Origin of the sequence: Streptomyces sp. 184 (assembly GCF_045781775.1) — a bacterium.
Taxonomy (GTDB): Bacteria; Actinomycetota; Actinomycetes; order Streptomycetales; family Streptomycetaceae; genus Streptomyces.
This window is the reverse complement of sequence record NZ_CP123230.1, coordinates 6,357,825-6,473,167: the sequence shown is the minus strand read 5'-3', so window position 1 is coordinate 6,473,167 and position 115,343 is coordinate 6,357,825. Positions and strand designations below refer to the sequence as shown.

Annotated in this window: 94 protein-coding genes and 2 tRNA genes (1 of these 96 only partly in view); 69 read left to right on the top strand and 27 right to left on the bottom strand. The window is 73.8% G+C overall.

Going from position 1 to position 115,343, the window contains the following annotated elements; all coding sequences use genetic code 11:
- Positions 1 to 1,596, top strand: the 3' portion of a protein-coding gene (locus tag QBL21_RS27540; protein ID WP_407566580.1) for a valine--tRNA ligase. Its footprint begins 1,020 nt before the window's first position; only the last 1,596 of its 2,616 coding nucleotides appear in the window; its start codon lies beyond the left edge, outside the window; its stop codon occupies positions 1,594 to 1,596.
- 46 nt (positions 1,597 to 1,642) lie between these two features.
- Here the strand turns inward: QBL21_RS27540 and QBL21_RS27535 are convergent, their stop codons facing one another.
- On the bottom strand, positions 1,643 to 2,623 hold the full coding sequence (locus QBL21_RS27535; protein ID WP_407566579.1) for a hydroxyacid dehydrogenase: 981 nt from the start codon (positions 2,621 to 2,623) through the stop codon (positions 1,643 to 1,645).
- Between the two features lie 163 nt (positions 2,624 to 2,786).
- On the opposite strand from QBL21_RS27535, the gene QBL21_RS27530 reads away from it, so the two are divergent.
- From QBL21_RS27530 to rodA, 8 genes are all read left to right on the top strand, one after another.
- Complete coding sequence (locus QBL21_RS27530) at positions 2,787 to 4,361, top strand: bifunctional folylpolyglutamate synthase/dihydrofolate synthase (RefSeq protein ID WP_407564928.1); 1,575 nt, start codon at positions 2,787 to 2,789, stop codon at positions 4,359 to 4,361.
- 98 nt (positions 4,362 to 4,459) lie between these two features.
- Positions 4,460 to 4,819 carry a DUF4233 domain-containing protein gene (locus QBL21_RS27525; protein ID WP_407564927.1) on the top strand — a complete coding sequence of 120 codons (360 nt, stop codon included), beginning with the start codon at positions 4,460 to 4,462 and terminating at the stop codon, positions 4,817 to 4,819.
- Positions 4,820 to 4,909: 90 nt separating this feature from the next.
- The gene (gene ndk, locus QBL21_RS27520) at positions 4,910 to 5,323 is read left to right on the top strand and encodes a nucleoside-diphosphate kinase (protein WP_407564926.1); all 414 of its coding nucleotides are present in this window, start codon (positions 4,910 to 4,912) and stop codon (positions 5,321 to 5,323) included.
- A 250-nt stretch (positions 5,324 to 5,573) separates the two neighbouring features.
- Complete coding sequence (locus QBL21_RS27515) at positions 5,574 to 6,593, top strand: rod shape-determining protein (protein ID WP_407566578.1); 1,020 nt, start codon at positions 5,574 to 5,576, stop codon at positions 6,591 to 6,593.
- Positions 6,594 to 6,650: 57 nt separating this feature from the next.
- Positions 6,651 to 7,691 carry a rod shape-determining protein MreC gene (gene mreC / locus QBL21_RS27510; protein ID WP_407564925.1) on the top strand — a complete coding sequence of 347 codons (1,041 nt, stop codon included), beginning with the start codon at positions 6,651 to 6,653 and terminating at the stop codon, positions 7,689 to 7,691.
- Between the two features lie 4 nt (positions 7,692 to 7,695).
- Positions 7,696 to 8,415, top strand: a complete 720-nt coding sequence (gene mreD, locus QBL21_RS27505; RefSeq protein ID WP_407564924.1) for a rod shape-determining protein MreD — start codon at positions 7,696 to 7,698, stop codon at positions 8,413 to 8,415.
- On the top strand, positions 8,412 to 10,499 hold the full coding sequence (gene mrdA / locus QBL21_RS27500) for a penicillin-binding protein 2 (RefSeq protein ID WP_407564923.1): 2,088 nt from the start codon (positions 8,412 to 8,414) through the stop codon (positions 10,497 to 10,499). The genes mreD and mrdA overlap by 4 nt, the downstream gene beginning before the upstream one ends.
- On the top strand, positions 10,496 to 11,695 hold the full coding sequence (gene rodA / locus QBL21_RS27495) for a rod shape-determining protein RodA (protein WP_407564922.1): 1,200 nt from the start codon (positions 10,496 to 10,498) through the stop codon (positions 11,693 to 11,695). Before mrdA ends, rodA begins: the two co-directional genes overlap by 4 nt.
- 51 nt (positions 11,696 to 11,746) lie before the next feature.
- Here rodA and QBL21_RS27490 read toward each other — a convergent pair whose 3' ends face one another.
- Positions 11,747 to 12,310 carry a DoxX family protein gene (locus tag QBL21_RS27490; RefSeq protein ID WP_407564921.1) on the bottom strand — a complete coding sequence of 188 codons (564 nt, stop codon included), beginning with the start codon at positions 12,308 to 12,310 and terminating at the stop codon, positions 11,747 to 11,749.
- Positions 12,311 to 12,440: 130 nt separating this feature from the next.
- On the opposite strand from QBL21_RS27490, the gene QBL21_RS27485 reads away from it, so the two are divergent.
- The 4 genes from QBL21_RS27485 to QBL21_RS27470 all read left to right on the top strand — a co-directional run bounded on the left by QBL21_RS27485 (position 12,441) and on the right by QBL21_RS27470 (position 17,398).
- Positions 12,441 to 14,159, top strand: coding sequence for a CHAD domain-containing protein (locus tag QBL21_RS27485; RefSeq protein ID WP_407564920.1), 1,719 nt, complete (start codon positions 12,441 to 12,443; stop codon positions 14,157 to 14,159).
- Between the two features lie 90 nt (positions 14,160 to 14,249).
- Entirely contained in the window at positions 14,250 to 16,217 is a 1,968-nt protein-coding gene (locus tag QBL21_RS27480) for a TIGR03960 family B12-binding radical SAM protein (RefSeq protein ID WP_407564919.1), read from the top strand.
- A 321-nt stretch (positions 16,218 to 16,538) separates the two neighbouring features.
- A complete protein-coding gene (locus QBL21_RS27475; protein WP_407564918.1) occupies positions 16,539 to 16,850 on the top strand; it encodes a hypothetical protein in 312 nt (103 codons plus the stop codon).
- A 128-nt stretch (positions 16,851 to 16,978) separates the two neighbouring features.
- Positions 16,979 to 17,398, top strand: a complete 420-nt coding sequence (locus tag QBL21_RS27470; RefSeq protein WP_407564917.1) for a rodlin — start codon at positions 16,979 to 16,981, stop codon at positions 17,396 to 17,398.
- A gap of 199 nt (positions 17,399 to 17,597) precedes the next feature.
- On the opposite strand, the gene QBL21_RS27465 is transcribed toward QBL21_RS27470, so the two are convergent.
- Positions 17,598 to 18,071, bottom strand: coding sequence for a hypothetical protein (locus QBL21_RS27465; protein ID WP_407564916.1), 474 nt, complete (start codon positions 18,069 to 18,071; stop codon positions 17,598 to 17,600).
- Positions 18,072 to 18,300: 229 nt separating this feature from the next.
- Here QBL21_RS27465 and QBL21_RS27460 point away from each other — a divergent pair, with 229 nt between their 5' ends.
- The 8 genes from QBL21_RS27460 to obgE all read left to right on the top strand — a co-directional run bounded on the left by QBL21_RS27460 (position 18,301) and on the right by obgE (position 29,797).
- Positions 18,301 to 18,801 (top strand): GNAT family N-acetyltransferase, encoded by a 501-nt coding sequence (locus QBL21_RS27460; protein ID WP_407564915.1) that lies wholly within the window; start codon positions 18,301 to 18,303, stop codon positions 18,799 to 18,801.
- 76 nt (positions 18,802 to 18,877) lie between these two features.
- Positions 18,878 to 20,233, top strand: a complete 1,356-nt coding sequence (locus tag QBL21_RS27455; RefSeq protein ID WP_407564914.1) for a hypothetical protein — start codon at positions 18,878 to 18,880, stop codon at positions 20,231 to 20,233.
- A gap of 191 nt (positions 20,234 to 20,424) precedes the next feature.
- Positions 20,425 to 21,207 carry a TIGR03936 family radical SAM-associated protein gene (locus tag QBL21_RS27450; protein ID WP_407564913.1) on the top strand — a complete coding sequence of 261 codons (783 nt, stop codon included), beginning with the start codon at positions 20,425 to 20,427 and terminating at the stop codon, positions 21,205 to 21,207.
- Between the two features lie 222 nt (positions 21,208 to 21,429).
- Positions 21,430 to 25,818, top strand: a complete 4,389-nt coding sequence (locus QBL21_RS27445; protein ID WP_407564912.1) for an Rne/Rng family ribonuclease — start codon at positions 21,430 to 21,432, stop codon at positions 25,816 to 25,818.
- Positions 25,819 to 26,025: 207 nt separating this feature from the next.
- Positions 26,026 to 27,375, top strand: a complete 1,350-nt coding sequence (locus QBL21_RS27440; RefSeq protein ID WP_407564911.1) for a phospholipase D-like domain-containing protein — start codon at positions 26,026 to 26,028, stop codon at positions 27,373 to 27,375.
- 193 nt (positions 27,376 to 27,568) lie between these two features.
- Positions 27,569 to 27,892 carry a 50S ribosomal protein L21 gene (gene rplU / locus QBL21_RS27435; protein WP_407564910.1) on the top strand — a complete coding sequence of 108 codons (324 nt, stop codon included), beginning with the start codon at positions 27,569 to 27,571 and terminating at the stop codon, positions 27,890 to 27,892.
- Positions 27,893 to 27,905: 13 nt separating this feature from the next.
- A complete protein-coding gene (rpmA, locus tag QBL21_RS27430) occupies positions 27,906 to 28,163 on the top strand; it encodes a 50S ribosomal protein L27 (RefSeq protein ID WP_101424544.1) in 258 nt (85 codons plus the stop codon).
- Positions 28,164 to 28,351: 188 nt separating this feature from the next.
- Entirely contained in the window at positions 28,352 to 29,797 is a 1,446-nt protein-coding gene (gene obgE / locus QBL21_RS27425) for a GTPase ObgE (protein WP_407564909.1), read from the top strand.
- A gap of 231 nt (positions 29,798 to 30,028) precedes the next feature.
- Here the strand turns inward: obgE and QBL21_RS27420 are convergent, their stop codons facing one another.
- Positions 30,029 to 32,158 carry a hypothetical protein gene (locus tag QBL21_RS27420; RefSeq protein WP_407564908.1) on the bottom strand — a complete coding sequence of 710 codons (2,130 nt, stop codon included), beginning with the start codon at positions 32,156 to 32,158 and terminating at the stop codon, positions 30,029 to 30,031.
- Positions 32,159 to 32,506: 348 nt separating this feature from the next.
- Between QBL21_RS27420 and proB the strand changes: the two genes are divergently transcribed.
- From proB to QBL21_RS27395, 5 genes are all read left to right on the top strand, one after another.
- Positions 32,507 to 33,628, top strand: a complete 1,122-nt coding sequence (gene proB, locus QBL21_RS27415; protein ID WP_407564907.1) for a glutamate 5-kinase — start codon at positions 32,507 to 32,509, stop codon at positions 33,626 to 33,628.
- Between the two features lie 246 nt (positions 33,629 to 33,874).
- Positions 33,875 to 34,360: a hypothetical protein gene (locus QBL21_RS27410; protein ID WP_407564906.1), complete on the top strand. Its 486-nt coding sequence runs from the start codon at positions 33,875 to 33,877 to the stop codon at positions 34,358 to 34,360.
- Between the two features lie 169 nt (positions 34,361 to 34,529).
- Positions 34,530 to 35,837: a glutamate-5-semialdehyde dehydrogenase gene (locus QBL21_RS27405; protein ID WP_407564905.1), complete on the top strand. Its 1,308-nt coding sequence runs from the start codon at positions 34,530 to 34,532 to the stop codon at positions 35,835 to 35,837.
- 228 nt (positions 35,838 to 36,065) lie between these two features.
- Positions 36,066 to 36,557 (top strand): hypothetical protein, encoded by a 492-nt coding sequence (locus tag QBL21_RS27400; RefSeq protein WP_407564904.1) that lies wholly within the window; start codon positions 36,066 to 36,068, stop codon positions 36,555 to 36,557.
- 155 nt (positions 36,558 to 36,712) lie between these two features.
- On the top strand, positions 36,713 to 37,798 hold the full coding sequence (locus QBL21_RS27395) for a hypothetical protein (protein WP_407564903.1): 1,086 nt from the start codon (positions 36,713 to 36,715) through the stop codon (positions 37,796 to 37,798).
- 235 nt (positions 37,799 to 38,033) lie between these two features.
- Here QBL21_RS27395 and QBL21_RS27390 read toward each other — a convergent pair whose 3' ends face one another.
- Positions 38,034 to 39,110, bottom strand: coding sequence for a M48 family metallopeptidase (locus QBL21_RS27390; RefSeq protein WP_407564902.1), 1,077 nt, complete (start codon positions 39,108 to 39,110; stop codon positions 38,034 to 38,036).
- A gap of 239 nt (positions 39,111 to 39,349) precedes the next feature.
- Here QBL21_RS27390 and QBL21_RS27385 point away from each other — a divergent pair, with 239 nt between their 5' ends.
- The 6 genes from QBL21_RS27385 to QBL21_RS27360 all read left to right on the top strand — a co-directional run bounded on the left by QBL21_RS27385 (position 39,350) and on the right by QBL21_RS27360 (position 43,277).
- Positions 39,350 to 39,532, top strand: coding sequence for a hypothetical protein (locus tag QBL21_RS27385; RefSeq protein ID WP_407566577.1), 183 nt, complete (start codon positions 39,350 to 39,352; stop codon positions 39,530 to 39,532).
- Complete coding sequence (nadD, locus tag QBL21_RS27380) at positions 39,529 to 40,128, top strand: nicotinate-nucleotide adenylyltransferase (protein ID WP_407566576.1); 600 nt, start codon at positions 39,529 to 39,531, stop codon at positions 40,126 to 40,128. The genes QBL21_RS27385 and nadD overlap by 4 nt, the downstream gene beginning before the upstream one ends.
- Before the next feature lie 96 nt (positions 40,129 to 40,224).
- Positions 40,225 to 41,931, top strand: a complete 1,707-nt coding sequence (locus QBL21_RS27375) for a LytR C-terminal domain-containing protein (RefSeq protein WP_407564901.1) — start codon at positions 40,225 to 40,227, stop codon at positions 41,929 to 41,931.
- A 100-nt stretch (positions 41,932 to 42,031) separates the two neighbouring features.
- Positions 42,032 to 42,463, top strand: coding sequence for a ribosome silencing factor (rsfS, locus tag QBL21_RS27370; protein WP_407564900.1), 432 nt, complete (start codon positions 42,032 to 42,034; stop codon positions 42,461 to 42,463).
- Positions 42,456 to 43,091, top strand: a complete 636-nt coding sequence (locus tag QBL21_RS27365; protein ID WP_407564899.1) for a histidine phosphatase family protein — start codon at positions 42,456 to 42,458, stop codon at positions 43,089 to 43,091. The genes rsfS and QBL21_RS27365 overlap by 8 nt, the downstream gene beginning before the upstream one ends.
- Positions 43,092 to 43,204: 113 nt before the next feature.
- Positions 43,205 to 43,277 (top strand) — tRNA-Ala (locus QBL21_RS27360).
- A gap of 12 nt (positions 43,278 to 43,289) precedes the next feature.
- Here the strand turns inward: QBL21_RS27360 and QBL21_RS27355 are convergent.
- Positions 43,290 to 44,249, bottom strand: a complete 960-nt coding sequence (locus QBL21_RS27355) for a helix-turn-helix transcriptional regulator (RefSeq protein ID WP_407564898.1) — start codon at positions 44,247 to 44,249, stop codon at positions 43,290 to 43,292.
- Between the two features lie 102 nt (positions 44,250 to 44,351).
- Between QBL21_RS27355 and QBL21_RS27350 the strand changes: the two genes are divergently transcribed.
- The 9 genes from QBL21_RS27350 (at position 44,352) to QBL21_RS27310 (ending at position 57,012) form a co-directional block, all read left to right on the top strand.
- Positions 44,352 to 45,884 (top strand): MFS transporter, encoded by a 1,533-nt coding sequence (locus QBL21_RS27350; RefSeq protein WP_407564897.1) that lies wholly within the window; start codon positions 44,352 to 44,354, stop codon positions 45,882 to 45,884.
- 246 nt (positions 45,885 to 46,130) lie between these two features.
- Positions 46,131 to 46,364, top strand: coding sequence for a hypothetical protein (locus tag QBL21_RS27345; protein WP_026276023.1), 234 nt, complete (start codon positions 46,131 to 46,133; stop codon positions 46,362 to 46,364).
- 40 nt (positions 46,365 to 46,404) lie between these two features.
- Positions 46,405 to 46,477, top strand: a tRNA-Ala gene (locus QBL21_RS27340).
- Between the two features lie 174 nt (positions 46,478 to 46,651).
- Entirely contained in the window at positions 46,652 to 49,498 is a 2,847-nt protein-coding gene (gene leuS / locus QBL21_RS27335) for a leucine--tRNA ligase (RefSeq protein WP_407564896.1), read from the top strand.
- Positions 49,499 to 49,696: 198 nt separating this feature from the next.
- Positions 49,697 to 50,461 carry a hypothetical protein gene (locus tag QBL21_RS27330; protein WP_407564895.1) on the top strand — a complete coding sequence of 255 codons (765 nt, stop codon included), beginning with the start codon at positions 49,697 to 49,699 and terminating at the stop codon, positions 50,459 to 50,461.
- Between the two features lie 166 nt (positions 50,462 to 50,627).
- Positions 50,628 to 51,485 (top strand): DegV family protein, encoded by an 858-nt coding sequence (locus tag QBL21_RS27325; protein WP_407564894.1) that lies wholly within the window; start codon positions 50,628 to 50,630, stop codon positions 51,483 to 51,485.
- Between the two features lie 851 nt (positions 51,486 to 52,336).
- Positions 52,337 to 53,185 carry a helix-hairpin-helix domain-containing protein gene (locus tag QBL21_RS27320; RefSeq protein ID WP_407564893.1) on the top strand — a complete coding sequence of 283 codons (849 nt, stop codon included), beginning with the start codon at positions 52,337 to 52,339 and terminating at the stop codon, positions 53,183 to 53,185.
- Positions 53,172 to 55,946 carry a ComEC/Rec2 family competence protein gene (locus QBL21_RS27315; RefSeq protein WP_407564892.1) on the top strand — a complete coding sequence of 925 codons (2,775 nt, stop codon included), beginning with the start codon at positions 53,172 to 53,174 and terminating at the stop codon, positions 55,944 to 55,946. The genes QBL21_RS27320 and QBL21_RS27315 overlap by 14 nt, the downstream gene beginning before the upstream one ends.
- Before the next feature lie 181 nt (positions 55,947 to 56,127).
- The gene (locus QBL21_RS27310; RefSeq protein WP_407564891.1) at positions 56,128 to 57,012 is read left to right on the top strand and encodes a YceI family protein; all 885 of its coding nucleotides are present in this window, start codon (positions 56,128 to 56,130) and stop codon (positions 57,010 to 57,012) included.
- 24 nt (positions 57,013 to 57,036) lie between these two features.
- Here QBL21_RS27310 and QBL21_RS27305 read toward each other — a convergent pair whose 3' ends face one another.
- Positions 57,037 to 57,306, bottom strand: coding sequence for a hypothetical protein (locus tag QBL21_RS27305; RefSeq protein WP_407564890.1), 270 nt, complete (start codon positions 57,304 to 57,306; stop codon positions 57,037 to 57,039).
- 56 nt (positions 57,307 to 57,362) lie between these two features.
- Between QBL21_RS27305 and holA the strand changes: the two genes are divergently transcribed.
- Entirely contained in the window at positions 57,363 to 58,367 is a 1,005-nt protein-coding gene (holA, locus tag QBL21_RS27300; RefSeq protein WP_407564889.1) for a DNA polymerase III subunit delta, read from the top strand.
- A 369-nt stretch (positions 58,368 to 58,736) separates the two neighbouring features.
- Here holA and rpsT read toward each other — a convergent pair whose 3' ends face one another.
- Positions 58,737 to 59,003 carry a 30S ribosomal protein S20 gene (rpsT, locus tag QBL21_RS27295; protein WP_407564888.1) on the bottom strand — a complete coding sequence of 89 codons (267 nt, stop codon included), beginning with the start codon at positions 59,001 to 59,003 and terminating at the stop codon, positions 58,737 to 58,739.
- 210 nt (positions 59,004 to 59,213) lie between these two features.
- Between rpsT and lepA the strand changes: the two genes are divergently transcribed.
- The 4 genes from lepA (at position 59,214) to hemW (ending at position 67,450) form a co-directional block, all read left to right on the top strand.
- On the top strand, positions 59,214 to 61,088 hold the full coding sequence (gene lepA, locus QBL21_RS27290; RefSeq protein ID WP_407564887.1) for a translation elongation factor 4: 1,875 nt from the start codon (positions 59,214 to 59,216) through the stop codon (positions 61,086 to 61,088).
- A 185-nt stretch (positions 61,089 to 61,273) separates the two neighbouring features.
- Complete coding sequence (locus tag QBL21_RS27285; protein ID WP_407564886.1) at positions 61,274 to 63,166, top strand: AMP-dependent synthetase/ligase; 1,893 nt, start codon at positions 61,274 to 61,276, stop codon at positions 63,164 to 63,166.
- Between the two features lie 556 nt (positions 63,167 to 63,722).
- Positions 63,723 to 66,137, top strand: coding sequence for a SpoIIE family protein phosphatase (locus QBL21_RS27280; protein WP_407564885.1), 2,415 nt, complete (start codon positions 63,723 to 63,725; stop codon positions 66,135 to 66,137).
- An 86-nt stretch (positions 66,138 to 66,223) separates the two neighbouring features.
- Complete coding sequence (gene hemW / locus QBL21_RS27275; protein ID WP_407564884.1) at positions 66,224 to 67,450, top strand: radical SAM family heme chaperone HemW; 1,227 nt, start codon at positions 66,224 to 66,226, stop codon at positions 67,448 to 67,450.
- A 57-nt stretch (positions 67,451 to 67,507) separates the two neighbouring features.
- Here hemW and QBL21_RS27270 read toward each other — a convergent pair whose 3' ends face one another.
- Together QBL21_RS27270 and QBL21_RS27265 are read right to left on the bottom strand one after the other, a co-directional pair.
- Complete coding sequence (locus tag QBL21_RS27270; RefSeq protein ID WP_407564883.1) at positions 67,508 to 68,335, bottom strand: DUF3097 domain-containing protein; 828 nt, start codon at positions 68,333 to 68,335, stop codon at positions 67,508 to 67,510.
- 25 nt (positions 68,336 to 68,360) lie between these two features.
- Positions 68,361 to 69,065, bottom strand: a complete 705-nt coding sequence (locus QBL21_RS27265; protein WP_407564882.1) for an MBL fold metallo-hydrolase — start codon at positions 69,063 to 69,065, stop codon at positions 68,361 to 68,363.
- Positions 69,066 to 69,206: 141 nt separating this feature from the next.
- On the opposite strand from QBL21_RS27265, the gene hrcA reads away from it, so the two are divergent.
- From hrcA to QBL21_RS27225, 8 genes are all read left to right on the top strand, one after another.
- Positions 69,207 to 70,232 (top strand): heat-inducible transcriptional repressor HrcA, encoded by a 1,026-nt coding sequence (gene hrcA, locus QBL21_RS27260; RefSeq protein ID WP_407564881.1) that lies wholly within the window; start codon positions 69,207 to 69,209, stop codon positions 70,230 to 70,232.
- Entirely contained in the window at positions 70,233 to 71,366 is a 1,134-nt protein-coding gene (gene dnaJ, locus QBL21_RS27255) for a molecular chaperone DnaJ (RefSeq protein WP_407564880.1), read from the top strand.
- A gap of 176 nt (positions 71,367 to 71,542) precedes the next feature.
- Positions 71,543 to 72,637, top strand: coding sequence for a nitronate monooxygenase (locus QBL21_RS27250; RefSeq protein ID WP_407564879.1), 1,095 nt, complete (start codon positions 71,543 to 71,545; stop codon positions 72,635 to 72,637).
- Positions 72,634 to 73,383 (top strand): 16S rRNA (uracil(1498)-N(3))-methyltransferase, encoded by a 750-nt coding sequence (locus tag QBL21_RS27245; RefSeq protein ID WP_407564878.1) that lies wholly within the window; start codon positions 72,634 to 72,636, stop codon positions 73,381 to 73,383. The genes QBL21_RS27250 and QBL21_RS27245 overlap by 4 nt, the downstream gene beginning before the upstream one ends.
- A gap of 187 nt (positions 73,384 to 73,570) precedes the next feature.
- Positions 73,571 to 76,933 (top strand): PDZ domain-containing protein, encoded by a 3,363-nt coding sequence (locus tag QBL21_RS27240; RefSeq protein WP_407564877.1) that lies wholly within the window; start codon positions 73,571 to 73,573, stop codon positions 76,931 to 76,933.
- 76 nt (positions 76,934 to 77,009) lie between these two features.
- Positions 77,010 to 77,369 carry a histidine triad nucleotide-binding protein gene (locus QBL21_RS27235; RefSeq protein WP_407564876.1) on the top strand — a complete coding sequence of 120 codons (360 nt, stop codon included), beginning with the start codon at positions 77,010 to 77,012 and terminating at the stop codon, positions 77,367 to 77,369.
- 16 nt (positions 77,370 to 77,385) lie between these two features.
- Positions 77,386 to 78,291 (top strand): ribonuclease Z, encoded by a 906-nt coding sequence (locus tag QBL21_RS27230; protein WP_407564875.1) that lies wholly within the window; start codon positions 77,386 to 77,388, stop codon positions 78,289 to 78,291.
- A 120-nt stretch (positions 78,292 to 78,411) separates the two neighbouring features.
- On the top strand, positions 78,412 to 79,536 hold the full coding sequence (locus QBL21_RS27225; protein WP_407566575.1) for a carbohydrate kinase family protein: 1,125 nt from the start codon (positions 78,412 to 78,414) through the stop codon (positions 79,534 to 79,536).
- 171 nt (positions 79,537 to 79,707) lie between these two features.
- Here the strand turns inward: QBL21_RS27225 and QBL21_RS27220 are convergent, their stop codons facing one another.
- Both QBL21_RS27220 and QBL21_RS27215 read right to left on the bottom strand, forming a co-directional pair.
- Positions 79,708 to 80,070, bottom strand: a complete 363-nt coding sequence (locus QBL21_RS27220) for a cytidine deaminase (protein WP_407564874.1) — start codon at positions 80,068 to 80,070, stop codon at positions 79,708 to 79,710.
- Positions 80,071 to 80,137: 67 nt separating this feature from the next.
- Entirely contained in the window at positions 80,138 to 80,266 is a 129-nt protein-coding gene (locus QBL21_RS27215) for a hypothetical protein (RefSeq protein WP_407564873.1), read from the bottom strand.
- A gap of 106 nt (positions 80,267 to 80,372) precedes the next feature.
- Between QBL21_RS27215 and QBL21_RS27210 the strand changes: the two genes are divergently transcribed.
- Positions 80,373 to 81,644 carry an MFS transporter gene (locus QBL21_RS27210; RefSeq protein WP_407564872.1) on the top strand — a complete coding sequence of 424 codons (1,272 nt, stop codon included), beginning with the start codon at positions 80,373 to 80,375 and terminating at the stop codon, positions 81,642 to 81,644.
- A 160-nt stretch (positions 81,645 to 81,804) separates the two neighbouring features.
- Here the strand turns inward: QBL21_RS27210 and QBL21_RS27205 are convergent, their stop codons facing one another.
- From QBL21_RS27205 to QBL21_RS27180, 6 genes are all read right to left on the bottom strand, one after another.
- Entirely contained in the window at positions 81,805 to 83,121 is a 1,317-nt protein-coding gene (locus tag QBL21_RS27205) for a hemolysin family protein (RefSeq protein WP_407564871.1), read from the bottom strand.
- Positions 83,118 to 83,615 carry an rRNA maturation RNase YbeY gene (gene ybeY / locus QBL21_RS27200; protein WP_407564870.1) on the bottom strand — a complete coding sequence of 166 codons (498 nt, stop codon included), beginning with the start codon at positions 83,613 to 83,615 and terminating at the stop codon, positions 83,118 to 83,120. The genes QBL21_RS27205 and ybeY overlap by 4 nt, the downstream gene beginning before the upstream one ends.
- Positions 83,616 to 83,619: 4 nt before the next feature.
- On the bottom strand, positions 83,620 to 84,657 hold the full coding sequence (locus tag QBL21_RS27195; RefSeq protein WP_407564869.1) for a PhoH family protein: 1,038 nt from the start codon (positions 84,655 to 84,657) through the stop codon (positions 83,620 to 83,622).
- A 248-nt stretch (positions 84,658 to 84,905) separates the two neighbouring features.
- The gene (locus QBL21_RS27190) at positions 84,906 to 85,202 is read right to left on the bottom strand and encodes a hypothetical protein (RefSeq protein WP_407564868.1); all 297 of its coding nucleotides are present in this window, start codon (positions 85,200 to 85,202) and stop codon (positions 84,906 to 84,908) included.
- Positions 85,203 to 85,295: 93 nt separating this feature from the next.
- Complete coding sequence (locus QBL21_RS27185) at positions 85,296 to 85,685, bottom strand: hypothetical protein (protein WP_407564867.1); 390 nt, start codon at positions 85,683 to 85,685, stop codon at positions 85,296 to 85,298.
- Positions 85,686 to 86,094: 409 nt separating this feature from the next.
- Positions 86,095 to 87,024 (bottom strand): LysR substrate-binding domain-containing protein, encoded by a 930-nt coding sequence (locus QBL21_RS27180; RefSeq protein WP_407564866.1) that lies wholly within the window; start codon positions 87,022 to 87,024, stop codon positions 86,095 to 86,097.
- A gap of 61 nt (positions 87,025 to 87,085) precedes the next feature.
- Between QBL21_RS27180 and QBL21_RS27175 the strand changes: the two genes are divergently transcribed.
- Both QBL21_RS27175 and era read left to right on the top strand, forming a co-directional pair.
- On the top strand, positions 87,086 to 88,096 hold the full coding sequence (locus tag QBL21_RS27175; protein WP_407564865.1) for an aldo/keto reductase: 1,011 nt from the start codon (positions 87,086 to 87,088) through the stop codon (positions 88,094 to 88,096).
- A gap of 76 nt (positions 88,097 to 88,172) precedes the next feature.
- Positions 88,173 to 89,102: a GTPase Era gene (gene era / locus QBL21_RS27170; RefSeq protein ID WP_407564864.1), complete on the top strand. Its 930-nt coding sequence runs from the start codon at positions 88,173 to 88,175 to the stop codon at positions 89,100 to 89,102.
- 73 nt (positions 89,103 to 89,175) lie between these two features.
- Here the strand turns inward: era and QBL21_RS27165 are convergent, their stop codons facing one another.
- Both QBL21_RS27165 and leuA read right to left on the bottom strand, forming a co-directional pair.
- Positions 89,176 to 89,871, bottom strand: a complete 696-nt coding sequence (locus tag QBL21_RS27165; RefSeq protein ID WP_407564863.1) for a TerB family tellurite resistance protein — start codon at positions 89,869 to 89,871, stop codon at positions 89,176 to 89,178.
- 160 nt (positions 89,872 to 90,031) lie between these two features.
- The gene (gene leuA / locus QBL21_RS27160; RefSeq protein WP_407564862.1) at positions 90,032 to 91,798 is read right to left on the bottom strand and encodes a 2-isopropylmalate synthase; all 1,767 of its coding nucleotides are present in this window, start codon (positions 91,796 to 91,798) and stop codon (positions 90,032 to 90,034) included.
- Between the two features lie 287 nt (positions 91,799 to 92,085).
- On the opposite strand from leuA, the gene QBL21_RS27155 reads away from it, so the two are divergent.
- The 9 genes from QBL21_RS27155 to QBL21_RS27115 all read left to right on the top strand — a co-directional run bounded on the left by QBL21_RS27155 (position 92,086) and on the right by QBL21_RS27115 (position 102,821).
- Entirely contained in the window at positions 92,086 to 93,216 is a 1,131-nt protein-coding gene (locus QBL21_RS27155) for a M4 family metallopeptidase (protein WP_407564861.1), read from the top strand.
- Positions 93,217 to 93,226: 10 nt separating this feature from the next.
- Positions 93,227 to 93,493, top strand: coding sequence for a protealysin inhibitor emfourin (locus QBL21_RS27150; protein ID WP_407564860.1), 267 nt, complete (start codon positions 93,227 to 93,229; stop codon positions 93,491 to 93,493).
- 252 nt (positions 93,494 to 93,745) lie between these two features.
- A complete protein-coding gene (locus QBL21_RS27145; protein ID WP_407566574.1) occupies positions 93,746 to 95,791 on the top strand; it encodes an MMPL family transporter in 2,046 nt (681 codons plus the stop codon).
- Positions 95,792 to 95,961: 170 nt separating this feature from the next.
- Positions 95,962 to 97,389, top strand: a complete 1,428-nt coding sequence (locus QBL21_RS27140; RefSeq protein WP_407564859.1) for a sensor histidine kinase — start codon at positions 95,962 to 95,964, stop codon at positions 97,387 to 97,389.
- Complete coding sequence (locus QBL21_RS27135; protein WP_407564858.1) at positions 97,386 to 98,090, top strand: response regulator; 705 nt, start codon at positions 97,386 to 97,388, stop codon at positions 98,088 to 98,090. Before QBL21_RS27140 ends, QBL21_RS27135 begins: the two co-directional genes overlap by 4 nt.
- A 101-nt stretch (positions 98,091 to 98,191) precedes the next feature.
- Positions 98,192 to 98,884, top strand: coding sequence for a FadR/GntR family transcriptional regulator (locus tag QBL21_RS27130; protein ID WP_407566573.1), 693 nt, complete (start codon positions 98,192 to 98,194; stop codon positions 98,882 to 98,884).
- A gap of 184 nt (positions 98,885 to 99,068) precedes the next feature.
- Positions 99,069 to 100,979 (top strand): exo-alpha-sialidase, encoded by a 1,911-nt coding sequence (locus QBL21_RS27125; protein ID WP_407564857.1) that lies wholly within the window; start codon positions 99,069 to 99,071, stop codon positions 100,977 to 100,979.
- 144 nt (positions 100,980 to 101,123) lie between these two features.
- A complete protein-coding gene (gene recO, locus QBL21_RS27120) occupies positions 101,124 to 101,870 on the top strand; it encodes a DNA repair protein RecO (protein WP_407564856.1) in 747 nt (248 codons plus the stop codon).
- A 111-nt stretch (positions 101,871 to 101,981) separates the two neighbouring features.
- The gene (locus QBL21_RS27115) at positions 101,982 to 102,821 is read left to right on the top strand and encodes an isoprenyl transferase (RefSeq protein WP_407564855.1); all 840 of its coding nucleotides are present in this window, start codon (positions 101,982 to 101,984) and stop codon (positions 102,819 to 102,821) included.
- A gap of 106 nt (positions 102,822 to 102,927) precedes the next feature.
- Here the strand turns inward: QBL21_RS27115 and QBL21_RS27110 are convergent, their stop codons facing one another.
- The 4 genes from QBL21_RS27110 to QBL21_RS27095 all read right to left on the bottom strand — a co-directional run bounded on the left by QBL21_RS27110 (position 102,928) and on the right by QBL21_RS27095 (position 106,176).
- Positions 102,928 to 103,356, bottom strand: a complete 429-nt coding sequence (locus QBL21_RS27110) for a Fur family transcriptional regulator (protein ID WP_407564854.1) — start codon at positions 103,354 to 103,356, stop codon at positions 102,928 to 102,930.
- 110 nt (positions 103,357 to 103,466) lie between these two features.
- Entirely contained in the window at positions 103,467 to 104,363 is an 897-nt protein-coding gene (locus QBL21_RS27105; protein WP_407566572.1) for a metal ABC transporter permease, read from the bottom strand.
- On the bottom strand, positions 104,363 to 105,136 hold the full coding sequence (locus QBL21_RS27100; protein WP_407566571.1) for a metal ABC transporter ATP-binding protein: 774 nt from the start codon (positions 105,134 to 105,136) through the stop codon (positions 104,363 to 104,365). Before QBL21_RS27100 ends, QBL21_RS27105 begins: the two co-directional genes overlap by 1 nt.
- Positions 105,137 to 105,162: 26 nt before the next feature.
- Positions 105,163 to 106,176 carry a metal ABC transporter substrate-binding protein gene (locus tag QBL21_RS27095; protein WP_407564853.1) on the bottom strand — a complete coding sequence of 338 codons (1,014 nt, stop codon included), beginning with the start codon at positions 106,174 to 106,176 and terminating at the stop codon, positions 105,163 to 105,165.
- A gap of 209 nt (positions 106,177 to 106,385) precedes the next feature.
- On the opposite strand from QBL21_RS27095, the gene QBL21_RS27090 reads away from it, so the two are divergent.
- The gene (locus QBL21_RS27090; protein WP_407564852.1) at positions 106,386 to 107,768 is read left to right on the top strand and encodes a glycine--tRNA ligase; all 1,383 of its coding nucleotides are present in this window, start codon (positions 106,386 to 106,388) and stop codon (positions 107,766 to 107,768) included.
- Positions 107,769 to 108,017: 249 nt separating this feature from the next.
- Positions 108,018 to 108,254: a hypothetical protein gene (locus tag QBL21_RS27085; RefSeq protein WP_407564851.1), complete on the top strand. Its 237-nt coding sequence runs from the start codon at positions 108,018 to 108,020 to the stop codon at positions 108,252 to 108,254.
- Here the strand turns inward: QBL21_RS27085 and QBL21_RS27080 are convergent.
- Positions 108,243 to 108,959 (bottom strand): TetR/AcrR family transcriptional regulator, encoded by a 717-nt coding sequence (locus tag QBL21_RS27080; RefSeq protein ID WP_407564850.1) that lies wholly within the window; start codon positions 108,957 to 108,959, stop codon positions 108,243 to 108,245. The genes QBL21_RS27085 and QBL21_RS27080 overlap by 12 nt on opposite strands.
- Before the next feature lie 157 nt (positions 108,960 to 109,116).
- Complete coding sequence (locus tag QBL21_RS27075; RefSeq protein ID WP_407564849.1) at positions 109,117 to 110,163, bottom strand: aldo/keto reductase; 1,047 nt, start codon at positions 110,161 to 110,163, stop codon at positions 109,117 to 109,119.
- A 124-nt stretch (positions 110,164 to 110,287) separates the two neighbouring features.
- Here QBL21_RS27075 and QBL21_RS27070 point away from each other — a divergent pair, with 124 nt between their 5' ends.
- Complete coding sequence (locus tag QBL21_RS27070) at positions 110,288 to 111,433, top strand: MBL fold metallo-hydrolase (protein WP_407564848.1); 1,146 nt, start codon at positions 110,288 to 110,290, stop codon at positions 111,431 to 111,433.
- Between the two features lie 111 nt (positions 111,434 to 111,544).
- On the opposite strand, the gene QBL21_RS27065 is transcribed toward QBL21_RS27070, so the two are convergent.
- Complete coding sequence (locus QBL21_RS27065) at positions 111,545 to 115,123, bottom strand: BTAD domain-containing putative transcriptional regulator (RefSeq protein WP_407564847.1); 3,579 nt, start codon at positions 115,121 to 115,123, stop codon at positions 111,545 to 111,547.
- Positions 115,124 to 115,343: the final 220 nt, after the last annotated feature.

The window sequence follows — 115,343 nt, the reverse complement described above, 5'->3', positions numbered from 1 at the left end:
CCGTACGTGCACTCGGTGGGCCACTGCTCGCGCTGCAAGACCACGATCGAGCCGCGGCTGTCCATGCAGTGGTGGGTCAGGGTCGGCCCGCTGGCGCAGGCCGCGGGCGACGCGGTGCGCGACGGCCGGGTCGCCATCCACCCCAAGGAGATGGAGTCCCGCTACTTCGGCTGGGTCGACAACCTCAACGACTGGTGTATCTCCCGCCAGCTGTGGTGGGGCCACCGCATCCCCGTCTGGCACGGCCCGAACGGGGAGCTGGTCTGCGTCGGCCCCGACGAGGAGCCGCCGAGCGGCGAGGGCTGGACGCAGGACAGCGACGTGCTGGACACGTGGTTCTCCTCCGGCCTGTGGCCGTTCTCCACGCTGGGCTGGCCGGAGGAGACCGAGAGCCTGGCGAAGTTCTATCCGAACTCGGTCATGGTCACCGGCTACGACATCCTCTTCTTCTGGGTCGCCCGGATGATGATGTTCGGGCTGTACGCGATGGACGGCGAGGTCCCGTTCCGTACGATCGCGCTGCACGGCATGGTGCGCGACGAGTTCGGCAAGAAGATGTCGAAGACCTTCGGCAACGTCGTCAATCCGCTGGAGTGGATGGACAAGTACGGCGCCGACGCCGTCCGGTTCACCCTCGCCCGCGGCGCCAACCCCGGCACCGACGTGCCGATCGGCGAGGACTGGGTGCAGGGCTCGCGCAACTTCGCGAACAAGGTGTGGAACGCCACGCGCTTCGCGCTGATGAACGGTGCCACGGTCGAGGGCCCGCTGCCCGCCGAGGCGGAGCTGTCCACCACGGACCGCTGGATCCTCTCCCGGCTCGGCGCCGTCGTCGCCGAGGTCGACGCGCTCTACGACGACTTCCAGTTCGCCAAGCTCTCCGACGTGCTGTTCCACTTCGCGTGGGACGAGGTCTTCGACTGGTACGTGGAGATGTCCAAGACGACGTTCGCGGCCGGCGGCCCCGCGGCCGACGCCTCGCGCCGCGTCCTGGGCGAGGTTCTGGACGTCACGCTGCGGCTGCTGCACCCGGTGGTCCCGTTCGTCACCGAGACGCTGTGGACGACGCTGACGGGCCGCGAGTCCCTCGTGATCGCCGACTGGCCCGCCGACGCCGGCTTCCGGGACCCGGCGGCCGAGGCGGAGATCGCGAAGCTCCAGGAGGTCGTCACCGAGGTCCGCCGCTTCCGCGCCGACCAGGGCCTCCAGCCGGGCCAGCGGGTGCCCGCCCGGGTGGAGCTGGCCGGCGCCGGCCTCCAGGCGCACGAGGCCGCCATGCGGCAACTGCTGCGCCTCCAGCCGGAGGGCGCGGGCGGCCGGGAGTTCGCCGCCACGGCGTCGCTGCCGGTGGCCGGGGCGACCGTCGCGCTGGACCTCTCCGGGACGATCGACGTGGCGGCCGAGCGCAAGCGGCTGACGAAGGACCTGGCCGCGGCCGAGAAGGAGAAGACGCAGGCGGAGGCCAAGCTCGGCAACGAGGGCTTTCTCGCCAAGGCGCCCGAGCCGGTCGTGGCGAAGATCCGCACCCGGCTGGCGAAGGCCGAGGACGACATCGTCCGCATCGGCACGCAGTTGGAGCGGCTGCCGCAGGCGTAGCGCGTACGGGCCCGGGGGAGCTCCCCCCGGGCCTTCGCACGCCCGGCTACGCGCTGTGGCCCAGGGACTCCGCCCGCACCGGGTGCGCGAAGGGCAACCCCGCCGCGTAGCGGGCCAGTTCGTCGGCCGCCGCCCGGCCCAGCCGCGGCAGCTCGCCCGCCAGCGACCCGGCGACGTGCGGCGTCAGCAGCACGTTGGGCAGGTCGTACAGCGGCGAGGCGGCCGGCAGGAACTCCGGCTCGGTGACGTCCACGACGGCGTGCAGCCGCCCCGCGACCAGCTCCTCCGTCAGCGCCTCCTGGTCCACCAGCGACCCGCGCGCGGTGTTGACGAGCGTCGCTCCGTCGCGCATCGACGCCAGCCGGGCGCGGCTGATCAGATGCCGGGTCTCCGGCAGCTCCGGCGCGTGCACGGTGACGACGTCGGAGACGGCGCACAGGTCGTCGAGCCCGGCGGGCGCGGCGCCGAGGGCGCGCAGCTCGCCGTCGTCCGCGTACGGGTCGTACACCAGCGTCGACAGGTCGTACGGGCGCAGCAGCTCCAGCACCCGCCGCCCGATCAGGGAGGCGCCGACGACGCCGACGGTGCGCCGGTAGTTGCCGGCTCCCGGGTGGTCCGTGTACCAGTCGTACGGACCGCGCCGCCGCCGGTACTCCTCGCGCACCTGGAGCACCCGCTTGTTGGCGAACAGCACCGCCGCGACGGTGTACTCCGCCACCGGCAGCGCGTTCGCCCACGCCGCCGAGGAGACCGCGATCCCGCGCCGCCACACCGCCTCGGTGACGTGGTGCTTGACGGACCCCGCGGCGTGCACGACAGCCCGCAGCCGCGGCGCCGCGGCGAGCACCGCCTCGTCCAGCGGCGGGCAGCCCCAGCAGGTGACGAGCACCTCGGCGCCGGCCAGCGCCGCCGCGGCCCGCGGCTCGGCGAAGTCCGCCGCGACCAGGCCGGGTTCGAGGTCCGCCAGCTCCGCGAGCCGGTCGCGCGTCGCCGCGTCGAAGAGCCGCGGCAGGGCGTCGGGGCTCATCGCGAACAGGGCGCGCGGGCGGCGCTCCGCGCCGATGAGCGGGTCGTTCTGGGACACGCGGTCGCCTCCTGTGTCGAACCTGCGATCCGATGCTGCCGTCGTGCATCCTCCGGCCACCCCCGCCGGGCGGGAGACTGTCGTAGCCGGACCCTAGACTGGCACCGTGAGCGCCCGCGAAGAACCCGCAGGTCCCGACCCGGACGAGACCCCCCACACCCCGGCCACCCCGGCGGACGACCCCTTCGAGGAGATCGTCGGCACCGAGACCGACCGCGACCCCGACCTCGCCGTCATCGAGGCCGGCAGCCGCACGCTGCGCACGCAGGGGAGCCCGCCCGCCGGTGACGGCGTGCCCGCGCGCCCGGCGGACCCCGAGGTGGCGCGCGCGCTGCGCGAGGCCGAGGCGGAGCTGCTGGCGCGCTGGCCGGAGACGCGGATCGACCCGTCGCTGGAGCGCATCCGGGCGCTGCTCGACATCCTCGGCGAGCCGCAGCGGGCGTATCCGTCGATCCATCTGACGGGCACGAACGGCAAGTCGTCCACGGCCCGCATGATCGAGGCGCTGCTGATCGCGTGCGAGCTGCGTACGGGCCGCTTCACCAGCCCGCACCTCCAGTCGATCACCGAGCGGATCGGCCTGGACGGGGTGCCGATCGACGCCGAGCGGTTCGTGGAGACGTACCGCGAGCTGAAGCCGTACGCGGAGCTGGTCGACGCGCGGCAGGAGCACCCGCTGTCGTTCTTCGAGATGCTCACCGCGATGGCCTTCGCGGCGTTCGCCGAGGCGCCGGTGGACGTGGCGGTCGTCGAGGTCGGCCTCGGCGGCACCTGGGACAGCACGAACGTGATCGACGCCTCCGTCGCCGTCGTCACCCCCATCGCCGTCGACCACAGCAAGCTGCTCGGGGACACCCCGGGCGCCATCGCCGCCGACAAGGCGGGGATCGTGAAGAAGACCGCGACGTCCCCGGGCGGCGGCCCCGGCACCGTCGTGATCATGGCCCAGCAGCCCGTCGACGCCGCGCAGGTGATCCTGAAGCGGGCCGTCGAGGTGGACGCGACGGTGGCCCGCGAGGGCATGGAGTTCGGCGTGCTGAGCCGGGAGGTCGCGGTCGGCGGGCAGTTGCTCACGCTGCGCGGCCTCGGCGGCGAGTACCCGGACATCTTCCTGCCGCTGCACGGCGAGCACATGGCGCACAACGCCGCGGTCGCCCTCGCCGCCGTCGAGGCGTTCTTCGGCGTCGGCTCCGAGCACGCCCGCAGCCTCGACGGCGACAGCGTCCGGCGCGCGTTCGCCGCCGTCACCTCGCCGGGCCGCCTGGAGGTCGTACGGACCTCGCCCACCGTCATCCTCGACGCCGCCCACAACCCGGCCGGCGCGCTGGCGACCGCCGCGGGGGTGCAGGAGGCGTTCGGTTTCAGCCGTCTCGTCGGCGTCGTCGGCACCAGCAGGGAGAAGGACGTACGCGGGGTGCTGGAGGCGTTCGAGCCGATCCTCACCGAGGTCGTCGTCACCCGGAACTCGACCAGCCGCGCGATGGACCCGGACGAGCTGGCGGCCATCGCCGTCGAGGTCTTCGGCAGCGACCGGGTCCAGGTCGAGCCGCGCCTGGACGACGCGCTGGAGGCGGCCATCACCCTGGCGGAGGAGGAGGACGAGTACGCCGGTGCCGGCGTGCTGGTCACCGGCTCCGTCATCACGGCCGGAGAGGCCCGGCTGCTGCTGGGCGCGAAGTAGCGGGGCACTACCCTGGCGGGAGGCGGACGGGTACGCCGGTGCGATCTGCCGGTCACCGGTTCCGCCGTCACCGCTGGAACGAAGTAGAGGGGCGAGCGATGCGCACGCTCTGTGCGAGCACCCTGGTCGGCGAGATCATCGTCATCGGCCTGACGGGGCTCGTCGCGATGCAGCAGTCCGACCTGTCGAACGGTGCGATCTGGGGGATCAGCGGCGCCGCCATGGTGCTGTGCGTGCTGCTCTGCGGCATGCTCGGCCGCCCGGGCGCCGTGCAGGTCGGCTGGGGGCTCCAGATCGCGCTGATCGCGTCCGGTTTCGTGGTGCCGTCGATGTTCTTCCTGGGTGCGGTCTTCGCCGCCCTGTGGTGGGCGTCGGTGCACTACGGGCGGATCGTCGACGAGGCCAAGGCGGCGCGGGCCAGGGCCGCCGCCGAGGAGGCCGGCGGTGCCCCGGCGTAGCGCGGAGACCGGGACCCGTGCGAGCGCCCGCGGGCGGCCGGGTAAGGTCGGATTCCCCCGAATCCAGTAACGCACTGCCAGGAGCCGTACATGAGCCAGCGCACGCTCGTCCTCCTCAAGCCCGACGCGGTACGCCGCGGGCTGGTCGGCGAGATCATCGGCCGGATCGAGCGGAAGGCCGACTGGTCGATCGCCGCGCTAGAGCTGCGCACCCTCGACCGCTCGACCCTGGAGCAGCACTACGCCGAGCACGTCGGCCGGCCGTTCTACGAGCCGCTGGTGGAGTTCATGGCCTCCGGTCCCGTCGTCGCGATCGTCGTCGAGGGCGAGCGGGTCATCGAGGGAGTCCGTACGCTGGCCGGGCCCACCGACCCGATCGCCGCCGCGCCCGGCAGCATCCGCGGCGACTTCGGCACCGTCGTCCGTGAGAACCTCGTGCACGCCTCGGACTCCGAGGAATCCGCGGCGCGCGAGCTGAAGCTGTTCTTCCCCGAGCTCGCCTGACGTCCGCGCAGGTCGGCAGCGGGCCCGGCACCCGAGGAGGCGACCGGAGCATTCGGTCGCCTCTTGGCATGTGCAAGCGAAACGGGGGAAAGCGCAACCGACACGGTGTCGTATTGACTGTGACACCCTCGCTCCCTCCACGACCTCGCGAGACTACGATGGCCCCTACGGGCCGTAGCGCGCGCGTCCCTGCTGCCGACCCCCGTCCGCCGTCACTTTGGAAGGCCAGACGTATCCCATGGCGAACAGTATGTCTTTCATCGGCCGTGACATGGCCGTCGACCTGGGGACCGCCAACACGTTGGTGTACGTCAGAGGCCGGGGCATCGTGCTGAACGAGCCGTCGGTCGTGGCCATCAACACCAACACCGGCGGGATTCTCGCGGTCGGCGCCGAGGCGAAGAAGATGATCGGCCGCACCCCGGGCAACATCGTCGCGGTGCGCCCGCTGAAGGACGGCGTCATCGCCGACTTCGAGATCACCGAGCGGATGCTGCGCTACTTCATCCTGAAGATCCACAAGCGCCGCTACCTCGCCCGCCCGCGCGTCGTGGTCTGCGTGCCGTCGGGCATCACGGGAGTCGAGCGCCGCGCCGTCATCGAAGCCTCGACCCAGGCGGGCGCGCGCCAGGTGCACATCATCGAGGAGCCCATGGCGGCGGCCATCGGCTCCGGGCTCCCGGTGCACGAGGCGACGGGCAACATGGTCGTGGACATCGGCGGCGGCACCACCGAGGTCGCGGTGATCTCCCTCGGCGGCATCGTCACGGCGCAGTCCATCCGGGTGGCCGGGGACGAGCTGGACAACGCGATCATCCAGCACATCAAGAAGGAGTACAGCCTCCTGCTCGGCGAGCGCTCGGCCGAGAACATCAAGATCACCATCGGCTCCGCGTACGACACCGACCGCGACGAGCACACCGAGATCCGCGGCCGCGACCTGGTCAGCGGGCTGCCGAAGACGGTCGTGATCTCCTCCGCCGAGGTGCGCAAGGCCATGGAGGAGCCGCTGAACGCGATCGTCGACGCGGTCAAGACGACGCTCGACAAGTGCCCGCCGGAGCTGTCCGGCGACATCATGGACCGCGGCATCGTGCTCACCGGGGGCGGCGCACTGCTGGCCGGCCTCGACGAGCGGCTGCGGCACGAGACGGGGATGCCGATCCACCTCGCCGAGGAGCCGCTCGACTCCGTCGCGCTCGGCTCCGGCAAGTGCGTCGAGGAGTTCGAGGCGCTACAGCAGGTGCTGGACGCACAGCCCCGCCGCTAGCCCCCAAGTCCGCACACCCCCAAGCCCCAGACACCCAGGAAGGCGCTTCGGAAGCACGTGAGGGACACACGAGAGAGCCGGGTCCTGCTCCTGCTGCTCATCACCATCTCGTTCGCGCTGATCACGGTCGACATCCGGGGCGGGGACGACTCTCCCCTGGACGCCACGAAGCGGGGGGCCGCGACCGCCTTGGGGCCGGTCGAGAACGGCGTCGCCACGGTGGTCGACCCGGTGGGCAACGCGATCGAGGCGGTCCGCGAGTCGGGGGACAGGCACACCCGGATCGCCGAACTCCAGCGGCAGAACGCCGAGCTGAAGCAGCGGCTGGGCAGCGACGACCGCAACCGCGCCCGCGCCGCCGAGCTGGACAAGATCCTCAACACCGCCGGCGCCGGCCGGTACGGCATCAAGGGCGCCCAGGTCATCGCCATAGGAGCGGCCCAGGGCCTGTCCTGGACCGTGACCATCGACGCCGGCTCCCGCGACGGACTCCAGCGGGACATGACCGTGCTCAACGGCGACGGGCTCGTCGGCCGCGTCACCACCGTCGGCCCGTCCACCGCCACCGTGCTGCTCGCCAACGACCCGGAGTTCACCGTCGGCACCCGGCTGGAGAAGACCAGCGAGCTCGGCTTCGCCACCGGCCAGGGCGACCGGCCGATGAAGGTCGAACTCCTCAACGGCAAACTGAAGGTGGCCAAGGGCGACCGGCTGGTGACCTTCGGGTCCAACGGCTCCAGGCCGTTCGTGCCGGGCGTGCCGATAGGAGTCGTCTCGTCGGTCGAGCCGGTCGGCGACGTGACCCGCACCGTGTACGTCGAGCCGTACGCCTCCTTCACCCGGCTCGACATCGTCGGCGTCGTCGTCCAGCCGCCCCGCGACGACCCGCGCGACGCGGTGCTGCCGCCCGCGCCGAAGGCGACGCCCACGCCCACCGTGACCGTGACGGTCACCCCCGGCGCGGAGGGCGTCGAGGGCGAGGCGGACGCCGGCGCCGGAGCCGGGGACCCGGCCGCGGAGGACCCGGCGGCGGAGGACCCCGCAGCCGGCGCCGATCCCGCCGCAGGGGGCGCCGCAGCCGAAGAGGACGGGAACTGACCGCATGAGGCACGTGAACCGCGTTCTGCTCTGCGCCTCGCTGCTGGTGACCGCCCTCGTCTTCCAGGTCACCGTGCTCGCCCGGCTGCATCTGCCCGGCGCCGTACCCGATCTGACGCTCCTGGTCGTCCTCGCCCTCGCGATGGTCTACGGCCACGTCGGCGGCGCCCTCGTCGGCTTCACCGCCGGCCTGCTCGCCGACATCGCGCCGCCCGCCGACCACGCCGTGGGCCGCTACGCCCTCGTGCTCGCCGTCATCGGCTACCTCGCCGGGCTGATCAAACCCGACTCCGGCCAGGTGCGTACCGCCGCGGGCCCGATGATGGTCGTCGGCTGCGCCGCCGTCGGCTCCACGCTGCTGTACGCGGGCGTCGGCGCCCTCGTCGGCGAGGGCTCGGTGCGCGGGGTGGGCCTGGGCAGCCTGGTCTTCACCGCCGCCATCTACGACCTGCTGCTCGCCCCGTTCACCGTGCCGCTGGTGATGGCGCTGGCCCGCAAGGCAGACCGCGACACGACCGCCGAGGCCGCGGAGACCGCCACCGGCGGCTCGGCCGCCGGCTACTCCTCGTACCGCTGGCTGGCCGGCGGCACCGCCAGCCGCACCGCCGTCAAGCGCGCCCGCTCCTACGGCCCCCGCGGCATCGGCCGGCAGCGCGGCAACCTGTTCGGCCCCAAGTCCAAGACCGCCAAGGCCACCCGCATCAAAGGGGTGAAGCGGCTGTGACCAACATCCCGGAGACCGGCAAGTCCACCCGGGTCACCGTCCGGCTGGTCGGCATCCAGGTGCTCGTGCTCTCGCTGCTGCTCACCCTCGGCGGCCGGCTGTGGTACCTCCAGATCCGCAACGGCGACGAGTACGAGGAGGAGGCCGCCGGCAACCACGTCCAGCAGGTCATCGAGCCCGCCGTACGCGGCTCCATCCTCGACTCCCGCGGCGAACCCCTCGCCGACAACGAGACCCGCCTCGTGGTCTCCGCCAGCCGCACCGACCTGATGAAGATGGACGACGACGGCGAAGCGATACTCACCAGGCTCGCCGGGGTGCTCGGCATGAAGCCGAAGACCGTCATGGAACGGGTCCGGCTCTGCGATGCCAAGACCCCCAAGCCGTGCTGGAACGGCTCCCCGTACCAGCCCATCCCCATCACCGACGAGGCCACGGCCCGCCAGGCGCTCCAGATCCGCGAACGCGAGGAGGAGTTCCCCGGCATCACCGCCGAGCCCAGCGCCGTCCGCCGCTACGGCTCGCCGAACGACGCCAACAGCGCGCAGGTGCTCGGCTACCTCTCCCCGGTCACCGACGAGGAGATCACCCAGGCCGAGGACAGCGACAACCCGTTGCTGCGCACCGACCAGATCGGCCGCTCCGGCCTGGAGCGCTCCTACGACTCCGAGCTGCGCGGCCAGGCCGGCGTGACGAGCTACCGCGTCGACAAGCTCGGCCGGGTCATAGGAGAGGCCGACAAGCAGCCGGGCGTGCCCGGCTCCAACGTGGTCACGAGCATCGACTCGCGGGTGCAGGCGCTGGCCGAGGAGGAACTGGCCAAGGCGATGAAGGTGGCCCGCACCCAGTTCGACGACAACACCGGTACGAACTACAAGGCGGACTCCGGCGCGATGGTGGTGATGGAGGCCGACACCGGCCGCGTCGTCGCCATGGCGTCCAACCCGACGTACGACCCGAACGACTGGGTCGGCGGCATCGACGCCGGCACGTACAAGCGGCTCACCGGAAAGAAGGCCAACTACCCGCTGCTGAACCGGGCGATCCAGGGCCAGTCGGCCCCCGGCTCCATCTTCAAGCCGATCCCGACGACCGCCGCGGTCAACGCCGGCTACGACTTCGACGGCAACTACGAGTGCAGCAGCGACTACAGCATCGGCGGCCAGGTCTTCAAGAACTTCGAGTCGCAGAGCTACGGCGCCATCAACCTGGGCCGGGCGCTGGAGGTCTCCTGCGACACGGTCTACTACCGACTCGCGCACCAGGAGTGGCTGAACGACGGCGGCAACAAGCCGAAGAAGAAGCCCGACGACTGGTTCTACAAGACCGCCCACGACTTCGGCCTCGGCAAGGAGACCGGCGTCGACCTGCCGAACGAGGTCACCGGCCGGGTCCCCGACCGGCAGTGGAAGAAGGACTACTGGCGGGCCAACAAGGACGCCTGGTGCAAGCAGGGCAAGCAGGACGGCGACTACACCGAGCGCATCGCGTACGAGAACTGCCTGGAGGGCATGCGGATGCGCGCCGGTGACTCGGTCAACTACTCCATCGGCCAGGGCGACACGCTCGTCACCCCGATCCAGATGGCCACGATCTACGGCGCCATCGCCAACGGCGGCACGCTGTACGACCCGACGGTCGGCAAGGCCATCGTCAGCGCCGACGGCAAGAAGGTCGACATGATCGAGCCGAAGGCGCACGGCAAGCTGCCGATGGACAAGGCCACGCACGCCGCCATAGACGACGCGCTCGCGGGCGTCGCCACCCGCGGCACCGCCGCCTGGCGGTTCACCGGCTGGCCGCAGGACGAGATCCCGATGCACGCCAAGACGGGCACCGCCGAGGTCTACGGCAAGCAGACGACGTCGTGGTTCGCGACGTACACCGAGGACTACACGATCGTCATGACCATGTCCCAGGGCGGCACCGGCTCCGGCGCCTCCGCGCCCGCGGTCCGCGCGGTCTACGACGCGCTCTACGGCGTCTCCAGGGGCGGCGACATCGACCCGAAGAAGGCGCTGCTGCCCAAGCCGCAGAAGAAGCTGCCGAAGATCTCCCCGGACGGCAGGATCGAGGCACCATGACGGCCGCCGACGGCTACTCGGTCCGGCGCTTCACCCCCGAGCTGGGCACGTGGGGCAGGCTGACCGCCCGCGACTCGCTGGTGCGCCGGATCGACTGGATGCTGATGATGTCCGGGCTCGCGCTGTCGGTCCTGGGCACGGCGCTGGTCTGGTCCGCGACCCGCAACCGCGACGATCTGACCGGCGGCGACCCGTACTACTTCGTCATAAGGCACGCGATCTTCACCACCGTCGGCATCGCGCTGATGGCCGCCACCGTCTGGGTGGGCCACCGCACGCTGCGCGGGGTGGTGCCGGTGCTGTACGGGCTGTCGCTGGTGCTCGTCGCCATGGTGCTCAGCCCGCTGGGCAGCACCATCAACGGCTCCCGCGCCTGGCTCGACCTCGGCGGCGGCTTCACGGTCCAGCCGGCCGAGTTCACCAAGATCACGATCATCCTGGGGATGGCGATGATCCTGGCGGCCAGGGTCGACGCGGGCGACCGCGAGCACCCCGACCACCGCACCGTCGTCCAGGCCCTCGGCATGGCCGCGGTGCCGATCGGGATCGTCGTGCTGATGCCGGACCTCGGCTCGGCGATGGTGCTGACCTCGATCGTGCTGGGCGTGCTGCTGGCCTCCGGCGCGTCGAACCGCTGGGTGCTGGGCCTGGTGCTGGCCGGCGTCAGCGGCGCGGCGCTCGTCGTCTCGCTGGGCATGCTGGACGAGTACCAGGTCGCCAGGTTCGCGGCCTTCGCCAACCCGGCGCTCGACCCGGCCGGCGTCGGCTACAACACCAACCAGGCCCGTATCGCCATCGGCTCCGGCGGGGCGACCGGCAAGGGCCTGGGCGACGGCAGCCAGACCACGGGCCAGTTCGTGCCCGAGCAGCAGACCGACTTCATCTTCACGGTGGCCGGCGAGGAGCTGGGCTTCGTCGGCGCGGGGCTCATCCTGGTGCTGCTCGGCGTGATGCTGTGGCGCGCGTGCCGGATCGCCCGGGACGCCAGCGACCTCTACGGCACGATCGTGGCGGCGGGCGTGGTGGCCTGGTTCGCGTTCCAGGCGTTCGAGAACATCGGGATGACGCTCGGCATCATGCCGGTGGCGGGCCTGCCGCTGCCGTTCGTCAGCTACGGCGGCTCGTCGATGTTCGCGGTGTGGATCGCGGTGGGACTGCTCCAGTCCATCAAGGCGCAGCGTCCGCTGTCCGCCTGAGCGCGCCGGCCGGACCCGGCCCCGGCGGTACGGAACCGGGGCCGGCCCGCGCTAGAACCGGCGCAACAGCAGCACCGCCGCCGCCGCGGCCACGCCGAGCACCACCGCCGCCACTCCGGCGGCGAGCCGCCCTCCGCGCAGAGCCCCCAGCGCCCCGTCCACCGAGACCAGCCCCGCCCCGGTCAGCGCCAGCGCCACGCCCGCGGCGCCGAGCAGGAACTCGTACTCGATGCCCCGCGGATCCGCCGCCGCGATCGGCCCGCTCCAGTCGAAGCCCCACTTCACGGCCACGGCGTTGATCATCACGCCGATCACCGCGGCAGCCGCCAACGGGGTGAGGAAGCCGACGGCCAGCGCGACTCCGCCGACGATCTCGCTCAGCGCCAGCACCCACGTCATCGTCCGCTCGGCGGGGTAGCCGGCGGCGGCCAGGGACGCGGCCGTCGGGTCGAACCCCGCGCCGTCGAACCAGCCGAAGAGCTTCTGCGCCCCGTGCCCCGCCACGATCACGCCGACCACCGCGCGCAGCACCAGCAGCCCGGCATCGACACCGGTGACGCCCTCCTCGACGTCTTCGGCGTAGCTGATGACGGGGATGGTGCGCGTCTGGGTCATGGGCGGGCTCCTTGCCGTTCTGGGCGCGACGCTAGGACACCCCCGGGGCCCTCGCCACCCGGCGCCTTTCCCGCGATCCGGCCCCGCGTCCCCTGCTGACCAACCGCCGGAGCGCGGCTAAATTCGATTCATGGTGGACACGGTGCGTGAGATCGAGCGGAAGTACGAGGCCACGGCGGGCTCCCGTGACCTGCCCCCGCTGCCGGACCTGACGGGCGTCGACGGCATCGCGGCGGTGGCCGGCCAGGGCACCGCCCTGCTCGACGCCGTCTACTACGACACGGCCGGCCGCCGCCTTGCGGCCGACGGCATCACCCTGCGCCGCCGCACCGGCGGCGCCGACGCGGGCTGGCACCTGAAGCTGCCGGTGTCCGCCGGCGTACGCGACGAGATCCGCGCCCCGCTCGGCGAGGGCATCCCGCGCCGCCTCGCGGTGCTGGTCCGCTCCCGTACCAGGGGCGCCGAACTCGCGCCGGTGGTCCGCATCCGCTCGGAGCGGGACGTACACCGACTGCTCGGCGCGAACGGCGAACCGGTCGCGGAGCTGTCCGTCGACCGGGTGACCGCGGAGCGCCCGGAGACGGGCGCGACGGCGCGGTGGGCGGAGGTGGAGGTCGAGCTGAGCGCCGGGGCGGAGCCGGCGGTGCTGGACGCGGTGGAGGCGGCGCTGACCGCGAGCGGGCTGCGGCGGTCGGCGGCGGCGTCGAAGCTGGCGCGGGCGCTGGCGGAGACGGACGAGGACGCGGCGGGGAAGGCGGCGGGGAAGAAGGTGAAGGGCGGCAAGAAGTCCGGGAGCAGCAAGAGCAGCAAGAGCAGCAAGGACGGCAGGAGCGCCGAAGTCGTCAAGGGCGTCAAGGGCAGCAAGGACAGCAAGGGCAGCAAGGACGCCAAGGGCAGCAAGGGCGGCGGGAAGCAGCGGCCCGCCGAGCAGCCCCCCACGCCCCCGAAGCCCCCGAAGCCCCCGAAGTCCCCCAAGGCCCTCAAGCCCGCCGCCCGCCCCGCCGGCGACCTCGTCCTCGACTACGTACGCGCCCAGGTCACCGCCCTCATCGAGCTGGACCCCGCCGTCCGCCGCGACCAGCCCGACGCCGTCCACCAGATGCGCGTCTCCTGCCGCCGTCTGCGCAGCACGTTCCGCGGCTACCGCGCCGTGCTCGACCGCACCCGCACCGACCCGGTCGCCGCCGAGCTGCGCTGGCTGGCCGGCGAACTCGGCGTCGACCGCGACCGCGAGGTGCTCACCGAGCGCATCCACGCCGGCCTGGCCGAGCTGGACCGCCCGCTCGTCCTCGGCCCCGTCCGCGGCCGGCTGCGCACCTGGTCCGCCGCCCGCCGCACGGGCTCCCGGCGCCGTATCGTCGCCGTGCTCGACGGCCGCCGCTACCTCGCCCTGCTCGACGCCCTCGACGGGCTCCTCGCGGCCCCGCCGCTGCGCGCCGCCGCCGACCGCCCCGCGGAGCCGGTGCTCCGCAAGGCCGTCGACCGCCAGTACCGGCGCTTCGCCGGCTCCCTCCAGGAGACCTTCGACCTCGCGCCGGGCCCCGACCGCGACACCGCCATCCACGAGACCCGCAAGTCCGCCAAGCGCACGCGCTACGCCGCCGAGGTGGCCCGCCCGGTCCTCGGCCGGGAGGCCAGGATCGCCGTCGCGGTGATGAGGGAGGTCCAGGACCTGCTGGGCGACTACCAGGACGGGGTGCTGGCGCGGGCCGCGCTGCGCGAGATCGGGGTGCAGGCGCACGCGGCGGGGGAGCCCTCGTTCACGTACGGCGTGCTCTACGCGCGGGAGGAGGCGCGCGCGGCGGCGCTGCGCGACCGGCTGCCGCGGCTGTCGCGGCAGCATCTCTGAGCAGCGCGAAGAGGGTTCGGAGCGGGGCGCGCGCTACGCTGAATGGTCACCCGCGTACGTACCACAGGACCGCCGAGGAAAGCCTTCCCGATGACCGCTGTGCCCGCATCCACCGTCGAGTCGGTCTTCCCCCGCCTGGAAGCCCTCCTTCCGCATGTCCAGAAGCCCATCCAGTACGTCGGCGGTGAGCTGAACTCCACCGTCAAGGACTGGGACGCGGTCGATGTCCACTGGGCCCTGATGTACCCGGACGCCTACGAGGTCGGCCTGCCCAACCAGGGCGTCATGATCCTCTACGAGGTGCTGAACGAGCGCGCGGACACCCTGGCCGAGCGCACGTACAGCGTGTGGCCGGACCTGGAGGAGCTGATGCGCGCCCACGGCGTGCCGCAGTTCACCGTGGACGCCCACCGCCCCGTGCGCGCCTTCGACCTCCTCGGCGTCTCCTTCTCCACCGAGCTGGGCTACACCAACCTCCTCGCCGCCCTCGACCTCGCCGGCATCCCGCTGACCGCCGCCGACCGCGGGGACGACGACCCGATCGTGGTCGCCGGCGGCCACGCCGCGTTCAACCCGGAGCCGATCGCCGACTTCGTGGACTGCGCGGTGATCGGGGACGGCGAGCAGGCCGTGCTGACGATGACCGACATCGTCAAGGCGTGGAAGGCCGAGGGGCGCCCGGGCGGGCGCGAGGAGGTGCTGTTCCGGCTGGCGAAGACGGGCGGGGTGTACGTCCCGTCGTTCTACGACGTCGAGTACCTGCCCGACGGCCGCATCGCCCGCGTCGTACCGAACCGCTCCGGCGTGCCCTGGCGGGTCTCCAAGCACACGGTGATGGACCTCGACGAGTGGCCGTACCCGAAGCAGCCGCTGGTGCCGATGGCCGAGACCGTGCACGAGCGGATGAGCGTGGAGATCTTCCGCGGCTGCACCCGCGGCTGCCGGTTCTGCCAGGCCGGCATGATCACCCGCCCGGTACGGGAGCGCAGCATCACCGGCATCGGCGAGATGGTCGACAAGGGCCTGAAGGCCACCGGCTTCGAGGAGGTCGGGCTGCTGTCGCTGTCGTCGGCCGACCACAGCGAGATCGGCGACGTCGCCAAGGGCCTCGCCGACCGCTACGAGGCCGACAAGGTCGGCCTGTCGCTGCCCTCCACCCGGGTCGACGCCTTCAACATCGACCTGGCCAACGAGCTGACGCGCAACGGCCGCCGCTCCGGCCTGACCTTCGCCCCCGAGGGCGCCACGGAGCGCATCCGCAAGGTCATCAACAAGATGGTCTCGGAGGAGGACCTGATCCGCACCGTGGCCACGGCGTACGGCAACGGCTGGCGGCAGGTGAAGCTCTACTTCATGTGCGGGCTGCCCACCGAGACCGACGAGGACGTGGTGCAGATCGCGGACATGGCGGCCAAGGTCATCGCCAAGGGCCGCGAGGTCGCCCGGTCCAACGACATCCGCTGCACCGTCTCCATCGGCGGCTTCGTACCCAAGCCGCACACGCCCTTCCAGTGGGCCCCGCAGCTCTCCGCCGAGGACACCGACGCCCGCCTGGAGCAGTTGCGCGACCGCATCCGCGCCGACAAGCGGCACGGCCGCGCCATCGGCTTCCGGTACCACGACGGCAAGCCGGGCATCGTCGAGGGCCTCCTCTCCCGCGGCGACCGCCGCGTCGGCGACGTCATCCGCACCGTGTACGAGGACGGCGGGCGCTTCGACGGCTGGCGGGAGCACTTCTCGTACGAGCGCTGGATGCGCGGCGCGGACAAGGCCCTGCCGGCGCACGGCGTGGACGTCGGCTGGTACACCACGCGCGAGCGCTCCTACGAGGAGGTCCTGCCCTGGGACCACCTGGACTCGGGCCTGGACAAGGACTGGCTCTGGGAGGACTGGCAGGACGCCCTCGACGAGACGGAGGTCGAGGACTGCCGCTGGACGCCCTGCTTCGACTGCGGCGTGTGCCCGCAGCTCGACACGGAGATCCAGATCGGTCCCACGGGCAAGAAGCTCCTGCCGCTGAGCGTGGTCAACGGCCGGACGGGCGGAAACGCAGGTTGACGACGGCCGGCCGGGAGGCCGGCTGACATACCCGTACGCGCGGGCGAAAAAACAGGCCGCCCCGGGCCGCAGTGCCGGTCCGGGGCTTCGCCGTGCCCGCTCGCGGGCGGCATTTCATGGCATTCCGCGGGTGCTTTTCTGCAATCCGCCGACAATCTCATTACTGCTCCGCACGGGGGACTTGTACGCGATTATTCCGCGTGCCGTGTCGTCGGCGCGCCGCCCTCGTTTCGAATAACGAAGGTGGGGCTTCGGGAGAACGGCCGTCGCTCCGACGGTTAAGGAATTCGCCCGAAGACTCCGTGGCGGAAAGGATGCCAAGTGAAGTACGTCAAGTCTGCCGTGGTCCTGTGCGGTGCCGCCCTGGCACTCGGCACTGCCGGCCCGGCGGGCGCAATCGACCCCGGGCTCACCAGCCCGGACCTGAGTCTGGACGCCGCGGCCCAGCAGGCCGTGGAGGGTCTGGTCAACCGGCCCGCGACCGAGCTGGTGCAGCACAGCCTGCCGGTCGACGGACCGGCGGTCCGAGAGCTGACCCGGCCGGTCGACGAAGCGGCGCACGACGTCATCCAGGGCGCCCTGCCACAGAACACCCTGGTGCCCACCGGCGCGGAGTCGCGAGGCGGCTCCTGAGCGGTCGGTTTCGCTCCGGACAAAATCCGATCGTCCGAACGGGCGATTCCGGATAACTCACTCAAGGGTGCGGAGTTATACAGCGTGCCCGCATCGTTGTTCCCTCAGGTGGAAAAGGAAAGAAAATCATGAAGAAGTACCTGAAGACCGCGGCGGTTGCCGTCACCATGCTCGGCGCCTCCGCGCTGGCCGCCCCGCAGGCGATGGCCGCAGACGACAGCGGCGACGGCCCGTACGCCAACGGCAACGGCTCGAAGATCGCCTACGGCAACACCGAGACGGGCGGCTACATGAGCCCGAACATGGCCCTCGTCAACGGCTCGCTCAACGAGCCCTGCGTCGCGCTGCCCGACGTCGCGGAGAACGCGAAGCAGCTCGTCAACGTCATCCAGCTCGTCAACGTCGGCGTGGACGACGTCCTGAACCAGGAGCAGAACCAGACCTGCGCCAAGAACTCCAGCGCGGACCAGGGCGACGCGCCGCTGTCCCACCTGCTGGAAGACTTCCCGATCCTCTCGGGCAACGGCGCGGGCAACAACGCCGGCTGAGTCCCGCACCACACGGGGAATCCCGGTACCCGGCCCGGGGCGAGTCACGTGCTCGCCCCGGGCCGGGGCCTTGCGCGTGCGCGGGACACCTACCGGATCACGGCCCCGGACACACGAAGACGGCCCGCGGAGCGTATCCGCGGGCCGTCTTCGCCGGTCTGCGCCGGTCTGCCCGCCGGGCGGGCTCCGGGCTCACGGCTCAGCCGACGAGACCCCCGACGAGCGGGCCGGCCGTCGGCAGCTCCGACAGCGACGCGCCCTCGGCCAGCGGCCCGGTGACCGCCGCCGTGCTCACCGGCGCACCGTTCTCGCCGACCGCCGTGCCCACCGAGTTGTCCAGCGGGTCGGAGCCGGTCCTGGCCAGCGGGTTGAGCTGGAGGGCCGTCAGCGGTCCGAGCGCCGTCTGCCTGGTCGTGTCCAGGCCCTGGGCGACGCCGGTCAGCGCCGCGGCGGCCTCGGAGGCGTCGATCCTGTTCTCGTCGCCCACCTTCAGCTCGCGCAGCTTGTCGAGCGCGGTGCGCGGCGCGGCCGGCGCGCCGTCCGCGGGCGCCGCCGCGGCGGCCCCGGCGGCTCCGCCGGCCGCGAGCGCGGAACCCGCCGCCGCCGCGATCAGGCCGGCGCGCAGCAGGGCGCGTTGCGTACGGGAAGAGGATCGGGAGGCGTGCTGGCCCATGGTCACCACCAGTGAGAAACGACACTTTCAGGGTCATGCTTCCACAAACACCTTGTTTTATGGAAATTCTCCCGTGAGCCTCACGCTGCGCATTCGCCTCAACTGTTTTGTGAATACGCTGTGACCTCCGGTTATCCGGTTGCCGACGGGCTCCGGAGCCCGTAAACATGGCCCGATGCCGCAATTGACCACCCCCCACGTTCGATTTCGCGAATCCTTCGTCGGGGCGATGAAGGAGTTCGAGGCCGAGGGGAGGGGCGCGGTCGGCGACGACACGTCCACCGGCCAGGACCTCCGCCGCTGGCGCCGGCGCTGGCACGACCCCGCGGTCTTCGCCTCGTACGTCGCGGGGCTGCGGGCCGAGGCCGACGAGACGATCCCGATGATCCGCCCCGGCTGGGTGCACTGCACCACGCTCTGGTACGTCGACGGCGACGCCTATCTCGGCCGCATCGCCATCCGGCACTCGCTCACCGACTGGCTGAGGGACCAGGGCGGGCACATCGGCTACGACGTCCGGCCCACCGCCCGGCGGCGCGGCCACGCCACCGCTATGCTGCGCGACGCACTGCCCGTGGCCCGCGGTCTGGGTCTTGCGGACGTGCTGGTGACGTGCGACCACGACAACGTCGGGTCGCGGAAGGTCATCGAGGCCAACGGGGGCGTGTTCGAGGACCGCCGGGGGCTGAAGCTGCGGTACTGGGTCGCCACGGGGGCGGCGCGGGCGTAGCACTGCGGGGTGCCGGGGGGCACGTCCGGGCGGGGGCGGCGACGGGTTCGCCGGGCGGACGAGGGGGATGAGGGCCGTGGCCCAGGAGTGGGAACGGAACCGGGAGTCGGACCGGAAGCGGTACGGAGCGGCGGCGCCCGGCGGCGCGCCCGGCGGGGGCACGCCCGGCGGGGGCTGCCTTGCGGCGCCCGTCCGGTGGGCGGTGCTGATCCTCGTGGTGCCCGTGCGGGCCGCGTGGGACGTGCTCGTGGCCGCCGCGAAGGCGCTCGGCGCCGGGCTCCTGTGGCTGGCGCGGTGGCTGGTGGCCGCGCCGGCGGTGTGGCTGTACCGGCAGGTGCTGGCGCCGCTGGGCCGGGGCGTGGTGTGGCTGCTGCGGGCCGCCGGAGCGGCGGTGGCGTGGCTGTGGCGCTGGGTCGTGGTCGCGCCGGTGGTGTTCGTGTGGCGGTGGCTGGTCGTGGCGCCGGTGTCCTGGCTCTACTCGTACGTCCTGACCCCCCTCGGCCACGGCCTCCTCTGGCTGCTGCGCGGCCTCGTCGTCGCCCCCGCGGCGGCCCTCCACCGCTACGTCCTGCGCCCCGCCGGCGCCGCCGTGACCTGGGTCTGCCGCACCGCGGTCGGCCTCGTCGCCGCGGGCGCGCGGGCCACCGGCGCGGGCGGCAGGTGGCTGGCGTACACGCTCGTCGTTGCGCCGGTGTCGTGGACGTACCGCCGGGTGCTGACGCCGGTCGGGCACGGCGCGGTCTGGACGCTGCGGCAGACCGGGCGCGGCATCGCCGCCGCGGCGCGCGGCACGGCGGCGGGCGCGATGTGGCTGTGGCGGCGGGCCGTCGTGGCGCCGGCGGTGTGGGTGTACGGGCACGTGCTGGCGCCGCTGGGCCGGGGCGTGGTGTGGCTGCTGCGGGCCGCGGGGGCGGGGCTGGCGTGGCTGTGGCGGTGGATCGTGGTCGCGCCGGTGGTGTTCGTGTGGCGGTGGCTGGTCGTGGCGCCGGTGTCGCTGCTCTGGTCGTACGTCCTGAAGCCGCTCGGCCTCGGCCTTCGCTGGCTGGTGCGCGGGCTGTTCACGGTCGTCGGCTGGGTCCTGAGGACGCTCTTCCTCCCCTTCGTCCTCCTCTGGCGCCACGTCCTCGCCCCCGCCTGGGCCGCCGCCGGGCGCTTCACCCGCTGGGTCTGGAACACCACCGCCCGCCCCGCGGGCCGCGCCGTCCGCGACGGCTGGCGCGCCGCGCGGGACGCCGTCGCCGCGGCGCGCGCGACGGCCCGCCGCACCCGCATGGAGCTGCGCACCGCGCTGTTCGGCGCCTCGCGGCAGCCGGCCCCCGAAGCGCTGCCGTACGCTCCGGACCCGCTGCCGCGACCGCTGCGGGTGGACGTCCCGGCGCCCGCCGTGGACCTGGTCAAGCACGCGCCGCCGCGTGCCGGCCGGCACCGCTGACCCCCGCTTCCGCGGCCCGCCGGCGCCCAACGCGGTGCGCGTCCGACGTACATGAGACGTACATGAAAGTCCGACGGAGCGGAGCCCCCGGAAAGGCGTGCACGTACCCTGGGGGCAGGACAAGCTCACGAACGAAGGACTGAACGACCCTGGGCAAGCGACAGCCCGAAGGCCCGCCGCCCGCACCCCCGGTGCAGCGCATCCGACTCCGCTACACCAAGCGCGGCCGCCTCCGGTTCAACAGCCACCGCGACTTCCAGCGCGCCTTCGAGCGGGCGCTGCGCCGGGCCGAGGTGCCGATGGCGTACTCCGCCGGCTTCACCCCCCACCCCAAGGTCTCGTACGCGAACGCCGCCCCTACGGGCACCGCGAGCGAGGCCGAGTACCTGGAGATCGCGCTCACCGAGGCCCGCGACCCGGAGTCGCTGCGCGCGCTGCTCGACGAGTCCCTGCCCGCCGGTCTCGACGTCGTCGACGCCGTCGAGGTCCGTGCTCCCGGACTCGCCGACCGGCTGGCGGCATCGGTGTGGGAGCTGCGGCTCGACGGCGTGCCGCCCGCCACGGCCGAGGAGGCGGTCCGCGCCTTCCTCGCCGCGGAAAAAGTCGAGGTGGAACGGCAGACGAAGAAGGGGATGAGAACCTTCGACACGCGCGGCGCGGTGGCCGCGCTCGACGTGCTCCCGGACGGGGGCGATAGGCCGCAGGCGGGTCCCTGTGCGATACTGCGCCTGGTAGTGCGGCACCTGACACCTGCCGTACGACCCGACGACGTCCTGTCCGGCCTGCGAGTCGCGGCTGACCTGGCGCCGCCGGTCCCGGCAGCGGTGACCAGGCTGGCGCAGGGGCCGCTCGACGCGGAGACCGGCACGGTGACCGATCCGCTTGCGCCGGACCGCGACGATGCCACAGCCCTCGCCGCCACACCGCAGGTCGCGAGCGGAACCCCGCCCACGGCAGGGGACGGCACCGGGTAGGGACGGTGTCGAAGCGCCGCCGGTGGACGAGGGAGCCACCCCGGGTCCGGCAGGCGCATGGACCAGCAGACTTTCGCCGGTCCGCCTGAGGCGGCGGGCCCGGCGAGCGAGACAAGAGCCCTCGCGCGGCGCATACGTCCCGGGCGGTGGGCCTGTGCACGGCACGGGCGCCGCCGCTGTACGGGGGGTGGCGCCCGGGGGCGTGACGGGAGAACCGCCCGCATGCTCGAACCGATCGAGCCCACGGAAGCGCAGTCGCCTTCCGCGGGCAGCACCGGCCATGCCGAAGCCGCCCTCGGCGGACCACTCGACACCCCCAGCGACCGCCTGCCCTTCCGCCGCCGCAAGGCGCCGGCGGAGGCGGCGGGGGAGGTGCCGCAGACCACGTCCTCGCCGCTCGGCGGGGACCTCGCGCAGAGAACGACCGAGCCGATCGCCGGGGACCCGGTATCGGCCCTGACCCGTGAGCCCGCCGGCGCGGACGCCGGCGGGACGGGCACCGCGGAGCCGGCATCCGGCGCCGCTGCCGCCCCGCCCGCGAAGCGCTCGCGGCGGCGGGTCGTACGGGACGCCGGCACGCCGGAGGCCGCCGCGCCGGACACCTTCGTGGTGCCGGCGGGCGAGCAGCCCGGACCCGCGCCCACCGAGGCCGCGCTCACCGGGCCCGCACCCACGGGGTCCGCACCCACCGGGCCAGCGACCCCGGGCTCCGCCCCGGCCGAAGGCGCCGCGGAGCCGGCCGCCGAGGCCGCGCCGCCGCGCCGGCGGCGGGTCGTACGGGATGCGGCCACGCCGCAGCCGACGGCCGCCGCGGAACCCGTACGGCAGCCCGCCGCGGCCGGGAACCCCGAGCCCGCGGCCACCACAGACCACCACCACAGCACCGACGAGAGGGCCCAGACCGTGGCCGACAACGAAACAGAGGCCGACGGCGCCGACGCTTCCGCCGAATCCGGCCCCCGCCGCAGGCGCCGCCGGGTGACCCGCACTGCGGGCACCCCGGCAGCCGGCACCGAGGCGGCGCCGCAGACGACGGCACCGGAGCCGGCCGCACAGGCCGCGCCGGAGCCGACTGCGGAGGCCGAATCCGGCGCCGCCGCCGCGGCGGACCGGCCGGAGCAGGACGCCGACGCGGACGCCGCGCCGAAGGGGCGCAGGCGCCGCCGCGTCGTACGCGGCGCAGGTACCCCGGAGACCGTGGAGCCCGCCGCCGCGACAGCCGCCGCCGAACTGGCCGGCGACTCGGCCGACGCCGCACCCGCCGGGACTCCGGCTGCCGACGAGGAGCCGGCACCGCGCGCCCGTCGCGTACGCCGCCGCAAGGCCGCCGCCGAGGCCGCCGACGCCGCGGAGACCGCGCCCGACGCGGCGCCCGACGCCGCGCCCGGCGACCGGACCACCGACGCGCCGGCCGCCGCCGAGGACGCCGCAGAGCCCGCCGCGGGCACCCGGCGCCGCCGGTCCCGCCGGGTCACGTCCCCCGCGGGCGAGCCCACCCACGTCGAGCCCGCCGCCGAGGCTCCGGAGCCCGCCGCCACCACCGCCGCCACGGCCGCCACCGACTCCGCACCGGCCGCGGACACCGCCGCCGACGCGACCGCCGAGCCGGCCGCCACCGGCCGCCGCAGGACCCGCCGCGCCACCGCACCGGCGGGCGAACCCGCCGCCGACGCCGCGAGCGCGCCCGGCGAGCAGGCCGCGGCCGAGACCCCCGCCGACTCCGGCACCGGCCGCCGCCGCACCCGCCGCAGCGCCGCCGCCGCCGAGGCCGCCCGCACCGAGGCCGCCCGCACCGACGCCGACGACGCCACGAACGACCAGGCCGCGTCCGCAGCGCCCGAGCCGGACTCCGCGGCCCCCCGCCGCCGCACCCGCCGCGCCGCCGCCTCCGCCGCCGCCGAGCCGGTCGCGGACGACGCCGCCGGCGGGCAGTTCTCCGACCCCGTGGCCGAGCAGTCCGCGCCGGGCTACGGTGCCGCGCCGCTCGCGCTGTTCCAGGCGCCGGTGTTCACCGAGCCCGCGTTCCAGACGCCGCAGCGGGCCGCCGCCGAGGCGGCGGTGGGCCCGGAGGAGGCCGAGGAGCCCGAGGACCTCGCCGACGAGACCGAGCCCGAGGCCGAGGCGGAGGCGGAGGCCGGGATCGACGCCGAGGCCGGCGAGGCCGCCGACGCGGAGGACCGCGACGAGCAGGACGACGACGGCGAGGACCGCGGCCGCCGCCGGCGCCGCCGCGGCGGCCGCCGCAGGCGGCGCGGCGAGGGCGCCGAGGACGGCGAGCACGGCGACGAGTCCGAGGACGCCGACGGCCGCGACGCGGACGCCGACGCCGACGCCGAGGACGACGGCGACGCCGACGAGTCCGGCGACCGCGGCAAGGGCGGCTCCTCCAGCACCAGCAGCCGCCGGCGCCGCCGCCGGCGTCGGCGTACCGAGGGCGCGGACGGCTCCGAGGGGGCGTCCGACGACCCGGAGCGCACCGTCGTCAAGGTCCGCGAGCCCCGCGCCAAGGCCGCGCCCAGCGACGAGGTGCAGTCCATCAAGGGCTCCACCCGGCTGGAGGCGAAGAAGCAGCGCCGCCGCGAGGGCCGCGAGCAGGGCCGCCGGCGGGTGCCGATCATCACCGAGGCCGAGTTCCTGGCCCGCCGCGAGGCGGTGGAGCGCGTGATGGTGGTGCGCCAGCAGGGCGACCGTACGCAGATCGGCGTGCTGGAGGACGACGTCCTCGTCGAGCACTACGTCAACAAGGAGCAGTCGGCGTCGTACGTCGGCAACGTCTACCTCGGCAAGGTGCAGAACGTCCTGCCCTCCATGGAGGCCGCGTTCGTCGACATCGGCAAGGGCCGCAACGCCGTCCTCTACGCCGGCGAGGTCAACTTCGAGGCCCTCGGCCTCGCCCACAGCCCCCGCCGTATCGAGCACGCGCTGAAGTCCGGTCAGTCCGTCCTGGTCCAGGTCACCAAGGACCCCATCGGCCACAAGGGCGCCCGCCTGACCAGCCAGGTCTCGCTGCCCGGCCGCTACCTCGTGTACGTGCCCGAGGGCTCGATGACCGGCATCAGCCGCAAGCTGCCCGACACCGAGCGGGCCCGGCTGAAGACGATCCTCAAGAAGATCGTCCCCGAGGACGCCGGCGTCATCGTCCGTACGGCCGCCGAGGGCGCCAGCGAGGACGAGCTGCGCCGGGACGTGGAGCGCCTCCAGAAGCAGTGGGAGGACATCCGCAAGAAGGCGAAGAGCGGCAACGCGCCCACGCTGCTGTACGGCGAGCCGGACATGACCGTCCGCGTCGTCCGCGACATCTTCAACGAGGACTTCTCGAAGGTCGTCGTCAGCGGCGCGAAGGGGTGGGACACCATCCACGGCTACGTCTCGCACGTGGCCCCGGACCTGGTCGAGCGGCTGTCGAAGTGGACGTCGGAGGTGGACGTCTTCGCCACCTACCGGATCGACGAGCAGTTGATGAAGGCGCTGGACCGCAAGGTGTGGCTGCCGTCGGGCGGCTCGCTGGTGATCGACAGGACCGAGGCGATGGTCGTCGTCGACGTCAACACCGGCAAGTTCACCGGGCAGGGCGGCAACCTGGAGGAGACGGTCACCAGGAACAACCTGGAGGCGGCCGAGGAGATCGTGCGGCAGCTCCGGCTGCGGGACCTCGGCGGCATCATCGTGATCGACTTCATCGACATGGTGCTGGAGTCCAACCGGGACCTGGTGCTGCGCCGGCTGCTGGAGTGCCTGGGCCGCGACCGTACGAAGCACCAGGTCGCGGAGGTGACGTCGCTGGGCCTGGTGCAGATGACCCGCAAGCGGGTCGGGCAGGGCCTGCTGGAGTCGTTCTCCGAGCCGTGCGCGCACTGCGGCGGGCGCGGCGTGATCGTGCACATGGACCAGGCCACTGCGGCCGGTTCGGGCGGCGGCAAGCGCAAGAAGAAGGGCAAGGAAGGCAAGGACGGCAAGGACGTCAAGGAAGCGAAGGACGTCAGGGAGCCCAGGGAGGCCCGGGAGGTCAGCGTCGGCGGCGACGCCGGGGCGGCCTCGGCCGCCCCCGCGGAGGCGGCCCCTGTCGCGCCCGCCGAGTCCGCCGAGCCCGCCGGGCCCGTCGAGGTGGAGCGGCCGGAGGCCGGCGAGCCCGCGGAGGCGACGCGGCCGGCCCGTACGCGGCGGCGGGTGACCCGCAAGGCGATGTCGCCGGGCGGTTCGCCGAAGGCGGCGGAGACGGCCGGTGCGGACGCGGGGGCGGACACCGAGCCCGCGGGCGCCCAGCCGGCCGCGGAGCCCGTAGCGGCGCCCGTGGCCGCCGTGGAGGCCCCCCAGGCCCCCGAGGAGGCCCCCGAGGCGGCCGACGGCACGGACGCCGCGGACGGCGCGGACAAGCCCCGGACCCGTAAGAAGACCGCCGCCAAGCGCGCCTCCGCCAAGAAGGCGACGGCGAAGAAGGCAGCGGCCAAGAAGACGGCGAAGACGACCGCGAAGACCACCGCGAAGAAGGCCGCGACCAAGTCCGCCGCCACCAGGACGGCGACCAAGGCCACGGCCAAGAAGGCGGTCAAGAAGACCGCCGCCGCGGAGCAGGGCTCCCCGCCCTCGGTCTCCGTCTCGACGGAGGACTGACGCCGCTCAGGCCCGTCCCGTACGCCCCTCGCCCCGCCGGTCCGCCGGCGGGGCGAGGGCGTTCTGTCCCTGATGTCCGCGCGCTTGACATCGGCTCCTTACGCCGGTTTGGATACAGCGCACTCGAACGCGCGGGCGCCCCCATCGCACGGCAGGTCGAGGCAGGAGCCAGCAGCCAGCCGTGCAGCCCAGGGGGTCGTGCCTTCCATGTCCGTGTTCAAGCCCACCGGCCGCCACCGGGCCGTGGCGCCGCGCAAGGGTGCGCGCCAGGCCGTCGCGCTGGCCACCGTCCTGTCCGCCGCCGGCGTGCACGCCGTGAGCAGCGCGGGCAGCGCGGCGGCGGAGCCGCGGGTGTGGACCGAGGGGCCGATCTTCAACGACCCGCTGGGCACGGTGGACGAGCAGCACGCGATCCGCACCCGGCTGATCGAGCTGACCGACGCGGCGCTCCCCGGCTCGACGATCAAGGTCGCGGTCTACCACATCTGGGAGCAGCCGATCGTGGACGCGCTCGTCCGCGCCCGCGACCGCGGCGTGAACGTGCAGGTGCTGCTGGACGAGACCAGCCGCAGCGACCGGCCGGACAACACCATGTACGCGAGCCTCAAGGCCGCGCTGGGCACCAGCACGGCGGCGGGGTCGTTCGTGAAGCTCTGCCCGGTCGACAAGTCCTGCCTAGGCGACCCGAAGCACGGGACGTCGATCATGCACAACAAGTTCTGGCTCTTCTCGGAGGTCGAAGGCGCCCGGAACGTCGTCGTCCAGACGACCTCCAACTCCACCCCGTCCGCGCACACGAAGTTCTTCAACGACGCCCTGCTGCTGCCGAACAACCCGGCGATGTACGGGGCGTACTCGGAGTACTTCCGCGACATGCTCGGCGCCCAGTGGTCGACCTGGCGCTACCGCGCGGTGACCGCCAACAACGGCCTCTACAAGGCGTACTTCTTCCCCCGGGCCGGCACCACCAACAGCACGGACACGATCCACGCCGTCCTCGACAACGTCCGCTGCACGTACAAGGACGCCGCCGGGGTGACCCAGCGCACCCTGGTCCGGGTCGCGATCTTCAAGATCACCCGCAAGGCGATCGCCGACAAGCTCGTCGCGCTGAAGAAGGCGGGCTGCGGCGTCAGCGTCCTGTACGCCGAGTCCGACAGCGCCCGGAGCCAGGGCGGCACCCGCGGCACCTGGGACGTGCTGCACGCCTCCGGCGGGCCCTCGCTGCGCTGCTACAACGACGACCGGGACCCGCAGAACCCGGGCCAGAAGCTCACCACGCCGTACATCGTGCACAACAAGTACGTGCTGATCGACGGCATGTACGCCGGCGCCCGGGACAAGGTGGTCTTCACCGGCTCGCAGAACTTCACGGGCCCGGCGCTGCGCGAGAACGACGAGGCCGTGGTCAAGGTCGACAGCGACCCCGTGCACGACACGTACCTCGGCCACTACACGTCGATGAGGGACGTGGCCTGGCCGGGGACGGCGGACCGGACGAACCTGTGCCAGGGCGTGAAGTCGCTCCCGCAGGACGGCGAGCGCGCCCTCCGCTAGACCGGTTTGACCAGGAGGTCAAGGGGCCCGTAATCTTGAACGTCGGCGTGTCTGCTTGGCACGCCAGGCTCCTGAGCACATCCCTCCCGCCACCTCCTCGTGAGCGGCGGGAGAGGCCGCTCATCCCATGCGCCCCACCCGAGCGGCTGGCATCAGGGGTCTCCGTCGCGACTGAGAAAGAGAGCTGAAGCGCGTGTACGCGATCGTGCGCACCGGCGGCCGCCAGCAGAAGGTAGCTGTGGGCGACGTCATCGAGGTTGACCGGATGTCCAGCAAGAGCGTCGGCGACAGCGTCGAGCTCTCCGCCCTGCTCGTCGTGGACGGCGAGACCGTGACCAGCGACCCCTGGGTCCTGGACGGCGTGAAGGTCCAGGCCGAGGTCGTGGACCACCACAAGGGCGACAAGATCGACATCCTGAAGTACAAGAACAAGACCGGTTATCGCAAGCGGATCGGTCACCGCCAGTTGCACACCGCGCTGAAGATCATCGAGATCCCCGCGCCGGCCGCGAAGTAAGGACTGAGGAGAGATGGCACACAAGAAGGGCGCATCGTCCACTCGGAACGGTCGCGACTCCAATGCCCAGCGGCTCGGCGTCAAGCGCTTCGGCGGTCAGGCCGTCGGCGCCGGTGAGATCATCATCCGGCAGCGCGGCACCAAGTTCCACCCGGGCACGGGCGTGGGCCGCGGTGGCGACGACACGCTGTTCGCGCTGATCCCCGGCTCGGTGCAGTTCGGCACCAGCCGCGGCCGCAAGGTCGTGAACATCGTCCCGGCCGCCGAGTAACCACCGGCTCCGGACACCACACACCTGATCCGAGGGCGGTCCGCCGCTCCGCACGTGCCACGGACGACGTGCGGGGAAGCGGGGCCGCCCTCGGCGCGTTTCCCACGACGTCGTACGGCACGAGCGTCCCGTACGACGGCGGCGACCCGTGATCCACGACGCTCCTCACCGCCGGGAGGCACACCCTCATGACCACCTTCGTCGACCGCGTCACCCTGCACGTGGCCGCGGGCAACGGGGGACACGGCTGCGCCTCCGTACACCGCGAGAAGTTCCGGCCGCTCGGCGGCCCCGACGGCGGCAACGGCGGCCACGGCGGGGACGTCATCCTCACCGTCGACCAGAACGTCACCACCCTGATCGACTACCACCACACCCCCCACCGCAAGGCCACCAACGGCAAGCCGGGCGAGGGCGGCGACCGCGCCGGCGCCAACGGCAAGGACCTCGTCCTGCCGGTGCCGGACGGTACGGTCGTCCTCACCAAGGACGGCGAGGTGCTCGCCGACCTCGTCGGGCACGGCACCACCTTCGTCGCCGCCCAGGGCGGTCGCGGCGGCCTCGGCAACGCCGCGCTCGCCTCCCAGCGCCGCAAGGCCCCCGGCTTCGCGCTGCTCGGCGAGCCGGGCACCGCGCGCGACGTGGTGCTGGAGCTGAAGACCGTCGCCGACGTGGCGCTCGTCGGCTATCCGAGCGCCGGCAAGTCGTCGCTGATCAGCGTGTTGTCCGCGGCCAAGCCCAAGATCGCCGACTACCCCTTCACCACCCTCGTGCCCAACCTCGGCGTCGTCACCGCCGGCTCCGTGACGTACACGATCGCCGACGTCCCCGGCCTCATCCCGGGCGCCAGCGAGGGCCGCGGCCTGGGGCTGGAGTTCCTGCGGCACGTCGAGCGCTGCTCGGTGCTCGTGCACGTGCTGGACACCGCGACCCTGGAGTCCGACCGCGACCCGCTCACCGACCTCGACGTCATCGAGGAGGAACTGCGCGCGTACGGCGGTCTGGAGGACCGGCCGCGCGTGGTGGTCCTCAACAAGATCGACATCCCGGACGGCCACGACCTGGCAGAGATGGTGCGCCCGGAGCTCCAGGAGCGCGGCTTCACCGTCTACGAGGTCTCGGCGGTCGCGCGTACGGGCCTGAAGGAGCTGTCGTACGGGCTCGCCGGGATCGTCGGCGCCGCGCGCGCGGCGCGGCCCCAGCAGGAGTCGACGCGGATCGTCATCCGCCCGCAGGCCGTGGACGAGACCGGCTTCACCGTCGCCCGCGAGGGCGGCGACGGCGACGGGGCCCTGTTCCGTATCACCGGCGAGAAGCCGGAGCGCTGGGTGCGGCAGACCGACTTCGGCAACGACGAGGCCGTCGGCTACCTCGGCGACCGGCTGAACCGGCTGGGCGTGGAGGACCGGCTCCGCAGGGCCGGGGCGAAGCCCGGCGACGACGTCGTCATCGGCACCGGCGACGACGCCGTCGTCTTCGACTGGGAGCCGGCCATGGCCTCCGGTGCGGAGATGCTGGGCCGCCGCGGCGAGGACCACCGCTTCGACGCCCCGCGCCCGGCCGCGCAGCGCCGCCGGGAGCGCGAGGCGGAGCGGGCGGACGAGGAGTACGAGGACTTCGACCCCTTCGCGTGACGCGGACGGCGCGTGCCGCGGACCGCCGGCGGGCTGATCGAAGGCGGCGCGGACCGAAGGCGGGCGCGAAGTGACGACGGGCGCCGAACGACGGCGGCGGCCCGCGGGATCTGCTCCCGCGGGCCGCCGCCGTTCACGTCTCCAGGTCCGGGTCCGCCTCCGGGTCGAGGTCCGCCTCCGCGAGTGCGTCGGCGTCCTCGTCCGTCACGGGATCCGTGTCGGGGACGCGGCCTAGACGCCTGCCGGCTCCTCCGGCTCCAGCTCCATCTCCTCGGCCGCGTCCCGACGTTGTGAAGGGATATCGGACTCCCCTCGCGCGTCCATGCGCGCCGCGCGCGCATCCGCCTTGGCGCACAGCGCCACCGCGGCGGCGTTGAAGCGCACCAGCGACGGCGGGTCGGACGGCCCGAGCAGATGCTCTTTCAGCTCGGCGCGGGCCCGTACCAGCGTGTCCTGCTCCGGGTCGCGGACGGCCCGCAGGAGTGCGGGGACCTGCTTGGCCTTCGGGCCCAGGACGGTGCCGGCCCGCACGGTCGGGAACTCCGCCTTGAACTCCGCCTCCGTCAGGCCGCTGGTGTTGGCGACCGCGTAAGGCTTCTCGCTGGTCAGGTAGTCCGAGATGACGCTGGAGACATCGCTGACCAGCACGTCCGCGACGTTGAAGCAGGCGTAGATGCCGGGGCGGGAGTCGGTGATGACCTGGTGCTCCCAGGCGGGCAGCGAGGCCCAGTACGCCTCCTCCCAGGCGGCGGTCGCGGCCTCCACGGCCTCGGCCCGGCCGGCCTCGGGGGAGGACTGCATGAGCATGCGCTCGACCTCGTCGGCGCCGGCCCGGAAGGACGTGGTGGCCAGCTCGTCCAGCTCCGCCTGCACCCGGGCCAGTTCCTCGGCGGCCTGCGGGCCGGGCCGCGCGACGCCCCGGCCCTCGCCGTCCGCGCCGTTCGCCCCGTTCGCCCCGGCGGCGGTGGCCTCGGCGACCATGGCGGCGTTCGCCTCGGCGATCATCGCCTGGATCCGCTTGTTGGCCTCGCCCGCGCGCGTGTCGACCGAGCCGGTCAGCGGGTGCGGCTTGTACAGCAGCCGCACCGCGGGGTCGGCGAGCAGCTCGCGCACGATGTTCTCGCCGGCCAGCACGACCGAGGTGTTGCCGGGGTTGCCGTCCCAGCCCTCCCAGGTGGGGGCGTACAGCACGGTGGTCAGGCCGCCGGCGGGCGGCGGGCCCGCGTACGGCAGGATCGGCGCGAGCTGCGGGCGGCCGACCTCCACCACGTCGTGGTCGTCGACGCCGATGTCGGCGAGCTGGTAGCGGTCGCGGGCCGCGGGGCCCGCCACCCACACCTCGTCGTACGCCTTGGCGTACGGGTTGCAGCTCGACAGCTTGTCGCTCTCGCCGTGGTTGGTGAAGGCGTGCTTGATGGTGGGGATGCGCAGCACCTGCGAGGTCTTCCCGGAGTTCGCCGGGTGCAGCAGCATCTTCAGCGTCGAGTGCTCCAGCAGCATCAGGTCGGCGACCTTGGGCAGGCAGACGATCGGCACGTCGGTGGCGGTGATCTTCTGCACCATGAAGCGCTCGCGCAGCACGATCAGCGGCTTGCCGTCGAGGGCGGCCAGCGTGGAGACCCACATGTTGGCCTGGTACGCGGACGTGGCGCCGCCGGAGAAGTAGAGGCCGACGGTCGGGCGGTACTCCTGGAGCCAGGCGGCGAACCACTCGCGGACCCGCTGGTCGTCGGCGGTGCGCTTGCCGGGCAGCAGCCAGGTCGCCAGGTACAGGGCGCCGCCCAGGCTCAGCGCCAGCGAGATGGCGAGGCCCAGCACGCCCCACACCGCGTCCGCGGTGGCGGCGGTGGTCAGCAGCCCGACGGTCACCGGGACGGAGAGGTACAGCAGCCGGTGGCTGGAGCGGCGGGCGAGTATCCGCGGCGGCGCGGGCGCGAGGCCCAGCGCGGAAACGTCGACGTTCCGCGTCACGACCGGCAGGGTGCGGTCCCGGCGCACCATGATCGTGACTCCCTGGATGAGGAAGTGCAGCAGATACGTCGACAGCAGCATGACCGTCAGCGGCGACTGCTCCTTCAGCGGCTCGATGCCGTCGATCTGGAGCAGGCCGAAGAGGATGAGCATGTCGCGCAGTAGTTGGCGCACCATGATGTCGAAGCGGACCCTGCTGAGCAGGGAGAGCAGCCCGGGCTGCTGGTGCTGGAGATAGAGGTCGAGGGCGAGTCCGCCCGCCGCCGCGGCGACGAGCAGCGGCACGCTGGGCTTGAGCGCGCCGATGAGCTGCGCGCAATACGCTGCTAGCAGCGCTGTCAGCGCCATGAGCTGCACGGCGCGGCGGGGGGCGATACCGGCGAAAGGCACGGGAGCTGACTCCTGGCAGGAACGTCGTGAGGTCAGCCCCGGGACCGCGTGGTTCCGGGGGTGGTACGGAGTTGACCCCAGACCGTATGCCGGTCACGGGGCAGGAGACAATTCTCCACCCGGCATGGGCCGCCAATCGGGCGCAAATACGTGAAGCGGGCCTGGTTGACCTTTTCGTTTTTGGGATCAGCAGAACGGTCCGGCGCCCCCGGCGGCGGGGCGGGCCGGGCGCCGGGGGTCCGGCCGGATGTCCGTACCGTGGGACGGCGCCGCCGGGCACCCGGGCGGTGGCGTAGATTCGCAGGTCCGTAACGACGGGCCGCGGGCCGGGAAAGCGCAGGGGTACAGGTGGCAGGGGCGAGTCGGGAAGCCGCGGCGGGTGCCCGCAGGATCGTCGTGAAGGTGGGGTCGTCCTCGCTCACCACCGCGGCCGGCGGGCTGGACGCGGACCGCGTCGACGCGCTGGTGGACGCGCTCGCCAAGCACGGCCGGCGGGAGATCGTGCTCGTCAGCTCCGGGGCCATCGCCGCCGGGCTGGCGCCGCTCGGCCTCGGCAAGCGGCCCCGCGACCTGGCCAGGCAGCAGGCCGCGGCCAGCGTCGGGCAGGGGCTGCTGATGGCGCGGTACACCGCCTCGTACGCCCGCTACGGCAGGCGCGTCGGGCAGGTGCTGCTGACCACCGACGACATGAGCCGCCGCACCCACTACCGCAACGCGCAGCGCACCCTGGAGCAACTCCTCGCCATGGGCGCCGTGCCCGTCGTCAACGAGAACGACACCGTGGCGACCGAGGAGATCCGCTTCGGCGACAACGACCGGCTGGCCGCCCTCGTCGCCCATCTGGCCCGCGCCGACCTGCTGGTGCTCCTCTCCGACGTGGACGGGCTCTACGACGGCCCGCCCGCGGCCCCCGGCGCCACCCGCATCGCCGAGGTGCGCCACCGCGGCGAGCTGGCCGGCGTCCGGCTCGGCCCCGCGGGGCGGGCCGGGGTGGGCACGGGCGGGATGGTGACGAAGGTGGAGGCCGCCCGGATCGCCACCGGCGAGGGCGTGCCCGTCGTGCTGACCTCCGCGGTGTACGCGGACGCGGCGCTGGCCGGGCAGCCCACGGGCACGTACTTCCACCCCACCGGGCGGCGCGCCCGCGGCCGGCTGCTGTGGCTGGCGCACGCCTCCACCCCGCTGGGGGCGCTGGTGCTGGACGACGGCGCGGTGCGCGCCGTCACCGAGCGGCGCACGTCGCTGCTGCCGGCGGGGATCAAGGAGGTGGAGGGCAGGTTCACCGCGGGCGACCCGGTGGAGCTGCGCGACACCGCCGGCCGGGCGGTCGCCCGCGGGCTCGTCGCCTTCGACGCCGAGGAGCTGCCGCGGCTGCTCGGCCGCTCCACCCGCGAGCTGGCCAGGGAGCTGGGACCGGCGTACGAGCGCGAGGTCGTGCACCGCGACGACCTCGTGGTGCTCGACAAGTGACGGGCGGCGGCGGGCGGTCGGCGGGTGCGGTGCGACAACTGAGGTGCCGCGCCTGACGGTCGGGAACTGATGCGCGACAAGTGGCGCACCCCGCGTGAGACCGGCGCACAGCGCGCGAAAAAACCGGTGTTGCACAAGAGACCTTGGGCAAAAGCACCACGGGCGAGCGCGTCGGCTGGTCAACTTTGTTGTATGGGGCTGCCGCGGCGCGCAGCCCGTTGCAGACTCGTATTCAGGAGGCCGCCCGTGACACAAGGGCGTCCAGGGGCGCTGCCCCGGGGAACGGCACAGCGGACGCTGACCAGCGTCAAGGGGACCGGAGGCGGGCATGCGGGGAGCGCGGAGGAGACGGCGGGCGCGGCGGACGCCGACGGGCCGGCCCCGGACGGCGTCCACAGGCTGTGGCACGTCACGCTGAGCGTCGCCGGCCCCGAGGCGCCGCTGAAGGAGGTCAGACGCGGCCTGGAGCGGCTGGCGCACGACCATCCCTTCCTGCTGACCAGCCGCTACGCCAACGACCACGCCGAGATCCGCTACTGGGAAGAGGCCCGCGACCTGCACGACGCGGCGGCCGTGGCGCTCCGGCTCTGGGGGGAGCACCGGGCGTCGGCGCAGTTGCCGCCGTGGGAGATCGTGGGCCTGGAGGTGATCGCGCGGGAGACGTACCACCAGCGCATCGCCGACGGCTACGGACCGGCCCCGGCGGTGCCGGTGGGGGTGCATCCGTTCTGAGCCGCCGAGGGTGACCGGGGCGTCACGGGCCGGTACGGGGGCGTACGGCCCGGCGCGCGAAGCCGCGTCCGCGCCCCGGGACGGCTACCCGCGCACGCGCACGGGGCGCCGCGCGGGAGCACGCACCCGCCGGTACCCGCGTCTCGCGGAGTGATACGGCACGTCCACCATGTCGGCACCGGCGACTACCCTGCTCGGCATGAGCAGCGATACCCCCTCCCCGGTCCGTCAGGCCGCCCAGCGCGCGCGTACCGCGGCGGCGATGATCGCCCCGCTGCCGCGGGCCGCCAAGGACGCCGCCCTGCTGGCCGTCGCCGACGCGCTCGTGGCGCGCGCCGCGGAGATCGTCGCGGCCAACGCCGAGGACGTCGCCCGCGCCCGGGCCGACGGGGTCTCCGACGCGATCGTGGACCGGCTGACGCTGACCGAGGAGCGCATCGCGGGCGTCGCCTCCGACGTCCGGGACGTCGCCGGACTGCCCGACCCGGTCGGCGAGGTGGTCCGCGGCTCCACGCTGCCGAACGGCCTGGAGCTGCGCCAGGTGCGGGTGCCGCTGGGCGTCGCCGGCATCATCTACGAGGGCCGGCCCAACGTCACCGTGGACGCCGCCGCGCTCTGCCTGAAGTCGGGCAACGCGGTGCTGCTGCGCGGCTCCTCCTCCGCGTACGCCTCGAACACCGCCCTCGTCGCCGTGCTGCGCGACGCCCTGGGCGGCGCCGGGCTGCCGCCGGACGCGGTGCAGTTGGTGCCCGGCCAGAGCCGCGAGTCCGTGCACGAGCTGATGCGCGCCCGCGGCCTGGTCGACGTGCTGATCCCGCGCGGCGGCGCCGGCCTCATCCGCACCGTCGTCGAGGAGTCCACCGTCCCGGTGATCGAGACCGGCACCGGCAACTGCCACGTGTACGTGGACGAGCACGCCGACCTCGACCTCGCCGAGAAGATCCTCGTCAACTCCAAGGCGCAGCGCCCCAGCGTGTGCAACGCCGCCGAGACCGTCCTCGTCCACCAGGCCGTCGCCGACGTCTTCCTGCCCCGCGCCCTCGCGGCCCTGGGGGCGGCGGGCGTGACCGTGCACGGCGACGATGCCTGGGTGAAGGCGGGCGCCGCGGCCGGCGTGGAGGTGCCGCTCGCCGACGACGGGGACTGGGCCACGGAGTACCTGTCGTACGACATCGCCGCGGCGGTGGTCCGCTCCCTGGACGACGCGGTGGCGCACATCCGCCGCTGGTCCTCCGGGCACACCGAGGCCGTCGTCACCCGCGACACCGGCGCGGCCCGCCGCTTCACCGCCCTGGTGGACTCCGCGGCGGTCATGGTCAACGCCTCCACCCGGTTCACCGACGGCGCGGAGTTCGGCTTCGGCGCCGAGATCGGCATCTCCACGCAGAAGCTCCACGCCCGCGGGCCGATGGGACTGCCGGAGCTGACCTCCACGAAGTACGTCGTCACGGGCGACGGTCAGCTCAAGGGCCAGTAGCCGGCGAACCGGGGGCCGCCGGCCCGCGAACCGCCGCCGAAGGGGCCGCCGGGGCACTCGGGGCCCGTGCCGCGGCGCCGGGGCCGGGAGGCGGGCGTTCAGGCCCCTTCCGGGACCCTCCCCGGCCGGCTCCCCGGGCCCGGGCGGATCCGCGGAGGTGGCCGGGACCGGACGGCCGGATCCCGCGCTGCCTGGCGCATCCCGACTGTCCCGGTTTACGCTGGTCGGGTGCCGGACGATGTGGGGGGCAGGCCGTACGCCGAAGGCGACGAGCCCGACAGCCAGCACCACGGAGGCGCGGACGAGGAGTTCGCCGCCGTGGTCCTTGACGAGGACTTCGTCCGGTCGGCCCACTTCCACGAGCCCAGCGCCGTGGAGCGCATGGTCGGCGCCGCGGAGGCGCGGGCCCAGGCCGAGGCCGTCCTCGAAAGCGCCGTGCAGGACGACCGGATGTACGACGGCTGGGACGACCCGGACGCCCCCGACCCGTACGGCCCCTACGGCGGCGCCCTGCGCCCGTACCGCGGCCACGGGCACTGGCAGCGCCCCGTCGCCCTGCTGCTCGCCCTCCTCCTCGGCGTCGGCATCGTCGCGCTGTCCTTCGCCGCGGTGTACCGTTCCGGCCCCGACGGCCGCGACGACGCCCCGCCCCCCGGCGGCTCCAGCCCCTCGGCCACGACCGGCGCGGACGCCCGCGAGCCGTCGCTGACCCCGCGTTGACCCCGCGCTGACCCGCGTCGAGCCCGCCCCGGCCCGGCCCCGGCGATCCGTAGCAACCGCTTCCGCCCGAATTGGCCGTCACCCGCCCGGCGCAGCCGGAAGTTGGCGTTGACGCGGCGGTTTACGAGGGGCGCCGCCGACCTACTCTTCTGTATATGGCCGGGCACCATGGCCCGCCTGACGGGACACCCGAGCGCGCCCCGGGAGGCGGAGACGACGAATACCGCTCCATCGTCTTCGATGAGGCGTTCGTCAACGCTGCCCGCCTGGAGGAGTACTCGGCCCGCGAGCGCGTCGGCGACCACACCCCCGCCGTACGCAGCCGCCGCAACCAGCGGCCCGGCGCCTCCCGGCAGGCCCTCGTGCTCGTCCTGCTCATCGCGCTCGCCTTCGGCACCGCCATCTACATGGGCGTACGCCACCCCTACCGGCAGCCCGGCGTCCCCGCCGCGGCGCCGCTGCGCAGCACCGTCGTCCCGCTGACGCCCGACGGCCCGGTGCCCGGCGGCGAGCCCGGGAAGCTGATCGCCGACAGCCCCGCCGCGGACTTCGGCACCGGCGCCGACGGCATCGAGCTGCCGGACCCGAACGCGACCCGGCACTTCACCGAGGAGCAGGTCGTCCAGGCGCTCACCGCCAGCAAGGACTACCTCGTCACCTCCGCGGTCGACGTCCACACCCTCACCGGCGGCAACGTCCGCGACGTCCGCATCCAGCTCGACCCGCAGCAGCACGGCCAGTTCGACCAGAGCCTCGCCCGCCCCGCCGACGACGGCCGGCACGCCGCCACCGGCTGGATGGTCCGCTTCGACCCCGAGCACGTGCGGCTGGCCGACCGGAGCGTACGGGTCGACGGCGCGGTGACGTTTGCGGAAGTCGGCGAACAGGAGCTGGAGGTCAGTGCCGACCACGTCTTCGTCTACGCGCTGTACCCCGCGAAGGCGTCCGCCGGGACGTCCGGGACGGCGGAGGCGTCGCTGTTCACGGTCCGCCGCCAGGTGCGCATCCGCTTCGACCACGACGACCTGCGCGACCGCCAACTGGAGCTTGCCGAGACGGCGCTGACCGCCGGGCCGCTGGCGTGCACCGCGGACGCCTCGGCGTATCTGCGCCCGCTGCTGGCCGGCGAGCGGGACCCGCAGAAGGCGCCGCACGGCACGAACCCGTTCGCGACCCCGGGGCAGTTGAGCGGCTCGCTGTGCGGCGTGCTGGACACGGGCCAGACGACCGAGCCGTCCTAGCGCGCGGTCGTACGGGCCGGCCGTAGGGCCCGGTCGTACGCGCTCGTCGTACGAACCCGTCGTACGGACCCGGCGCGCACACCCGTCGTACGAACCGGGGCGCCGCCCGGGACGTACCGCGAGCCCTCGCGGCACCGCGAAAACGCCGCCGCCGCCCCGGGACGACGGGGCGGCGACGGCGTCTTGCGTACGGCCTGCGGTGGGTCCTGCCTGCCGAGCGGAGGGGGGGACGGGCTCAGTTCGGCGAGGCGTCCGAGGGGCCGGTGCCGTCCGACGGGGCGGAGCCGCCGGTACCGCGGCTGTTGAAGCGGTCCCGCAGCTTGCCGCCTATGTCGGCGGTGCCGCCCGCGATGTCGTTCACGAGCCGCAGCAGCGGGTCCTTGCTGTTCTTCACCGTGTCCGCGTAGCTGCTGGCCGACTCGCGGAAGGACTCGCGCGCGGAGGTGTCCTTGTCCTCGTCGCGCCGCGGGTAGTGGCCGTCCATGATCCGCTGGTAGTCGCGGCTCTCCGACCACCGCTTCAGCTCGGCGGCGCGGATGGTGGTGAACGGGTGGCTGCGCGGCAGCACGTTGAGGATCTTCAGGACGGAGTCGCGGACGTCGCCGCCCCGGTCGTACTCCTCGGCCTGCTTGAGGAAGGCGTCGACGTTCATCTCGTGCAGGTGGTTGCCGCCGGCGAGCTTCATCAGCCCGCGCATCGACGCCTCCAGGTCCTGCCCGACGAGCAGCCCGGCGCGGTCCGCGGACAGCTCCGACTTGCGGAACCACTCCAGCAGCGCGGCGATGATCGCCCGGATCGCCAGGGCGCCCAGCGGGATCCAGGCGAGCGCGAGGGCGAGGTTGGTGAGGAAGAGCATGATCGTGCGGTACACCGAGTGGCCGGAGAGCGCGTGGCCCACCTCGTGCCCGACGACGGCCCGCATCTCCTCCTCGTCGAGCAGCTCGACGAGGCCGGTGGTGACGACGATGATCGGCTCGTCCATGCCGATGCACATCGCGTTCGGCTGGGGGTCCTGCTTGACGTACATCTGCGGGACCTTGTCCAGGTCCAGGATGTAACAGGCGTCGCGCAGCATGTCGTGCAGGTGCTGGAACTGCTGGTCGCTGACCCGCACCGAGTCGGAGAGGAAGAGCAGCCGCAGCGAGCGCTCCGGCAGCATGCCGCTGATCGCCTTGAAGACCTTGTCGAAGCCGGTGAGCTTGCGCAGCGAGACGAGCGCGGAGCGGTCGGCGGGGTGCTCGTACGCCCGCGAGGAGATGCCGGGGAACCTCCTGCGTTCTCGGCTCGGCACGTTCTTGTTGAGTTCAGGCATGCTGTCCGTCCCCTCCCCGTACGTCTGACCCCCAAGGCTAGTGCGAGAACGGGCCGGGGCGGCCGGGAGTTCCGTAGCAGGTTCGTCACGGCACCCGTACCCCGCGGTGACCTCGGCGGCCTCCCCGGACGGGCCCCGTCCGCGCCCCCGATGGCGGAGCCGACGTGGGGGCGTGCCGCGGACCCGCTTACGATGTCGAGGCACGCCCACCCGACGACACCGGATTGGCCACAGTGACCATGAGCGCTCTGACCACCGCCCACGACCTCGCCGTGACTCTCGCCTCCGCATCCGAGAGCGGTGGCGGCGGCGAGCACGAGGGCAACCACTCCAGCCTCAACCCGTACTTTGTCGGCGGGAGCGCCCTGTTCATCCTGCTGCTCCTGCTCTTCATCACCACCCGCTTCAACCGGGACCGCTGACGGCGGTGAGGCGCAGACTGGGCGTGATGGGCGGGACGTTCGACCCCATCCACCACGGTCACCTGGTGGCGGCGAGCGAGGTCGCCGCCCGCTTCCACCTCGACGAGGTGATCTTCGTGCCCACGGGCGAGCCGTGGCAGAAGAGCGACAAGGCGGTCTCGCCGCGCGAGGACCGCTATCTGATGACCGTGATCGCCACGGCCTCGAACCCCCAGTTCTCGGTCAGCCGCATCGACATCGACCGCGACGGCCCGACGTACACGATCGACACGCTCCGGGAGCTGCACGGGCTCGAACCGGAGGCGGAGCTGTTCTTCATCACCGGTGCGGACGCGCTCTCCCAGATCTTCACCTGGCGGGGCGCGGAGGAGCTGTTCGCGCTGGCCCACTTCATCGGCGTGACCAGGCCGGGCCACCGGCTGCACGACCCCGGGCTGCCGGAGGGCAGGGTGTCGCTGGTCGAGGTCCCCGCGCTCGCCATCTCGTCCACGGATTGCCGGGAACGGGTGGCTCGTGACGAACCCGTCTGGTATTTGGTGCCAGACGGGGTTGTGCGCTACATCAACAAGCGAAGGCTTTACCACGACGGGGACTGACGCGCAGGATTCGGAGGCGGCGGGGGCCGCACGGGGAGCGAAGGGTAAGCACGGGGGGAACCATGGGCGGGGATGCCCATTATGGAAGGGGCACCAGTGAACGACGGATACCGCGGCCCGCAGGGCCACGACCCGTACCAGGACCCCCACGCCCGCGGCTACGACCCGTACGCCCAGCAGGGCTACGACTACGACCGGCAGGGCGCCCCCGAGGACCCCGGCCCCCAGGGCTACCAGGACCCGTCCACCGGCTACGGGTACGACTACGACCCGTACGCCCAGCAGCCGCCCCCGCAGCAGCAGAACGCCCCGTACCCGCCCCGGGCCCCGCATCCCCAGGCCCCGCACCCCCACGCGCAGCAGCACTACGCCCCGCAGGCCCCGCCCCCCGCCGTCGGGTACGACTACGACTACGACCCGTACGGCCCGGCCGCGCACTCCGGCGAGCAGCCCGTGACCGCCGCCCCGCCCGACGGCGACTGGGGGCGCATCCCGCAGCAGCGCCCGCCGGAGGAGCACCCGGGCCGGCAGCCGCACCAGCCGCACCAGCCGCCCGAGTACGCCACCGGGCAGTTCTCCTTCGTCGAGGACGAGACCGAGTCCTCCGAAGACGTCATCGACTGGCTGAAGTTCACCGAGAGCCGCACCGAGCGCCGCGAGGAGGCCAAGCGCCGCGGGCGCAACCGCCGCGTCGCGCTGCTGGTGGTCATGGTCCTCGCCGTGCTCGGCGGCAGCGGCTACCTGTGGGCCACCGACCGCCTCCCCTTCGTCGGCGGCGAGTCCGGCCCCGCGGCGACGGGTGAGGAGAAGCGCGACACCCTCGTGGTCCACCTGCACGACACCGACGGCGGCGGCAGCGCGACGGCGCTGCTCGTGAACAACGCCACCACCGGCAAGGGCACCACCGTGCTCCTCCCCAACGACCTCGCCGTCTCCGGCGACGACGGCGCCGCCACCACCCTCGGCCAGGCCGTCGAGGAGCAGGGCGCGGGCGCCACCAGGGACGCGATCGACACGCTGCTGGGCTCCGAGATCAAGGGAAGCTGGCGGCTGGACACCCCGTACCTGGAGATCCTCGTGGAGGGCGTCGGCGGCATCACCCTCGACACCGACGCGACCGTGCCCGGCGCGAAGAAGGGCGACGACCCGCTGGTCGAGAAGGGCCCGAAGAGCAGGCTCAACGGCGAGGCCGCCATCGCCTACGCCACCCACCAGGCCGACGGCGAGCCGCAGACGGCGCAACTCGCGCGCTTCGGGCAGGTCATGCAGGCGGTGCTGAAGAACCTGCCGAGCGACACCGCGGGCGCCAAGAACCTGGTGAAGTCCATGGGCATGGTCCTCGACCCGTCGCTCTCCGAGGCCGAGCTGGCCGCGTCCCTGGCGTCGCTGTCGGAGCTGGCCAAGGAGGGCGCGTACGCCACCGAGACGCTGGGCGTCGGGGACGACGGGCGGCCGAGCGAGCAGGCCACGCAGAAGGTCGTCGAGGACGTCCTCGGCGGCACGGTCAAGAGCCCCGACGGGGCCACGGCCGCGCGGGTCAGCGTGCAGAACGGCTCGGGCGCCGCGAAGCCGGCGGAGACGGCGAAGGTCGCGCTGGTCAACGGCGGCTTCACGTTCGTCGACGGCGGGCGGTCGGCGGAGCCCGCGGCGGCCTCCGAGGTGCGCTACGCGGACGCGGCGGCGAAGGAGCAGGCCGTGCAGGTCGCCAGGACGCTGGGGCTGCCGGAGAAGGCGGTGGCCAAGGGCAAGACCCCGGCGAACGCCGACGTGGCGGTCGTCCTCGGGCAGGACTACGAGGAGTGACGGTGCCGGGAGCCGCGGGGCTGTCGTACGGGCGTGAGATCCTGGAATGCGTATCCGCAGTGATACCCCGAGTTCCCGACAGAAGTGGACAGCCCCGCCCGTGACCGCAACGGACCGCTCCATCGACCTCGTCAGCACCGCGGCGCAGGCCGCCGCGGACAAGCTCGCGCACGACATCGTCGCGTACGACGTCAGCGACGTCCTCGCCATCACCGACGCCTTCCTGCTCGCCTCGGCGCCCAACGACCGCCAGGTCAAGGCGATCGTGGACGGCATCGAGGAGGCGCTGCTGAAGGAGCGCGGCGCCAAGCCGGTGCGGCGCGAGGGCGAGCGGGACGGCCGCTGGGTGCTGCTGGACTACTCGGACATCGTGGTCCACGTGCAGCACTCGGAAGAGCGGGTGTTCTACGCGCTGGAGCGGCTGTGGAAGGACTGCCCCCAGATCGGCCTGCCGGCGGACGCGGTGGCCACCCGCGGGCGCGCCGCGGAGTACGCGGAGCCGCACGGCGACGGGGCCCGGCGGGATGCGTGACCGCCGGATCGTCCTGTGGCGGCACGGCCAGACGGCGTGGAACCTGGAGCGGCGCTTCCAGGGCCAGACGGACATCGAGCTGACCGAGGCCGGCGTGCTCCAGGCGCGGCGCGCCGCCCGGCTGCTGGCGGCGCTGCGGCCGGACGCGATGATCTGCTCCGACCTGCTGCGCACCCGGGCCACGGCCGCTGAGCTGGTGGCGCTGACGGGCCTTGAGGTGACGTACGACAGCGCGCTGCGGGAGACGTTCGCGGGCGTCTGGCAGGGGCTGACGCACGACGAGATCATCGCCCGGCACGGCGAGCAGTACGCCGCGTGGAAGCGCGGGGAGCCCGTGCGGCGCGGCGGCGGCGAGCTGGAGACCGAGGTCGCGGACCGGGCGGCGCCGGTGGTGCTGGCGCACGCCGACAAGCTGGCGGACGCCGGCACGCTGGTGGTGGTCAGCCACGGCGGCACGATCCGGACGACGATCGGGCGGCTGCTGGGCATCGAGCCGCGCAACTGGGAGGCGCTGGGCGGGCTGTCGAACTGTAGTTGGTCGGTGCTGGGGGAGTCGGTGCGCGGCTGGCGGCTGCTGGAGCACAACGCGGGCAGCCTGCCGGAGCCGGTGCTCGGCGACGACACGTGACGACACGTGACGACATGAGGGAAGGTCGGCGTTCCAAAACCGATTTTGGTTCCCGGCCGCCTTCCCGCTAAGCTCTGTCTCGTTCGCCCGCCGGAAACGGCAGGCGGCCGCGAGGGGCTATAGCTCAGTTGGTAGAGCGCTTGCATGGCATGCAAGAGGTCAGGAGTTCGATTCTCCTTAGCTCCACACAGCCGGTCTTCAGGATCCCGTCCCACTGGGGCGGGATTCGTCGTTTTGCGGGCCCCGCAGCGCGGCCTGGCGGGCGCGCTCCTCCGACAGCGGGCGGGCGTGGGCCGGGCAGCCGACCAGCGGGTCCGCCAGCGTCCGCAGCGTGTCGAGCAGGGTGCGGCTCACGTCGTCCGCGGGGGTGTAGACCACGATCCGGGTCTCGGGCATGCCCGTGATCGACAGCGAGGTCGACACGCAGCGCAGCTTGCCGACCGAGGCGTGCTGGACGACCTTGATGCGCGAGCCCGGCGGGGCCACGTCCCCGCTGCGCCACAGCTCCGCGAAGTCCTCGCTGATCTCGGACAGGCCGCGGATCAGCCGCTCCCAGGACGGCTCACCGACATGGCGCCCGTACGCCCCGCGGAACGTGGCCACCAGGATCGGCAGCTCCTCGTCCCGGTTGGTCATCGCGCAGCAGCAGGCGCGGGCGGAGAAGAGCTGCCACAGGATGTTCCGCTCGTCCGCGGCGGCGGCGCGGACGGCGGGGAACATCCGCTCGTACAGCTCGTTGGCGGCGAGCACGTCGTAGCGCGAGTTGTAGACGGCGGCGGGCAGGTCCATGGCGGCCAGGATCCCCAGCACCTCCGAGCCGACGGAGCGGGCGGCGGCGGCCGGCTCCGGGGCGTACGGCACCTCGGCCAGGTGGTACAGGTGCTCGCGCTCCATCGCGTCGAGGCGCAGGGTGCGGGCCACCGCGTCCAGCACCTGGGGGCTGGCGTTGATGCGCCGGCCCTGCTCCAGCCACGTGTACCAGGTGACGCCGACGCCGGAGAGCTGCGCGACCTCCTCGCGGCGCAGCCCCGGGGTGCGGCGCCGCGGGCCCGGCGGCATGCCGACGTCCGCGGGGGTGATGCGCGCCCGGCGGCTGCGCAGGAAGGCCGCCAGCTCCGGCCTGCGGCGTCCTGCCGCCGTCGTCGTCGTCATGCTCATCCCTCCAGGGTCGGGCCGGTCGGCCCGCCGTGCCAGGTGCTGTCAGTACCAGCATCGGCAGGCTCTCACTACCGGTACGGCACCCGGGCGATGCTCGGCGGCATGCGTCACACCACCACGACCTCCCCCGCCGGCGGCACCGCCGCCGGCACCCCCCGCGCCACCGGCGGGCCCACGCCGTCCGGCACCGCCGATCTCTCCAGTAAACCGCCCGGCACCGACAACGCCTCCGGCGTACGTACCGGCTGGCTCCTCGGCATCGTCCTCGCCGGCCAGTTCATGGCGCTGCTCGACGTCTTCATCGTCAACGTCGCCGCCCCCACGATGCGCACCGAGCTGGGCACCTCCGGCGCCGAGCTGCAACTGATCATCGCCGGGTACGTCATCTCGTACGCCGTGCTGCTGATCACCGGCGCCCGGCTCGGCGCCATGTTCGGCCACCGCCGGATGTACCTGGCCGGGCTGGTGCTCTTCACCGCCGCCTCGCTCGCCTGCGGCCTGGCCGCCACCTCCGGCCAGCTCATCGCCTTCCGGCTGGTGCAGGGCGCGGGCGCGGCGGCGATGATCCCGCAGGTGCTCAGCCTCATCCAGCGCAACTTCACCGGCACCGAGCGCGTGCGGGCCCTCGGCGTCTACGCGGCGGTCCTGGCCACCGGCGCGGCGGCCGGGCAGATCGCCGGCGGCCTGCTGGTCAGCGCCGACCTCTTCGGCTGGAGCTGGCGCCCGGTGTTCCTGGTCAACGTGGTCGTGGGCATACCCCTGCTCGTGCTCGGCGCCCGGCTGCTGCCGCGCGACGAGCCGCGTTCCGCGGCCCGCGGCGGCGCGGCCTACGGCGGCGCGCTCGACCGGGGCGGCCTGGTGCTGCTGGCCGCCGCGGTCACCCTGTTCACCGTGCCGCTGGTGCTCGGCCAGGAGCTGGACTGGCCTGTCTGGGGCTGGGTCATGCTCGGCGGCAGCGTCGTGGCGGCGGCGGCCTTCGCGGCGTACGAGTCGAGCCTGGCCCGGCGCGGGGGCGTGCCGCTGTTCCCGCCGCGCGTGGTGCGTGCGCCGGGGATGCCCGTGGCCGTTGTGCGCTCCGGGCTTGCGATGGTGCTCAACGGCGCGTTCATGTTCGTCATGGCGCTGCATCTCCAGGCCGGGCTCGGCTTCGGCGCGCTGCGCGCGGGGCTGACCTTCGTGCCGACCGCCGTCGCCTTCGGAGCCGCCGGGCTGACCTGGCAGCGGCTGCCGGAGCGCTTGCGCCCGGCGCTGGTGCCGGCCGGCTTCGTGACGATCACCCTGTCGTTCCTGGCGGTGGGGCTCGCGATGCGCGACGGCGGCGAGGGCGGCCCCGGCTTCTACGCCGGGCTGACCGGCGTGGGCCTCGGCCTCGCGCTGGCCTTCAGCCCCAACCTGACCGGCGCGCTCGCCCTCGTACGCCCCGAGGACGCGCCGCACGCCAGCGGGCTGATGACGACCACGGCACAGCTCGGCGGGCTGGTCGGGGTGGCGACGATCGGCACCCTGTATCTGGAGCGCGTGGGCGCGCTGACGGCGCGGAGTTCCGCGGACGCGGTGTGGGACGCCTCGCTGGCGCTGGCCGCGGTAGGGGTGCTGGGGCTCCTCGTAGGGGTCCGGTACCGGCATCGGCGCTGACCACGTCGGCCGCGCGTGGCAGAATCACAGCATCCTCACAGGGCGGAAGCCGAAGGGAGGGGCTGCGAGATGCCTTCGTGCGCCACCGGGAGGCAGTCGGCGGCCGAGACCCGGCGGCCGGGAGGTTACCGTGCCTCCGCCCTGCACTGTCCAGCCTGCGGTTCCTCGCACGTCGCGCAGGTGCTCGGTGACAACGGCGGAGTGTCCTATGTGTGCACGGCCTGCGGCCATAGCTGGAGCTGAGTGATGGGAGCACACAGCAGGAAGTGCGACTGGTGCGGGAACGGCACCCCCATCGTGCGCGACATGGAGCCCCTCAACCCCGACTACCAGTACTGGTGCGAGGAGTGCGCGCGGGCGCTGATCATAAAAGGCGATCCCATCGAGACGTACCGCGAGCTGGAGGGCGAGCCGATCTACGGCAGACTGCTGGACGAGCACTGCACGCTCAAGCGCTTCTACTCGTTCGCGACCGCCTGATGGCCCGCGGGCGCCGGTGGGGTAGGGTGAAGCCCGCCCAGGGGCTATAGCTCAGTTGGTAGAGCACTTGCATGGCATGCAAGGGGTCAGGAGTTCGAATCTCCTTAGCTCCACTCGGCTCCCCTTCCGGCTGCGATATCCTGAGCGCATGCGTGCCCGACGCCTTCTGCTTAGCGGGCCGCGCTGACGGCAGGAAACACCTCGGCGCGGCGTCCCCTCCTGTGCGAGGGGATTTTTCGTTTCCGCATCCGGACCGCATGCAGAGACCACCAGGAGCTTTGAGGACGATGAGCAGCGAGACGACCACCGCCGCCGCCACCGAGTCGGTGCCGCCGACCGCACCGCACCGCTACACCGCGGCCCTGGCCGCGGAGATCGAGGCACGCTGGCAGGACTTCTGGGAGCGCGAGGGCACGTACGCGGTGGACACGGCCGCGGCGTCGGACCGGCCCCGGAAGTTCATCATGGACATGTTTCCGTACCCCTCGGGCGCGGGGCTGCACGTGGGCCACCCGCTGGGGTACATCGCCACCGACGTCTACGCCCGCTACGAGCGCATGACCGGCCACGACGTGCTGCACACCATGGGCTTCGACGCCTTCGGCCTGCCCGCCGAGCAGTACGCCGTGCAGACCGGCACCCATCCGCGTATCACCACCGAGGCGAACATCGTCTCCATGCGCCGCCAACTGGGCCGGCTGGGCCTGGGCCACGACCGGGACCGGTCGTTCGCCACGATCGAGCCGGACTACTACCGGTGGACCCAGTGGATCTTCCGGAAGATCTTCGAGTCCTGGTACGACGAGGAGGCCGACGCCGCCCGCCCGATCGCCACCCTGGTCGAGCAGTTCGAGACCGGCAAGCGCCAGACACCCGACGGGCGCCCCTGGGCGGAGCTGACGCACCAGGAGCGCGCCGAGGTGCTGAGCGGCCACCGCCTGGCGTACGCCTCGGACTCGCCGGTCAACTGGTGCCCCGGCCTGGGCACCGTGCTGGCCAACGAGGAGGTCACCGCCGACGGCCGCTCCGAGCGCGGCAACTTCCCCGTCTTCAAGGCGAACCTGCGGCAGTGGATGATGCGCATCACCGCCTACGCCGACCGGCTGCTGGCCGACCTGGACGAGCTGGACTGGCCCGAGGCCATCAAGCTCCAGCAGCGCAACTGGATCGGCCGCAGCGAAGGCGCCCGCGTCGACTTCCCGGTCGACGGGCACGAGGACGCCCGGATCGCGGTCTTCACCACCCGCCCCGACACCCTGTTCGGCGCCACCTACATGGTGCTGGCGCCCGAACACCCGCTGGTCGACGGCATCATCCCGGGCGGCTGGCCGCAGGGCACCCACGAGGTGTGGACCGGCGGGCACGCCACGCCCGCGGAGGCGGTGGCGACGTACCGTACCCAGGCCGCCGCCAAGTCCGACGTCGAGCGGCAGGCTGAAGCCAAGGAGAAGACCGGGGTGTTCACCGGCGCGTACGCCGTGAACCCCGTCAACGGCGAGCGCGTCCCGGTCTTCGTCGCCGACTACGTGCTGATGGGCTACGGCACCGGCGCCATCATGGCCGTACCCGGACAGGACGCGCGCGACTGGGAGTTCGCCGAGGTCTTCGAGCTGCCCATCGTCCGCACCGTGCAGCCGCCGGCGGACTGGGACGGCAAGGCGTACACCGGCGAGGGCCCCGCGATCAACTCCGCCGGCAACGGCATCGACCTGAACGGCCTGGAGGTGACCGAGGCCAAGCGGAAGACCATCGCCTGGCTGGAGGACCACGGCGTCGGCGAGGGCACCGTCAGCTTCCGGCTGCGCGACTGGCTGTTCAGCCGCCAGCGCTACTGGGGCGAGCCCTTCCCGATCGTCTACGACGAGAACGACGTCGCCCACGCCCTGCCCGAGTCGATGCTGCCGCTGGAGCTGCCTGAGGTCGAGGACTACTCGCCGCGCACCTTCGACCCGGACGACGCCGACAGCCGCCCCGAGACGCCCCTGTCGCGCAACGCGGACTGGGTGTACGTCACCCTGGACCTGGGCGACGGCTCCGGGCCGCGGCGCTACCGGCGCGAGACCAACACCATGCCCAACTGGGCCGGCTCCTGCTGGTACGAACTGCGCTACCTGGACCCGCACAACGCCGAGCGGCTGGTCGACCCGGCGGTCGAGCGCGCCTGGATGGGCCCGGCCGGCGGCAAGCCGCACGGCGGCGTCGACCTGTACGTCGGCGGCGCCGAGCACGCCGTGCTGCACCTGCTGTACGCCCGCTTCTGGTCCAAGGTGCTGCACGATCTGGGGTACGTCTCCTCCGCCGAGCCGTTCCACAAGCTGTTCAACCAGGGCATGATCCAGGCGTACGTCTACCGCGACGCCCGCGGCTTCCCGGTGCCCGCCGCGGAGGTCGAGGAGCGCGACGGCGGCTACTGGTACGGCGGCGAGCAGGTCAGGCGTGAGCTGGGCAAGATGGGCAAGTCCCTGAAGAACGCCGTCACGCCGGACGAGATCTGCGCCGAGTACGGGGCGGACACGCTGCGGCTGTACGAGATGGCGATGGGCCCCCTGGACGTCTCCCGGCCCTGGGACACCCGCGCGGTCGTCGGCCAGTACCGGCTGCTCCAGCGGCTGTGGCGCAACGTCGTCGACGAGTCGACCGGCGCCGTCACCGTCGTGGACGCAGAGCCGGACGAGGAGACGCTGCGGGCGCTGCACAAGGCCGTCGACGGGGTCGCCCGGGACATGGCCGGGCTGCGCTTCAACACCGCCATCGCGAAGGTGACGGAGCTGAACAACCACGTCACCAAGCTGCGCGCGGTGCCGCGGAGCGTCGCCGAGTCGATGGTGAAGCTGGTCGCGCCGCTGGCGCCGCACGTCGCCGAGGAGCTGTGGCACCGGCTGGGGCACGGCACGACGGTGGTCTACGAGCCGTTCCCGGTCGCCGATCCGCGGTACGTGGTCGACGAGACGGTCACGTGCGTCGTGCAGGTCAAGGGCAAGGTCAAGGCCCGGCTGGAGGTGTCGCCCGACATCGCGGAGGCGGAGCTGGAGGCGGCGGCGCTGGCCGACGAGGCGGTGCAGCGAGCCCTGGGCGGGGCGCCCGTCCGCAAGGTGATCGTACGGGCGCCGAAGCTGGTGAACGTCGTCATCTAGGGGGACCGGCCGCCGCCGTGTGCGGTGCTCGCTCAGGTGTGGGAGCAGTCCCCGGGGAGCATTCCCTAAGGGACGATTCCGGGAAGGCCGGGGGCCGACGGGGCCGCCCGGCCTTTCCCGTACCCGTAGGCTGGAGGCAAGACCGCCTGCCGTGGCCGCCCGGGCCCTAGCGGCCCGAGATGGAGGGATGCAGACCCCATGGACGTCGTCGTCGCCCTGCTGGCGTTGTTCTTCGTGCTCTGTGTCGCGGCGGGCGTGGTCCTGACCGTGAAGGCGACGCGGGCGGTGAAGCGGCGCGTCGAGCGCACGGTGGCCGACACCCGCAGAACGGTCCAGGAGACGACCCTCAAGGCGCGCCGCGCGGTGCAGCCGGGCGCGGCCGGCGACATCGCCGGCCTGCGGCTTTCGCTGCGCAACTCCATCGACTCCACCCGGCGCGAGCTGGAGCACGCGCTGCCGGGCGACCCCGGGCTGCGCGAGTCGATCGGCCTGCTGGACCGGCTGCACGAGTACGCGCGCCAGGTCGACGGCGAGCTGCGGCACCTGGAGCGGGAGCCGGAGAAGTCGCGCGTCGCGGAGAGGCTGCCGGAGCTGCGCAGCCGCGCGGAGCGGATCGCGCAGTCGGCGAACTCGCTGCGCTGGGCGGCGCAGGACCGCGCGCGGCACACGGCGGACGACGACGACGGGCTGGACGCGCTGACGACGCAGATCGACCTGGAGACGGGCGCGCTGCGGCACTGGACGCCGGCGACGGAGCAGGAGGCGGCGGGTTCGGCGGGCGGTTCGGCTGGTTCCGCTGGTTCCGCTGGTTCGGCCGCCGGGGACGTGCGGTCCGCGGGCGGCGCGAGCCGGTCGCCGAAGCAGCAGCCGGCGCTGTCGTCCGGGGGGAACCCGGAGGGGCAGGACGCCTTCCAGGCGCTGCTGTCGAAGATCGAGAAGATGCGGAAACCGGAGTCGGCGTAACGGCCTCCGGGGACTTTCCGGAGCCGTTCCGGAGCGTTTTGGAGCCATTGCGGAGAGCGTCCGCGGACCGAGACACCGGGCCTGACCTCGGCGGACCGCCTAGCCCGTACGCGCCGTGCGGGCCCTCGGATGCGGGGTGTTCGGCGAGCCCAGTAGTGTCTTGGGCATGTCCCCCGATGTCGCGATCGTCGCCGATTCCACGGCCTATCTGCCGCCCGAGGCGATGCGGCGGCACGGCATCATCTCCGTCCCGCTGACCGTCGTGCTCGGCGACCGGGCGCTGGAGGAGGGCACCGAGATCTCCGCCCGCTCACTGGCCGAGGCGCTGCGGAAGCGGAACCCGGTGACGACCTCCCGGCCGAGCCCGGCGCTGTTCGCGGAGACGTACCGGAAGGCGGCGGAGGCGGGCGCGCGGGACATCGTGTCGCTGCACCTGTCGGCGGAGTTCTCCGGGACGTACGACGCGGCGGTGCTGGCGGCGAAGGAAGCGCCGGTGCCGGTGCGGGTGGTGGACACCCGGATGGTGGCGATGGCCCTCGGCTTCTGCGCGATCGCCGCCGCCCAGGCGGCGGAGGCGGGCGGCGGCGCCGACGAGGCGGTGGCGGCGGCGGAGCGGCGGGCGGCGGGCACGTCGGCGTTCTTCTACGTCGACACCCTGGACTACCTGCGCCGGGGCGGCCGGATCGGGACCGCCCAGGCGCTGCTGGGCTCGGCGCTGGCGGTCAAGCCGCTGCTGCGGCTGGACGGCGGGCGGATCGAGCTGCTGGAGAAGGTGCGTACGTCGGGCCGGGCGATCCTGCGGCTGGAGGAGCTGGTCCTCGACCGGGCGGCGGGGGGACCGGTGGACGTCGCGGTCCACCACCTGGCGGCGGCGGAGCGCGCGGCGGAGCTGGCGGACCGGCTGCGGGAGCGGGTGCCGGGGCTGGTGGAGCTGCACCTGAGCGAGGTCGGCGCGGTCATCGGGGCGCATACGGGGCCGGGGCTGCTGGGCGCGGTGGTGTCGCGGCGGGGCGGCGGCGCGTAGGCGCTGGTTTGTCCACAACCGGCGGGTTATCCACAGGAATTGAGCATGATCAGCGGGGGCGGGGGCGGGGCTCGTACCTTCGGGCCATGAGCGCACGTACGGAGACGGAAACCAGGGGACCGGGCCGCCGCGAGCAGCGCAGGCGCCGCCTGCGCGGAAGCGCGGCTGCGCGCGGGGCGCGCCCGCAGAAGCAGGCGGTACGGGCGGGGGAGGACCCGCAGACGCGGCGCACGCCGCGGGAGCACCTGCGGAACAGGGCGACGACGATGCTCACGCTCCCACCCCCGCGGTCCCGCCACCCACCGCACGAACCGACACCGCCACTTCGCTGGTCAAGCCACGACCCGCCACGCCTCCCCCGGAGGGGAGCGGAAAGCGACGCGCCGGCGGAGCCGCGCCGGGGCGACGAGGCGGGCGGCTCGGCCCGGCCGGAGCGTGCGGGCCCGGCTGTGTCGTCCGGGCTGGTCCGGGGCGGCGCCGTGCTGCCCGCGGCGGGGGAGTCCCACGGGCCCGAGCCCGCGGAGCTTCCCGTTTCGGCGGGCCGGCGTCAGGGCGGTGCGGGTCGTGGCGGCGGCCCCGTGGCGGGGGAGTCCCCCCAAGTGGCGGCTGCCGCCTCGTCCTTGCCGTCGGGCCTGCCCCCCGGCGGAGCCGACAGGCCACCGCCCGGGGACGGGTGGGCGCCGCGTCGGGCGTTGCCGGGCGGCGGAGCGGCCGATGGGGCGGCCGGTGGGGCGCGGTCGTCGGCGACCCAGCGGCAGCACGTCCGCCATTTAGTGGGCAGCCGCAACACCGCGGAGGCTCCCGCCCGCGCGACTGCTCCCGCACCTGCGCCCACTCCCGCCTCCGGGTACGTGTCCGCTGCCTCCGCGCCGTCCTCCTCTGCCGTGGCCGTCCCCGGCTCCGCGCCGACCCCCTCCACCGCTGCCCCCTCCGGGCGGGGCGCGGACGGCGGGGGCGAACCGGCCGACGCCGGGGCACGGATGGCGGGGCGGGGGCGGTGGTGGGTCGGGGTGCGGGAGCGGCTGCCGGTGTGGATCCGGCTGCGGTGCGGGCTGGAGCCCGCGACGTGCGCGGCCCTGGTGCTGGTGCTCGTCGCCGGGGTCGCCCTCGCCGCGTACCACTTCTGGTCCGGTCGGCCCCAGCCCGTACAGCCACCGGAGGCCCGCGGCACCGCACCACCGCCCGCCGCGCAGCCCGCGGTGCCGGACGCCGCGGGGGAGGCAAGCGCCGGTGCGGCGGCGGACGTGGTGGTGGACGTCGTCGGCGAGGTGCGCGAGCCGGGTGTGCACAAGCTGCCGGCCGGTTCCCGGGTCGAGGACGCCTTACGCGCCGCGGGCGGTGTCCGCCCCGGCGCCGACGCCGACGGCCTCAACCGGGCGCGGCTGCTGGTGGACGGCGAGCAGATCGTCGTGGGCGAGCCGCCGCCGGTGCCGGGCGCGCCGCCCGCGCCACCGGTCACCGGTGCGAGTCCACCGGCGGGCGGCGGATCGCCGGCAGCCGGACCGACGGGTGTGGTGAGCCTCAACTCGGCGACGGTGGAACAACTCGACGCGCTGCCGGGCATCGGCCCCGTGCTGGCCCAGCACATCATCGACTACCGCGACCAGAACGGCGGCTTCACCGACATCGAGCAACTCCGCGAGGTGAACGGCATCGGCGACAGCCGCTTCGCGGACCTCCGCCCCCATGTCCAGCCGTGACCCCGCCCCCGTCCCGTCCACCACCGCGCCCTCCGCGCAATCCCCGTCACTGACGCAGGGCCAAGGTGCCCGGGGCCGGTTGCCGGGTGCGGTGCCGGGGAGAGGGGCGGCCCCCTCCGGGGGCGCGGGGGCACCGGGGGAGGGGCCGGCCGATCTGCGGCTGGTGCCACCGGCGTTGGCCGCCTGGGCCGCGGCTGCGCTCGCGCTGGGCCGGGACGGCGCCGCGGTGCCGGTGGCGTGCGCGCTGGCAACGGCCGCCGCGCTGGCGCTGCTTGCCGCCGCCCGCCTCCGCCGCAGGCAGCACCGGCCGCGGCCGGGGCGCCGCGTCGGCGTCGCCGTCCGCCCGACAGCCGCGGCCGGGTCGCGGGTGCTCGTGGCCGGGGCTGCCGCGCTGCTGTGCGCTGCCGCGGGTGCGGGGGCCGCGGCGTTGCACGGCGCCGACCTCCACCGCGGTCCGCTGCCCGCGGTCGCCGAGGAGTACGGGCGGGCCACCGTCGAGGCGGAGCTGACCTCCGATCCCCGGCTCACCCGCCCGCAGACCCGCGGCACGACCGTCACCCCGGCGGCCGTGCTCGTCAGAGCCGAAGCCCGTCTCGTCACCACCCGCCCCACCGCTCAGCCCTTCACCTCCCCGACCGCCGCCGTCCCGACCCTCACCTCCCCGACCGCCACGATCCCGCCCACCGTCCCTGCCGCACCCGCGGCCGACTCCCCGGCGCCGGCCGCCCCCGCCCCCGCCGCAGGCACTCCTCAGGTCACCCGGGTGCGGACCCCCGTGCTGGTCCTCGTGCAGCCACGGGACTCCGCCGTGCGGCGCGCGTGGCTGGGGCTGCTGCCCTCGACCCGGGTGCGGGTCGACGCGCGGGTCTCGCCGGACTCCGGGGGCGGTCGCGCCGTGGGGGCCGTGCTGCGGGTCACCGGGGACGGGGCGCCGGACGTCGTGCGCGGGCCCGGCGATCTCCAGCGTGCCGCCGGCGCCCTGCGGGGCGGGCTGCGCGACGCCACCGACGGGCTCACCGCCGACGCCCGCGCGCTGCTGCCCGGGCTCGTCGTCGGCGACACCTCCCGCATCCCCGTCGAACTCCAGGACGCCTTCCACGCCACCGACCTCACCCACCTCCTCGCCGTCAGCGGAGCCAACCTCACGATCGTCCTGGCCCTGCTCGTCGGCCCGCCCCACCTCGCCGCCCGGGCCGAGCGACGCGGGCTCGCCCCGCGGCTCGGCATCCCGCTGCGCGCCACCGCGCTGCTCGGCGGGCTCCTCACCCTCGGCTTCGTCGTCGTCTGCCGCCCCGAGCCGAGCGTCCTGCGGGCGGCGGTCTGCGGCCTGATCACCCTGCTCGCCCTCGGCACGGGCCGGCGCCGCTCCCTGCTGCCCGCCCTCTCCGCCGCCGTCCTGCTGCTCGTGCTCTACGACCCGTGGCTCGCCCGCGACTACGGTTTTCTCCTCTCCGTACTGGCCACCGCCGCCCTGCTCACCCTCGCGCCCCGGTGGAGCCGGGCGCTCCGCGCCCGCCGGGTGCCGCCGCGACTGGCCGAGGCGCTGGCCGCGGCCGGCGCCGCGCAGGCGGTGTGCGCGCCCGTCGTCGCCGTGCTCGCGGCGCGCGTCAGCCTGGTCGCGATCCCGTGCAACCTGCTCGCCGAGTTCGCGGTCGCACCCGCCACCGTCCTGGGGTTCGCCGCGCTCGCCGTCGCCCTGCCCGCGATGCCGGTCGCCGAGCTGCTGGCGACGCCCGCGGGCTGGGCGGCGGAGTGGATCGCCGGCGTCGCCAGGACCGGGGCCGCGCTGCCCGGCGCCACGTACGGCTGGCCCGGCGGGTGGTACGGCGGGCTGGCCCTGGCCGCCGTGACGCCACCACTGCTGCTCGGCCTGCGCCGCCTGGCCCGCCGCCGCTGGCTCTGCGCCGCCTGCGCCCTGCTGGTGCTGCTCGCCGTGCTCCGCCCCGTCCCCCTCACCCGGGTCCTCACCGGCTGGCCGCCCGCCGGCTGGCGCCTGGTGGTGTGCGACGTCGGGCAGGGCGACGCGCTCGCGCTGGCCGCCGGGGACGGGGCTGCCGTCGTCGTCGATGCCGGCCCCGACCCCGCGCCGGTCGACCGCTGCCTGCGCGACCTCGGCGTCCGACGCATCCCCCTGCTCGTTCTCACGCACTTCCACGAAGACCACGTCGCCGGTCTGGCCGGTGTGCTGCGCGGCCGGGCCGTGGGCGCGATCCAGGTCGGCGGACTCGACGAACCGCCGGGTCAGGCCGCCGCCGTGCGCCGGACAGCCGCCGCCGCGGGCGTGCCGGTGATCCGCGCGCGGCCGGGGGAGCGGCGCCGGGTCGGCGGGCTGTCGTGGCAGGTGGTGTGGCCGGCGGCCGGCGCACCGCACCCGGGCGAGCCCAACGACGCCAGCGTCACCCTCCTCGTCCGCACCGGGGGCCTGACCGTGCTGCTGCCCGGCGATCTGGAGCCGCCCGCCCAGCGCGCGTTGCTCACCGCCGTCCCGCAACTGCCCCGAGTCGACGCCCTGAAAGTCCCGCATCACGGCTCCGCCTACCAGGATCACGAGCTGCTGCGCCGCCTCGACCCCCGCTTCGCCCTCGTCAGCGCGGGCACCGGCAACCCGTACGGCCACCCCTCGCCCCGTACGCTCGACGCCCTCGGCGCCCAGGGCGCCGCGGTGCTGCGCACCGACGCACACGGCCCCCTCGCCCTCACCGCAGAAGGAGCAAACGACGAGAACCGCACCCCGGCCGCGACCTTCGGCGGCAAGCGGTGAGCCCGCCGGCCCCGCCCTCGCGCACCGGCGGCAATGCAAACGGACCGGTGAACTCCGGCACTTGACCCAACCCCGCCCCAGCCGTCACAACCCGGCGGGGAACCCCCGGTTTGCATAGAAAGCAGTACCAGTGCTCGAATGTATGCCCGAGCCACTGAAATTCCACGGGGGTGGATGCTTCATGATCGGTCGTCTGCGACGCAGATCCCCGGCCACGGCAACCCGGCGCGGTACCGGCCTGGTCGGCCTGCGGGTTCCCTCACACGCGGGGGTGCTGAGCTGCCGCGTGCTCGATCCGGTCGAGCAGCCGCTGCCGCAGGCGGAGGTCATCCTCGCCGACGCCGCCGGGCGCAGGGTCGTCAGCGGCGAGAGCGATCCGTTCGGCACCTTCGTGGTCGCGGTCCCGGCCGGCACCTACCGGATCTCCGTCAACGCCGAGGGCTTCACCCCGTACCGCGGCGAGGTCGAGGTCGCCGAAGGGGCCCACCGCGCGCTCGGCGACGTCGCGCTCAACTCCTCGCCGCTGCCGCAGCTCCCGCCGCCCGGCGACTGGGAGATCGACCCGGCGCACACCACCGTCGCGTTCGTCGCGCAGCACATCGGCATGGCGCGGGTGCGCGGCCGGTTCAACGCCTTCGACGGCGCCCTGCGCATCGGCCGGCGCATGGAGGACTCGGCCATGCGCGTCGTCATCGAGGCGGCCAGCATCGACACCAACATCAAGATGCGCGACGACCACCTGCGCTCCCCGGACTTCCTCGACGTCGAGCGCTACCCGGTGATCGAGTTCGCCGGCGACCGCTTCCTCCACCGCGGGGGCGCCCGCTGGTCCGTCACCGGCGCGCTGTCCATCCACGGCGTCAACCGCAGCGTCACACTGGACACCCGCTACCTCGGCACCGGCTACGGCATGGAGGGCGAGCTGCGCGCCGCCTGCCGCGCCACCGTCGAGCTGCACCGCGAGGACTTCACGCTCAACTGGCAGCACATGCTCGCCCGCGGCATCGCCGTCGTGGGCTCCAGCATCCAGATCGAACTGGACATCCAGGTGGTGGCCGCGAGCTGACCCGCGCCCGGGCGGCCCGCGGCTCTACTCCGCCGGGTCGTCCGGCACGGTCGCGGAGCCCTCCAGCCAGCCGTCGTACGACTCGGCCAGCTCCTCCAGCTCCGCCGCCACCGCCTCCCGCGCGTCCTCGACGACGACGAGCCACTGCGCGTCCTCGGCGTCGTCCTCGCCGGCCAGGGCGTCGCGGATGAGCTGCGGCTCCCCGGCCAGGCCGAAGCGCTCCACGGCCAGCTCGGCCACCTCCTGCGCGGCGTCGCGGTCGGGCAGCACGAGTACGTACGTCTGGTCGCTCACGCCGCCATTGTGCCCGCGGCCGGCGATGTCGTAGGCGCGTGGGATGCTGTACGGCGATGGCTGCGACGACCCGGAACCCCAGGACCAGCAGAGGCGGCGGCGACCCGCTCACCCCCGTCACGCTCGCCGTGGGCCAGGAGGACCTGCTGGTCGACCGCGCGGTGGCGGAGGTCGTGGCCGCCGCCCGCGTCGCCGACCCCGACACCGACGTGCGCGAGCTGACCCACGACGCCCTCCCGCCGGGCACGCTCGCCGAGCTGACCAGCCCGTCGCTCTTCGCCGAGCGCAAGGTCGTGGTCGTACGCGGCGCGCAGGACCTCGCCGCCGACGCCGTGAAGGACGTCAAGGCGTACGTGGCCGCCCCCGCCGACGAGATCACGCTGGTGCTGGCGCACGCCGGCGGCCCCAAGGGCAAGGGCCTGCTGGACGCGGCGCGCAAGGCCGGCGCCCGGGAGGTCGACTGCGCCAAGGTGACCCGCCCCGCGGACCGGCTGGCGTTCGTCAAGGCCGAGTTCCGGGCCGCGGGCCGCACCGCGACGCCGTCCGCCTGCCAGGCGCTGGTCGACGCCATCGGCTCCGATCTACGGGAGATGGCCAGCGGCTGCGCGCAGCTCGCGGCCGACGTGGAGGGCACGATCGACGACGCCGTCGTCGCGCGGTACTACACGGGCCGGGCCGAGACCTCCGGCTTCGAAGTGGCCGACCGCGCCGTCGAGGGCCGGACGACCGAGGCGCTGGAGGCCCTGCGCTGGGCCCTGAACACGGGCGTTGCCCCGGTCCTGCTGGCCAGCGCCCTGGCCCAGGGCGTCCGCTCCATCGGCCGCCTCGCCTCGGCCCCCCGCGGCATGCGCCCCGCCGACCTGGCCCGCGAGCTGGGCATGCCGCCGTGGAAGGTCGACCGGGTCCGCCAGCAGATGCGCGGCTGGACCGCGGACGGCGTGGCCACGGCGATCCGCGCGGTGGCCCGGGCGGACGCGGACGTCAAGGGCGGCTCGGCCGACCCGGGGTACGCCCTGGAGAAGGCGGTGGTGGCCATCGCCACCGCCGCCCGCCCCCACTGACCGGCCCCCCGCCCGACCCACCGACCCCGGCACCCCGCCTGCCCCGGGCGCTCCAGCCTGCCCCCATCCCGCCGCCCGCCTGCCCCCATCCCGCCGCCCGCCTGCCCCCGTCCCGCCGCCCGCCTGGCCGGGTCCCCGCCTGACCCCGACTCCCGCCCGCATACCCGGTCGCCGGCGGACGTGACGCCATGCGAAAGGCCCCGGCCGATCCTGGGGAGGGATCGGGGCGGGGCCCTTCGGAGTTGCTTCGTGCCGCACCCGCGTGGCGAACGCAGGCCGCGTGCGGCGTGGAGTTTCGTTGCCCGACCGGAGCTGAGTGAGAGGGCTCGCTGCCGGTCCGGCGGCCGGGCCTCGCGGGGCCCGGCGGGATCAGCCCTGGAGGGCCTGGACGCGCTTGGCCAGCGCGGCCTTCTTGTTGGCCGCCTGGTTCTTGTGGATGACGCCCTTGCTGACGGCCTTGTCCAGCTTGCGGCCGGCGGCGCGCTGCGCCTCCTCGGCCTTGGCGGCGTCCCCGGCCTCGACGGCCTCGCGGGTACGGCGGATCGCGGTGCGCAGCTCGGACTTCACGGCCTTGTTGCGCAGCCGGGCCTTCTCGTTGGTCTTGATCCGCTTGATCTGGGACTTGATGTTCGCCACGTAATTGCCTCTGGAAGATGTTCGGAGATTGTCCCGGAGGACCTGAACTGCCGGACCTCACCTGGTCCAGGCACAGTGGCTCAGGCTACCAGCAGCCGGGACGGCCGCCCAAACCGTCCCCGCCCCCGCGCGCATGGGACGATGGGGGCGACGAGTGCAGACACACCCCTCCCTCCTGATCCTCCCGATCCCTCCCGACAGGACCTCTAGGTGCCCGCGACCGAAACCACCGTGCCGCAGCCCAGCCGTACCGAGCCCGCGCTGATCCGCAATTTCTGCATCATCGCGCACATCGACCACGGCAAGTCGACGCTGGCCGACCGGATGCTCCAGATCACCGGAGTCGTCGAGCAGCGCCAGATGCGCGCGCAGTACCTCGACCGTATGGACATCGAGCGCGAGCGCGGCATCACGATCAAGTCCCAGGCCGTACGCATGCCGTGGTCGCCCTCGAACGGCGAGGGCGAGGCCCGCGGCGAGGCGCACATCATCAACATGATCGACACCCCGGGGCACGTCGACTTCACGTACGAGGTCTCCCGGTCCCTCGCCGCCTGCGAGGGCTGCGTGCTGCTGGTGGACGCCGCCCAGGGCATCGAGGCGCAGACCCTCGCGAACCTCTACCTCGCGATGGAGAACGACCTCACGATCATCCCGGTGCTGAACAAGATCGACCTGCCCGCCGCGCAGCCGGAGAAGTTCGCCGCCGAGCTGGCGGGGCTCATCGGCTGCGACCCCGCCGACGTGCTGCGCGTCTCGGCGAAGACCGGCCAGGGCGTCGAGGAGCTGCTCGACGAGGTGGTCCGGCAGGTGCCGGCGCCGGTGGGGGTCAAGGACGCCCCCGCCCGCGCGATGATCTTCGACTCGGTCTACGACTCGTACCGCGGCGTCGTGACGTACGTGAAGGTCGTCGACGGCACGCTCGGCAGGCGCGAGCGGATCAAGATGATGTCGACCGGCGCCCAGCACGAGCTGCTGGAGATCGGCACGAACTCGCCCGAGATGACCGCGGCCGACGGCCTGTCCGTCGGCGAGGTGGGCTATCTGATCACGGGGGTGAAGGACGTCCGCCAGTCCAAGGTGGGCGACACCGTCACCCGGCTCAGCAAGGGCGCCACCGTGCCGCTCGGCGGCTACAAGGACCCCAAGCCGATGGTGTTCTCCGGGCTCTACCCGGTCGACGGCTCCGACTACCCCGAGCTGCGCGACGCGCTCGACAAGCTTCAGCTCAACGACGCCGCGCTGGTCTACGAGCCGGAGACCTCGGCGGCGCTCGGCTTCGGCTTCCGCGTCGGCTTCCTCGGCCTGCTGCACCTGGAGGTGATCCGGGAGCGGCTGGAGCGCGAGTTCAACCTCGACCTGATCGCCACCGCGCCCAACGTGATCTACCGCGTCGTGCTGGAGGACCGCACCGAGCACGTCGTCACCAACCCCAGCGAGTTCCCGGTCGGCAAGATCGAGGAGGTCTACGAGCCGGTCGTACGGGCCACGGTCCTCACCCCCAGCGAGTACATCGGCGCGGTCATGGAGCTGTGCCAGAACCGCCGCGGCACGCTCCTGGGCATGGACTACCTCTCCGAGGAGCGCGTCGAGATCCGCTACACGCTGCCGCTCGCCGAGGTCGTCTTCGACTTCTTCGACCAGCTCAAGTCCAAGACCCGCGGCTACGCCTCCCTCGACTACGAGCCCACCGGCGAGCAGAGCAGCCAGCTCGTCAAGGTCGACATCCTGCTGCACGGCGACAAGGTCGACGCCTTCTCCGCGATCACGCACAGGGACAAGGCGTACGCCTACGGCGTGCGGCTCGTCGCCAAGCTCAAGGAACTGATCCCGCGGCAGGCGTTCGAGGTGCCCGTGCAGGCGGCGATCGGCTCCCGCGTCATCGCCCGCGAGACCATCCGCGCCATCCGCAAGGACGTCCTCGCCAAGTGCTACGGCGGTGACATCTCCCGTAAGCGGAAGCTGCTGGAGAAGCAGAAGGAAGGCAAGAAGCGGATGAAGATGGTCGGCAACGTCGAGGTCCCGCAGGAGGCGTTCATCGCCGTGCTGTCCTCGGACGAGGGCGACAGCAAGGCGAAGAAGTAGGCGCGGCGGCCGGCGCCGCGGCGGCCCGGAAGCGGAATCGTACGGACCGGGCCGGCGCGGGAGACCCGCCGGCCCGGGCTTCGAGACCTATCCGACGCCTTGCAGACCCTTACGCCGTCCGCGGTCAGCCTTTAATCTGCTGGTTACTCGCCAGTTACCAGCGAAGAGCAGGGCCGGAGGATGCAGTGACCGAGACCGAAACCCAGACGAAGCTGGACAGCCGCCCACCGTCCGTCGCCACGCTCTTCCTTGACCGCGTCGAGTCCACCCCCGACCGGGAGGCGTTCCAGTACCCGGTGCCCGCCGCCGGCGGTGCGGGGGACGAGTGGCGGTCCCTGACCTGGGCGCAGTCCGCCGAGCGGGTCTTCGCGATCGCCGCCGGGCTGCTCGACCTCGGCCTCCAGTCCGAGGAGCGGGTCGCGGTCGCCTGCAACACCCGGCTGGAGTGGATCCTCACCGACCTCGGCATCCTGTGTGCCGGCGGCGCCAACACCACGGTCTACCCCAGCACCAACGCCGAGGAGACCGCCTTCATCCTCGCCGACTCCGGCAGCCGCGTGCTCGTCGCCGAGGACGCCGCCCAGCTCGCCAAGGCGCGCGAGATGCGGGCGGAGCTGCCCGACCTGGTGCACGTCGTCGTGGTCGAGGCCGCGGACGCGGTGGCCGCCGAGGGCGACCCGGACGGCTGGGTGCTGTCCCTCGCCGAGCTGGAACGCCGCGGCGCCGACTACCTGGAGAAGCACCCCGAGGCCGTACGGGAGCACATCCGGGCCCTGCGCCCCGACCAGCTCGCCACCCTCATCTACACCTCCGGCACCACCGGCCGCCCCAAGGGCGTACGGCTGGCGCACGACGCGTGGTCGTACATGGGCTACGCGATCGAGGGCATCGAGCTGGTCATGCCCGAGGACGTGCAGTACCTGTGGCTGCCGCTCGCGCACGTCTTCGGCAAGGTGCTCACCGCCGGGCACATCAAGGTCGGGCACGTGATGGCCGTCGACGGCCGGATCGACAAGATCATCGAGAACCTGCCGGTCGTCCGGCCCACGCAGATGTGCGGCGTCCCGCGGATCTTCGAGAAGGTCTACAACGGCGTGGCCGCCAAGGCGAAGGCCGGCGGCGGCGCCAAGTACAAGATCTTCCAGTGGGCCGCCGAGGTCGCCCGCGAGTACGCGCGCGTCACCCAGGACAACCACCGCCGCACCGGCAAGCGCACCGCGCCCGCCGGCCTGCGGACCAAGCACGCCCTCGCCGACAAGCTGGTCTACGGCAAGTTCCGCGACGCCTTCGGCGGCCGGATGCGCGGCATGGTCTCCGGCTCCGCCGCCCTGGCCCCCGAGATCGGCTACTTCTTCGACGGCGCCGGCGTCCCCATCCTGGAGGGCTACGGCCTCACCGAGTCCGCCGCCGCCAGCTTCTGCAACCGCCTGGAGACCTACCGCACCGGCACCGTCGGCAAGCCGCTGCCCGGCTGCGAGGTGCGGATCGCCGACGACGGCGAGATCCTGCTGCGCGGCCCCGGCATCATGCAGGGCTACCACGGCCTGCCGGAGAAGACCGCCGAGGTGCTGGAGGGCGACGGCTGGTTCCACACCGGCGACATCGGCGAGCTGTCCGACGACGGCTTCCTGCGTATCACCGACCGCAAGAAGGACCTGATCAAGACCTCCGGCGGCAAGTACATCGCGCCCAGCGAGGTCGAGGGCCAGTTCAAGGCCGTCTGCCCGTACGTCGGCTCGATCCTCGTCATCGGCGCCGACCGCAACTTCTGCACCGCGCTGATCTCCCTCGACGAGGTGGCGCTCGCCGGCTGGGCGAAGGAGAACGGCCTCCAGGACCGGCCGTACGCGGACCTGGTCGCCTCCGCCGAGGCGCGTGAGCTGGTCGAGGGGTACGTCAAGCAGCTCAACGAGCGGCTCCAGCGCTGGCAGATGATCAAGAAGTTCCGGATCCTGCCGCGCGACCTCGACATCGAGCACGGGGAGCTGACCCCGAGCCTGAAGCTGAAGCGCCCGGTGGTGGAGCGGGAGTACAAGGACCTGATCGAGGACATGTACGCGGGCGCCAGGGAAGCCTGAGGCGCGGGCTCTCTCTTCAACGGCGCCTGCGGGGCCGGAAGTCGCGTACGTCAGCGGCTGCTTCCGGCCACTCCGCGGTGCGCGTTCGCCGTCGTTCACGGGGCGCCGGGCAGGGCGGTCGGATGCGCGGGGGCGGCGTGGGCGTCGCCGGTCACGCCCCTCGTGCGGGTGTCGTACGCGATCCGGTTGACGACGGCCACCGGCCCCCTTGCGGGGTGTGAAGAGCACCTTTCCGACGAGTGGCGAAGGTTCGTACGCACGGGTGTCCACCGCGGTGAGCTGCGCGTTCGTTGCTTCGGGGATTCCGGGCCCGCGGCGCCCGCGGCCGGCGGGCCGGGCCGGGCGGGGGTGGCCGGAGGGGGTAATCCGGGGTGCCCGGCGGGGGTCGGATGGGCCATATCCGGTCACCAGTTGTGTCACTTGGTGCATCTGGGCGAGCTCAGTCTGTCACTCTGGCTACGTGGGGAACGCCCGTATGCCGGGATTGGGCCGGGAGAGGACAGTGGGGACGACCTTCGCAGCGCAGGCCGTACGTCGATCCACCGTGGTGTCGGTCGTGCGCAGAGAGCCCGCGGAGCCTGACGGCGGGGACGGCGGAGGCGGCCCGGAGGGTGCCGGCGACGCGGACGGCACGGACGGTGCGGACGACGTGCCGGCGCACGGTGGGAAGGGCCGCGACGGCGGCGGCGGTGCCGGGGCGTACCGCACGGCTCCGGACGGCGGTGCCGACGGGGACGGTGACTCCGACACAGCCGACACAGCCCGCGCAGACGCCGCCGGCGACATGGCCGGCGCGGCCGGTGAGGCAGCCGACGCAGGCGTGGCCGTGGCCGTGGCGGACTGCCCGGCCCGGGGCGTCACCGCCGCGCAGGACGTGACCGACGTCGCCCTGACGCTCGCCGCCGGGATGCCCGCCGCCGCGGCGGCCCGCCGGTTCGTACGCGAGCTGCTGGCCGGCCGCGCAGGCACCGAGGTCGACGACGCCGAACTGCTCACCAGCGAGCTGGTCACCAATGCCGTGGTGCACGCCGGCACCGACGTACGGGTGCGCTGCCGGCTGGTCGCCGAGGACGCGACCGCCGCCGGGCTCGCCTGCGACGGCGCGGACGGCGGGCCGGCCGCGGAGCCGACGCTGCTCGTGGAGGTCACCGACGGGCACGCGGCCCGGGTGATGCCGCTGCCGGCGCCGGAGGAGTCGTACGGCTACGGCCTCCAGCTCGTCTCCGCGCTCGCCGACGCCTGGGGCGTCGAGCACCGGCGCAGCGAGAAGACCGTCTGGTTCCGGATGGGCCCGCTGCGCGAGGTCGCGGAGGAGGCGGCGGACGAGGACCCGGCCGCCGAGGCACCCGCCCACGACGCCCCCCGCGCCGACGACATCCACGGCGCCCACGACATCCACGACATCCACGACATCCACGGCGCCCACGGCGTCCACGAAGCCCACGGCGCCCACGGCGCTGTGTGCGCCTACGCCGACCCCGACGACGGGGCCCACGGCCGGGGCGTGGCGCACCACGCGGACGGCTCCGGCGGCGAGAGCGTCCGCGGCGCGCACGACCTCGCCGACGACGACACCGCCGAGCCGCACATCGCCCACACCGCCGCGCTCCGGCTGCCCAGCCAGGCCACCGCCCACGCCCCGCGCAGCGCCACCGACCCCGAGCTGCGCGCCGGCGGCGCCTGGGCCGGCGTCGGTGCCTTCTCGTTCCTCGCCGAGACCTCCGACATGCTCGCCGGGCAGTTCGACGAGGACATGGTCGCCTCGCTGGCTACCCAGCTCCTCGTGCCCCGGCTCGCCGACTGGAGCGCCGTCTGGCTCGAAGGCGCCGGCGGCGCCGAGCCCCGCCTCGCGCAGGTCTGGCACGCCGCCGAGGAGCGCATCTCGCCGCTCCGCCGCGCGCTTGAGCAGTGCCCGCTGCCGCCGCCCGACGCGCGCCCCGTGCCCGTGCCGTGGCCCGGCGGGAGCGGCGGCGTCGCCCGCGGCCCGGGAGACGCCGGCTACGGGCTCGGCGGCCCCGCGCTCGCCTGCCCGCTGGTCGCCGGCGGCCGGCGCGTCGGCACGCTGCTCCTCGGCCGCGCGGGCGTCGCGCGGATCGGCGGCGACGTCGTCGCGGTCGTCACGGACTTCGCCCGCCGGGTGGCGCACGCGGTATCCGCGGCCCGGCAGTACACCCGGCAGGTGACCATCAGCGAGGTGCTCCAGCGCGGCCTGCTGCCCAGCCCCATCGCGGAGATGCCGGCCATGGACACCGCCGTCGTCTACGAGCCGGCCGAGGGCGCCGCCGCGGGCGGCGACTTCTACGACCTCTTCCCCAGCGGCAGCGACCGCTGGTGCTTCGCGCTCGGCGACGTCTGCGGCCAGGGCCCCGAGGCGGCGGTCGTCACGGGCCTCGCGCGGCCGGTGCTGCGGCTGCTGGCGCGCGAGGGCTACGGCGTCGCCGACGTGCTCGCGGGCCTGAACCGCACGCTCGTGGAGCACGCCTTCGAGGCGGTGGAGGCGGCGACGGCGTTCGGGCTGCCGCCGGAGCAGGCGCGGTTCCTCTCCCTGCTGTACGGGGAGCTGGTGCCGTACGAGAACGACCGCGGGGGCGTGCGGTGCACCGTGGCCAGCGCCGGCCACCCGCTGCCGCTGCTGCTGCGCAGCGACGGCGGGGTGCGGGCGGCGGCGGACGCGCAGTTGCTGCTGGGGGTGCTCGACGACGCGGAGTACTACAGCCAGTCGTTCGACCTGGAGCCCGGCGACACCCTGCTGTGCGTGACGGACGGGGTGACCGAGCGGCGGTTCGGGAACCGGCTCTTCGACGACGAGGACGGCCTGGCGGAGGCGCTGTCCTGCTGCACCGGGCTCGGCGCGGCGGCGGTGGCGGACCGGATCAGGACGGCGGTGCACGACTTCGCGCCGGTGCCGCCGCGCGACGACCTGGCGATGATGGTGCTCCAGGCGCGGGGGACGGAACCGGGCGCGTACTGAGGCCGTAGCCGGGGCCGTGGTCGCGGGCCGGGCAGGGGCCAGGGCCGGGCGACCGGGGTTCTCTGCGGGCGGGGGACAATGGGGCCATGCCCTCCGTACTGCCCGATGGCGAGCCCGCGCCCGTGGACGGGTCGCTGCCCGCCGAGGCGCTGGCCGGGGCCGCCGACCGCCCCCTCGCCTTCTACGCCCACGTCCCGTACTGCGCCACCCGCTGCGGCTACTGCGACTTCAACACGTACACCGCCGCCGAGCTGCGCGGCACCTCCCGGGACGACTACGCGGCCACCTTCGCCGAGGAGGTCCGCCTCGCGCGCAAGGTCCTCGGCGACGACCCGCGCGAGGTCGAGACGGTGTTCTTCGGCGGCGGTACGCCCACGCTGCTGCCGGCGGCGGACCTGGGGCGGATGCTGGGGGCGATCCGTGCGGAGTTCGGCCTCGCGGCCGGCGCGGAGGTGACCACGGAGGCGAACCCGGAGTCGGTGGACCCGGCGTATCTGGCGGAGCTGCGGGAGGCCGGGTTCAACCGGATCTCGTTCGGCATGCAGAGCGCGCGCGAGCACGTGCTGCGGGTCCTGGACCGTACGCACACGCCCGGCCGGCCGGAGGCGTGCGTGGCGGAGGCGCGGGCGGCGGGGTTCGCGCACGTGAACCTGGACCTGATCTACGGCACGCCGGGGGAGACCGACGACGACTGGCGCTCCTCGCTGGCGGCGGCGCTGGGGGCGGAGCCGGACCATGTGTCGGCGTACGCGCTGATCGTCGAGGAGGGCACGCAACTGGCGCGGCGGATCCGGCGCGGCGAAGTGCCGCCGACGGACGACGACGTGCACGCGGACCGGTACCTGATCGCCGAGGAGGCGCTGTCGGCGGCGGGGATGGAGTGGTACGAGGTGTCCAACTGGGCGGCGGCGGACGGCGGCGCGGGGGCGCGGTGCCGGCACAACGAGCTGTACTGGACGGGCGCGGACTGGTGGGGCGCGGGGCCGGGGGCGCACAGCCACGTCGGCGGGGTGCGGTGGTGGAACGTCAAGCACCCGGCGCCGTACGCGGAGGCGCTGGCGGCGGGCCGGTCGCCGGCGGCGGGCCGGGAGGTGCTGACGGCGGAGGACCGGCGGGTGGAGCGGATCCTGCTGGAGCTGCGGCTGTCGGCGGGATGTCCGGTGTCGCTGCTGCGGCCGGCGGGGGCGGAGGCGGCGTCGCGGGCGGTAAGGGACGGTCTCCTGGAGCGCGGTCCTTACGAGGCGGGACGGCTGGTGCTGACGCTGCGCGGGCGGCTGCTGGCGGACGCGGTGGTACGGGACCTGGTCGACTGACCGGGCCCGGTCCCGCCCCGCGAACCCCGCCCCCGAAGCCCCCGAACCCCGCCCGCCTCAGGGCGCCGGGGCCGTGACGAAGTCGATCAGCTCCTCCACCCGCCCCAGCAGCGCGGGCTCCAGATCCCGGTACGTCCGTACCGAGTCCAGGATCCGGCGCCAGGCGGCGCCCGTGTCCGCCGGCCAGCCCAGCTCGCGGCAGACGCCCGTCTTCCAGTCCTCGCCCCGGGGGATCCTCGGCCATGCCGCGATGCCCACGGAGGAGGGCTTGACGGCCTCCCAGACGTCCACGTACGGGTGACCCACCACCAGCGCGTGGGCGCTCGTCACCGACTCCGCGATGCGCCACTCCTTCGTGCCCGGCACTAGGTGGTCCACCAGCACCCCCAGCCGCGCGTCCGGGCCCGGGGCGAAGGCGTCGACCACCGCGGGCAGGTCGTCCACGCCCTCCAGGTACTCCACCACCACGCCCTCGACCCGCAGGTCGTGGCCCCAGACCCGCTCCACCAGCTCCGCGTCGTGGCGGCCCTCGACGTAGATGCGGCCGGCGCGGGCCACGCGCGCGGTGTGGTCGCGGACCGCGATCGACCCGGAGGCCGACAGCAGCGGTCCCGAAAGCCGCGCGGACCTGCCGGGGGGCACCAGCGTGACCACCTTGCCGTCGATCATGAAGCCGCGAGGTGCCAGCGGGAACACCCGGTGCTTGCCGAAGCGGTCCTCCAGGGTCACCGTCGGGCCCTCCGCGGTCTTCTCGGTGCGGATGACCGCGCCGCAGAAGCCCGTGCCCACCTCCTCCACCACGAGGTCCGGCTCGGCCGGGACCTCGGGGGCGGGCTGCTGCGGCTTCTTCCACGGGGGCGTGAGGTCGGTGTCGTAGCGGCGCACGGGGCGAGACTACGACAAGCCCGCGCTACGGCAAGCGCCGCGCCAGCTCGTCGCGTTGGGCCCGGACGAAGTCCGCGCCGACCGCCGCCCCGTGCCCCGGGACGTAGACGGCCGTCTCCCCGCCCAGCTCCAGCAGCCGGTCCAGCGCCGCCGGCCAGCGGGCGAGGTCGGCGTCCGGGCCCGCCTGCGGGGGACCGGATTCCTCGACGAGGTCGCCGCAGAAGACGACGGCGGGCCGCCCCGGGACGTGGACCGCCATGTCGTGCGACGAGTGCGCCGCGCCCAGCTCGACGAGCAGCACCTCCCGGCCGCCCCCGAGGTCCAGCGGGTACGTGCCGGAGACCGCGTGCCGCGGGGTGACGAGGACGTCTACGGCCTCCGCCGCCGCGTCCGGGTCCAGCCCGTGGCGTACGGCGTCCGCGCGCAGCTCGTCCGCGCCGTCGCCGCGCAGCCGGCCGGCGATGCCCGCCGGGCCGTGGACCTCGGCGCCGGCGAGGGCCGCGGCGCCGAGCACGTGGTCGAAGTGCGGATGCGTGAGCGCGAGGTGGGTCACGGGCCGGCCGAAGCGCTCCCGTACCCGCCGCCGCAGCTCCGCGCCCTCGCGCAGCGAAGCGCCCGCGTCCACGAGCAGCACGCCTTCCGCTCCGCCCACCGCCCCCGCCGTCGCGTCCCAGCGCGGCAGCCGCCACCGCACGACGTCGGGCGCCGGCTCTTCCCAACCGCCACCCATGCCACGACGCTATAACGAGACCGGCCGCCTTGCCTGAGCTGCGGTACCCCGCCGTACACTGGCCCCGAACCCTGGCACTCCCCGCCGTCGAGTGCCAGCGGCAAAACGGCAGGACGGACGACGAGTGCGGAGGTGGGCGGCATGCTCAGCGAGCGCCGGCTCGAAGTGCTGCGCGCCATCGTCCAGGACTACGTGGGCACGGAGGAGCCGGTCGGCTCCAAGGCCCTCACCGAGCGCCACCACCTGGGTGTCTCGCCCGCCACGGTGCGTAACGACATGGCCGCGCTGGAGGACGAGGGCTACATCGCCCAGCCGCACACCAGCGCGGGCCGTATCCCCACCGACAAGGGCTACCGGCTGTTCGTCGACAAGCTCGCCGACGTCAAGCCGCTGAGCGCCCCGGAGCGGCGGGCGATCCAGAACTTCCTGTCCGGCGCCCTCGACCTCGACGACGTCGTGGGGCGCACGGTGCGGCTGCTCGCGCAGCTCACGCGGCAGGTGGCGGTCGTGCAGTACCCGTCGCTGACCCGCTCGACCGTGCGCCACGTCGAGCTGCTCCAACTCGCCCCCGCGCGCGTGATGCTCGTGCTCATCACCGACACCGGCCGGGTCGAGCAGCGCGTGATCGACTGCCCGGCGCCGTTCAGCGAGGACTCCCTCGCCGACCTGCGCGCCCGGCTCAACAGCCGTGTCGTGGGCCGCCGGTTCGGCGACGTGCCGCGGCTGGTGGCGGACCTGGCCGAGTCCTTCCCCGCCGACGACCGCGGCACGGTGCAGACCGTGCTGTCGGTGCTGCTGGAGACGCTGGTGGAGGAGACCGAGGAGCGGCTGATGATCGGCGGCACCGCCAACCTCACCCGCTTCGACCACGACTTCCCGCTCACCATCCGGCCGGTGCTGGAGGCGCTGGAGGAGCAGGTCGTGCTCCTGCGGCTGCTCGGCGAGGCGCAGGAACCGGGCATGACGGTGCGTATCGGCCATGAAAACGACCACGAGGGGCTCACCTCCACCTCGGTCGTCTCCGTCGGATACGGTTCTGGCGGCGACACCGGCGAAGCCGTCGCCAAGCTCGGCGTGGTCGGACCAACCCGCATGGACTACCCCGGAACGATGGGAGCGGTACGCGCAGTGGCACGGTACGTCGGACAGATCCTGGCGGAGTCATAAGTGGCCACGGACTACTACGCGGTCCTCGGCGTCGGACGTGACGCGTCGCAGGACGAGATCAAGAAGGCGTTCCGCCGGCTCGCACGCGAGCTGCACCCGGACGTGAACCCGGATCCGAAGACCCAGGAGCGGTTCAAGGAGATCAACGCCGCCTACGAGGTGCTCTCGGACCCGCAGAAGAAGCAGATCTACGATCTCGGCGGCGACCCCCTGTCGCAGAACGGCGCCGCGGCCGGCGGCTTCGGCGCCGGCGGCTTCGGCAACCTCTCCGACATCATGGACGCCTTCTTCGGCCAGGCCGGCCAGCGCGGGCCGCGGTCGCGGACCCGCCGCGGCCAGGACGCCATGATCCGGCTCGAAATCGAGCTGGAGGAGGCGGCGTTCGGCGCCACCAAGGAGATCCAGGTCGACACCGCGGTCGTCTGCGGTACGTGCAGCGGCGAGGGCGCGGCGCCGGGTACGTCGGCGCAGACGTGCGACATGTGCCGCGGCCGGGGCGAGGTCTCGCAGGTCACCCGCTCGTTCCTGGGCCAGGTCATGACGTCGCGGCCCTGCCCGCAGTGCCAGGGCTTCGGCACGGTGGTGCCCACCCCGTGCCCCGAGTGCGCGGGCGACGGCCGGGTGCGCTCGCGGCGCAGCCTGACCGTCAAGATCCCCGCGGGCGTCGACACCGGCACCCGCATCCAGCACGCCGGCGAGGGCGAGGTCGGCCCGGGCGGCGGCCCGGCGGGCGACCTGTACGTGGAGATCCGCGAGCTGCCGCACCCGATCTTCCAGCGCCGCGGCGACGACCTGCACTGCACGGTGACGATCCCGATGACCGCCGCCTCACTGGGCACGAAGGTCAATCTGGAGACGCTCGACGGCCTCGAAGAGGTCGACATCCGTCCCGGTACGCAGTCGGGGCAGTCGATTCCGCTGCACCAGCGCGGCGTCACGCATCTGCGCGGCGGTGGCCGGGGCGACCTGGTCGTGCACGTGGAGGTCGAGACGCCGCAGAAGCTGGACGTCGAGCAGGAGCGGCTGCTGCGCCAGCTCGCCCAGTTGCGCGGCGAGGAACGGCCCCAGGGCCATTTCAAACCGGGCCAGCAAGGGCTGTTCTCGCGGCTGAAGGACGCCTGGAGCGGACGCTAGCCGCGCTCCGGCCGGGACCTCGCCGGGCCGTTCGCGAGCGGCCCGGTGTGGCCGAGAGCGGCCCGTGCGACGGGTGTTGCGGGTGGGACGTAGCCGTCCCCAAGTGCGTGAAGACGTGCGGATTCCATGATCCGGCGCGGGCCGCCGGCGTCCGACCTGCATGACAGGATGAGCCCATGCCCACCGAGCTGAACGATCTGTTCACCTTCCCGATCGTGCAGGCGCCCATGGCCGGTGGCGCATCCTGTCCGCAGCTCGCCGCGGGCGTGCTGGAGGGCGGCGGCCTGGCGTTCCTCGCCGCCGGATACAAGACGCCCGAGGCGATGTACGAGGAGATCCGCCAGTTGCGGGCCGTCACCGACCGGCCCTTCGGCGTCAACCTGTTCATGCCCCAGCCGCCCGCCCCGCCGGACCCCGCCCACATCGAGGCGTACGCCGAGCAACTGGCCGGCGAGGTCGAGTGGTACGGCACGGAGCTGGGCGACGCCGAGGCGGGCACGGACGACGCCTTCGACGCGAAGGTGGCCACACTCCTGGACGAGCCGGTGGCGCTGGTGTCGTTCACCTTCGGCTGTCCCGAGCCCGCCGTCCTCGACGCCTTCGCGCGCGCCGGGACGTACACCGTCGTCACCGTCACCAACGTCGTCGAGGCGCGCCGCGCGCAGGCCGCCGGGGCCGGCGCCGTGTGCGTGCAGGGCGTCGAGGCCGGCGGCCACCAGGGCGGCTTCCGCAACGACCCGCGCGACGACTACGTGGGCCGCGGCCTGCTCACGCTGCTCGCCGAGGTGCTGGAGGCGGTGGACGTGCCCGTGATCGCCGCCGGCGGGCTGATGCGCGGCGGGCAGATCGCCGCCGTGCTGTCCGCCGGCGCCGCCGCCGCGCAGCTCGGCACCGCGTTCCTGGTCTGCCCCGAGTCCGGCGCCAACGCGCTGCACAAACGGGCCGTCACCGGCGGGGTGTTCACGCGGACGGAGCTGACCCGCGCCTTCTCCGGCCGCCCCGCGCGCGCTCTGGTCAACCGGTTCGTACGCGAACACGGCCCGTACGCCCCCGCCGCCTACCCCCAGCTCCACCACCTGACCTCCCCGCTGCGTGCCGCCGCCGCCCGCGTCGGCGACCCGCAGGGCATGGCGCTGTGGGCCGGCCAGGGCTACCGGCTGGCGCGCGAACTGCCCGCCGCCGAGCTGGTGGAGCTGCTGGCCCGGGAGCTGGCCGACGCGCTCACCGGGACGACGAAGCCCGCCGGCGACGCCTCCGGGGGCCTGCTGTGACCGCCCCCGTGTTCGTCGCGGAACCGGACGTGCTGGACGCCGCCCGCCCCGGCGCCGTGCTGGCGCTGACCGGCCCCGAGGGGCGGCACGCGGTGTCGGTACGGCGGCTGCGCACCGGCGAGGACGTCGTGCTCACCGACGGCCTGGGGCGCGGCGCGTACGGCACCGTGGCCGGCGCGGAGGGCCGCGACCGGCTGCTGGTGACCTGCGCCGACGTGCGCGAGGAGCCGCCGCCGCGGCCCCGGCTGACCGTCGTGCAGGCCCTGCCGAAGGGCGACCGCGGCGAGCTGGCCGTGGAGACCATGACCGAGACCGGGGTGGACGCGGTGGTGCCGTGGGCGGCGGCCCGCTGCGTGACCCGGTGGCACGCGGAGCGAGGGCGGAAGTCCCTGGCCAAGTGGCGGACCACCGCCCGCGAGGCGGGCAAGCAGGCCCGCCGGCTGCGCTTCCCCGAGGTCGCCGGGCTGCACTCGACGAAGGAGCTGCTGCCGCTGCTCGCCGGCGCGGCGTTCACCGCCGTGCTGCACGAGGACGGCGCGGCGCCGCTGACCGGCGCGGCGCTGCCGGCGGCGGGGGAGGTCGTGCTCGTCGTCGGCCCCGAGGGCGGGGTCGCGCCGGAGGAGCTGGCCGCGTTCGAGGACGCGGGCGCCGGGGCATACCGACTGGGTCCGAGTGTGCTGCGCACCTCGACCGCCGGCACCGCGGCGGGCGCCGTGGTGCTCGCGGCGACCGGACGGTGGTCCTGAGCGGAGCGGAGCGGGCCCAGAGGTTCTCTACGCCCGGATCCGGCCGTTCCGCGCGCAGGGATCGGGAGGTTTTTCCGGGATGTTCTCGGTTACGTCCCGATTCGTTCCACCTCGGTACAGGACGAGTACAGGACGAAGGTCACACCGCACCGCAAAGCGGTGGTGAGCGCAGCCTCCGCATGATGGGATGATCGACGTGACTCAGCCTGCTTACCTGCGATTCCCGCACCTGCACGGCGACTTGATCACCTTCACGGCAGAGGACGACGTCTGGGCCGCGCCCCTCGACGGCGGCCGGGCCTGGCGGGTGAGCGCCGACAACATGCCGGTCGACCACCCGCGTATAGCCCCCGACGGCACGCGCGTCGCCTGGACCTCCACCCGCGACGGTGCCCCCGAGGTCCTCATCGCGCCCCTCGACGGCGGCGCGCCCGTACGCCTGACGTACTGGGGCAGCGCCAAGACCTCCGTGCGCGGCTGGACGCCCGACGGCGACGTGCTGGCCCTCACCACCCACGGCCAGTACTCCCTGCGCCGCACCTGGGCGCGCGCCGTGCCGCCCGACGGCGGCCCCGCGCACACGCTGCCGTTCGGACCCGTCGGGGACGTCGCGTACGGGCCCGAGGGCCGTATCGCGCTGCTCACCGCGGGAATGGGCCGGGAGCCGGCGTACTGGAAGCGCTACCGCGGCGGCACCGCGGGCCGGCTGTGGCTGCGTACCGCGGCCGACGCGGAGTTCACCTGGCCCGCCGACCTCGACGCCCTCCTCGGCAACGCCGAGTGCCCGCTGTGGGCCGGCGGGCGGCTGGCGTTCCTCTCCGACCACGAGGGCACCGGCGCACTGTACTCCGCCGACCCCGACGCACCGGACGCGTTCGCCGCACCCCGCCGGCACACCCCCCTCGACGGCTTCTACGCGCGCCACGCCGCCACCGACGGCACCCGCGTCGTCTACGCCAGCGCCGGCGAACTGTGGCTCCTGGACGACCTCGGCGACGGCACCGAACCCCGCCGCCTCGACATCCGCCTCGGCGGCCAGCGCACCGACCTGCGCCCCCGCCCGCTGCGCCCCCGGCACAACCTCGGCGCCGCCCGCCCCGACCACACCGGCCGCGGCAGCGCCGTCGAGATCCGCGGCACCCTGCACTGGGTGACCCACCGCGAGGGCCCCGCCCGCGCGCTGGCCGCCGAGCCGGGCGTACGGGCCCGGATGCCGCGGGTCTTCCGCGCCGAGGGCGCCGAGCACGTCGTGTGGGTGACCGACGCCGAGGGCGAGGACGCCCTGGAGTTCATCCCCGCCGCAGGCCGCGACGCGGGCGCCACGCCCCGCCGCGTCGCCGCCGGGCGCCTGGGCCGCGTCACCGGGCTTGCCGTCGCGCCGGACGGCAGCCGCGTCGCCGTCGCCTCGCACGACGGCCGGGTGCTGCTCGTCGAACGCGCCTCCGGCGAGGTCCGGGAGGTCGACGCCAGCGAGCACGGCGACGTCGGCGGGCTGGTGTTCTCGCCCGACTCCGGCTGGCTGGCCTGGTCCCACCCCGGCCCCGGCGAGCTGCGCCAGCTCCGCCTGGCCACCACCGACGGGCTGTCCGTCGCCGAGGCCACGCCGCTGCGCTTCCGCGACTACTCCCCGGCGTTCACCGCCGACGGCAAGCACCTGGCGTTCCTGTCCGAGCGGGCCTTCGACCCCGTCTACGACAGCCACGTCTTCGACCTGTCGTTCCCGTACGCCTGCCGCCCCCACCTGATCACGCTGGCCGCCGAGACGCCCTCGCCGTTCGGCCCGCAGCGCCACGGCCGGGCGCCGGAGCGCGGCTCCTCCGACGACGGCGACGACGCCGGCTCCGGCGACACCCCGCCCGTCACCCGCATCGACCTCGACGGGCTCGCCGACCGCATCCTGCCCTTCCCCGTCGAAGCCGCCCGCTACTCGACGCTGCGCGCCGCCGAAGGCGGCCTCCTGTGGCTGACCCACCCGCTGCGCGGCGTCCTCGGCGCCGACGGCGCGGGACCCGACGACGACGGGCCCAGCACCCGGCTGGAGCGCTACGACCTCGGCAAGCAGCGCGTCGAGGAACTCGCCGACGACGCCGAGGGCTTCACCGTCACCGGCGACGGCACGCGCATCCTGCTGCGCACCGACGGCAAGCTGAAGGTCGTCCCCGCCGACCGCAAGGCCAGCCACCTCGACGACGGCGACGGCGACAACGTCACCGTCGACCTCACGCGCGTACGGCAGTTGCTCGACCCGGCCGCCGAGTGGCGGCAGATGTACGACGAGGCCGGCCGGCTGATGCGCGACCACTTCTGGCGCGCCGACCTCGGCGGCGTCGACTGGGACGGCGTTCTCGACCGCTACCGCCCGCTGCTCGACCGCGTCGCCACCCACGACGACCTGGTCGACCTGCTGTGGGAGGTGCAGGGCGAGCTGGGCACGTCGCACGCCTACGTCGTACCGCCGGGCGGAGCCACGCCCGCGGGCGCAGCCGAGCGCCGGCAGGGGCTCCTCGGCGCCGACCTGACCCGCGCGGACGACGGCAAATGGCGCGTCGAGCGGATCCTGCCGTCCGAGACCTCCGACCCCCACGCCCGCTCCCCGCTGGCCGCGCCCGGCGCCGCGGTCCGCCCCGGCGACGCGATCGTCGCCGTCGACGGCCGCCCCGTGGACCCGCTGGCCGGGCCCGCGCCGCTGCTGGTCGGCTCGGCGGGCAAGCCGGTCGAGCTGAGCGTGCAGCCCGCCGACGGCGGCGACGTGCGCTTCGCCGTGGTCGTCCCCATCGCCGACGAGGAACCGCTGCGCTACCACGCCTGGGTCGCCGGCCGGCGCGCGTACGTACGGGAAGCCTCCGACGGCCGGCTCGGCTACCTCCACGTACCCGACATGCAGGGCCTCGGCTGGGCGCAGCTCCACCGCGACCTGCGCCTCGAAGTCGCCCGCGAGGGCCTGGTGGTCGACGTCCGCGACAACCGCGGCGGGCACACCTCGCAGCTCGTCGTGGAGAAGCTGGCGCGGCGCGTCGTCGGCTGGGACGCGGGCCGCGGCCTCAAGCCCGTCAGCTACCCGATGGACGCGCCGCGCGGGCCCGTGGTGGCCGTGGCCAACGAGTTCTCCGGCTCCGACGGCGACATCGTCAGCGCCGCCATCCGGGCGCTGGGCATCGGGCCGATCGTCGGGCGGCGCACCTGGGGCGGGGTCGTCGGCATCGACAGCCGCTACCGGCTGGTCGACGGCACGCTGGTGACGCAGCCGAAGTACGCCATCTGGCTCCAGGGCCCGGGCTGGGGCGTGGAGAACCACGGCGTCGAGCCGGACGTGGACGTGCGGCTCACCCCGGAGGACTGGGCACAGGGGCGCGACCCGCAGTTGGAGACGGCGGTGCGGCTGGCGCTGGAGGAGCTGGAGCGCAGCCCGGCGGCGGTGCCGCCGGAGCTGCCGGGGGGGTCGGCGCAGCCGGCTTCGGGGTCGGAGTCCGAGCCGGGTGCGGAGCCGGGCCCGGGGCCGGGGTCCGGGTCGGGGTCCGGGCCGGCTTCGGAGTCGCCGGCGGGGGAGTAGCGGCAGGGCAGCGGGTACGGGCCGCGGGGTACCATGCGGCCCGTACCGCCCGACTCGTACGAAGGAGGCCGGGAACATGGCCGGGGAGCCGCAGGCCGACTGCCTGTTCTGCAAGATCACCGCGGGCGAGGTGCCCGCGACCGTCGTCCGCGAGACCGGGACGACCATCGCCTTCCGCGACATCAACCCGCAGGCGCCCACGCACGTCCTCGTCATCCCCAAGGCCCACTACGCCGACGCCGGCACCCTCGCCGCCGCCGACCCGCAGCTCACCGCCGACATACTGCGCGAGGCCGCCGAGGTCGCCGCCGAGGACAAGATCGACGCCACCGGCTACCGCGTCGTGTTCAACACCGGCGCGGGCGCCGGCCAGACCGTCTTCCACGTGCACGCCCACGTGCTCGGCGGGCGCGGCCTGAACTGGCCGCCCGGCTAGCGCGGGCCTCCCGCAGTTGGCCTCCCGCGAACTCGTCGTCCTCGGCACCGCCAGCCAGGTCCCCACCCGCCAGCGCAACCACAACGGCTACGTGCTGCGCTGGGACGGCGAAGGCATCCTCTTCGACCCCGGCGAGGGCACCCAGCGCCAGATGCTGCGCGCCGGCGTGGCCGCGCACGACCTCAACCGCGTCTGCCTCACCCACTTCCACGGCGACCACTGCCTCGGCCTGCCCGGCGTCATCCAGCGCATCAACCTCGACCGCGTCCCGCACCCCGTCACGGTCCACTTCCCGGCGAGCGGGCGGCACTTCTACGAGCGGCTGCGGTACGCGAGCGCGTACCGGGAGACCGCGAAGATCGAGGCGGGCCCGGTCGGCGGGGACGGCGTCGTCGCGGCCACGCCCGCGTACACGCTGCTGGCGCACCGGCTGGACCACCCCGTGGAGTCGTACGGCTACCGCCTCGTGGAGCCGGACGGCCGCCGCATGCTCCCCGAGCGCCTCGCGCGCGCGGGCATCGCGGGACCGGACATCTCCCGCCTCCAGCGCGAGGGTTCGCTGCGGGGCGTGCGGGTGGAGGAGGTCTCCGAGGTGCGCCGCGGGCAGCGGGTCGCGTTCATCATGGACACCGGGCTGTGCGAGGGGGTGTACACGCTGGCCGAGGAGGTGGACCTGCTGGTCATCGAATCGACGTTCCTGGGCGCGGAGACCGCGCTGGCCGTCGAGTACGGGCATCTGACGGCGGCTCAGGCGGCGGGGGTGGCGATCGCCGCGGGCGTACGGCACCTGGTGCTCACGCACTTCTCGCAGCGCTATCCGGACCCGGCGGACTTCGCGCGCGAGGCGCGGGAGGCGGGCTACGAGGGGCCGCTGACGGTCGCGGCCGACCTGGGCAGGGTGCCGGTGCCCGCGCGGCGCTGAGGCGCCGGTGAACGGGCGCGGCGCACGAGCGCGACGGGCCGTTGTCAGTGGGCTGAGGCAGACTGAATCCAGTCGGACAGGTGTGCCGGCCGGAGCCGGGAGGGAGGCGCCCGCGTGACCATGCCCACGAGCCCGCGGACCCCGGGCGCCCCGCCGGCCGCGGGCGTCGACCCGCTGAAGCACCTGCGCGCCCCCGGGGACCCGCCCGTGGACGTGTATCTGACCGGGACGGTCTTCCTGGACATCGTCTTCACCGGCCTGGACAGCGCCCCCGTGCGGGGTACGGAGTCCTGGGCCCGCGGCATGGGCTCCAGCCCCGGCGGCGTGGCGAACATGGCGACGGCCCTCGCCCGCCTCGGCATGCGCACGTCGCTGTCGGCCGCCTTCGGCGACGACGTGTACGGCGACCACTGCCAGGAGGCCCTGGAGGGCGAGGGCATCGACGTGTCCCTGTCCCGCACGTGCCGCGGCTGGCACTCGCCGGTCACCGTCTCCATGGCGTACGACGGCGAGCGCACCATGGTCTCGCACGGCCACGAGGCGCCGCCCCCCGACGCACCCCCGCGCTGCCCGCCGCCCAGCCGCGCCTGCGTCGCGTCCCTCGACCCGGGGCGCCGGCAGCCGTGGATCGAGCAGGCCGCGCTGCACGGCAGCCGCGTCTTCGCCGACGTCGGCTGGGACGACACCGGGCGCTGGGACCTGGCGGAGATACCGGAGCTGGCGCACTGCGAGGCGTTCCTGCCGAACGCGGCGGAGGCCATGCGCTACACGGGCACGTCCTCGCCGCGCGCCGCGGCGCACGCGCTCGCCGAGCACGTGCCGGTGGTGGTGGTCACCATGGGCGCCGAGGGGGCGTACGCGGTCGACGGGCGCACGGGCGAGAGCGCCGAGGTGCCCGCGATATCCGTGGCCGCCCTGGACACCACCGGCGCCGGGGACGTCTTCGTCGCCGGCTTCGTCACCACGTCGCTCGCCGGCTATCCGCTGGCGGACCGGCTGGCGCTGGCGGGGCTGACGGCGGCGCTGTCGGTGCAGGAGTTCGGCGGCTCGCAGTCGGCGCCGGGCTGGACGGAGGTGGCGGCCTGGTGGGAGCGGGTCCGCACGGTCGAGGAGCAGAACCAGCAGGCCCTCGCCCGCTACGCGTTCCTGAACGACATCACGCCCTGCGCCCGCCGCCGCTGGCCGCTGCGCCGGGCGGTCCCGACGATCGGCTTCCGCCGGGAGCCGGAGGCGAACGGGTCGTAGCGGACCTGCCCCCGCGGCCGTCGGACCCGGGCCGTGCGGACGCCGCCTGCCGCGGACGGGGGCGGCCGTGCGGGGGCGTGGGGCGGGGCCTGCTCATCGCGGCCGCCGGTCGGTGGTACGGGCGTCGCCGTACCGGCACCGTCGCCGTGCCGCCGGGCATCCCCCCGGCTGTCAGACGCGGGTCGTGCTTTGCAGCTCGCCGTCCGGGGCGGCCAGCAGGATCGGGGTGCCCGGGCCGCCGAGGTCGCGGACGGCCGCGAGGTCCGCGTCCGCCGGGGCCCCCGACTCGGTGACGACCGCCGCCGCCTCCAGCGAGGTGGCGCCGCTGGCCACGGCCATCGCCACGGCCGTCTGGAGTGCGGTCAGCCGCAGGGAGTCCAGCGCCACGGTGCCGGCGACGTAGGTGCGGCCGGTCTCGTCCCGTACCGCCGCGCCCTCCGGCACGGCGTTGCGCGCCCGCGTGCTGCGGGCCAGGGTGACGATCTTGCGGTCCTCTGGGTCCAGCGGGCTGCTCTCGCTCATACCGGCGAGCATACGAACCCCGCCCGGCAGCCGCCCAGCGGGCACCCCCGTCGCCTGGGGGCGCCGCGGACCGCGGCCGTCAGCCCGCGATGCGCCGCAGGCCCTCGCGGCGGCCCTCCGGGCTCGCCAGCCACCGCAGCTTCGCGCCCGTCTCGGTGTTCACCGCCACCGGCGGCGACCCGGCGAAGGCCCCTCCCACCGCTCCCACCGGCCCTGCCGCTCCCACCGGCCCTGCCGCTCCCACCGGCCCTGCCGCTCCCACCGGCCCTGCCGGGCCCGCCGCCCCCGTCCGGTTCGCCGGCCGGGCCCGGCTGGTGCTTCTCGTCCTGTGCGCCTCGCAGTTCATGGTCGCGCTCGACTTCTCCATCCTCAACGTCGCCCTCCCCGAACTCGGCGCCGACCTCGGCCGCGGCCAGGCGAGCCTCCAGTGGGCCGTCACCGCCTTCGCCCTCCCCTCCGGCGGCTTCCTGCTGCTCTTCGGCCGCATCGGCGACCTCTTCGGCCGCCGCCGGCTCTTCCTCGCCGGCCGCGCCCTCCAGGGCCTGGGCGCCGCCGCCCTCGTGCCCACCGGCATGGCCCTGCTCACCACCGGCTTCCCCGAGGGCCCGCAGCGCTCCCGGGCGCTGAGCATCATGGGCAGCATCATGGCGCTCGGCTTCACCGCCGGCATGCTGCTCGGCGGCGTACTCACCGAGGCGTTCGGCTGGCGCTCCACGATGGCCCTGCTCGCCGCCGCCGGTGCCGCCGTGCTGACCGTGGCGCCCGGCGTACTCGCCGAGAGCCGCCCCGACCACCGCCCCCGGCTCGACATCCCCGGCGCCGTCGCCGTCACCACCGGGCTCCTCGCGCTGATCTACGCCCTGTCCACCGCCGCGGAACACGGCTTCGGCCGCCCCGACGTCCCCCTGACCCTCGCCGCCGGGGCCGCGCTGCTCGTCGCGTTCGCGGCGATCGAGGCCAGGACCGCCGAGCCGCTGGTGTCGCTGCCGCTGCTGCGCCGCCCCACGGTGGCGTGGGGCGCACTCGGCGGGCTGGCGACGTTCTCCATGATGAGTTCCGTCGTCTTCCTCTCCACCCTCTACCTCCAGCAACTCCGCGGCATCAGCGCCCTGGACACCGGGCTGATCTTCGGCGTCATGGGCCTGACCGCCGCCGCCGGCGGCACCGTCGCGCCGCGGCTGGTGGCCCGCTGGGGCGCGCGGCGCACCCTCCAGGCGGGGCTGCTGGCGCAGGGCGTGACGACCGCGCCGCTGGTGCTCGTCGGCGGCTCGTCGGCGGGCGTGTGGCTGGTCACGGTCTTCGGCGCGGTCGCCGCGTTCTTCCACCTCTGGGCGATCGTCGCGTACGGCCTGACGGTGACCTCCGGGGTGCCGAACGAGCAGCAGGGCCTGGCCACCGGCGTCGTCACCAGCGCCCAGCAACTCGGCATGACCGTCGGTATCCCGCTGCTCAGCGCGCTCGCGGCGAGTCAGAGCGGGCTGCTCGACGGCCTGCGGCTGGGCCTCGCGGCGGACGCGGCGGTGCTGGTCGCGGTGGGGCTGCTGACCGCGGCGGGCCTGCGCCGTGGCGCACGCACGGCCGCCTGACCGGCGCGGTACGCACAGGGGCGGGCCGGGCGCGGAAGCCGCCGGGCCCGCCGTCGTACGCACCGGCCGGGACGGTACGTGGGCGAACCGTCCCGTACGCCCCGGCCCCGCCGCGCCAACGCACCCGCGTCCTGCGCCCCTTCGCCGTTACCCCTTCGCCCTACACGCCCTCGTCCTGCTCCACCGCCACCGCCCGCACCGGCTCCACCAGCACCGTCACGATCTTGTTCCGCCGCCCCGCCGGCGACTCCGCCGTCAGCCGCAGCGCCCGCAGCCCCGGGTCCGAGCCGTCGTGCGTGACGTCGACCTCCGCCGTCGCCCCCGCGATCGGCACCCGCCCGAGCTGCTTCGCCAGCAGCCCGCCGACCGTCTCCACGTCCTCGTCGTCCAGCTCCAGGTCGTACAGCTCGCCCAGGTCGCCGATGTCGAGCCGGGCCGTGACCCGGTAGCGGCCCTCGCCCAGGTCCGCCGCCGGCGGCAGCTCCCGGTCGTACTCGTCGGTGATCTCGCCGACGATCTCCTCCAGGATGTCCTCGATCGTCACGATCCCGGCCGTCGAGCCGTACTCGTCGATGACGACCGCCACGTGGATCCGCTGCTGCTGCATCTCCCGCAGCATGTCCGCGGCCTTCTTCGTGTCCGGCACGAACGCCGCCGGGCGCATCGCCGTCGACACCAGCTCCGACTCGGCCTCCCGGCTGATGTGCACCTTGCGCGCCAGATCCTTCAGGTACACCACGCCGACGACGTCGTCCTCGCTCTCGCCCGTCACCGGGATCCGCGAGAAGCCCGAGCGCAGCGCGAGGGTCAGCGCCTGCCGGATCGTCTTGTACCGCTCGATGGTCACCACGTCCGTCCGCGGCACCATCACCTCGCGCACCAGCGTGTCGCCGAGTTCGAAGACGGAGTGGACCATGCGCCGCTCGTCGTCCTCGATCAGCGACTCCTTCTCCGCCAGGTCGACCATCGCGCGCAGCTCCGCCTCCGAGGCGAACGGGCCCTGCCGGAAGCCCTTGCCCGGCGTCAGCGCGTTGCCCAGCAGGATCAGCAGCCGCGGCACCGGCCCCATCACGCGCGCCAGCGGCAGCAGCACGTACGCGGCGGCCGTCGCCGTCACCACCGGATGCTGCCGCCCGATGGTGCGCGGCGAGACGCCGATGGCGACGTACGAGACGAGGACCATCGCGGCGATCGCGACGGTCAGCGCCTCCCACGTGTGGTCGAAATGGCGCAGGCACCCGTACGTGACCAGCGCGCCCGCGGCCATCTCGCAGCCCACCCGCACCAGCAGGGCCACGTTCAGATAGCGCACCGGGTCGGCCGTCACCGCCAGCAGCTTCGCCGAACCGCGCCGCCCGGCCCGTACCGAGTCCTCGGCGGCGATCCGCGTCGTCCGCGCCAGCGCCGTCTCCGCGCACGACGCGAGCCAGCCGAGGCCCACGAGCAGGACCGCCGCGGCGATCAGCCGGGCGGTCATCGCTCGGTGGGCGCCGGCGACGGACCGGTCACGCCGCGCTCGGCGCGCCAGCCGTCGACGATCGCCTTTTGCAGGCCGAACATCTCGGCCCTCTCCGCGGGATCCTCGTGCTCGTAGCCGAGCAGGTGCAGCACGCCGTGCACGGTGAGCAACTGAAGCTCCTCGTCCATGGAGTGCCCGGTCGGCGCCGCCGCCCCCTGCCGGAGGGCGACGTCGGGACAGAGCACGATGTCGCCGAGGAGGCCCTGCACGGGCTCCTCGTCGTCCTTGGCGGGCGGGCGCAGCTCGTCCATGGGGAACGACATCACGTCCGTCGGCCCCGGCTCGTCCATCCACTGCACGTGCAACTGCTCCATGGCGGCCGGGTCGACGAGGATCACCGACAGCTCGGACAGCGGATGGATGCGCATCCGCGCCAGCGCGTAGCGGGCGATGTCGAGCACGGACTCCTCGTCGGCCTCGACCCCGGACTCGTTGTTGACCTCGACGGACACGGGTCTACGCCCTGCCGTTCCTGTCGTCGCCGTTCCTGACGTCGTACTTGTCGTACGCCTCCACGATCCGGCTCACCAGCTTGTGCCGCACGACGTCCTTGCTCGTGAGGGTCGAGAAGTGCACGTCCTGCACGCCGTCCAGGATGCCCTGCACCTGACGCAGCCCGCTCCTCGTCCCGCCCGGCAGGTCGACCTGGGTGATGTCGCCGGTGACGACGATCTTCGAGTTGAACCCGAGCCGGGTGAGGAACATCTTCATCTGCTCGGGATTCGTGTTCTGCGCCTCGTCGAGGATGATGAACGCGTCGTTCAGGCTGCGGCCGCGCATGTACGCCAGCGGAGCCACCTCGATGGTGCCCGCGGCCATCAGGCGCGGGATCGAGTCGGGGTCCAGCATGTCGTGCAGCGCGTCGTACAGCGGGCGCAGGTACGGGTCGATCTTCTCGTACAGCGTGCCGGGCAGGAAGCCCAGCCGCTCGCCGGCCTCGACCGCGGGGCGGGTCAGGATGATGCGGTTGACCTGCTTGGACTGGAGCGCCTGGACCGCCTTGGCCATCGCCAGATACGTCTTGCCGGTGCCCGCGGGGCCGATGCCGAAGACGATGGTGTGCTTGTCGATGGCGTCGACGTAGCGCTTCTGGTTCAGCGTCTTCGGGCGGATCGTCTTCCCGCGGTTCGACAGGATGTTCTGCGTCAGGACCTCGGAGGGGGCGTGGTGGCCGCCGGCCTCGTCGTCGCGGTCGGATTTGAGCATGGCGACCGTGCGCTCCACCGCGTCCTCCGTCATGGGGGCTCCGGTGCGCAGGACGAGCAGCATCTCGTCGAAGAGCCGCTGCACGAGGGCCACTTCCTCGGGGGCGCCGACGGCGCTGACCTCGTTGCCCCGCACGTGGATGTCGGTGCTGGGGAACGCCTTCTCGATGACCCGCAGGAGGGAGTCTCCGGAGCCCAGCACCGTCACCATGGGGTGCTTCGCAGGAATGGTGATGTGCGCGCGGGCCTGCCCCTCTTCGGGGCTGCGGCTAACGGGTGTCTGTGTCATGGGCCGGCCCTGGGGCCTGAGTCTCATCCCACTTCTTCGCTCGCGAAACTGGAGAGGGCCCGCCGGGCGGACCACGCCCGGGGTCCCGACGCCTGCTCCACACGCAGGCCCTGACGCCATCGTAACGGGGTGGGGTGCGGCTGTGGCCAGTGAGTTTCGACGACGGTACGCCAGACGTGTGGGAGAGGCGCGAGTGCCTGCTCACGGGCTACCGCGGTACCGCGGTAGCCCGTGAGCGGGAGGTGCCGCTACGCCGGCAGCGGTGCCCCCGGCGGCTCGGGTGGGGCATCGGGGGCGGGGAGGGCGGCGCCGGCCCGCGGCTCGGCGGGGTCGGGGGCGGCGTCGGGAACGAGGTCGGGAACGGGATCGGGGGCGGGCTCGGGATCCGGGTCGGGACCGGTGTCGGCGGGGTCGCGGTCGGCGGGGGCGGGCTCCGCGGCGCGGGGGGCCCGGGGCGGCGGGGCGGTGGGCTGGTCGGCGGTCGGGGGCGGGAGGGTCTGGGCGCGCACGTACGCTTCGAGCGCACGCGAAGGGTCGATCGGCATGGCGAACTCCGGCTTGCCGCTGGCGTGCTGACGTGGTCGGTACGGGCGGCGGGGCAGGCGTCCGTACGCGGACGGGCGCGCCCCGCGGCCCGGTCAGCAGCGCAGTACGGCGTGCCGCCCCCGGGCGGCGGCGAGCACCGCGGCCTCCGGGGCGTACGGGCACCACGGGGGGCCCGCGGCGGCGGCGTCGCGCGGCGTCCGGGGCGCGGGCCACGGGGCCGCCGCGGGGCCGGCCCGGCCGGTACGCCCGGCCTTCGCCGGCCGCGGCCCGCGCCGCCCGAGGCCGGGCGCCGGGCCCGTGTCCTCACCGGGCACCGCCTCGCCCGCGCCCCCGGCCGTCCCGGGGGCGGTGGACGAAGCGGGGTAGGCGTCCGCGGCACCGGCGCGCTCGACGGCCCCGCCGGGCACCAGCAGCACCCCGAGGAGCAGCGCGAGCACGGCCCGCAGGGCGAGCCCGCGGACGAGTGCGGCACGAACGATCACGTACGCCAGGTAACCACGGTGCTACGTTCCGTACAGTCCGTCCTGAGGGTGATCTTCCGCGCGCCGCCGCGCCCCCCGCCAGGCGCCCGCGCCGCCCGCACCGCCGCGACACGCGCCCCGCACGCCCTCCAGCACACACGCCGGACACAGGTGCCTGTCCCGCGCTGACCGCGCTGACGCGCGCTGACCGCGCTGACGCGCGCAGACCGCGCTGACGCGCGCAGACCGCGCTGACGCGCGCAGACCGCGCTGACGCGCGCAGACCGCGCCTACCGCTCCCGAACTGCCCTCGCCGCCCCGCCCCGCGCCCACGCGCCGTCCGGCCCTCTCCGGTCTCCGTGCCGCCTCGCCGTCCCGCCCCGCGGCTACGCGCCGTCCCCGGCCCTCTCCCGCCTGGGCGCTCCTGCGCCTACCGCGCCGCTTCCCAGGCCCGCCCCGGCGCCCCCGCCCCCGCGCCCGTCTTCCGCGGGGCCTCGCGGAACGCCGCCGTGAACTCCGCGATCTCCCGCCGCCGGTCGTCCGCCCGCCACACCAGCGCCAGCTCGCACGGCGCCAGCCCCCGCACCGGCACGGACACCACGTCCGGCCGCGGGTACAGCCGCGCGTTGCCCTCCGCCAGCAGCACCACGCCCAGCCCCGCGCCCACCGCCTCGAACACCTCCTCCGGCGCCGACGCCTCAAGCGCCACCACCGGCTCCCGCCCGCCCCGCTCCGCCGTGCCGAGCCAGAACTCGCGCAGCGGCCCCGCCGACCGCGGCAGCGCCACGAACGGCTCGTCGAGCAGCTCCGCGAAGTCCACCTCCGCCCGCCCCGCGAACCGGTGCCGCAGCGGCAGCGCCACCCAGCGCTCCTCCCGTACGAGGACCTTCGCCGTCAGCTCCGCACCCACCCCCGGCACCGGCAGCCAGCAGAACGCCGCGTCCGCGCCGCCCCCGGCGAGCCCCGCGGTGGGGTCCTCCCAGTTCACCAGCCGCAGCGAGATCCGCCAGCCGCGCTCGCGGAACCGGCCCAGCACCTCCCGCTGGAGGTCCCGGCCCACCGCCGTCTGCATGCCCACCGCCAGCGACTCCGCCGGCCCGGCCGTCCGCGCGGCCCGTACCGCCTCCGCCCAGCCCGCCGCCAGCTCCCGCGCCGCCGGCAGCAGCGCCGCGCCCTGCGGGGTGAGCGCGATCGCGCGCGCCCGCCGCTCGAAGAGGGGGAAGCCGAGCTGCCGCTCCAGCGCCCTGATCTGCTTGGACAGCGCGGGCTGCGAGACGTACAGCCGCTCGGCGGCGCGGGTGAAGCTCAGCTCCTCCGCGACCGCCGCGAAGTAGCGGAGATCGCGTACGTGGACGTCCATAGCCTTTGGTTATAGCCGTAGGTCTTGGACGCCGCCACGGAATTCCGCGGAGGCTCCGGGCATGACGACAGCTTCGAACGGCGTTCCCCTCCGCACCCTCGGCTCCCTCGAAACCCCCGCCATCGGCTACGGCGCGATGGTGCTCTCACCCGGCGTGTACGGCGAGACCGACGACGACCGCGGCATCGCGGCGGTGCGCGCCGCGCTCGACGCGGGCGCCACCCACGTCGACACCTCCGACGCCTACGGCCCCGACGGCCACAACGAGCGCCTGGTCGGCCGGGCGCTGCGCGGCCGGCGCGACGAGGTGCTGGTGGCCACGAAGTTCGGGCTGCGCCTCCCCGAGGGCGTCGAGGGCCGCACGCATCCCGTCAGCTACGCCTTCGGCCACCTCACGGTCAACGCCGAGCCGCGCCACGTACGCGGCTACGCCGAGAGTTCGCTGCGCAACCTCGGCACCGACCGCATCGACCTGTACTACGTGCACTACCCCGACCCCGCCGTGCCCGTCGAGGAGACGACCGGCGCGATGGCCGAGCTGGTCGCCGAGGGCAAGGTCCGCCACCTGGGCCTGTCCAACGTCACCGGGGAGCAGTTGCGCCGCGCGCACGCCGTGCACCCGGTCGCGGCGGTGCAGACGCAGTGGTCGATGTGGACGCCCGTCGACCCCGGCCTGCACGCCGCGGCGCGCGAGCTGGGCGTCGGCCTCGTCGCCTGGGGGCCGCTGGGTACGGGCTTCCTCACCGGCTCCGTCACGGACGTGCCGGACGGCGACTTCCGCCGCAACATCGGCGCCTTCGACGCCGCCAACCTGAAGACCAACCACGACCGCTTCGCGACGCTGCGCGCGGTCGCCGCCGACGTGGGGCTCACCCCGGGGCAGCTTGCGCTGGCCTGGCTGCTGCACCAGGACGACCACGTCGTGCCCATCCCGGGCAGCCGGACGCCGGCGCACATCGAGGAGAACGTCGCCGCCGCCCGCGTCGAACTGCACCCCGACACCCTGGCGCGGATCGACAAGATCCTCGCCGGGCTGGCCCCGGAGGGCGGGGCGCGGCTGCTCGGCGCGTAGCGCCCGCGGGCCCTTCGGCGCCGCGGAGGCCGGAGCGGCGGTCGGCGTCCGCCGGCGGTCGGGGAGAATGCTCCCCATGACCACCCCTGACACCGGGCACCGCTCCGGCTTCGCGTGCTTCGTCGGCCGGCCCAACGCCGGCAAGTCGACCCTGACCAACGCTCTGGTCGGCCAGAAGGTGGCCATCACCTCCAGCCGGCCGCAGACGACCCGGCACACCGTGCGCGGCATCGTCCACCGCCCCGACGCGCAGCTCGTGCTCGTCGACACCCCCGGCTACCACAAGCCGCGCACCCTGCTCGGCCAGCGGCTCAACGACGCGGTGCGCGCCACCTGGGGCGAGGTCGACGTCATCGGCTTCTGCGTGCCGGCCAACGAGAAGCTCGGCCCCGGCGACCGGTACATCGCGGGCGAGCTGGCCGCCCTGCGGCGTACCCCGAAGGTCGCCGTCGTCACCAAGACCGACCTGGCCGACTCCGACACCGTCGCCGCGCAGCTCATCGCCGTGGACCGGGCCGCCAAGGACCTGGGCTTCGAGTGGGCCGAGGTGGTGCCGGTCTCGGCGGTGGCGGGCAAGCAGGTCGACCTGCTCGCCGACCTGCTGGTGCCGCTGCTGCCGGAGGGCCCCGAGCTGTACCCGGACGGGGAGCTGACCGACGAGCCGGAGCAGGTGATGGTCGCCGAGCTGATCCGGGAGGCGGCCCTGGAGGGCGTACGGGACGAACTGCCGCACTCCATCGCGGTGGTGGTGGACGAGATGGAGCCGCGCGAGGACCGCCCGGCGGACCGGCCGCTGCTCGACATCCACGCCAACCTGTTCATCGAGCGCGACAGCCAGAAGGGCATCGTCATCGGGCCCAAGGGGCAGCGGCTGAAGGAGATCGGCACCCAGGCCCGCGGCCACATCGAGGCGCTGCTCGGCACGCCCGTGTACCTCGACATCCACGTGAAGGTCGCCAAGGACTGGCAGCGGGACCCCAAGAAGCTGCGCCGGCTGGGTTTCTGAGCACGGGGGCGCACGGAGGCACCGAGGTCCCGCGCGCGTGCCGTACGAGCCGGGCGGCCCGTGCCGTACGCCCTCAGGACGGGGTGCGCGCCGACGTCAGCAGCCGCTCGACGTCCGGGGCGGGCAGCAGCAGCGCGTCGCCGACGACGGCCAGCGTCTCCCACTCCGGCGGCGTGTACGCCCCGTCGGCCAGCGCGATGCGCGCGCCGGAGAGCAGGATCGACTCCCGCCCGGCGGGCACCAGGTGCGGCGCCAGCGGCGCCAGCGTCTCGCGCAGCTCCGCCTCGAAGTTCCGCTGCTCCGGCGGCAGGTCCGCGCACAGGTCGGGCATCCGCCCGGAGTCGGCCTCGATGGCCGCCAGCAGCGTCAGCAACTGCTCCTCCGTGCAGTCCCCGTACCCCGCGGTGCGCACCGCGGTGACGGCGGTGCAGCGGACGGCGGGGGAGGAGGTGCCGCCGGCGTGCAGGACGGCGAGCGCGACGGCGTGGGTGGCGTCGCGCAGCAGCAGCGCGAAGCGCGTGGAGGTGGGCTCGGCCAGGGACGTGACGCCGAAGTGGCCGCCGCAGTCGGCGCACTCGACGACGGGTCCGGCGTCGCCGCGCGGCAGCACGGGTACGCCGAGGACGGTGAACCGCCGTCTGCCGGTGCGCCGGCTGTAGTTGCGGTCGCCCCCGCAGCCGGGGCAGAAGAACTCACCGTCGGACTCGGTGTGCCAGGACGTCCGCACGCCGGCGACCCGGCGGAGGATTTGCGTCACGTCGACCTCCATCACGCTTCGGCAACGCTGCCGCGCTGACGTGATGCTAACCACACCGGCCGACATCGTCAGCCCTCGTGCACGTCGACCCGGCGCGAACGAGCCGCGCCCCGCGCCCCGTCCGCGATCGGACGGCGCACGGGGCGGGCCTGCGCTCCGGGTGCCGGAGGTGTCAGCGGGCGGCGCGGTTGACCGCGGAGACGACCGCCTTCAGCGACGCGCGGGTGGTGTTGGCGTCGATGCCGATGCCCCACAGCACCTTGCCGTCGACGGCCACCTCGATGTACGAGGCCGCCTGCGCGCTGGCGCCCTCGCTCATGGTGTGTTCCTGGTAGTCCAGCAGCCGGGCGTCGATGCCGATGCCCTGGAGGGCGTGGAAGAACGCGGAGATCGGCCCGTTGCCGGTGCCGACGAGGGTGGTCTCGGCGCCGTCGACCTCGGCCTGCACGGTGAGGGTGTCGACGCCGTCGCGGTCGGTCGTCGACTGCCCGCCGCGGAGCTGGACGCGGCCCCAGGCGTTGCCGGGGTTGGGCAGGTACTCGTCGCGGAAGACGTCCCAGATCTGCGCCGGGGTGACCTCGCCGCCCTCGGCGTCGGTCTTGGTCTGGATGATCCGGGAGAACTCCACCTGCATGCGCCGCGGCAGGTCGAGGCTGTGGTCGTGCTGGAGGACGTAGGCGACGCCGCCCTTGCCGGACTGCGAGTTGACGCGGATGACGGCCTCGTAGGAGCGGCCGACGTCCTTGGGGTCGATGGGCAGGTACGGCACCGCCCACTCCAGTTCCCCGACGGGCTTGCCGGCCTGCTCGGCCCTGGCCTCCATCGCCTCGAAGCCCTTCTTGATGGCGTCCTGGTGGGAGCCGGAGAAGGCGGTGTAGACGAGGTCGCCGACGTAGGGGTGGCGGGGGTGGACGCCCATCTGGTTGCAGTACTCGTAGGTGCGCCGGATCTCGTCGATCTCCGAGAAGTCGATCATCGGGTCGACGCCCTGCGAGAACAGGTTCATGCCCAGGGTGACCAGGTCGACGTTGCCGGTCCGCTCGCCCTGCCCGAACAGGCAGCCCTCGATGCGGTCGGCGCCGGCCATCAGCGCCAGCTCGGCGGCGGCGACGGCGGTGCCGCGGTCGTTGTGCGGGTGGACGGACAGGCAGACGTCGCTGCGGCGGGTCAGGTTCCGCGACATCCACTCGAAGCGGTCGGCGTGCGTGGAGGGCGTGGAGCGCTCCACGGTGGCCGGCAGGTTGAGGATGATCTCGCGGCCGTCCTCCGGCTGCCACACGTCCATGACGCCTTCGCAGACCTCCAGCGCGAAGTCCAGCTCGGTGTCGGTGAAGATCTCCGGGCTGTACTGGTAGCCGAAGACGGTGCGGTCGTCGAGCAGCTTCTCGGCGTACTCCACGACCAGCCGGGTGCCGTCGACGGCGATCTGCTTCACCGCCTCGCGCGAGCCGCGGAAGACGACCTCGCGCCAGACCGGCGCGGTGGCGTTGTACAGGTGGACGGTCGCGCGGCGGGCGCCCTTCAGCGACGCCACGGTCCGCTCGATCAGCTCCTCGCGGGCCTGGGTCAGGACGGAGATCGTCACGTCCTCGGGGATGGCGCCGTCCTCGATGATGGAGCGTACGAAGTCGAAGTCGGTCTGCCCGGAGGAGGGGAAGCCGACCTCGATCTCCTTGTAGCCCATGCGTACCAGCAGGTCGAACATGGCGCGTTTGCGCGCCGGGGACATCGGGTCGATCAGCGCCTGGTTGCCGTCGCGCAGGTCGGTGGAGAGCCACCGGGGGGCGCTGGTGACGCGGTTGCCCGGCCAGGTGCGGTCGGGGATGTCGACGGCCTCGTACGGCCGGTAGCGGTGCACGGGCATGCCGGAGGGCTGCTGCCGGACGGTGGCGGCGGTGACGGGCGTACCGCGGCCGACGGCGTTACCGGGGTGGGACATGGGGAGTGGGCTCCTTCGCGCGAGCTGGTCGTCGACCGACGGGTGGCAGCACCGGACTCCGCGGGGAGGGGGTCGGTCTACGACTACAGACCCTCGCCGCGGCGGCTAAGAAGAAGCAGCCCGTAACGCACGATGCCGACCAATGTAGCCCAGCCGCGGCGACGCCGGCCGATCAGTATCACGATGCGAGACCCCGCGCAGAGCCCCTGCGGGCTCACGCCACCCGAAATCGCTAACAATCCGCTGCGGGGAGTGACAAGTCGGTTACTTAGTGCCACATTGCGGTCATGGACGCAACCTCGCATACCCCCGTGTTCTGCACCATCGTGCCCCCGCACATGCTGGACAAGCTGGCCCGCACCGACAACCCGGCCCTGTCCGCCCGTGCCCGCCGCACCCTGGAGCGCGACGCCCTCCAGCGCACCCGCCGCCGCATCACCACCGTCCGCGGCCTCGCCGCCCCGCCGGCCGCGCGCACGGCACAGGAGGACGCGAAGCCCGAGCGCACCGTCTACGACGCGAAGAAGACCCAGAACCTGCCCGGCAGGAAAGTCCGCGGCGAGGGCCAGGCGGCCGTCGAGGACGCCACCGTCAACCGCGCCTACGACGGCCTCGGCGCCACCTTCGAGCTGTTCCTCAGCGGCTTCGCGCGCAACTCCATCGACGGCGCCGGGCTGCCGCTGAACGCCACCGTCCACTTCGGCGAGGACTACGGCAACGCCTTCTGGGACGGCGAGCAGATGGTCTTCGGCGACGGCGACGGCGAGGTGTTCCTCGACTTCACCCTCGCCGTCGACGTCATCGGCCACGAGCTGACCCACGGCGTCACCCAGTACACGGCGAACCTGGAGTACTTCGGCCAGTCCGGCGCGCTCAACGAGTCGGTCTCCGACGTCTTCGGCTCCCTCCTCAAGCAGCAGGTACTCGGCCAGTCCGCCGCCGACGCCGACTGGCTCATCGGCGCCGAACTCCTCGCCCCCGGCGTGACCGGCGAGGCGCTGCGCTCGATGAAGGCGCCCGGCACCGCCTACGACGACGACGTCCTCGGCAAGGACCCGCAGCCGGCGACGATGGCCGACTACGTCGACACCTCCACCGACAACGGCGGCGTCCACATCAACTCCGGCATCCCCAACCACGCCTTCTACCTGCTCGCCACCGAACTCGGCGGCAACGCCTGGGAACGCGCCGGCCGCATCTGGTACGACGTGCTGACCGGCGGGGACCTGACGACCACCGCCGACTTCGCCGCGTTCGCCGCCGCCACCGTCGCCGCCGCCGAGGCCCGCTACGGCGACGGCGCCGAACGCACCGCGGTCCTCTCCGCGTGGTCGCAGGTCGGCGTGGAGACCGACGCGGAGGCCACCGTGCCGCGGCAGACCCCCGCGCGGGAGGGTGCGCCGCGGCAGGCAGGGTAGGCGTGGAGGCATGCGCATCACCGTCACCCGCACCGGGGGCTTCGCGGGCCTGACCCGCGAAGCGACCCTGGACACGGCCGGCCGCACCGACGCGGCCGGCCTGAAGGCCCTGGCCCGCCGGGCCATCGAGGAGGCCGGCCAGGGGCCGCCCGCCGGAGTCCCCGACGGCTTCACCTACCGCCTCACCGCCGGCGGCCGGACCGCCCACTTCGCCGACCCGCGGCTGACCGACGCACAACGGGCGATCGTCACGGCTGTGTTGAAAGAGGGTGCGTAGTACTCCCTGGGGAGCAAGGATGGCCGAAGGACACCCCGCGCAGTAGGACAGGTTTCGCACCCGGGAGCGAAGAACCGCGCCGGATTCCCGGGGGAAGCTGGGGGCCAGTCCAGCTACTTCCCGGAGGGAGAGCCCCCCATGGGCGCCGTATCCGCACCACCCGAAGCGCCATCAGGCCCTGCGACGAGACCCAGGCGCCGCTGGCTGCCCTGGGCCGTGGTCGGCCTGTGGATCGCGATCCTCGCCATCGCCATGCCGTTCGGCGGCAAGCTCGGCGACGTCAGCCGCGACCGGGCCGTCGACTACCTGCCGGGGAGCGCCGACTCCACGCAGGTGTCCCAGATAGCCGAGGAGATGCCGGGCGGCGACACCCTCAACGGGATCCTCGTCTACCAGCGCGACGACGGCGTCACCGCCGCCGACCGCGAACTCGCCGCGGAGCACGCCGGCGACATCGCCGGCGGGTACGAACTGGCGGACGACCGCGCCCCCGAGGTCGTGCCGTCCGAGGACGGCACGACCCTGATGGTGCCGTTCACCATCGTCGGGCTCCCCGACGAGGACGCCCACCTGGAGACCGTCGAGGAGATCCGCGAGCAGCTCGTCGCCGATCCCCCCGATGGCCTGTCCGTCGAACTCGGCGGCCCCGCCGGCATCCAGGCCGACTCCGAAGCCGTCTACGAAGAGGTCGACGGCACCCTGATGTACGCCACGGCGGGCATCGTGACGATCCTGCTGATCCTCACCTACCGCAGCCCCTTCCTGTGGCTGCTGCCGCTGATCTGCGTCGGTGTGGCGTCCATGAGCGCCATGGCCGTGGTCTACGGCCTCGTCCAGACGTTCGACCTGACGGTCAACTCGATGAGTTCCGGGGTCATGACGGTGCTCATCTTCGGCGCGGGCACGGACTACGCACTGCTGCTCGTCGCCCGATATCGCGAGGAACTGCGCCGCACCACGGACCCGCAGGAAGCGATGCTGACGGCCGTACGCAACTGCGGCCCGGCGATCCTCGCCTCCTCCGGCACGGTCGCCGCCGGCCTGATCTGCCTGCTGGCCGCGGACCTCAACTCCAGCGCGGGCCTCGGCCCGGTCGGCGCGGTCGGCGTGGTGTGCGCGCTGGCGGTCATGACCACGCTGCTGCCGGCGCTGATGGTCCTCGCCGGCCGCCGCGTGTTCTGGCCGCTGGTCCCCGCCTACGGCAGCGAACCCAAGCGGCGCGGCTTCTTCGACCGCATGGGCTCCTCGGTGGGCCGCCGCCCGGTCGCGATCCTCGCCGGCGGCGTGCTGCTCCTGGGCGCGCTGGCGCTCGGCGCGTTCAACCTGCCGGGCAACCTCAAGCAGGAGGACGCCTTCACCGACAAGCCCGAGTCGATCACCGCGATGGAGAAGGTGACGGACGCCTTCCCCGAGCAGGGCGCCCAGGCCATCGTCGTCGTCGCCAACGACGCGCAGGCGGACGCGGCGCTGGCCGCGGCCCAGGGCGTCGAGGGCGTCGCCTCCGCGGAGATCGCCCGCTCCGGCAACGGGTACAGCGAGATCACCGTCTACGCCTCCGACCCGCCGCAGTCGTCGGGCGAGGACCGTACGATCGCCGGACTGCGCTCCGAACTCGGCGCGATCGACGGCGCCGACGCCCTGGTCGGCGGGCCCAGCGCGGAGGCGATGGACCTGGCGGACGCCAACTCCAGCGACCGCAAGCTCGTCATCCCGCTCACCCTGGCCGCCGTCCTGATCATCCTCATCGCCCTGCTGCGCAGCCTGGTCGCGCCGCTGGTGCTCACCGTCGCCGTCGTGGCGTCGTGGGGCGCGGCGATGGGCATCGGCGGCCTGATCTTCGAGCCGGTCATGGGCTACCCGGGCATCGGCGGCGAACTGGCGCTGCTCACCTTCGTCTTCGGCGTGGCACTGGGAGTGGACTACGGGATCTTCCTGCTGCACCGGATGCGCGAGGAGGCGACCAACGGCGCCGACACCCGCACCGCGGCACTGACCGCGCTGCGCCGCACCGGCGGCGTGATCGCCTCGGCCGGCCTGGTGCTGGCGGCGACGTTCGCGGCGCTCGCGACGATGCCGATGGTGATGATGTTCGAGCTGGGCTTCGTCGTCGCCGTCGGCGTCCTGCTCGACACGTTCCTGGTCCGCACCTACCTGGTGACCTCGGCGAGCTGGCTGCTGGGCAAGAAGGTCTGGTGGCCGGGACCGCTGTCGAAGCGCGAGGAGGGCCCGCCGCCCGACCCGGACGCGGAGCCGGGCGCCGGGCAGGAACCCGAGCGCGCGGGCGCGGCGGCGCACTAGCACCGGCGCCGGCACGGCCGTACGGACCGTACGGCCCGCGACTCCCGGCCGGGTGGCGGCTCCCCCCGTGGCTGCCACCCGGCCGGGACCCGGCTGTCCGCCGGCCCGCGAGCGGGCCGCGGACGGCGTTCACGTACCGAGGAGTTTCGCCTGAGAAGCCGTAGGCGAGGATGGTTTCCATGCAGTCAGCGATGACCCGGCTCAAGCGGCTGAAGAAGCCGACGCGCCGGGACGTTCTGTTCACCGCGGTCGTCGGCGCGGTCGTCACCTGCCTCGCGCTGTTCGGCGGCGTCGAGTCCACCGCGCACCGGCCCGACGCCTTCGGGTGGCTGCTGCTGTTCCTCATGGTGTCGGTGCTGGCCTGGCGCCGCCACTACCCGATGGGCGTCTTCGTCCTGTCGATCCTGCCCGAGGCCCCCTACCACATCCTCGACAACATCCACAGCGCGCCGACGCCCGCGACGATGGTCGCCGTCTACTCCCTGGCCGTCGCCGGGCCGAGGCTGCGGACCCTGCTGGTCACCAGCGGGCTCGTCGTCGTCGCCGTGACCATGCTGACGCTGCGCGACGCCTCCCAGGGCGCCGAACTGCTGCGCACCTCCGGCTGGGTCATCTCCGTCGCACTCCTCGGCGAGGCGGTGCGGGTGCACCGCAACTACGTCGGCGCCATCGTCGAGCGCGCCGAACGCGCCGAGCGCACCCGCGAGGAGACCGCCGCCCGCCGCGTCGCCGAGGAACGGCTGCGCATCGCCCAGGACCTGCACGACCTGCTCGCCCACAGCATCACCCTCATCGGCGTGCAGACGTCGGTGGCCGCGCACCTGCTGGTCGCCGACCCCGACCGGCTCGACCGCACCGCGCTGGCCGACGCCCTCGACGGCATCGCCGGCACCTGCCGCGACTCCCGCGCCGAACTGCGCACCACCCTCCAGGTGCTCCGCGGCGGCGACGCCGTGGAGGGCACCAGGCCCCCGCCGGACCTGACGGGCCTGCACGACCTGGCCGCGGCGGCACGCTCCGGCGGCGCCCGGGTGCACCTGGACGTCGCCGACGCCGCCCGCGACGTGCCGCGGGGGGTGGGGGCGGCGGCGTACCGCATCGTGCAGCAGTCGCTGACCAACGCCGTGCAGCACGCCGGGTCCGCGGTGCGCGTCCGTATCGCCGTCACCTACGACGAGGGGCCGGGCGCGCTGCGTATCGCCGTCGTCGACGACGGGCCCCCCGGACCGGCGAAGGCCGTCGCGGGCGGCGCGGCCGGGGCGCCGGGCGCGGGCGAGGCCGCCCGCCCCGGCTACGGCATCGTCGGCATGCGCGAACGGGCCCGCAGCGTCGGCGGCACCCTGAAGGCGGCGGGCCGCACGGACGCCGCGGGCTTCGCGGTGACCGCCGTGCTGCCGTGCACGCCCGCCGGGCCCGAGCGCGTCGAGACCGTCGAGGCCGCCCCCGCCGCCCCCGCCGACGCCGCCGGCACCGCCGCCCCTGCCGCCGGCCCGGCGGCCGGGGGCGCCGACCGGGCCGGCACCGCCGGTCTCACCGGCCGCGGCGCCGACCGCCCCGGGGCCCGTACCGCCTTCACCGACAGGAGCCGCACCGCATGACCGCGCAGCCCATCCGCGTCCTGCTCGCCGACGACCAGACCCTGGTGCGCAAGGCGTTCGCCATGCTGGTGGACTCCGCCGCCGACATGCAGGTCGTCGGCGAGGCCGGCAACGGCCGCGAGGCGGTGGCGCTGACCCGCAGCGAGCGCGTCGACCTGGTGGTGATGGACCTGCGGATGCCGGAGCTGGACGGCATCGAGGCCACCCAGCTCATCGCCGCCGACGAGGACCTGGCGGGCGTCCGGGTCCTGGTCCTCACCACCTACGACACCGACGAGCACATCATGGCCGCGCTGCGCGCCGGCGCCTCCGGCTTCCTGGTCAAGGACACCCAGCCGGCCGCGCTGCTGGAGGCCATCCGCACCGTCGCCGCCGGCGACGCGCTGCTGTCGCCCGGCCCCACGGCCCGGCTCATCGAGCGCCTGGTGCGGCTGCCGGAGGCGCCGCAGCCGTCCGCCACGCAGAACGGCGGGGCGGCGCTGGGCGCGCTCTCCGAGCGCGAGCGGCAGGTGCTGATGCTGGTGGCGCGCGGGCTGAACAACACCGAGATCGCCGAGTCGCTGGCGCTGTCCCCGCTGACGGCCAAGACCCATGTGAGCCGCATCATGGGCAAGGTGGGGGCGCGCGACCGGGCGCAGCTCGTCGTCATCGGCTACGAATCGGGGCTCATCACTCCCGGATCTTCCTCATCTTCCGGATGAACCCCCCGTACCACACGTAGGATGTCCCTCCTTGTGCGTACGATACCGCCATGCCCCAGGAGCTGAAGCACCCCCAGCCGCGTTCGGACCGCAGGAAGCGCATGGGCGGCCAGATCCAGGCCGAGATCATGCAGCTCATCCTCGACCGGGGGCTGCGCCCCGGCGCGGTGCTGCCCACCGAGACCGAGCTGATGGACGACCTGGGGGTGAGCCGCAACTCCGTGCGCGAGGCCCTCAAGGCGCTCCAGGCCCTCGACATCGTCGAGATCCGCCACGGCTACGGCACCTACGTCGGCGAGGCGTCGCTCACGCCGCTCGCCGACGGGCTGACGTTCCGCACCCTGGTCCAGCTCGGCGGCAACGACGCCCACGCCCTCACCGAGATCCTCCAGGTCCGCGAAATACTCGAAGAGGGCCTGGTCAGCCGGGTGGTCGAGAGCATCCCCGAATCCGACCTCGACGCGCTGGACACCATCGTGGCGCGCATGGAGACCCGCGCCGGGCAGGACGAGGTCTTCCCCGAGGAGGACCGCGAGTTCCACGAGGTCCTCTACCGCTCGATAGGCAACACCCTGGTCCCGCAGCTCCTCGGCGCGTTCTGGAACGTCTTCCACCGCGTCGCCGGCGCCCGCGGCTGGGCCGACGACCCCTCGCCGATGGGCACCGCCCGCCGCCACAAGGAAATCGTCGCCGCGCTGCGGGCGCGCGACCGCGAGCGCGTACGGGCCGCGATGACCACCCACTTCCGCGGCATCGAGGCGCGCGCAGGGAAGGCGATGCGCGGCGTCGGATGAGCGACGCAGGCATGTGCGCAAGGTGAACAGCGGGTAGCTGCCGTCGGACTCTTGACCGTACGGGAGGCCGCCTTTACGTTACGCCGGTAGACATCCCACGTCCTACGTAGGACATGGGGTTTCCACTTTCTGTCCGCGTCACCACACGTGCCCGACGTACCCCCCGACGAAAGCGAGTCGCACCATGCAGCCACGCCTCGCGCCCCCCGCCAAGGACCGCCCCCGCCGAAGAAACCCCCGCCGCCCCCGCCGCGCCACCGCCCTGGCCGCCTGCGCCGCCGTCCTCGGCGCCGGCCTGACCGCACTCGCCCCCCACGCCACCGCACAAAACACCCCCGCCGCACCCGAATTCACCGAAGAAGTCCTCTTCCGGGGCGGCACCGGCGGCTACTTCTGCTACCGCATCCCCGCCGTCGTCAAAGCCGCCGACGGCACCCTCCTCGCCTTCGCCGAAGGCCGCGTCGACAGTTGCGGCGACAAAGGCGACATAGACATCGTGCTGCGCCGCTCCACCGACAACGGCGCCACCTGGACCCAGCCGCAGGTCGTCCTCGCCGGCAACGGCGACACCCGCGGCAACCCCGCCCCCGTCGTCGACCGCGAAACCGGCCGCATCTCCCTCCTCAGCACCCACAACCCCGGCGCCGACGACACCGTCCGCACCCCCTACCTCCAGCACTCCACCGACAACGGCCGCACCTGGACCCCCGCCCGCAACATGGCCGCCAACCTGTCCAAACCCGAATGGGACCGCTGGTACGCCACCGGCCCCGGCCACGGCCTCCAGCTCACCACCGGCGAACACGCCGGCCGCCTCCTCGTCGGCGGCAACCACCAGGGCCTCGACGGCCGCCAGGGCGCCCACCTCCTCTACAGCGACGACGGCGGCCAGAACTGGCACCTCGGCGCCGACGACACCCGCGCCACCCAGCCGCCCGACGTCAAACCCCAGGAACTCAGCCTCTTCGAACGCCGCGACGGCTCCGTCTACGCCGCCGCCCGCGACGAACGCGGCACCGACCCCGGCAACCGCGCCGCCGCCGTCAGCAGCGACGGCGGCACCACCTTCGACACCCCCTTCGAAACCACCCCCACCCTCGTCAGCCCCGTCGTCCAGGGCGCCACCCTCCGCCACGGCGACCGGATCCTCGCCTCCCTGCCCGCCCACCCCGCCGACCGCAAAGTCATGTCCGTACGCGCCTCCCACGACGACGGCCGCACCTGGGAACCCTGGCAGCAGGGCCGCATCATCCACTGGGGCCCCACCGCCTACTCCGACATGACCCAACTCGCCGACGACCGCATCGGCCTCCTCTACGAAGCCGGCACCGCCGGCCCGTACGAGACGATCCGCTGGGCCCGCTTCAACGACGCCTTCCTCGACCAGCCGGGCGACACCCCGCCGCAGCCCCCCGCCCCCGCCCCCGGCCCCACCACACCCGACGTCTCCGGCAGCGACAACACCGCCTACGTCCGCGGCAGCGCCACCCTGCGCCCCGGCAGGTTCGGCCAGTCCCTCTACCTCGACAACACCGCCCCCCACATCGACGCCCGCGTCGAAATCCCCTTCAGCGACGCCCTCGACGTCGGCTCCGGCGACTTCACCTGGACCGGCTGGTTCAAATACGGCCGCACCAACGGCGCCCACGCGATCATGTGGGCCTACGGAGTCGGCGGCAACGCCCCCTCCGTCTGGCTGCGCGCCGAACCCGAACAGAACCGCATCATCGCCCGCATGCAGATGGAACAGGCCGCCGTCAGCGTCCAGACCACCGCCGCCTACAACGACAACGCCTTCCACTTCGTGACCCTCAAACGCGCCGGCGGCACCCTCACCCTCACCGTCGACGGCACCTCCCACACCGCCGACGCCCCACCCGGCTCACCCACCGCCGGCAAGGAGTTCGGCATCGGCGGCATCGACATCGGCCAGCGCCTCGACGGCGCCAACCGCTTCCACGGCTACCTCGACGACATGCGCGTCTACGACCGCGCCCTGAACCGCGGCGAACTCACCGCACTGCGAAACGGCAACGCCACCGTCCCCCGAGGCCAGCAGCTCCGCCTCCCCCTCGACACCGTCAACCCCCGGTAACACCCCGCGGCACGGCCGGCCCGGGCAGCCCAGCCCGGACCGGCCCCGCCGCAGCCCCGCCCACCCGCAGCCCCACCCCCGCACCCGCCCCGGGACCCGCCCCGGGCCAGGCGCGAAACCCGCCGGGTAGGCAAGAATGGGCCCATGACCCTGTTCCGCGACGACGGCATCGTGCTGCGCACCCAGAAACTGGGCGAGGCGGACCGGATCATCACCCTGCTCACCCGCGGCCACGGCCGCGTCCGCGCCGTCGCCCGCGGCGTACGGCGCACCAAGTCGAAATTCGGCGCCCGCCTCGAACCCTTCAGCCACGTCGACGTCCAGTTCTTCACCCGCGGCAGCGACCTCGTCGGCCGCGGCCTGCCCATGTGCACCCAGACCGAGACCATCGCCCCCTACGGCGCCCCCATCGTCGGCGACTACACCCGCTACACCACCGGCACCGCCATGCTGGAAACCGCCGAACGCTTCACCGACCAGGAAGGCGAACCCGCCACCCAGCAGTACCTCCTGCTCGTCGGCGCCCTGCGCACCCTCGCCGGCGGCGCCCACGCCCCCCAGCTCGTCCTCGACGCCTACCTGCTGCGCTCCCTCGCCGTCAACGGCTACGCCCCCAGCTTCGGCAACTGCGCCCGCTGCGGCCTCGACGGCCCCCACCGGTTCTTCTCCGTCACAGCCGGGGGAGTGCTGTGCGGCGATTGCCGCGTGCCCGGTAGCGTCGTACCGTCGCCCGAGGTACTCGCGCTGCTCGGCGCACTCCTGACCGGCGACTGGCACACCGCCGACCGCTGTGGAGCGCATCACGTCAAAGAAGGCAGCGGCCTCGTCGCTGCCTATCTGCACTGGCACCTGGAGCGGGGCCTGCGCTCGCTGCGCCACGTCGAAAGGTAACCGGGAAACCGGGGGACTCGACCCGCCCCCCGGCGGGCAGAAGGCGAACAGCAGGCGGAACCGGACGGGAACGACAACGGCCCCAAGTCGAGGAACGGGAGAGCACGGCACATGGCACGACGAGGGATTCGCGGCACTTCACTGACGCGGCACCGCCGCGCATACGAGGCCCCCGAGCCGCACCCCTCCGGCGCCCGGGCGCCGAAGCTGCCCGGCGAGCTGGTCCCCGGGCACGTCGCGATCGTCATGGACGGCAACGGCCGCTGGGCCAAGGAACGCGGCCTGCCGCGCACCGAAGGCCACAAGGTCGGCGAAGCCGTCGTCCTCGACGTCGTCAAAGGCTGCATCGAACTCGGCGTGAAAAACCTCTCCGTCTACGCCTTCTCCACCGAGAACTGGAAACGCTCACCCGACGAGGTGCGCTTCCTCATGAACTTCAACCGCGACGTCATCCACCGCCGCCGCGACGAACTCGACGCCATGGGCGTACGCATCCGCTGGGCCGGCCGCATGCCCAAACTGTGGAAAAGCGTCGTCCAGGAACTCCAGGTCGCCGAGGAACAGACCCGCGGCAACGACGCCATGACCCTCTACATGTGCGTCAACTACGGGGGCCGCGCCGAGATCGCCGACGCCGCCGCCGGCATCGCCCGCGACGTCGCCGCCGGCCGCCTCGACCCCAAGAAGGTCAGCGAACGCACCTTCGCCAAATACCTCTACCACCCCGACATGCCGGACGTGGACCTGTTCATCCGGCCCTCCGGCGAGCGGCGCACCTCCAACTACCTCATCTGGCAGAGCGTCTACGCCGAAATGGTCTTCCAGGACATCCTGTGGCCCGACTTCGACCGCCGCGACCTGTGGCGCGCCTGCGTCGAGTACGCCTCCCGCGACCGCCGCTTCGGCGGCGCCATCCCCAACGACGTCAACCACCAGGCACACACCCCCTGACGGGAACGCGCACCGCGGCGGGCCCGAAACCCGCCGCACCCCCGGCCCCGCAGCGCGCCGTACCGCCCCGCGGAGACCGCCCGGAACCGCCCCGCCGGAGCCCCGCTCAGCCCCGCTCCGAACGCGCCTGCGCCGCGCACTCCGCACACGTACCGAAAACCTCCACCGTGTGCGCCACATCCACAAAACCGTGCTCCGAGGCGATCGACTCCGCCCAGCGCTCCACCGCCGGACCGTCGACCTCCACCGCCTTACCGCACACCCGGCACACCAGATGATGATGATGCTCACCGGTGCTGCACCGGCGGTACACCGCCTCACCCTCCGTCGTACGCAGCACGTCGACATCGCCCGCGTCCGCCAGCGACTGGAGCGTCCGGTACACCGTCGTCAGCCCCACCGACTCGCCGCGATGCCGCAGCATGTCGTGCAGCTCCTGGGCGCTGCGGAACTCGTCGACCTCCGCCAGCGCCGCGGCCACCGCCGCCCGCTGACGCGTCGACCGGCCGCGTACCGGGGGACCTGCGGTCGTCACCCTTGCCTCCTGCTGCTCGCTCGAAGCGCTGTCCGCCCCACGAGCCGCCATTGTGCCAGCAGCAACCGCATAACCGGGCACGACCGCCACGGCAGCCCCCACCACAACCCTCACCCCGGCCCGCCGCCAACCCGCTCACCGGCCGCCGCGACCTTCCCCCCGCCCTTCGGCCCCACCGCGCCACCCGACCGCGACCGCCACCGCGCCACCGGCACCGCCAACGCCGTCACCAGCAAGAACAACCCCAGCGCAAACAGCACGATCGTCGCCCCCGGCGGCACATCCACGTAATACGAGAACACCGTCCCCGACAGCGTCGTCACCACCCCCATCGCCACCGCCACCGCCAGCGTCGCCGCGAACGCCCGCGTCGCCTGCTGCGCCGCCGCCACCGGAATCACCATCAGCGCACTGACCAGCAGCAACCCCACCACCCGCATCGCCACCGTCACCGTCACCGCCGCCGTCACCGCAAGCAGCAGATTCAACGACCGCACCGGCAGCCCCGTGACCTTCGCGAACTCCTCGTCCTGGCAGATCGCGAAGAACTGCCGCCGCAACCCCAGCGTCACCAGCAGCACGAACACCGACAGCCACACGATCGCCACCACATCGGAGTCCGACACCGTCGTCACCGACCCGAACAGATACGTGGTCAGGTTCGCCGTCGAACCGTTCGGCGCCAGATTGATCAGCAGCACACCCCCGGCCATACCCCCGTAGAACAGCATCGCCAACGCCAGATCACCGCGCGTGCGGCCGTACGAGCGGATCAGCTCCATCGCCACCGCACCCGCCGACGCCACCAGCACCGCCGTCCACACCGGGCTCGTGTTCAGCAGAAAACCCAGCGCCACACCCGTCAGCGCCACATGCCCGATACCGTCACCCATGATCGCCTGCCGGCGCTGCACCAGATAGATGCCCACCGCCGGCGCCGCGATCCCCACCAGCAACGCCGCCAACAGCGCACGCTGCATGAACGGCGGCTCCAAAAACTCCAGCATCATGTCAGCAGCCCGGTCCTGTCCGCCTCGGCCGACTCGCCCGCCCCGCCCGGATGCGGATGGCACGCAAGATCGTGCACCCGCGCCGCCGCGTCCGCCTCCCCGCGCCCGTACTCCCGCGCCACCCGACCGCCGTCCAGCACCACCGTCCGGTCGATCAACGGCTGAAGCGGCCCCAGCTCATGCAGCACCAGCAACACCGACGCACCCCCCTGAACCTGCTCGGCCAGCGCCCGCGCCAGAATCTCCTGGCTCGGCAGATCCACCCCGCCCAGCGGCTCGTCCATGATCAGCAACTCCGGCTCCGCCGCCAGCGCCCGCGCGATCAGCACCCGCTGGTGCTGCCCACCGGACAAACGATTCACCGACTCCTTCGCCCGATCCGCCAGCCCCACCACCCCCAGCGCCCCCTCCACCGCCGACCGGTCCGCCCGCGACAGCGGCCGCAGCCCCGACCGCGACAGCCGCCCCGACGACACCACCTCCCGCACCGACGCAGGCACCCCCGACGCCGCCGTCGAACGCTGCGGCACGTACCCGATCCGCCGCCACTGCCGAAACCGCCCCAGCGGCGTCCCGAACAACTCCAGCCCGCCCGACGCCAGCGGCACCCGGCCCACCACCGCCCGCACCGTCGTCGACTTCCCCGAACCGTTCGCCCCCAGCAGCGCCACCACCTCGCCGCGCCCCACCGTCAGATCGACCCCGCCGAGCACCGCACGCCCGCCCAGCGACGCCGTCGCGCCCCGCAGCCTCACCACCGGCTCCACCACACCCGCTCCGTCCGCCACGGCCCCGCTCACTTCGCACCCAGCGCCCGCTGGAGCGCCCCGAGGTTCGCCTCCATGATCCCGAAGTAGTCGTCACCCTTCGACTTGTCCGTCACGCCCTCGATCGGGTCGAGCACATCCGTGGCCAGCCCCAGGTCACCCGCCAGGGTGCGCGCCGTCTTGTCGCTGACCAGCGTCTCGAAGAACACCGTCGTCACCCCGTCGTCCTCCGCGATGTCCTGCAACTGCTGCATCCGCGCGGCACTCGGCTCCGCCTCCGGACTCAGCCCCTTGATCGACTCCTGCACCAGGCCGTAGCGGTCCGCGAGATAGCCGAACGCGGCGTGGGTGGTGATGAACGTGTCCGTACGACGGCTCTCCAGCCCTTCGGCGAATTCGCCGTCCAGCTCGCGCAGCCGGTCCGCCAGCTCCGCCGCGTTCTTCTCGTACGCCCCCGCATGGTCCGGGTCGGCCTCCGCCATCGCCTTGCCGACACCCTCGGCGACCTCCGCGTAACGCACCGGGTCCAGCCAGATGTGCGGGTCCGCGCCGTCCTCGCCGCCGTGGTCGTGCCCCTCGTGACCCCCGTCGGCGCCTTCCTCCTCCTCGTGCCCCTCGTCCCCGTGGCCGTCTTCCTCGCCGCCGTGCTTCTCCAGCGACGTGAACTCCGACGCCTCCACGACATGCTCCGCACCCGACTGCCCGATGGCCTCGTCCACCGCCGGCTGCATGTCCTTCAGATAGACGATCAGCCCCGCGTCCGCCAGATCCCCCGTCTGCCGCGGGCTCAGCTCCAGGTCGTGCGGCTCCGTCCCCGGCTTCGTCAGCGTCGAGACCTCCGCGTGCCGGCCGCCTATCTCCTCGGCCAGGAACTGCATCGGATAGAACGACGCGGTCACCCGCAGCCTGCCGTCCTCCGTCGTGGTGCCCGACGCTCCGTCGCCGCACGCGGACAGGGCCAGCACGGCGGCCGCGGACAGCGCCGCGGCGGTGGCGGGGGTGAGACCGGATATGGAACGGCGGCTAGCTCTCATGACACTCATTTTCATCAAAGATGGAAACGATTGTCAAAAATATTTTACGTCGGAAGCCCCACCCCCGCCCCCCGACGACCCCACACCCACCCCGCAGCCACCCCGAGACCACCCCAAGGCCCTCACCCGCCCCACCCCGCCGCCCCCCGATTTGAAACCAAGGGTGCCGCCGCCGGTAACCTGGAGCACCGCTTCGTCGTCGTAATGAAGAGAGCACCGTGGCCGCCGACAAGATCGACACCATCGTCAGCCTGAGCAAGCGCCGTGGCTTCGTCTACCCGTGCAGCGAGATCTACGGCGGCCAGCGCGCCGCCTGGGACTACGGCCCCCTCGGCGTAGAGCTCAAGGAGAACATCAAGCGCCAGTGGTGGCGCTACATGGTCACCTCCCGCGACGACGTCGTCGGCCTCGACTCCTCCGTCATCCTCGCCCGCGAGGTCTGGGAAGCATCCGGCCACGTCGCCACCTTCACCGACCCCCTCACCGAATGCACCTCCTGCCACAAGCGCTTCCGCGCCGACCACCTCGAAGAGGCATACGAAGCCAAGCACGGCCACCCCCCCACCGGCGGCCTCACCGACATCAACTGCCCCCACTGCGGCAACAAGGGCGGCTTCACCGAACCCAAGCAGTTCTCCGGCCTCCTCTCCACCCACCTCGGCCCCACCCAGGACGCCGGCTCCGAAACCTTCCTGCGCCCCGAAACCGCGCAGGGCATCTTCACCAACTTCATGCAGGTCCAGACCTCCTCCCGGAAGAAGCCCCCCTTCGGCATCGCCCAGACCGGCAAGTCCTTCCGCAACGAGATCACCCCCGGCAACTTCATCTTCCGCACCCGCGAGTTCGAACAGATGGAGATGGAGTTCTTCGTCAAGCCCGGCGAAGACGAGACCTGGCACGAGTACTGGATGCAGCAGCGCTGGGAGTGGTACACCGGCCTCGGCATGCAGGAGAGCAACCTCCGCTGGTTCGAACACCCCAAGGACAAGCTCTCCCACTACTCCAAGCGCACCGTCGACATCGAATACCGCTTCAACTTCGCCGGCTCCCAGTGGGGCGAACTCGAAGGCATCGCCAACCGCACCGACTTCGACCTCAAGGCCCACTCCGCCGCCTCCGGCCAGGACCTCTCCTTCTTCGACCAGGAAGCCGGCGAACGCTGGACCCCCTACGTCATCGAACCCGCCGCCGGCGTAGGCCGCACCATGCTCGCCTTCATGCTCGACGCCTACGTCGAGGACGAAGCCCCCAACGCCAAGGGCAAGATGGAAAAGCGCACCGTCATGCGCCTCCACCCCCGCCTCGCCCCCGTCAAGGCCGCCGTCCTCCCCCTCTCCCGCAACCCCGAACTCTCCCCCAAGGCCAAGGGGCTCGCCGCCGACCTCCGCGGCCACTGGAACATCGAGTTCGACGACGCCGGCGCCATCGGCCGCCGCTACCGCCGCCAGGACGAAATCGGCACCCCCTACTGCATCACCGTCGACTTCGACACCCTCGACGACAACGCAGTCACCGTCCGCGAACGCGACACCATGAAGCAGGAACGCGTCTCCCTCGACCAGGTCGGCACCTACCTCGCCGGCCGCCTCATCGGCTGCTGACCCACCCGCACCACCACGACGGCGCCCCCACCCGGGGGCGCCGTCGCCGTATGCCCGGACCCCACGGATTACGCGCAGCAGGCTGCGGCAAACCGGCCCCTTGCTGCACACTGTGCCCCACCGCCGCACCGGAACGCGCCACGCACAGCACACTCGGAACCAGCACAACCACGCACAGCACAACCACGCACAGCACAACCACGCACAGCGGAGCCAGGAGCAGCAGGAGCAGCGAACGCAGGAGGCGCCATGCAGGCGAGGGCCACCAGCCGGGTCACCGGCACCGACGCGGACGGCCGCGAACACACCGTGCACGTCACAGGCGCCGGCGCCCGGCGCAGACTCGAATGCGAAAGCTGCGACTGGAACAGAGCCGCACAGTTCCTGCCCTGGCTCAAAGCCGAAGAACACCTCGCCGAAGCACACGCCGCCGCCACCGGCACGCCCCCCGCCGACCCCGCACCGGGAAGCCCGTCAGGGACGTAGCCCCCGCACCACCACGTCCACCACCAACCGGAACTCCGCCTCCACCCCCGGCCCCTCCCAGTCCGGCGCGAACGCCGGATCATGGAACCGGCTCGTCGCATCGAACACCGCCCGCGCCACCCCCTCCACCGAACGCCGCGCCGCCTCCGCCACAGCCGTCGACTCCGCATCCGCCGCCGCCTCCGCGGCCGGCACCGACAGCACCCCCTGACGCACCCCGTCCTCCAGGATCAGCGTCAACTGCCCCGTCAGCTCCGCGATATGCCGCGCCACCACACCGGCCACCGTCGGCGCCGCACCCGCAGCCGCAGCCCCCTCCGCGCCCGGAGCGAGCGCCGCGCCCGTACGCGCCGCGGAAGCGCCGTCACCGATCAGCGCCATGTACGTCGCGAACATCTCCGGATCGTCATGCGCCTTGTGCCGCTTCGCGTCGAACAGCCCCGCCAGCCACCGCCGCAACCGCACATCCGCCGGACCCTCCGCTGCCGCCACCTTCTCCAGCACCGCCGACGTCCGATCCAGCCACCGCGCCGCCACCGCCGCATGCAGCGCCGCCTTGCTCGGAAAATGCCGGTACACCGAGCCGTGGCTCACGCCCAGCGCCCGCGCCACGTCCACCACCGTGGCCTTCGCCGGGCCGTAGCGGCGCAGCACGTCCTCCGTGGCTTCGAGGATGCGCTCGGGGGTCAGGGTCTCGGACGGCATCGGCGCTCTCCGGCTCTCGGCTCTCCCGACTGTCGTCGGCTCTGCTACCAGCTTCGCAGCCGGCTCCGACATCGACACCGGCACCGGCTCCGCCGCGGGTGCCGGGGGCGCCGGACCGGTCCCGGGCCGGCGCCGGCGGCAGGGCACCGACAGACCGTCAGCCGGCCCGCGAACCCGCCGTCCCGCTGCTCTTCTCACTGTCCAGCATCGCCATCTGCTCCGGCGCGTACCGCTCGCCCGCCGCCGACCCGGCCGGCACCGCCCGCTCGATCGCGGCCAGATCGTCCGCGCCGAGCACCACGTCCAGGGCGCCGAGGGACTCGGCGAGCCGGTCACGGCGCCGGGCACCCACGAGCGGCACGATGTCCTCGCCGCGGCTGAGGACCCAGGCGACGGCGATCTGCGCGACCGTAACACCCCTGCCGTCCGCGACCTGCCGCAGGGCGTCGACGAGCGCGAGGTTCCGGTCGAGGTTCCCGGTCGCGAAGCGGGGGCTGGCCGCCCGGAAGTCGTGCGCGGACAGGTCACGGACGCTCTCGCGCGTCATGTGCCCGCTGATCAGGCCGCGGGAGAGCACCCCGTACGCGGTGACCGAGACACCCAGCTCGCGGCAGACGGGCAGGATCTCGTCCTCGATGCCGCGGGAGACCAGCGAGTACTCGATCTGGAGATCGGCGACCGGCGCCGTGGCCGCGGCCCGGCGCACCGTCTCCGCACCCACCTCGGAGAGCCCGACGTGCCGCACGTAGCCGGCGTCGATCAGCTCCCGCACCGCGCCGACGGTCTCCTCGACGGGCACGTCCGGATCGAGGCGGGCGAGGCGGTAGACGTCGATGTGGTCGGTGCCCAGGCGCTGGAGCGAGTACGCGGCGAAGTTCTTCACCGCGGCGGGCCGGCCGTCGTAGCCGAGGAAGGCGCCGGAGGGGTCGCGCAGGGCGCCGAACTTGACGCTGACTACGGCCTGGTCGCGGCTGCCGGGACGGGCGGCGAGGGCGTCGCGGATCAGCAGCTCGTTGTGGCCCATGCCGTAGAAGTCGCCGGTGTCCAGCAGGGTCACGCCGGCGTCGAGGGCGGCGTGGATGGTGGCGATGGACTCCTGGCGGTCGACCGGTCCGTAGAGGGCGGACATGCCCATGCAGCCGAGGCCGAGGGCGGAGACGCGGGGGCCGGTGGCGCCGAGGGGGCGAGTCGGGATCGAAGTCATGATGACAAGTATGGAATGACGAATGACAGATGTCAAAATCTGTCAGTGCTACTTTCTCAGGGAATCCGGAACACCACCGTCCCCACCGCCGTTGACCCCACAGTCAGAGACCAAGGAGTGGCCCATGCGTCGAGTTCGCCCCGCGTCTTTCGGTGCCGAGCCGGCCGGAGCCCGGCTGGAGCGGATCCTCAACTCGCCGAACTACGACCCGGAGGCCGGCGCGTTCCGCAACCCCGTCCCTTCCGACATCAGCCCGCAGCCCGGCGGCGGCTCCCGCGGCGAGATGGTCCGCGCCCTGCTCCGCCGCGACGGCCGCAAGCCGGCGGGCGCCGTCCCCGTGCAGCGCCCGGACCTGTCCGCCCCGCCCGCCGACGGGCTGCGCCTCACGTGGCTCGGCCACGCCACGGTCCTCGCCGAGATCGACGGCCGCCGGGTCCTCTTCGACCCGGTCTTCGGCGAGCGCTGCTCGCCGTTCTCCTTCGCGGGCCCGCGCCGCTTCCACCGCCCGCCGCTGCCGGTCGCCGAACTCGGCCCGCTCGACGCCGTCGTCATCTCCCACGACCACTACGACCACCTCGACATGTCGACCGTCCGCGAACTCCGCGAGGCGGTCGCGGACGACGTGCTGTTCGCCGTGCCCCTCGGCGTCGGCGCCCACCTGGAGCGCTGGGGCGTGCCCCAGGACCGCATCGCCGAACTCGACTGGCACGAGTCCACCGAGGCCGCGGGCCTGACCCTCACCGCGACCCCCGCCCGCCACTTCTGCGGCCGGGGCATCCGCAACAAGCAGCGCACGCTGTGGGCCTCCTGGTCCGTGCGCGGCCCCGGGCACCGCGTCTTCCACAGCGGCGACACCGGCTACTTCCCCGGCTTCGCCGACATCGGCGCCGAGCACGGCCCGTTCGACGCGGCGATGGTGCAGATCGGCGCGTACAGCGACTTCTGGCCGGACATCCACATGACCCCCGAGGAGGGCGTACGGGCCCACCTCGACCTGCGCGGCGGGGTGCTGCTGCCCATCCACTGGGGCACGTTCAACCTCGCCCCGCACCGCTGGGAGGAGCCCGCGGAGCGCACCGCCGCCGCGGCGGCGGAGTCCGGCGTGCGCGCGGCGATCCCCCGTCCCGGCGAGCCCTTCGAGCCGTCGGCGCCGGTGCTGCCGACGACGCCGTGGTGGGAGGAGGTCGCCGCCCCCGCGCGCAGTCCCCAGCCGGGCGGACACGGCGGCCGGCCGGCGCCGGCGAAGCCGAGTCCGGCGACGGAGCGGTAGCGGGGGAGGGGGAGAGGCCCGGCGGGCGGCAGTTGGCGCGGCGCCGGCCCGGGCGGCGCCGGGCCCCCGGGGTTCCGGAGGTGCGTTTGTTCCGTCTTCGATGGGGCGGCCTTAGTCGCTACGGGCTGCCGGTGGCCGGGCGCGGGTCCGGCCGTGGTTCCGGTGGGTTGCCGGGTGGTCGGTCACCGTCATCGTGCGGCCCTCCTCGTGGGCCGCGGCGAACGCCGCCTCGCCCAGGGCCGCCGTCGCGCGGGCCGTGATCCGGTCGACGTCGCCCCGCTCCGCCTCCGGCAGCGGTGCGCCCGCCGCCGTGCGCAGCGCGGCGGCCGTGCCGAGGAGGCGGGCGGCGGGGGCGTGGTTGCCGGCCAGCGTCTCGACGCCCGCCAGGCCCTCCAGCGCCAGCGCCGCGGCCCGCGGGTCCTCCGACAGGAGCGCGGCGGCCAGCCCCTCGCGCTGCATGGCTCGGGCCTGCGCGGCGTCTCCGCGCTGCTCGGCGAGGAAGCCCAGCTCTGCCGCGATCAGCGCCACCCCGCGTGGGGCGGCTGAGCAGTCGAGGCCGCGCCACCACTCCAGCCAGGGGCGCAGGTGCGCCTCGGCGGCCTCGGGCCGCCCCGCCCTGCGGGCGACCATCCCGAGGCCGATCTCGGCGAACTCCTCGCCGACCGGGTCGAAGTGCGCGGTGGCCAGCGCCATGGCCCGCTCGTGCAGCCGCCGCGACTCGGGCAGGTCGCCGGTGAGCATCGTGATCCGGCCGAGCCCGGCGAGGCGGTAGGACTGCTGGGCCCACAGGCCGAGTTCCTCCGCCCGGCGGGCGTCGTCGCGGTGCAGGCGCGCGGCGAGCGCGTAGTCGCCGGTGATCTCGGCGTGCTCCGCCATGGCCTCGCCGGCTTCGAGCCGGCCCCAGTCCTCGCCCAGTTCGTCGAAGATGCGCACGGCGGTCGCTGACTTCCGCGCGAGCCCCGCGAGGTCCCCGCGGAAGAGCGCCACGGTCGCCTGCACGACGAACGCGGCGGCCTCGCCCCAGCGGTCCCCGCGCGTACGGAACTCGCCCATCGCCCGGTCCGCGAGCACCGCGGCGCGGGCGATGCTGCCGAAGTTGGCCTCGGCGTGGGCGAGGAACCACACCGCCCGGCTGTCGGCGGCGTCCCCGGGGAACCCCGGTTCGGTGGTGGGCGGGTCGGGGGCGCAGTCGGCGTCCGCCTGGTTCGTCCCGCCCGTCTCGACTGCGTCGCCCGTCTCGCCCGTCCCGTCCGTCTCGCCCGTCTCGCCCGTCCCGCCCGTCTCGTACGTTCCGGGCGTAGCCGTTCCGCGGGGTGCGTCGGGCCTGGCCGGGGTACGGACCGCGGCGTCGAGCCGGGCGAAGCCGGCGTGCCAGGCGGCGACGGTGGCCCGCAGCGCGGCGACATCGGCGGCCTCGTCGGCCCCCTCGGCCCTCTCGGCGTCCCGGGCCGCCCCCGTCGTGCCCGTCGTCCCCGACGTGCCCGGCGCGCCCGTCTCCAGGGCGCGCGTCAGTGCTCGCGTGCTTTCGCGGTGGCGTCCGCGCAGGAACCAGTACCACGCCAGCGCGTTCGCCAGCCGCAGCGCCAGCGTCGCGTCGCCCGTCGTGGTGGCGGTGTCCAGGGCGCGGCGCAGGTTCGCCGCCTCGGCGTCGAGGCAGGTCAGCCAGCGGGCCTGGGTGCGGGTGTAGAGGTGGGGGGCGGCGCGTTGGGCGAGGTCGGCGTAGTGGGCGGCGTGGCGGCGTAGCGCGTGGGCGTGTTCGCCGGCGGCGGTCAGCTCTTCGAGGCCGTACGCGGCCACCGACTCCAGCAGCCCGTAGCGGGGCCCGTCCGGGCCGGGGGTGGTGACGACGAGGGACCGGTCGACCAGGCGGGCCAGGAGGTCGGCGACGTCGGCGGGGTCGATGTCCGTACCGGCGCAGACGGCTTCCGCGGCGGGCAGCGTGGTGCCGGTGGCGAAGACGGACAGGCGGCGCAGGACGGCCTGTTCTGCGGGGGTCAGGAGTTCCCAGCTCCAGGTGATCGTCGCGCGCAGGGTGCGCTGCCGTTCGGGCGCGTCGCGGCGGGTGCTGCCGGCGGCGAGGACGCGGAAGCGGTCGTCCAGGCGTTCGGCGAGGCGGTGGACGCCGAGGGCGCGGACGCGGGTGGCGGCGAGTTCGAGCGCGAGGGGGATGCCGTCGAGGCGGCGGCAGATGGCGGCGACGGCGGCGGCGCCGTCGGGGTCGAGCTGGAAGCCGGGGGCCGCGGCGGCGGCGCGGGCGAGGAAGAGCCGTACGGCGCTGGACTCCTGGAGGCATTCGGCGGACGGCTCGGCGGTGCTTGCCGGCGCGGTGCGGGTCGCGGCGGTGCCGGCGGCGGTGGTGTCCGCGGGTGCGCTCTCCCAGTGCGGCGGGGGGAGGGTCAGCGGCGGTACGGCGTAGAGGGTTTCGCCGGCGATGGCCAGCGGCTCCTGGCTGGTGGCGAGGATGCGCAGGCCGGGGGCGGCGCGCAGGAGGCGGGCGGCGAGCGGGGCGACGGACTCGACCAGGTGCTCGCAGTTGTCGAGGACGAGGAGGAGCCGTTTGGCGCGTACGGCGTCGGTGAGGACGTCGTGGGTGGGGCGCCCTTCGGTGTCGTGGACGCCGAGGACGTGGGCGACGACGTCGGCGGGGTCGTCGTAGCAGCGGCGGCCGGCGAGTTCGGCGACCCAGACGCCGTCGGGGAAGTCGCCGGGGAGGCCGGCGGGGGCGTCGGTCACCGCCTGGGCGGCGACTTCGAGGGCGAGGCGGGTCTTGCCGACGCCGCCGGGGCCGCCGAGGGTGACGAGGCGTTCGGTGTGGAGGAGTTTGCGTACGTCGGTGAGTTCGCGGTGGCGGCCGATGAGTTCGGTGACGGGGGCGGGGAGATTGGACGGCGGCTGCGCCGTGACCGCGGCGGGCACCGTGAGGGCTGTGGCCGTCGTCCCCAAGGCCGGGTCCTGGGCCAGGATCGCGCGTTGCAGCGCGGTCACCTCGGGGCCGGGCGTCAGGCCAAGTTCGCGGGCGAGGTGGCGGCGCAGGTCGTCGTAGGCGGTCAGGGCTTCGCTCTGGCGTCCGGCGCGGTAGAGGGCGGTCATGTGGGCGGCGCGCAGGCGTTCCCGTAGCGGGTGGCGGGCGACGAGGTCGCCGAGTTCGGCGGCGAGGGGGCCGTGTTCGCCGAGGGCGAGCCGGGCGTGCGCGAGTTCCTCGACGGCGGTCAGCCGGTTCTCCTCCAGCCGTGTCACTTCGGCGCGGGTGAAGTCCCGGTCGGCGACGTCCTCGTACGCGCCGCCGCGCCACAGCGCCAGCGCCTCGCGCAGCCGCGCCGCCCGTGCGTCCGGGGCGTCGGTGGTACGGGCCCGGGCGAGGAGGGCGGTGAAGCGGCGGGCGTCCACGGAGTCGGGGCCGGCGGCGAGGCGGTAGCCGCCGTGTTCGCGTACGACCAGCTCGCGGGCGTCGGGCTCGGCGGCGGCGAGGGCGCGGCGCAACTGCCAGACGCGGGTCTGGAGCGTCGCGGCCGGGTTCGCGGGGCGGGCCTCCGGGGGCCACAGGTCCTCCACGAGCCGGTCGGCGGAGACGGTGCGGCCCTCGTGGAGCAGCAGGTCCGCGAGGAGCGCGCGCACCTTCCGCTCGGCGACCTTGACCGGTTCGCCGGCATCCGTCCACACCGCCAGTGGACCGAGGACCCCGTATCGCATGCCTCAAAGGTACGCAGCGGGTCCGACAACGCGCGCCGGAGCGGGCCGGGGCTGCTCGTACGGGGTGCGGCCGGGCCCGGTCGGCGGGCCGCCTGGTCCCCGCCGTGTACGTGCCGTCACCGGGTGTACGCGGCCGGGCCGCCCGCGGGCGCCGGTGGCCGGGGGCCGGGGGCCGGTCGAGAGCGGATCTGGAGTGGACCGAGAGAGGCGCGTCGCACAG

Bases quoted from the DNA above. Each gene is read 5' to 3' on its own strand.
- QBL21_RS27535 (WP_407566579.1), bottom strand. From the start codon at position 2,623: ATGAGCCCCGACGCCCTGCCGCGGCTCTTCGACGCGGCGACGCGCGAC.
- QBL21_RS27525 (WP_407564927.1), top strand. From the start codon at position 4,460: ATGCGCACGCTCTGTGCGAGCACCCTGGTCGGCGAGATCATCGTCATC.
- ndk (WP_407564926.1), top strand. From the start codon at position 4,910: ATGAGCCAGCGCACGCTCGTCCTCCTCAAGCCCGACGCGGTACGCCGC.
- QBL21_RS27515 (WP_407566578.1), top strand. From the start codon at position 5,574: ATGTCTTTCATCGGCCGTGACATGGCCGTCGACCTGGGGACCGCCAAC.
- mreD (WP_407564924.1), top strand. From the start codon at position 7,696: ATGAGGCACGTGAACCGCGTTCTGCTCTGCGCCTCGCTGCTGGTGACC.
- rodA (WP_407564922.1), top strand. From the start codon at position 10,496: ATGACGGCCGCCGACGGCTACTCGGTCCGGCGCTTCACCCCCGAGCTG.
- QBL21_RS27490 (WP_407564921.1), bottom strand. From the start codon at position 12,310: ATGACCCAGACGCGCACCATCCCCGTCATCAGCTACGCCGAAGACGTC.
- QBL21_RS27485 (WP_407564920.1), top strand. From the start codon at position 12,441: ATGGTGGACACGGTGCGTGAGATCGAGCGGAAGTACGAGGCCACGGCG.
- QBL21_RS27480 (WP_407564919.1), top strand. From the start codon at position 14,250: ATGACCGCTGTGCCCGCATCCACCGTCGAGTCGGTCTTCCCCCGCCTG.
- QBL21_RS27470 (WP_407564917.1), top strand. From the start codon at position 16,979: ATGAAGAAGTACCTGAAGACCGCGGCGGTTGCCGTCACCATGCTCGGC.
- QBL21_RS27465 (WP_407564916.1), bottom strand. From the start codon at position 18,071: ATGGGCCAGCACGCCTCCCGATCCTCTTCCCGTACGCAACGCGCCCTG.
- QBL21_RS27460 (WP_407564915.1), top strand. From the start codon at position 18,301: ATGAAGGAGTTCGAGGCCGAGGGGAGGGGCGCGGTCGGCGACGACACG.
- QBL21_RS27445 (WP_407564912.1), top strand. From the start codon at position 21,430: ATGCTCGAACCGATCGAGCCCACGGAAGCGCAGTCGCCTTCCGCGGGC.
- QBL21_RS27440 (WP_407564911.1), top strand. From the start codon at position 26,026: ATGTCCGTGTTCAAGCCCACCGGCCGCCACCGGGCCGTGGCGCCGCGC.
- rpmA (WP_101424544.1), top strand. From the start codon at position 27,906: ATGGCACACAAGAAGGGCGCATCGTCCACTCGGAACGGTCGCGACTCC.
- obgE (WP_407564909.1), top strand. From the start codon at position 28,352: ATGACCACCTTCGTCGACCGCGTCACCCTGCACGTGGCCGCGGGCAAC.
- QBL21_RS27405 (WP_407564905.1), top strand. From the start codon at position 34,530: ATGTCGGCACCGGCGACTACCCTGCTCGGCATGAGCAGCGATACCCCC.
- QBL21_RS27395 (WP_407564903.1), top strand. From the start codon at position 36,713: ATGGCCGGGCACCATGGCCCGCCTGACGGGACACCCGAGCGCGCCCCG.
- QBL21_RS27390 (WP_407564902.1), bottom strand. From the start codon at position 39,110: ATGCCTGAACTCAACAAGAACGTGCCGAGCCGAGAACGCAGGAGGTTC.
- QBL21_RS27385 (WP_407566577.1), top strand. From the start codon at position 39,350: ATGAGCGCTCTGACCACCGCCCACGACCTCGCCGTGACTCTCGCCTCC.
- QBL21_RS27365 (WP_407564899.1), top strand. From the start codon at position 42,456: ATGCGTGACCGCCGGATCGTCCTGTGGCGGCACGGCCAGACGGCGTGG.
- QBL21_RS27355 (WP_407564898.1), bottom strand. From the start codon at position 44,249: ATGAGCATGACGACGACGACGGCGGCAGGACGCCGCAGGCCGGAGCTG.
- QBL21_RS27350 (WP_407564897.1), top strand. From the start codon at position 44,352: ATGCGTCACACCACCACGACCTCCCCCGCCGGCGGCACCGCCGCCGGC.
- QBL21_RS27345 (WP_026276023.1), top strand. From the start codon at position 46,131: ATGGGAGCACACAGCAGGAAGTGCGACTGGTGCGGGAACGGCACCCCC.
- leuS (WP_407564896.1), top strand. From the start codon at position 46,652: ATGAGCAGCGAGACGACCACCGCCGCCGCCACCGAGTCGGTGCCGCCG.
- QBL21_RS27330 (WP_407564895.1), top strand. From the start codon at position 49,697: ATGGACGTCGTCGTCGCCCTGCTGGCGTTGTTCTTCGTGCTCTGTGTC.
- QBL21_RS27325 (WP_407564894.1), top strand. From the start codon at position 50,628: ATGTCCCCCGATGTCGCGATCGTCGCCGATTCCACGGCCTATCTGCCG.
- QBL21_RS27315 (WP_407564892.1), top strand. From the start codon at position 53,172: ATGTCCAGCCGTGACCCCGCCCCCGTCCCGTCCACCACCGCGCCCTCC.
- QBL21_RS27310 (WP_407564891.1), top strand. From the start codon at position 56,128: ATGATCGGTCGTCTGCGACGCAGATCCCCGGCCACGGCAACCCGGCGC.
- holA (WP_407564889.1), top strand. From the start codon at position 57,363: ATGGCTGCGACGACCCGGAACCCCAGGACCAGCAGAGGCGGCGGCGAC.
- hemW (WP_407564884.1), top strand. From the start codon at position 66,224: ATGCCCTCCGTACTGCCCGATGGCGAGCCCGCGCCCGTGGACGGGTCG.
- QBL21_RS27265 (WP_407564882.1), bottom strand. From the start codon at position 69,065: ATGGGTGGCGGTTGGGAAGAGCCGGCGCCCGACGTCGTGCGGTGGCGG.
- hrcA (WP_407564881.1), top strand. From the start codon at position 69,207: ATGCTCAGCGAGCGCCGGCTCGAAGTGCTGCGCGCCATCGTCCAGGAC.
- QBL21_RS27250 (WP_407564879.1), top strand. From the start codon at position 71,543: ATGCCCACCGAGCTGAACGATCTGTTCACCTTCCCGATCGTGCAGGCG.
- QBL21_RS27240 (WP_407564877.1), top strand. From the start codon at position 73,571: ATGATCGACGTGACTCAGCCTGCTTACCTGCGATTCCCGCACCTGCAC.
- QBL21_RS27235 (WP_407564876.1), top strand. From the start codon at position 77,010: ATGGCCGGGGAGCCGCAGGCCGACTGCCTGTTCTGCAAGATCACCGCG.
- QBL21_RS27225 (WP_407566575.1), top strand. From the start codon at position 78,412: ATGCCCACGAGCCCGCGGACCCCGGGCGCCCCGCCGGCCGCGGGCGTC.
- QBL21_RS27220 (WP_407564874.1), bottom strand. From the start codon at position 80,070: ATGCTCGCCGGTATGAGCGAGAGCAGCCCGCTGGACCCAGAGGACCGC.
- QBL21_RS27205 (WP_407564871.1), bottom strand. From the start codon at position 83,121: ATGACCGCCCGGCTGATCGCCGCGGCGGTCCTGCTCGTGGGCCTCGGC.
- QBL21_RS27195 (WP_407564869.1), bottom strand. From the start codon at position 84,657: ATGACACAGACACCCGTTAGCCGCAGCCCCGAAGAGGGGCAGGCCCGC.
- QBL21_RS27190 (WP_407564868.1), bottom strand. From the start codon at position 85,202: ATGCCGATCGACCCTTCGCGTGCGCTCGAAGCGTACGTGCGCGCCCAG.
- QBL21_RS27180 (WP_407564866.1), bottom strand. From the start codon at position 87,024: ATGGACGTCCACGTACGCGATCTCCGCTACTTCGCGGCGGTCGCGGAG.
- QBL21_RS27175 (WP_407564865.1), top strand. From the start codon at position 87,086: ATGACGACAGCTTCGAACGGCGTTCCCCTCCGCACCCTCGGCTCCCTC.
- era (WP_407564864.1), top strand. From the start codon at position 88,173: ATGACCACCCCTGACACCGGGCACCGCTCCGGCTTCGCGTGCTTCGTC.
- QBL21_RS27165 (WP_407564863.1), bottom strand. From the start codon at position 89,871: ATGGAGGTCGACGTGACGCAAATCCTCCGCCGGGTCGCCGGCGTGCGG.
- leuA (WP_407564862.1), bottom strand. From the start codon at position 91,798: ATGTCCCACCCCGGTAACGCCGTCGGCCGCGGTACGCCCGTCACCGCC.
- QBL21_RS27155 (WP_407564861.1), top strand. From the start codon at position 92,086: ATGGACGCAACCTCGCATACCCCCGTGTTCTGCACCATCGTGCCCCCG.
- QBL21_RS27150 (WP_407564860.1), top strand. From the start codon at position 93,227: ATGCGCATCACCGTCACCCGCACCGGGGGCTTCGCGGGCCTGACCCGC.
- QBL21_RS27145 (WP_407566574.1), top strand. From the start codon at position 93,746: ATGCCGTTCGGCGGCAAGCTCGGCGACGTCAGCCGCGACCGGGCCGTC.
- QBL21_RS27140 (WP_407564859.1), top strand. From the start codon at position 95,962: ATGGTTTCCATGCAGTCAGCGATGACCCGGCTCAAGCGGCTGAAGAAG.
- QBL21_RS27135 (WP_407564858.1), top strand. From the start codon at position 97,386: ATGACCGCGCAGCCCATCCGCGTCCTGCTCGCCGACGACCAGACCCTG.
- QBL21_RS27130 (WP_407566573.1), top strand. From the start codon at position 98,192: ATGGGCGGCCAGATCCAGGCCGAGATCATGCAGCTCATCCTCGACCGG.
- QBL21_RS27125 (WP_407564857.1), top strand. From the start codon at position 99,069: ATGCAGCCACGCCTCGCGCCCCCCGCCAAGGACCGCCCCCGCCGAAGA.
- recO (WP_407564856.1), top strand. From the start codon at position 101,124: ATGACCCTGTTCCGCGACGACGGCATCGTGCTGCGCACCCAGAAACTG.
- QBL21_RS27115 (WP_407564855.1), top strand. From the start codon at position 101,982: ATGGCACGACGAGGGATTCGCGGCACTTCACTGACGCGGCACCGCCGC.
- QBL21_RS27105 (WP_407566572.1), bottom strand. From the start codon at position 104,363: ATGCTGGAGTTTTTGGAGCCGCCGTTCATGCAGCGTGCGCTGTTGGCG.
- QBL21_RS27095 (WP_407564853.1), bottom strand. From the start codon at position 106,176: ATGAGTGTCATGAGAGCTAGCCGCCGTTCCATATCCGGTCTCACCCCC.
- QBL21_RS27085 (WP_407564851.1), top strand. From the start codon at position 108,018: ATGCAGGCGAGGGCCACCAGCCGGGTCACCGGCACCGACGCGGACGGC.
- QBL21_RS27080 (WP_407564850.1), bottom strand. From the start codon at position 108,959: ATGCCGTCCGAGACCCTGACCCCCGAGCGCATCCTCGAAGCCACGGAG.
- QBL21_RS27075 (WP_407564849.1), bottom strand. From the start codon at position 110,163: ATGACTTCGATCCCGACTCGCCCCCTCGGCGCCACCGGCCCCCGCGTC.
- QBL21_RS27070 (WP_407564848.1), top strand. From the start codon at position 110,288: ATGCGTCGAGTTCGCCCCGCGTCTTTCGGTGCCGAGCCGGCCGGAGCC.
- QBL21_RS27065 (WP_407564847.1), bottom strand. From the start codon at position 115,123: ATGCGATACGGGGTCCTCGGTCCACTGGCGGTGTGGACGGATGCCGGC.